The 111,323-nt window shown below is 72.6% G+C and carries 118 protein-coding genes, 2 pseudogenes and 1 riboswitch (1 of these 121 only partly in view); of the genes and pseudogenes, 64 read left to right on the top strand and 56 right to left on the bottom strand.

What is annotated here, in order from left to right; translation table 11 throughout:
• The first annotated feature begins 34 nt into the window (after nt 1-34).
• From ACFY4B_RS19890 to ACFY4B_RS19910, 5 genes are all read left to right on the top strand, one after another.
• Entirely contained in the window at nt 35-334 is a 300-nt protein-coding gene (locus tag ACFY4B_RS19890; protein ID WP_117492592.1) for a hypothetical protein, read from the top strand.
• Nucleotides 335-372: 38 nt separating this feature from the next.
• Nucleotides 373-747 carry a TadE/TadG family type IV pilus assembly protein gene (locus ACFY4B_RS19895; RefSeq protein WP_234348625.1) on the top strand — a complete coding sequence of 125 codons (375 nt, stop codon included), beginning with the start codon at nt 373-375 and terminating at the stop codon, nt 745-747.
• Between the two features lie 104 nt (nt 748-851).
• Nucleotides 852-1,229: a pilus assembly protein gene (locus ACFY4B_RS19900; RefSeq protein ID WP_143204636.1), complete on the top strand. Its 378-nt coding sequence runs from the start codon at nt 852-854 to the stop codon at nt 1,227-1,229.
• Nucleotides 1,230-1,389: 160 nt separating this feature from the next.
• The gene (locus tag ACFY4B_RS19905) at nt 1,390-1,839 is read left to right on the top strand and encodes a hypothetical protein (RefSeq protein ID WP_380664591.1); all 450 of its coding nucleotides are present in this window, start codon (nt 1,390-1,392) and stop codon (nt 1,837-1,839) included.
• Nucleotides 1,840-1,991: 152 nt separating this feature from the next.
• Nucleotides 1,992-5,903 (top strand): LysM peptidoglycan-binding domain-containing protein, encoded by a 3,912-nt coding sequence (locus ACFY4B_RS19910; protein WP_387969386.1) that lies wholly within the window; start codon nt 1,992-1,994, stop codon nt 5,901-5,903.
• A 63-nt stretch (nt 5,904-5,966) separates the two neighbouring features.
• Here ACFY4B_RS19910 and ACFY4B_RS19915 read toward each other — a convergent pair whose 3' ends face one another.
• Nucleotides 5,967-6,269, bottom strand: a complete 303-nt coding sequence (locus tag ACFY4B_RS19915) for a hypothetical protein (protein ID WP_063780422.1) — start codon at nt 6,267-6,269, stop codon at nt 5,967-5,969.
• Nucleotides 6,270-6,284: 15 nt separating this feature from the next.
• Entirely contained in the window at nt 6,285-6,824 is a 540-nt protein-coding gene (locus ACFY4B_RS19920) for an HAD domain-containing protein (protein WP_387969389.1), read from the bottom strand.
• Nucleotides 6,825-6,996: 172 nt separating this feature from the next.
• On the opposite strand from ACFY4B_RS19920, the gene ACFY4B_RS19925 reads away from it, so the two are divergent.
• A complete protein-coding gene (locus ACFY4B_RS19925) occupies nt 6,997-9,267 on the top strand; it encodes a hypothetical protein (protein ID WP_387969391.1) in 2,271 nt (756 codons plus the stop codon).
• A gap of 134 nt (nt 9,268-9,401) precedes the next feature.
• On the opposite strand, the gene ACFY4B_RS19930 is transcribed toward ACFY4B_RS19925, so the two are convergent.
• The 4 genes from ACFY4B_RS19930 to ACFY4B_RS19945 form a co-directional block, all read right to left on the bottom strand.
• The gene (locus ACFY4B_RS19930; RefSeq protein ID WP_049655521.1) at nt 9,402-10,772 is read right to left on the bottom strand and encodes a S8 family serine peptidase; all 1,371 of its coding nucleotides are present in this window, start codon (nt 10,770-10,772) and stop codon (nt 9,402-9,404) included.
• A gap of 209 nt (nt 10,773-10,981) precedes the next feature.
• A complete protein-coding gene (gene fabG, locus ACFY4B_RS19935; RefSeq protein ID WP_049655523.1) occupies nt 10,982-11,740 on the bottom strand; it encodes a 3-oxoacyl-ACP reductase FabG in 759 nt (252 codons plus the stop codon).
• Nucleotides 11,741-11,884: 144 nt separating this feature from the next.
• Nucleotides 11,885-13,084, bottom strand: coding sequence for an acetyl-CoA C-acyltransferase (locus tag ACFY4B_RS19940; RefSeq protein ID WP_049655525.1), 1,200 nt, complete (start codon nt 13,082-13,084; stop codon nt 11,885-11,887).
• Nucleotides 13,085-13,155: 71 nt separating this feature from the next.
• Nucleotides 13,156-14,319: an acyl-CoA dehydrogenase family protein gene (locus ACFY4B_RS19945; RefSeq protein ID WP_387969394.1), complete on the bottom strand. Its 1,164-nt coding sequence runs from the start codon at nt 14,317-14,319 to the stop codon at nt 13,156-13,158.
• Between the two features lie 173 nt (nt 14,320-14,492).
• Between ACFY4B_RS19945 and ACFY4B_RS19950 the strand changes: the two genes are divergently transcribed.
• On the top strand, nt 14,493-15,155 hold the full coding sequence (locus ACFY4B_RS19950; RefSeq protein ID WP_387969396.1) for a TetR/AcrR family transcriptional regulator: 663 nt from the start codon (nt 14,493-14,495) through the stop codon (nt 15,153-15,155).
• Between the two features lie 107 nt (nt 15,156-15,262).
• On the opposite strand, the gene ACFY4B_RS19955 is transcribed toward ACFY4B_RS19950, so the two are convergent.
• From ACFY4B_RS19955 to ACFY4B_RS19985, 7 genes are all read right to left on the bottom strand, one after another.
• Nucleotides 15,263-16,690: a sugar porter family MFS transporter gene (locus ACFY4B_RS19955; protein ID WP_387969740.1), complete on the bottom strand. Its 1,428-nt coding sequence runs from the start codon at nt 16,688-16,690 to the stop codon at nt 15,263-15,265.
• A gap of 141 nt (nt 16,691-16,831) precedes the next feature.
• Nucleotides 16,832-17,803, bottom strand: coding sequence for an L-histidine N(alpha)-methyltransferase (egtD, locus tag ACFY4B_RS19960; RefSeq protein ID WP_074004338.1), 972 nt, complete (start codon nt 17,801-17,803; stop codon nt 16,832-16,834).
• Nucleotides 17,804-17,847: 44 nt separating this feature from the next.
• A complete protein-coding gene (egtC, locus tag ACFY4B_RS19965) occupies nt 17,848-18,597 on the bottom strand; it encodes an ergothioneine biosynthesis protein EgtC (RefSeq protein ID WP_387969399.1) in 750 nt (249 codons plus the stop codon).
• A complete protein-coding gene (egtB, locus tag ACFY4B_RS19970) occupies nt 18,597-20,003 on the bottom strand; it encodes an ergothioneine biosynthesis protein EgtB (RefSeq protein WP_387969402.1) in 1,407 nt (468 codons plus the stop codon). Before egtB ends, egtC begins: the two co-directional genes overlap by 1 nt.
• A complete protein-coding gene (gene egtA / locus ACFY4B_RS19975) occupies nt 20,000-21,280 on the bottom strand; it encodes an ergothioneine biosynthesis glutamate--cysteine ligase EgtA (protein ID WP_387969405.1) in 1,281 nt (426 codons plus the stop codon). The genes egtB and egtA overlap by 4 nt, the downstream gene beginning before the upstream one ends.
• Nucleotides 21,281-21,553: 273 nt before the next feature.
• Complete coding sequence (locus ACFY4B_RS19980) at nt 21,554-22,804, bottom strand: aminotransferase class I/II-fold pyridoxal phosphate-dependent enzyme (protein ID WP_387969408.1); 1,251 nt, start codon at nt 22,802-22,804, stop codon at nt 21,554-21,556.
• A gap of 50 nt (nt 22,805-22,854) precedes the next feature.
• On the bottom strand, nt 22,855-23,364 hold the full coding sequence (locus tag ACFY4B_RS19985; protein ID WP_387969410.1) for an SRPBCC family protein: 510 nt from the start codon (nt 23,362-23,364) through the stop codon (nt 22,855-22,857).
• A 248-nt stretch (nt 23,365-23,612) separates the two neighbouring features.
• On the opposite strand from ACFY4B_RS19985, the gene ACFY4B_RS19990 reads away from it, so the two are divergent.
• From ACFY4B_RS19990 to ACFY4B_RS20000, 3 genes are all read left to right on the top strand, one after another.
• Nucleotides 23,613-24,419: an SAM-dependent methyltransferase gene (locus tag ACFY4B_RS19990; protein ID WP_049659216.1), complete on the top strand. Its 807-nt coding sequence runs from the start codon at nt 23,613-23,615 to the stop codon at nt 24,417-24,419.
• A 139-nt stretch (nt 24,420-24,558) separates the two neighbouring features.
• Nucleotides 24,559-26,676, top strand: a complete 2,118-nt coding sequence (locus ACFY4B_RS19995; protein WP_079272470.1) for a bifunctional diguanylate cyclase/phosphodiesterase — start codon at nt 24,559-24,561, stop codon at nt 26,674-26,676.
• Between the two features lie 315 nt (nt 26,677-26,991).
• The gene (locus tag ACFY4B_RS20000) at nt 26,992-30,582 is read left to right on the top strand and encodes a hypothetical protein (protein ID WP_387969412.1); all 3,591 of its coding nucleotides are present in this window, start codon (nt 26,992-26,994) and stop codon (nt 30,580-30,582) included.
• Between the two features lie 116 nt (nt 30,583-30,698).
• On the opposite strand, the pseudogene ACFY4B_RS20005 reads toward ACFY4B_RS20000, so the two are convergent.
• Nucleotides 30,699-30,983, bottom strand: a pseudogene (locus tag ACFY4B_RS20005) (GTP cyclohydrolase); the annotation flags it as partial.
• A 76-nt stretch (nt 30,984-31,059) separates the two neighbouring features.
• Nucleotides 31,060-31,635, bottom strand: coding sequence for a hypothetical protein (locus tag ACFY4B_RS20010; protein ID WP_387969419.1), 576 nt, complete (start codon nt 31,633-31,635; stop codon nt 31,060-31,062).
• Between the two features lie 141 nt (nt 31,636-31,776).
• Between ACFY4B_RS20010 and sufD the strand changes: the two genes are divergently transcribed.
• Entirely contained in the window at nt 31,777-32,961 is a 1,185-nt protein-coding gene (sufD, locus tag ACFY4B_RS20015) for a Fe-S cluster assembly protein SufD (RefSeq protein WP_387969422.1), read from the top strand.
• Nucleotides 32,962-32,969: 8 nt separating this feature from the next.
• On the opposite strand, the gene ACFY4B_RS20020 is transcribed toward sufD, so the two are convergent.
• The 7 genes from ACFY4B_RS20020 to ACFY4B_RS20050 form a co-directional block, all read right to left on the bottom strand.
• Nucleotides 32,970-33,593: a hypothetical protein gene (locus tag ACFY4B_RS20020; protein WP_387969425.1), complete on the bottom strand. Its 624-nt coding sequence runs from the start codon at nt 33,591-33,593 to the stop codon at nt 32,970-32,972.
• A 167-nt stretch (nt 33,594-33,760) separates the two neighbouring features.
• Nucleotides 33,761-34,282, bottom strand: a complete 522-nt coding sequence (locus ACFY4B_RS20025; protein WP_387969428.1) for a hypothetical protein — start codon at nt 34,280-34,282, stop codon at nt 33,761-33,763.
• A gap of 4 nt (nt 34,283-34,286) precedes the next feature.
• Nucleotides 34,287-34,511 (bottom strand): hypothetical protein, encoded by a 225-nt coding sequence (locus ACFY4B_RS20030; protein WP_387969430.1) that lies wholly within the window; start codon nt 34,509-34,511, stop codon nt 34,287-34,289.
• A gap of 277 nt (nt 34,512-34,788) precedes the next feature.
• Entirely contained in the window at nt 34,789-35,085 is a 297-nt protein-coding gene (locus tag ACFY4B_RS20035) for a hypothetical protein (RefSeq protein WP_387969433.1), read from the bottom strand.
• 68 nt (nt 35,086-35,153) lie between these two features.
• A complete protein-coding gene (locus ACFY4B_RS20040) occupies nt 35,154-35,615 on the bottom strand; it encodes an ATP-binding protein (protein WP_387969436.1) in 462 nt (153 codons plus the stop codon).
• A complete protein-coding gene (locus ACFY4B_RS20045; RefSeq protein ID WP_387969439.1) occupies nt 35,612-36,208 on the bottom strand; it encodes a hypothetical protein in 597 nt (198 codons plus the stop codon). The genes ACFY4B_RS20040 and ACFY4B_RS20045 overlap by 4 nt, the downstream gene beginning before the upstream one ends.
• The gene (locus tag ACFY4B_RS20050) at nt 36,186-36,716 is read right to left on the bottom strand and encodes an ATP-binding protein (protein ID WP_387969442.1); all 531 of its coding nucleotides are present in this window, start codon (nt 36,714-36,716) and stop codon (nt 36,186-36,188) included. Before ACFY4B_RS20050 ends, ACFY4B_RS20045 begins: the two co-directional genes overlap by 23 nt.
• Before the next feature lie 207 nt (nt 36,717-36,923).
• Between ACFY4B_RS20050 and ACFY4B_RS20055 the strand changes: the two genes are divergently transcribed.
• Complete coding sequence (locus ACFY4B_RS20055; protein ID WP_387969445.1) at nt 36,924-37,823, top strand: helix-turn-helix domain-containing protein; 900 nt, start codon at nt 36,924-36,926, stop codon at nt 37,821-37,823.
• A 2-nt stretch (nt 37,824-37,825) separates the two neighbouring features.
• The gene (locus tag ACFY4B_RS20060) at nt 37,826-38,068 is read left to right on the top strand and encodes a hypothetical protein (protein ID WP_387969448.1); all 243 of its coding nucleotides are present in this window, start codon (nt 37,826-37,828) and stop codon (nt 38,066-38,068) included.
• A 78-nt stretch (nt 38,069-38,146) separates the two neighbouring features.
• On the opposite strand, the gene ACFY4B_RS20065 is transcribed toward ACFY4B_RS20060, so the two are convergent.
• The 16 genes from ACFY4B_RS20065 to ACFY4B_RS20140 form a co-directional block, all read right to left on the bottom strand.
• Nucleotides 38,147-39,610 carry a hypothetical protein gene (locus ACFY4B_RS20065; protein WP_387969451.1) on the bottom strand — a complete coding sequence of 488 codons (1,464 nt, stop codon included), beginning with the start codon at nt 39,608-39,610 and terminating at the stop codon, nt 38,147-38,149.
• Nucleotides 39,611-39,833: 223 nt separating this feature from the next.
• On the bottom strand, nt 39,834-40,190 hold the full coding sequence (locus tag ACFY4B_RS20070; protein WP_387969454.1) for a hypothetical protein: 357 nt from the start codon (nt 40,188-40,190) through the stop codon (nt 39,834-39,836).
• A gap of 23 nt (nt 40,191-40,213) precedes the next feature.
• Complete coding sequence (locus ACFY4B_RS20075) at nt 40,214-40,423, bottom strand: hypothetical protein (RefSeq protein WP_387969457.1); 210 nt, start codon at nt 40,421-40,423, stop codon at nt 40,214-40,216.
• Nucleotides 40,424-40,454: 31 nt separating this feature from the next.
• Complete coding sequence (locus ACFY4B_RS20080) at nt 40,455-40,937, bottom strand: hypothetical protein (RefSeq protein WP_387969460.1); 483 nt, start codon at nt 40,935-40,937, stop codon at nt 40,455-40,457.
• A gap of 96 nt (nt 40,938-41,033) precedes the next feature.
• The gene (locus tag ACFY4B_RS20085) at nt 41,034-41,561 is read right to left on the bottom strand and encodes a hypothetical protein (RefSeq protein WP_387969463.1); all 528 of its coding nucleotides are present in this window, start codon (nt 41,559-41,561) and stop codon (nt 41,034-41,036) included.
• 58 nt (nt 41,562-41,619) lie between these two features.
• On the bottom strand, nt 41,620-41,814 hold the full coding sequence (locus tag ACFY4B_RS20090; protein WP_387969466.1) for a hypothetical protein: 195 nt from the start codon (nt 41,812-41,814) through the stop codon (nt 41,620-41,622).
• 92 nt (nt 41,815-41,906) lie between these two features.
• Nucleotides 41,907-42,386, bottom strand: a complete 480-nt coding sequence (locus ACFY4B_RS20095; protein WP_387969469.1) for a hypothetical protein — start codon at nt 42,384-42,386, stop codon at nt 41,907-41,909.
• Between the two features lie 50 nt (nt 42,387-42,436).
• Nucleotides 42,437-42,586: a hypothetical protein gene (locus ACFY4B_RS20100; RefSeq protein WP_387969472.1), complete on the bottom strand. Its 150-nt coding sequence runs from the start codon at nt 42,584-42,586 to the stop codon at nt 42,437-42,439.
• Nucleotides 42,583-42,828 carry a hypothetical protein gene (locus ACFY4B_RS20105; protein ID WP_387969475.1) on the bottom strand — a complete coding sequence of 82 codons (246 nt, stop codon included), beginning with the start codon at nt 42,826-42,828 and terminating at the stop codon, nt 42,583-42,585. The genes ACFY4B_RS20100 and ACFY4B_RS20105 overlap by 4 nt, the downstream gene beginning before the upstream one ends.
• A gap of 40 nt (nt 42,829-42,868) precedes the next feature.
• Nucleotides 42,869-43,123: a hypothetical protein gene (locus tag ACFY4B_RS20110; protein WP_387969478.1), complete on the bottom strand. Its 255-nt coding sequence runs from the start codon at nt 43,121-43,123 to the stop codon at nt 42,869-42,871.
• 32 nt (nt 43,124-43,155) lie between these two features.
• Nucleotides 43,156-43,413 (bottom strand): hypothetical protein, encoded by a 258-nt coding sequence (locus tag ACFY4B_RS20115; protein WP_387969481.1) that lies wholly within the window; start codon nt 43,411-43,413, stop codon nt 43,156-43,158.
• A 98-nt stretch (nt 43,414-43,511) separates the two neighbouring features.
• A complete protein-coding gene (locus ACFY4B_RS20120) occupies nt 43,512-43,820 on the bottom strand; it encodes an antirestriction protein ArdA (RefSeq protein WP_387969484.1) in 309 nt (102 codons plus the stop codon).
• Nucleotides 43,821-43,867: 47 nt separating this feature from the next.
• Nucleotides 43,868-44,053, bottom strand: coding sequence for a hypothetical protein (locus tag ACFY4B_RS20125; RefSeq protein WP_387969486.1), 186 nt, complete (start codon nt 44,051-44,053; stop codon nt 43,868-43,870).
• Nucleotides 44,054-44,104: 51 nt separating this feature from the next.
• Entirely contained in the window at nt 44,105-44,887 is a 783-nt protein-coding gene (locus ACFY4B_RS20130) for a hypothetical protein (protein WP_387969489.1), read from the bottom strand.
• A gap of 45 nt (nt 44,888-44,932) precedes the next feature.
• Entirely contained in the window at nt 44,933-45,136 is a 204-nt protein-coding gene (locus ACFY4B_RS20135; RefSeq protein ID WP_387969492.1) for a hypothetical protein, read from the bottom strand.
• Nucleotides 45,137-45,169: 33 nt separating this feature from the next.
• Nucleotides 45,170-45,463 carry a hypothetical protein gene (locus ACFY4B_RS20140; RefSeq protein WP_387969495.1) on the bottom strand — a complete coding sequence of 98 codons (294 nt, stop codon included), beginning with the start codon at nt 45,461-45,463 and terminating at the stop codon, nt 45,170-45,172.
• A gap of 578 nt (nt 45,464-46,041) precedes the next feature.
• On the opposite strand from ACFY4B_RS20140, the gene ACFY4B_RS20145 reads away from it, so the two are divergent.
• From ACFY4B_RS20145 to ACFY4B_RS20255, 23 genes are all read left to right on the top strand, one after another.
• Nucleotides 46,042-46,365, top strand: coding sequence for an HNH endonuclease (locus ACFY4B_RS20145; RefSeq protein ID WP_387969498.1), 324 nt, complete (start codon nt 46,042-46,044; stop codon nt 46,363-46,365).
• Nucleotides 46,366-46,394: 29 nt separating this feature from the next.
• Nucleotides 46,395-46,712, top strand: a complete 318-nt coding sequence (locus tag ACFY4B_RS20150; RefSeq protein WP_387969501.1) for a hypothetical protein — start codon at nt 46,395-46,397, stop codon at nt 46,710-46,712.
• Between the two features lie 12 nt (nt 46,713-46,724).
• Nucleotides 46,725-46,955: a hypothetical protein gene (locus ACFY4B_RS20155; RefSeq protein WP_387969504.1), complete on the top strand. Its 231-nt coding sequence runs from the start codon at nt 46,725-46,727 to the stop codon at nt 46,953-46,955.
• 3 nt (nt 46,956-46,958) lie between these two features.
• Nucleotides 46,959-48,620, top strand: a complete 1,662-nt coding sequence (locus tag ACFY4B_RS20160; protein ID WP_387969507.1) for a terminase — start codon at nt 46,959-46,961, stop codon at nt 48,618-48,620.
• Complete coding sequence (locus ACFY4B_RS20165; protein ID WP_387969510.1) at nt 48,620-50,083, top strand: phage portal protein; 1,464 nt, start codon at nt 48,620-48,622, stop codon at nt 50,081-50,083. The genes ACFY4B_RS20160 and ACFY4B_RS20165 overlap by 1 nt, the downstream gene beginning before the upstream one ends.
• A complete protein-coding gene (locus ACFY4B_RS20170) occupies nt 50,004-50,891 on the top strand; it encodes a hypothetical protein (RefSeq protein ID WP_387969513.1) in 888 nt (295 codons plus the stop codon). Before ACFY4B_RS20165 ends, ACFY4B_RS20170 begins: the two co-directional genes overlap by 80 nt.
• A gap of 8 nt (nt 50,892-50,899) precedes the next feature.
• Nucleotides 50,900-51,391 carry a hypothetical protein gene (locus tag ACFY4B_RS20175; RefSeq protein ID WP_387969516.1) on the top strand — a complete coding sequence of 164 codons (492 nt, stop codon included), beginning with the start codon at nt 50,900-50,902 and terminating at the stop codon, nt 51,389-51,391.
• A gap of 68 nt (nt 51,392-51,459) precedes the next feature.
• Nucleotides 51,460-52,485: a P22 phage major capsid protein family protein gene (locus ACFY4B_RS20180; RefSeq protein ID WP_387969743.1), complete on the top strand. Its 1,026-nt coding sequence runs from the start codon at nt 51,460-51,462 to the stop codon at nt 52,483-52,485.
• A 9-nt stretch (nt 52,486-52,494) separates the two neighbouring features.
• Entirely contained in the window at nt 52,495-52,923 is a 429-nt protein-coding gene (locus tag ACFY4B_RS20185; RefSeq protein WP_387969519.1) for a hypothetical protein, read from the top strand.
• Nucleotides 52,920-53,303: a hypothetical protein gene (locus ACFY4B_RS20190; protein WP_387969522.1), complete on the top strand. Its 384-nt coding sequence runs from the start codon at nt 52,920-52,922 to the stop codon at nt 53,301-53,303. Before ACFY4B_RS20185 ends, ACFY4B_RS20190 begins: the two co-directional genes overlap by 4 nt.
• On the top strand, nt 53,287-53,571 hold the full coding sequence (locus tag ACFY4B_RS20195; RefSeq protein ID WP_387969525.1) for a DUF5403 family protein: 285 nt from the start codon (nt 53,287-53,289) through the stop codon (nt 53,569-53,571). Before ACFY4B_RS20190 ends, ACFY4B_RS20195 begins: the two co-directional genes overlap by 17 nt.
• Nucleotides 53,568-53,996, top strand: coding sequence for a hypothetical protein (locus ACFY4B_RS20200; protein ID WP_387969528.1), 429 nt, complete (start codon nt 53,568-53,570; stop codon nt 53,994-53,996). Before ACFY4B_RS20195 ends, ACFY4B_RS20200 begins: the two co-directional genes overlap by 4 nt.
• 20 nt (nt 53,997-54,016) lie before the next feature.
• Nucleotides 54,017-54,616 carry a hypothetical protein gene (locus ACFY4B_RS20205; RefSeq protein WP_387969530.1) on the top strand — a complete coding sequence of 200 codons (600 nt, stop codon included), beginning with the start codon at nt 54,017-54,019 and terminating at the stop codon, nt 54,614-54,616.
• A gap of 585 nt (nt 54,617-55,201) precedes the next feature.
• Complete coding sequence (locus tag ACFY4B_RS20210; RefSeq protein ID WP_387969533.1) at nt 55,202-55,543, top strand: hypothetical protein; 342 nt, start codon at nt 55,202-55,204, stop codon at nt 55,541-55,543.
• Entirely contained in the window at nt 55,504-56,043 is a 540-nt protein-coding gene (locus tag ACFY4B_RS20215; protein ID WP_387969536.1) for a hypothetical protein, read from the top strand. The genes ACFY4B_RS20210 and ACFY4B_RS20215 overlap by 40 nt, the downstream gene beginning before the upstream one ends.
• Nucleotides 56,044-56,054: 11 nt before the next feature.
• Complete coding sequence (locus tag ACFY4B_RS20220) at nt 56,055-58,361, top strand: hypothetical protein (RefSeq protein ID WP_387969539.1); 2,307 nt, start codon at nt 56,055-56,057, stop codon at nt 58,359-58,361.
• A 4-nt stretch (nt 58,362-58,365) separates the two neighbouring features.
• On the top strand, nt 58,366-59,574 hold the full coding sequence (locus ACFY4B_RS20225; RefSeq protein ID WP_387969541.1) for a phage distal tail protein: 1,209 nt from the start codon (nt 58,366-58,368) through the stop codon (nt 59,572-59,574).
• Nucleotides 59,575-59,587: 13 nt separating this feature from the next.
• Nucleotides 59,588-60,736, top strand: a complete 1,149-nt coding sequence (locus ACFY4B_RS20230) for a hypothetical protein (RefSeq protein ID WP_387969544.1) — start codon at nt 59,588-59,590, stop codon at nt 60,734-60,736.
• Entirely contained in the window at nt 60,736-61,911 is a 1,176-nt protein-coding gene (locus tag ACFY4B_RS20235) for a hypothetical protein (RefSeq protein ID WP_387969546.1), read from the top strand. The genes ACFY4B_RS20230 and ACFY4B_RS20235 overlap by 1 nt, the downstream gene beginning before the upstream one ends.
• Nucleotides 61,908-62,429: a hypothetical protein gene (locus ACFY4B_RS20240; protein WP_387969549.1), complete on the top strand. Its 522-nt coding sequence runs from the start codon at nt 61,908-61,910 to the stop codon at nt 62,427-62,429. Before ACFY4B_RS20235 ends, ACFY4B_RS20240 begins: the two co-directional genes overlap by 4 nt.
• A gap of 87 nt (nt 62,430-62,516) precedes the next feature.
• Entirely contained in the window at nt 62,517-64,373 is a 1,857-nt protein-coding gene (locus ACFY4B_RS20245; RefSeq protein ID WP_387969551.1) for a LysM peptidoglycan-binding domain-containing protein, read from the top strand.
• A gap of 301 nt (nt 64,374-64,674) precedes the next feature.
• Nucleotides 64,675-64,941 (top strand): hypothetical protein, encoded by a 267-nt coding sequence (locus tag ACFY4B_RS20250; RefSeq protein WP_387969554.1) that lies wholly within the window; start codon nt 64,675-64,677, stop codon nt 64,939-64,941.
• Between the two features lie 127 nt (nt 64,942-65,068).
• Entirely contained in the window at nt 65,069-65,764 is a 696-nt protein-coding gene (locus ACFY4B_RS20255; RefSeq protein WP_387969557.1) for a hypothetical protein, read from the top strand.
• A gap of 71 nt (nt 65,765-65,835) precedes the next feature.
• Here ACFY4B_RS20255 and ACFY4B_RS20260 read toward each other — a convergent pair whose 3' ends face one another.
• The gene (locus ACFY4B_RS20260; RefSeq protein ID WP_387969746.1) at nt 65,836-66,957 is read right to left on the bottom strand and encodes an IS30 family transposase; all 1,122 of its coding nucleotides are present in this window, start codon (nt 66,955-66,957) and stop codon (nt 65,836-65,838) included.
• Between the two features lie 229 nt (nt 66,958-67,186).
• Between ACFY4B_RS20260 and ACFY4B_RS20265 the strand changes: the two genes are divergently transcribed.
• From ACFY4B_RS20265 to ACFY4B_RS20355, 19 genes are all read left to right on the top strand, one after another.
• A complete protein-coding gene (locus ACFY4B_RS20265) occupies nt 67,187-67,741 on the top strand; it encodes a hypothetical protein (protein ID WP_387969560.1) in 555 nt (184 codons plus the stop codon).
• Nucleotides 67,738-67,935: a hypothetical protein gene (locus ACFY4B_RS20270; protein ID WP_387969563.1), complete on the top strand. Its 198-nt coding sequence runs from the start codon at nt 67,738-67,740 to the stop codon at nt 67,933-67,935. Before ACFY4B_RS20265 ends, ACFY4B_RS20270 begins: the two co-directional genes overlap by 4 nt.
• Nucleotides 67,936-68,008: 73 nt before the next feature.
• The gene (locus ACFY4B_RS20275; RefSeq protein WP_387969566.1) at nt 68,009-68,806 is read left to right on the top strand and encodes a hypothetical protein; all 798 of its coding nucleotides are present in this window, start codon (nt 68,009-68,011) and stop codon (nt 68,804-68,806) included.
• A gap of 134 nt (nt 68,807-68,940) precedes the next feature.
• A complete protein-coding gene (locus ACFY4B_RS20280; RefSeq protein WP_387969569.1) occupies nt 68,941-69,693 on the top strand; it encodes a hypothetical protein in 753 nt (250 codons plus the stop codon).
• A gap of 81 nt (nt 69,694-69,774) precedes the next feature.
• On the top strand, nt 69,775-70,329 hold the full coding sequence (locus tag ACFY4B_RS20285) for a hypothetical protein (RefSeq protein WP_387969572.1): 555 nt from the start codon (nt 69,775-69,777) through the stop codon (nt 70,327-70,329).
• Complete coding sequence (locus tag ACFY4B_RS20290) at nt 70,326-70,952, top strand: hypothetical protein (RefSeq protein WP_387969575.1); 627 nt, start codon at nt 70,326-70,328, stop codon at nt 70,950-70,952. Before ACFY4B_RS20285 ends, ACFY4B_RS20290 begins: the two co-directional genes overlap by 4 nt.
• Before the next feature lie 98 nt (nt 70,953-71,050).
• A complete protein-coding gene (locus ACFY4B_RS20295; protein WP_387969578.1) occupies nt 71,051-71,269 on the top strand; it encodes a hypothetical protein in 219 nt (72 codons plus the stop codon).
• On the top strand, nt 71,266-71,442 hold the full coding sequence (locus tag ACFY4B_RS20300) for a hypothetical protein (protein WP_387969581.1): 177 nt from the start codon (nt 71,266-71,268) through the stop codon (nt 71,440-71,442). Before ACFY4B_RS20295 ends, ACFY4B_RS20300 begins: the two co-directional genes overlap by 4 nt.
• Nucleotides 71,439-71,618: a hypothetical protein gene (locus ACFY4B_RS20305; protein ID WP_387969584.1), complete on the top strand. Its 180-nt coding sequence runs from the start codon at nt 71,439-71,441 to the stop codon at nt 71,616-71,618. Before ACFY4B_RS20300 ends, ACFY4B_RS20305 begins: the two co-directional genes overlap by 4 nt.
• Nucleotides 71,618-72,022, top strand: coding sequence for a hypothetical protein (locus ACFY4B_RS20310; RefSeq protein ID WP_387969587.1), 405 nt, complete (start codon nt 71,618-71,620; stop codon nt 72,020-72,022). The genes ACFY4B_RS20305 and ACFY4B_RS20310 overlap by 1 nt, the downstream gene beginning before the upstream one ends.
• Nucleotides 72,023-72,043: 21 nt before the next feature.
• Nucleotides 72,044-72,946, top strand: a complete 903-nt coding sequence (locus ACFY4B_RS20315) for a toprim domain-containing protein (protein ID WP_387969590.1) — start codon at nt 72,044-72,046, stop codon at nt 72,944-72,946.
• A complete protein-coding gene (locus ACFY4B_RS20320; protein ID WP_387969593.1) occupies nt 72,928-74,481 on the top strand; it encodes a phage/plasmid primase, P4 family in 1,554 nt (517 codons plus the stop codon). The genes ACFY4B_RS20315 and ACFY4B_RS20320 overlap by 19 nt, the downstream gene beginning before the upstream one ends.
• An 11-nt stretch (nt 74,482-74,492) precedes the next feature.
• The gene (locus tag ACFY4B_RS20325; RefSeq protein ID WP_387969596.1) at nt 74,493-76,352 is read left to right on the top strand and encodes a DNA polymerase; all 1,860 of its coding nucleotides are present in this window, start codon (nt 74,493-74,495) and stop codon (nt 76,350-76,352) included.
• Nucleotides 76,342-76,797, top strand: coding sequence for an endonuclease domain-containing protein (locus tag ACFY4B_RS20330; RefSeq protein WP_387969599.1), 456 nt, complete (start codon nt 76,342-76,344; stop codon nt 76,795-76,797). The genes ACFY4B_RS20325 and ACFY4B_RS20330 overlap by 11 nt, the downstream gene beginning before the upstream one ends.
• A 176-nt stretch (nt 76,798-76,973) precedes the next feature.
• Nucleotides 76,974-77,348 carry a hypothetical protein gene (locus ACFY4B_RS20335; RefSeq protein WP_387969601.1) on the top strand — a complete coding sequence of 125 codons (375 nt, stop codon included), beginning with the start codon at nt 76,974-76,976 and terminating at the stop codon, nt 77,346-77,348.
• Between the two features lie 189 nt (nt 77,349-77,537).
• Nucleotides 77,538-78,593, top strand: coding sequence for a hypothetical protein (locus ACFY4B_RS20340; protein ID WP_387969604.1), 1,056 nt, complete (start codon nt 77,538-77,540; stop codon nt 78,591-78,593).
• A 55-nt stretch (nt 78,594-78,648) separates the two neighbouring features.
• Nucleotides 78,649-78,822, top strand: coding sequence for a hypothetical protein (locus ACFY4B_RS20345; protein ID WP_387969607.1), 174 nt, complete (start codon nt 78,649-78,651; stop codon nt 78,820-78,822).
• 19 nt (nt 78,823-78,841) lie between these two features.
• Nucleotides 78,842-79,423 (top strand): hypothetical protein, encoded by a 582-nt coding sequence (locus ACFY4B_RS20350; protein ID WP_387969610.1) that lies wholly within the window; start codon nt 78,842-78,844, stop codon nt 79,421-79,423.
• Nucleotides 79,420-79,614 (top strand): hypothetical protein, encoded by a 195-nt coding sequence (locus tag ACFY4B_RS20355; protein ID WP_387969613.1) that lies wholly within the window; start codon nt 79,420-79,422, stop codon nt 79,612-79,614. The genes ACFY4B_RS20350 and ACFY4B_RS20355 overlap by 4 nt, the downstream gene beginning before the upstream one ends.
• A 74-nt stretch (nt 79,615-79,688) precedes the next feature.
• Here the strand turns inward: ACFY4B_RS20355 and ACFY4B_RS20360 are convergent, their stop codons facing one another.
• Both ACFY4B_RS20360 and ACFY4B_RS20365 read right to left on the bottom strand, forming a co-directional pair.
• Entirely contained in the window at nt 79,689-81,284 is a 1,596-nt protein-coding gene (locus tag ACFY4B_RS20360; RefSeq protein WP_387969616.1) for a recombinase family protein, read from the bottom strand.
• Between the two features lie 64 nt (nt 81,285-81,348).
• A pseudogene (locus tag ACFY4B_RS20365) lies at nt 81,349-81,696 on the bottom strand (GTP cyclohydrolase); the annotation flags it as partial.
• Between the two features lie 331 nt (nt 81,697-82,027).
• Here ACFY4B_RS20365 and gdhA point away from each other — a divergent pair.
• The 3 genes from gdhA to ACFY4B_RS20380 all read left to right on the top strand — a co-directional run bounded on the left by gdhA (nt 82,028) and on the right by ACFY4B_RS20380 (nt 85,454).
• Nucleotides 82,028-83,422, top strand: a complete 1,395-nt coding sequence (gene gdhA / locus ACFY4B_RS20370) for an NADP-specific glutamate dehydrogenase (RefSeq protein WP_049659022.1) — start codon at nt 82,028-82,030, stop codon at nt 83,420-83,422.
• Between the two features lie 145 nt (nt 83,423-83,567).
• A complete protein-coding gene (locus tag ACFY4B_RS20375; RefSeq protein ID WP_387969619.1) occupies nt 83,568-84,443 on the top strand; it encodes a GyrI-like domain-containing protein in 876 nt (291 codons plus the stop codon).
• 246 nt (nt 84,444-84,689) lie between these two features.
• Nucleotides 84,690-85,454 (top strand): VOC family protein, encoded by a 765-nt coding sequence (locus ACFY4B_RS20380; RefSeq protein WP_387969622.1) that lies wholly within the window; start codon nt 84,690-84,692, stop codon nt 85,452-85,454.
• On the opposite strand, the gene lnt is transcribed toward ACFY4B_RS20380, so the two are convergent.
• The 3 genes from lnt to ACFY4B_RS20395 form a co-directional block, all read right to left on the bottom strand.
• On the bottom strand, nt 85,430-87,028 hold the full coding sequence (gene lnt / locus ACFY4B_RS20385) for an apolipoprotein N-acyltransferase (protein WP_387969625.1): 1,599 nt from the start codon (nt 87,026-87,028) through the stop codon (nt 85,430-85,432). The two genes, ACFY4B_RS20380 and lnt, sit on opposite strands and share 25 nt — an antisense overlap.
• 222 nt (nt 87,029-87,250) lie before the next feature.
• Complete coding sequence (gene cobN, locus ACFY4B_RS20390) at nt 87,251-90,874, bottom strand: cobaltochelatase subunit CobN (RefSeq protein WP_387969628.1); 3,624 nt, start codon at nt 90,872-90,874, stop codon at nt 87,251-87,253.
• A complete protein-coding gene (locus ACFY4B_RS20395; protein WP_387969631.1) occupies nt 90,871-91,089 on the bottom strand; it encodes a hypothetical protein in 219 nt (72 codons plus the stop codon). Before ACFY4B_RS20395 ends, cobN begins: the two co-directional genes overlap by 4 nt.
• Nucleotides 91,090-91,136: 47 nt before the next feature.
• A riboswitch (cobalamin riboswitch) is annotated at nt 91,137-91,222 on the bottom strand.
• Nucleotides 91,223-91,448: 226 nt separating this feature from the next.
• On the opposite strand from ACFY4B_RS20395, the gene ACFY4B_RS20400 reads away from it, so the two are divergent.
• From ACFY4B_RS20400 to ACFY4B_RS20410, 3 genes are read left to right on the top strand one after another with little or no spacing between them, the layout of a single operon-like run.
• Nucleotides 91,449-92,768, top strand: coding sequence for a cobalamin biosynthesis protein CobG (locus ACFY4B_RS20400; protein ID WP_387969633.1), 1,320 nt, complete (start codon nt 91,449-91,451; stop codon nt 92,766-92,768).
• The gene (locus ACFY4B_RS20405) at nt 92,765-93,391 is read left to right on the top strand and encodes a precorrin-8X methylmutase (RefSeq protein WP_049649824.1); all 627 of its coding nucleotides are present in this window, start codon (nt 92,765-92,767) and stop codon (nt 93,389-93,391) included. Before ACFY4B_RS20400 ends, ACFY4B_RS20405 begins: the two co-directional genes overlap by 4 nt.
• Nucleotides 93,388-94,905, top strand: coding sequence for a precorrin-2 C(20)-methyltransferase (locus ACFY4B_RS20410; protein WP_387969636.1), 1,518 nt, complete (start codon nt 93,388-93,390; stop codon nt 94,903-94,905). The genes ACFY4B_RS20405 and ACFY4B_RS20410 overlap by 4 nt, the downstream gene beginning before the upstream one ends.
• A 97-nt stretch (nt 94,906-95,002) precedes the next feature.
• On the opposite strand, the gene ACFY4B_RS20415 is transcribed toward ACFY4B_RS20410, so the two are convergent.
• Complete coding sequence (locus tag ACFY4B_RS20415) at nt 95,003-96,742, bottom strand: TIGR03767 family metallophosphoesterase (protein ID WP_387969639.1); 1,740 nt, start codon at nt 96,740-96,742, stop codon at nt 95,003-95,005.
• A gap of 335 nt (nt 96,743-97,077) precedes the next feature.
• Here ACFY4B_RS20415 and ACFY4B_RS20420 point away from each other — a divergent pair, with 335 nt between their 5' ends.
• Complete coding sequence (locus ACFY4B_RS20420; protein WP_387969641.1) at nt 97,078-98,280, top strand: cobalt-precorrin-5B (C(1))-methyltransferase; 1,203 nt, start codon at nt 97,078-97,080, stop codon at nt 98,278-98,280.
• A 147-nt stretch (nt 98,281-98,427) separates the two neighbouring features.
• Nucleotides 98,428-99,957 (top strand): UDP-N-acetylglucosamine 1-carboxyvinyltransferase, encoded by a 1,530-nt coding sequence (locus ACFY4B_RS20425; RefSeq protein ID WP_049649821.1) that lies wholly within the window; start codon nt 98,428-98,430, stop codon nt 99,955-99,957.
• A gap of 25 nt (nt 99,958-99,982) precedes the next feature.
• Here ACFY4B_RS20425 and ACFY4B_RS20430 read toward each other — a convergent pair whose 3' ends face one another.
• The 6 genes from ACFY4B_RS20430 to ACFY4B_RS20455 all read right to left on the bottom strand — a co-directional run bounded on the left by ACFY4B_RS20430 (nt 99,983) and on the right by ACFY4B_RS20455 (nt 104,390).
• Nucleotides 99,983-100,489: a dual specificity protein phosphatase family protein gene (locus ACFY4B_RS20430; RefSeq protein ID WP_117492564.1), complete on the bottom strand. Its 507-nt coding sequence runs from the start codon at nt 100,487-100,489 to the stop codon at nt 99,983-99,985.
• Between the two features lie 44 nt (nt 100,490-100,533).
• On the bottom strand, nt 100,534-101,037 hold the full coding sequence (locus tag ACFY4B_RS20435; RefSeq protein WP_375873490.1) for a DinB family protein: 504 nt from the start codon (nt 101,035-101,037) through the stop codon (nt 100,534-100,536).
• A gap of 51 nt (nt 101,038-101,088) precedes the next feature.
• Complete coding sequence (locus ACFY4B_RS20440) at nt 101,089-101,826, bottom strand: cobalt-precorrin-6A reductase (protein WP_074004353.1); 738 nt, start codon at nt 101,824-101,826, stop codon at nt 101,089-101,091.
• Complete coding sequence (cobM, locus tag ACFY4B_RS20445) at nt 101,826-102,587, bottom strand: precorrin-4 C(11)-methyltransferase (RefSeq protein WP_074004354.1); 762 nt, start codon at nt 102,585-102,587, stop codon at nt 101,826-101,828. Before cobM ends, ACFY4B_RS20440 begins: the two co-directional genes overlap by 1 nt.
• On the bottom strand, nt 102,584-103,885 hold the full coding sequence (gene cbiE, locus ACFY4B_RS20450) for a precorrin-6y C5,15-methyltransferase (decarboxylating) subunit CbiE (protein WP_387969646.1): 1,302 nt from the start codon (nt 103,883-103,885) through the stop codon (nt 102,584-102,586). Before cbiE ends, cobM begins: the two co-directional genes overlap by 4 nt.
• A gap of 61 nt (nt 103,886-103,946) precedes the next feature.
• Complete coding sequence (locus ACFY4B_RS20455; protein WP_387969648.1) at nt 103,947-104,390, bottom strand: gamma-glutamylcyclotransferase family protein; 444 nt, start codon at nt 104,388-104,390, stop codon at nt 103,947-103,949.
• Nucleotides 104,391-104,522: 132 nt separating this feature from the next.
• Between ACFY4B_RS20455 and ACFY4B_RS20460 the strand changes: the two genes are divergently transcribed.
• Nucleotides 104,523-105,647 (top strand): EamA family transporter, encoded by a 1,125-nt coding sequence (locus ACFY4B_RS20460; protein WP_387969651.1) that lies wholly within the window; start codon nt 104,523-104,525, stop codon nt 105,645-105,647.
• 87 nt (nt 105,648-105,734) lie between these two features.
• Here the strand turns inward: ACFY4B_RS20460 and ACFY4B_RS20465 are convergent, their stop codons facing one another.
• The 5 genes from ACFY4B_RS20465 to ACFY4B_RS20485 form a co-directional block, all read right to left on the bottom strand.
• Complete coding sequence (locus ACFY4B_RS20465; RefSeq protein ID WP_049649817.1) at nt 105,735-106,298, bottom strand: EF-hand domain-containing protein; 564 nt, start codon at nt 106,296-106,298, stop codon at nt 105,735-105,737.
• 136 nt (nt 106,299-106,434) lie between these two features.
• Nucleotides 106,435-108,150 (bottom strand): dipeptide ABC transporter ATP-binding protein, encoded by a 1,716-nt coding sequence (locus ACFY4B_RS20470; protein ID WP_387969653.1) that lies wholly within the window; start codon nt 108,148-108,150, stop codon nt 106,435-106,437.
• A gap of 14 nt (nt 108,151-108,164) precedes the next feature.
• Nucleotides 108,165-109,157, bottom strand: coding sequence for an ABC transporter permease (locus ACFY4B_RS20475; RefSeq protein WP_387969656.1), 993 nt, complete (start codon nt 109,155-109,157; stop codon nt 108,165-108,167).
• A gap of 177 nt (nt 109,158-109,334) precedes the next feature.
• Nucleotides 109,335-111,092, bottom strand: a complete 1,758-nt coding sequence (locus ACFY4B_RS20480; RefSeq protein WP_387969659.1) for an ABC transporter substrate-binding protein — start codon at nt 111,090-111,092, stop codon at nt 109,335-109,337.
• A 115-nt stretch (nt 111,093-111,207) separates the two neighbouring features.
• Nucleotides 111,208-111,323 carry the end of an ABC transporter permease gene (locus ACFY4B_RS20485; RefSeq protein WP_049649813.1) on the bottom strand. It continues 865 nt past the right edge of the window, so 116 of the gene's 981 nt are visible here — the last part of the coding sequence; the start codon falls outside the window, past its right edge; its stop codon occupies nt 111,208-111,210.

Consider the following 111,323-nt stretch of genomic DNA (forward strand, 5'->3'; position numbering starts at 1 on the left):
ACACCACACCGCCACGTCCCTCCGGAGAGACCCGATGACCGTACGACTCGTCCAACTGGCAGACCGGGTGCTGCGCCCCGTCCTGCTACCGGTCCAGTTCGCACTCCTGCTGTTCACCCTGCGGCTCGGCCGGCTGCGGGCCGCCCGCGCGCGCGGCGACCGCGGTGCGATCAGCATCGAACTCGCCCTCGCCATCATCGCGTTGGTCTTCGTCGCGGGTGCCGTGGCGACCGCGCTCTACCTGCTGAAGGACAAGGTCGTCAAGAAGGTCCAGCAGGACCCGAACATGCCGGGTGCGGGCGGAGCGGGCGGCGCGGGCGGCGCCACCCCGTGATGCGTGCCGCTCTCCGCCGCAGGGGCGACCGGGGGTCGATGAGCGTGAGTCTCGCCATCGTCTTCCCGGTCGTCCTGCTGCTCGTCCTGCTCGTCGTCCAGGCCGCGCTGTGGTGGTACGACCGGCAGGTCGCGCTCACGGCCGCCCGCGAGGGCGTGGACGCCGGACGGGTGCAGGGCAGCGCGACGGACGGCGAGAAGAACGAGGCCGCCCAGCGGCAGGCCCGCGACTTCCTCGACCGGCAGGGCGTGCACGGGTACACGGTGCGGACCGACGGCAGCACGGCGCAGACCATCCGGGTCACCGTGCGGCTGACCCCGCCGCTGCTGATACCCGGGCTCAAGGCGCCCGACATCACCCAGTTCGCCGAGGCGCCCCGCGAGCGCTTCGTACCGCCGGCGGTGACACCGTGACGGACGCGCTGCGGACACCGGGCCCACGGCGGCGGTGGTCGGGGCTCCGGTCGCGACCGCGCAGGCCGGACCGGGGCGGGATCGCGATCGAGGCGGCGATCGTCGTGCCGGGGGTGGTCGGGCTGGTCCTGCTGGCCGTCGCCGCCGGACGGGTGCAGACCACGGCCGGCACCGTGGAGGCCGCCGCCCGGGCCGGGGCCCGGACCGCCTCCCTGCAGCGCAGCGTGGACGGGATGGACCAGCCGGCCAGGGACTCCGCCCTCGCGACGCTGCGCCAGCAGGGCGTGTGGTGCCGCGACGGGGACGTGCGGGTCGGCAAGGGGGAGCTGAACCTGCCCGGCGGACCGGTCACGACCGTCACCGTCACGGTGGTCTGCGACGTGGAGCTGGCCGACCTGCTCGGCGGACCGTCCGGGATACCCGTGACGAAGCACCTCGTCGGCGAGTTCACCTCGGTGGTGGACCGTTACCGGGGCACATGACAGCGCGCGGCGCCGTCACCGGGAAGACAGGGGATTGGAGACGGCCCGTGCGGGGGAGACGCAAGCGGAGAGCGCTCGGGGGATGGCGGAACGGTACCGAGCGGCGCCCGGTGGGGGCCGGTGGGGAGAGCGTCGTGCGAAGTGGGGGGAGGGGACGGAAGTGGTGAGCCGTCTGCGGCGACGGCTGTCGGCGCGCCGGTCCGACCGGGGCGCGGTGGCCCTCTTCGTGGCGATCTGCGCGGCCTACGTCGTACTCGTCATCGCCCTGGTGATCGACGCCGGCGGCCGGCTGCGGGTCGCCGAGCGGACCGACGCCTACGCCCTGGAGGCCGCGCGGGTCGGCGGCCAGCAGCTCGACCGGGCGGCCGTCCTCCAGGGCAAGGGCTTCAAGGTCCAGGAGAAGTACGTGCGGGACGCCGCCGACGCCTACCTGGGCCTGTACGGCCTGCGGGCGGGCGGCATCGAGTTCTCCGGTGACGGCAAGGTCGTCACCGTCACCGTGCAGGCCGACTACCGCCCGGTCCTGCTGGGCGCCCTCGGGGAGCGGAAGGTTACGGGCAAGGGCAGTGCGACCCTCGTCCACGGAGTAGAGAAAGCGGAGACCGACTGATGGCCGCGCCACGTGCCAAGGATCAGGCCCGTACCGCCCAGGCCCGAAACGGCCAGGCCCCCAACGGCCGGGCCGGGACGTCCCATCGGGCCGGCGGTGCCCGAAGGCCCGCCGCCCCGGCGCCCCGACCACCCCGTGGCCGCGGCCGCGCCGTGATCACCGCGCTCGGCGCGCTGGTCGCCCTGCTCGCGCTGCTGTTCGGCGTCCCCGCGCTGCTGCTGTACGGCACCGACGCGGTCGCCGGGATGGGCGAGGTCGCCTCGGGCGGGGTGGGCGAGGCGCTCACCAGTCCGGACGACGGAAGCCTGTTCCTCTGGGCGCTGGTGGTGGTCGGCTGGATCGCCTGGGCCTGCTTCGCGCTCTCCGTCCTGCTGGAGATCCCGGCCCAGCTGCGCGGCCGGATCGCCCGCCGCATCCCGGCCTTCGGCTGGAGCCAGCGGCTCGCCGCCGGGCTGGTCGGCTCGGTGCTCGCCCTGCTCCCGGTGGCCGGCTCGGCCTTCGCGGCCGTCCCCGAGCCGAACCACAGCCCGGTCGTCCAGGCGCAGTTGACGCCGGGCGTGCAGCGCGCCGCACTGCCCGCCGCGCAGGCCGCGCCGGCCCTGACACCGGCCGCCGAGCAGCAGAGCACGTACACCGTCCGGGACGCCCGGCCGGCCGACAGCCTGTGGTCCATCGCCGAGCGCCAACTGGGCTCGGGGGAACGCTGGGTGGAGATCGCCAAGCTCAACGACGGCCGGGTGATGGGCGATTCGGGCATCCGCTTCGACGCCGACCGGCCGATCCAGCCCGGCTGGGAGCTGCTGATGCCGGCGGACGCCAAGCCGGACGAGGCGAGGACGCCGGCGCCGCCCGCCCCGGCCCCCTCGGGCGACCCGGCGCAGGGCGCGCCACAGGAGACGCCGCAGAGCGCTCCGCAGTCCGGGACGGAGGCCGGCGGGCCCGGTGGCGCGGGCGGTGCGGCCGGCTCCGGCGGCCAGCGGACCGTCACCGTCCAGACCGGGGAGAGCCTGTCGGCCATCGCCCAGCGGGAGCTGGGGGACGGGGAGCAGTGGCCGAAGCTGTTCGAGGCGAACAAGGGGGCGCAGGCCCCGGACGGGACGCAGTTGACCGACCCGGACGTGGTGGTGCCGGGGATGGTGCTCACCGTCCCGGGGGCGGGGGCTGCCGCACCGGCGCCCGCACCGGCTCCCGCTGATCAGGCTCCGGCCGACCAGGCCCCGGCCCCAGCGCCGGCCCCCGCCGACCAGGCTCCGGCGCCGGGTGCTCCCGCGCCGGGCGCGCCGCAGTCGGCCCCGGCGCCCGCGCCCACGCACGCGCCGGCCCACGCGCCCGCCCCCGCCGCGCACGCCGACCCGGCCCCCAGCGACGACTACACCGTCGCCCTCTCGGCCTCCACCGTCGGCGTCCTGCTCGCGGCCGTCATGGTCGGCGCCGTCGCCCACAAGCGCGGCACCCAGCAGCGCGCCCGCCGCCCCCGGCACCGCATCGCGATGCCCGAGGCCGAGGCCGCCGCCTTCGAGAACGAGCTGATGGCCCGGCAGGACCAGGCCGGACTGGACCTGCTGGACCGCTCCCTGCGCACCCTGGCCCGCAACACCGTGCGCGGCGGCAAGCGGCTGCCCGCCATCGTCGCCGCCCGGATCACCCCGGGCCGGACCATCGAACTGCACCTGTCCGGACCGGCCACCCCGATCGCGCCGTTCCGCGCCGCGCACGCCGCCAACGTGTGGTGGTGCAGCGCCGACTCGGGCGACCTGCTCAGCCCCGGCCAGGCCCGGAAGACTGCCGCGCCCTACCCCGCGCTGGTCACCCTCGGCACCTCGCCGGACGGCTCGGTGGTCCTCGCCGACCTGGAGGCCGTCCGGCTGCTCCACCTGTCCGGCCACCCGGACGACGCCCGCGACGTGCTGCGCACCCTCGCCGTCGAACTGGCCCACAGCCCGCTCGCCGACCGGCTCCACCTGCACCTGGTGGACCTCGCCGAGGAGGTGCCGATCAGCGGCCCGGCCGCCGAACGCGTGCACCGCCACCCCACCCTGGAGGCCGCGCTCGCCGCCCTCGGCCCGCGCACCGCCAAGGCCCGCGCCACCCTCGTCGCCGCCGAGGCCACCAGCCCGCGCGAGGCCCGCAGCCGGGGCCAGGCCGACGAGTCCTGGACGCCCGAGATCGTGCTCTGCGCCCACCAGCCCGGCGGGGACGTCCCGGCCGAGCTCGGACGCCTGCTCGACGCCCGTCCGCGCACCTGCGTCGCCGTCATCACCCGCGCCCCCGAGCGCGGCACCGGCCCGGTCGCCCGCTGGACCCTGCCGGCCTCCGGCCAGGCCGCGATCCCGGGCCTGCACCTCACGGTCGAGCTGCAGCGGCTCAGCGACCGGCAGTACGACCAGGTCGCCGAGCTGCTCCGGGTCGCCGACGACACCACCCAGCACCCGGCCCCGGCCTGGACGCTGGACGGGCCGGAGGACGACACCGACACCACCGAACTGCCCGCCGCCGTCCCGGTGCTGGCCGCCGTCGGGGCCTCGGCCGCCGTGGCGGTCCCGGCCATCGGGGCTTCGACCGGCGGAGGTCCGGCTGCCGCGGCTCCGGTCGGCGGGGCTTCGACCGGCGGGGCCTCCGTCGGTGGGGCTTCCGCCGGCAGGACTTCCGTCGGCGGGGCTTCGGCAGGCGGGGCTTCGGCAGGCGGGGCGGAGGAGGGCGCGGCCGCCGGTCCCCGGCTGCTCGCCCGGGTCATCGGCACCGGCGCCAGCCCGTTCGCGGGCACCGATCCGGTGGCGCCCGCTCCGACCCCTGCCGCGCTGCCGCCCGCGGCGTCGAGTCCGGCTCCGGCTCCGGCGCCTGCCCCGGCCGGCCCCGCGCGGTTCGCCGTCAACGGGCAGGGACGGCAGGCGGCGACCGACGAGACCACCCGCGACCTGCGCCGGCCGGGCCTGGCGGAGGACGAGGGGACGGCCGGGCCGGGGGACACCGGCTCGGAGTCCACGGCGACGGTCGTGCTCGCCGTCCAGCCGGTCGTGCCGCAGCCCGTCGTGGCGGAGCCGACCGCGTCGAAGACGGCCGAGGGCCTTGTGCCGTCGACCGAGCCCGTTCCCGCTGCCGCTGCCGCTCCCGAGGCTGCCGTCGCCCTCGGGACCGGACCGGCCGGGACGGCGGAGACCGCGGAGGCCGTCGAAGCCGCCGAGGCCGTCGGTACGGAGCAGCCCGGCCCCGCCGCCGTCGCCCCGGTCGCCCGGACGACGCCCGGCCGCAGCGACAGCGACGACCTGCTCGCCATCCTCCGCTCCCCGGAGGCGCACGCCCCCCGCAACGCCCCCCGGATCCGGCTGCTCGGCCCGGTGGACGTCGCGGGAGTCCTCGGCGCCGCCGCACCCGGCGCGCTGCCCCGGCTCACCGAACTGGCCGTCTACCTGGCGCTGCGCCCCGGGTCCGACCGCCACGCGCTCGACCACGACCTGCACCCCGGCGCGGCGCACCTCGACCCGCACCCCACCGCGGCCGGCTCCGAGAGCCCGCTGCCGGCCAAACTCGCCGACCTGGCGGCCTGGTTCGGCACCTCGCCGGAGGGCCGCGTCTTCCTGCCCACCGAGGGCACCGAGGGCTACTCCTTCGCCCCGGCGGTCACCTGCGACTGGGACGAGTTCCGCGGCCTCTACCGGCGCGGCATGCGCAGCACCAGCGCCACCGCCGACGCGGCCCTCGCCCACGCCCTGGCCCTGGTCCGCGGCGCGCCGTTCGCCGAGGCCCCGCCGGCCTCGTACGGCTGGGCCGAGGCCGAGCGGCAGGACATGATCGCGGCGATCGTCGACACGGCCCACGAACTGGCCGCCCGCCGCCTGCAGTACGGCGACCACCGCAGCGCCGAGGCCGCCGTCTTCCGCGGCCTCGCCGTCGCCCCGGACGTCGAACTGCTGCACCGGGACCTCTTCTACGCCTACGCCTCTGCCGGCGCCCGGGACCAACTCCTGCGCGCCGTCAACCGGTTGGACGCCCTCAGCCGCCGGACCGGCCGGGACCTGGACGCCGACACCGTCGCCCTGCTGCGGGACCTGCTCGCGGGCTCCTGACGCCGCGACCGCCCGTCCGGCCACTCCTGTTCCAGGGGTGGCCGGACGGGTTTCCGGGAGCGGTCACTCCTCCCAGGAGAAGGGCCGGCAGGCACAGGTGCCGTCGCGCGCCGGTTCGGCGGCCGAGTGGACGTCCTGGACGACGGCCTCCGGAACCCGTGCCACGGCCACCAGGACCCGCCGGTCATCCGCCGGGGTCCGCGCGACCACCTCGACCTGCTCCTGCTCCTCCGCCGTCGCCCGGACGAGCGAGCTGAACACGTACGTCCCGCCCTCGACGCCGTACCCGTCCGCCCACAGCTCGACCAACGCCCCGCCGTGCAGGGCCAGATGCCAGCGGGACGGTGTTCCGGCGACGGGTTCCATGGCGGGGCAGTGTAGTCAGGCCGTCCGCAGCCAGGCGTCCAGCGCGGCGAAGTCCGCCTCGGTGAGCCCGCGTCGGGGATCGACCCGGTGGAGCAGGGCGCGGGCGGGGGAGTGGGCGGCGACCCAGCGGCGGTCGGCCCCGGTGATCTCGTCGTCCACCCAGGCGAACGGCCGCCCGCCCGCCCAGGCGACCAGCGTGCGGGTCTTCCAGTGCAGGCCCTGCGGCGGGTACGTGGCGTCCGCGGTGTCCGCGTCCTCCGCGTCGTCCACCGGCCAGTCCACGACGGGCAGTCGGGGCAGGCCGAGCCAGGGTGCGAGGCACTCGTTGGCGTCCTCCAGCCAGGTGGTGGCCCACACCGGCTCGGCCGGCAGGCGGAGCAGCCGAGGGCCCAACTCCGGGTCCACGCGGGAGATCAGCGGGTTCCCGCCCGGAGTCGTGCCGGAGGGGACGTGCGGGCTGCGGTGGACGGGGTAGCCGCCCGGCGGCGGGTCCCCGAAGGGGATCAGCGGACCGTCCACGTCGAGGAAGAGCAGCGGGCGATCGGTATCGATCATGACGGCACCTTAGCGGGCGGCGCGGGCGGTGTGGCGCGCCGATCGGCCACCCGGCCTGGAACGGGCGAGCCGGGATCTCGTAGGGTGGCGCGCACGGAGTGTGGTGGCAGGCACCACGCAGTCGAGGGCATCAGACGCCGCGGGAGCGGCGGGGCGGGGCGGTGACCAGGAGATGGCGGAGACGACAGCGGTTTCCGGAGGTCCCGACCCGGCCGGGGGCTCGGGTCCCTGGGACGCCGTACCGCCGCCCCCGCGCCTCCCGGCCGAGGAGCACCCGCCCGGCCCCGCCGCGCTGTACGAGCCGCCGCCGGCGCCCCCGGCCGCTCCCCCGGTCGCGCCGCCGCCCGCACCGCCCGTCCCGCCCACCGGATGGACCCTCACCGGGCTGCCCGCCGCCGGGGCCGCGTCCACGGCGACCCCGCCGCCGTTCCCGGTCCAGAGCGCGGCGCCGAGCGCCGCCGTCGGCGCGGGCGGGCTCGGAGCCGCGCCGCGCGGACGGATCCTGGTCATCGAGGGCGGGTACGGAACGTCCGGCCGCCGCACCTGGGGCCGCGGCGGACCGACCCAGGCACCCGTGCTCTCGGCGATGCTCGCCGCCGTCTCGCCGCAGGTGCTGCTCGCCGCGGACGCGGTGGACGCCGTCCACCTCCCCGGCGCCGGGGACCCGCACACCGTCCTCGCCCACCTGCGCGCGGCCTCCCGGCACCCCGGACCGCTGCTGATCCACCTGGGCGGCCACGTCGTCGCCGACAAGCGCGGCGGGCAGCTCCAGCTGACCCTGCGCGACGCCAAGCAGGACGGCCTCCCCTGGCAGGCTGTCGCCGCCGAGCTGAGCCACCGTCCGGCCGAGTGGCAGACCCTCGTCATCGCCGACCTGAGCGCCGACCAGAACGCCTGGCCGTACCTCCAGGGCACCGTCTCGCCGCTCAGCGAGGGGATCCCGCTCTGGGCGGTGGTCAGCCCGGACCCGGAACAGATCGGCACCTTCACCCGCGCCCTGATCGAGGCGCTGCACGGCGGGCGGCCCGGCGCGGGCGAGGTGCTCGCGCCGGAGCAGCTGCGTCAGCAGGTGTACTCGGTGCTGCGGCCGGACGTGGTCATCCTGGCCACGCACGCCCCGGACCGGCCGTTCTTCCGCAACACCGCCCGTCGCGGCGAGGGCCTGCCGGCCGAGGTGGCACCGCTGCCGACCGCCGGTACGGCGCCCTCCGACGCGCCGCCGCCCCCGGTGGCGCCGACGGCGCCGCTGCCGCGTCCGGCGGAGCCCCGGGACGCCGCTCCCGAATGGCCGGTAGCGGCCCCGGCCGGGGCGCCCGCGTCGTCGGCCGGGTCGGCGGGGGCGGTCGGGTCCGCTGCGTTCGCCGGGTCTCCGGTGGCCGCGGGCGGTCCGGTCAGCCTGGTCAAGCCGGGCGTACCGCCCACCCCGCCGCGGCCGGCCCGCCCGGTCAGCCTGCAGAAGGCGGGCGGGAGCGTCGAGGCGCCAGGCGTGACCCTGCGCAAGCCCGCCCCGGCCGACACCGTGCCCGAGGGCGGCGCGTCCCCGGCGGGCGTCACGCTCCTCAAGTCCCGGCCGGAGCCGGTGGACGGTGCCGTCGCCGAGCCCGAACTCCCGCAGGAGGAAGCCGCGGTGGCCGCCGAAGCTGCGGCGGAGGCGGTCGGGACCGTGGCCGAGCCGGTGGCCGAGGAGGCAGCGGAGGAGACGAGCGAGGAGGCAGCCGAGGGCGCTGCCGGGGAGGTCGTCGAGGAGGCTCCCGAGGCCGCGGAGGAGCCCAGGGACGCCGTCCCGGTGGAGTCCGTGCCGACGGACGAGGCGCCCGCCGAGCAGGAGTCCGCCGGGCAGGCTCCCGCCGATGTCGTTCCGGTGGACGGGACACCTTCTGACGAGGTGCCGGCCGACGCCGTGCCGCAGGACGAAGCGCCGGCCGAGGACGCTCCCGCCGACGCGCCGCCCGCCCCGAGTGACGTCCCTGCCGACGCCCCAGCCGACGAGGCAGCGGCGGCCGCTACGCCCCGCGCGGACTACCGCGAGGTCATCGGACGGATCGTCCGTAGCGCCGAGGCCGGGGACCACGCCGCCGCCACCGACCTGGCCTTCGCCCTCGAACTGGAGGCGATCGCCGAGCACGGTGCCGTCTCCGAGCCGGTGCTGCAGGTCCGGCAGGTCCGGGCGCACGTCTGCCGGCTCGCGGGCCGGTCGGCCGAGGCCGCGGACATCTACCGCGAGGTGGCGCTGACCCTGCTCCGTTCGCAGGGCCCGGACCATGTGGAGACCCAGCGGGCGGCCACTAACGCCGAGGCCTGCTGGCGCGCGATCGCCGACCGTGCGGAGGCCATCCGGATCGCCCCGGAGATCATCGAACTGCGCGCCTACCTCCCGGGCCCCGACGGCCGCAAGCTCCGCGCCGCCGAGCGCTACCTCGCCCAGTTGGCCGCGACCGGCTGACAGCCGGCGGTCGGCGGGCGACAGCTGACGGATAACAGCAGACGGAAAACAGCGAACAGCGGACAGATTTCAAAATCTGTCCGCTGTCGTCTGTTATCTGTTACTTGTCACCCGTCACCCGGTGACCCGCCGGTTCACCGACCGGCGACCGCGTGCACGAACTTCGCGCCGTCGATGGTGCCCAGGCCGCTGGCGAGGTCGTAGCCCTCGGTCGCGTTGTAGCCGGTGACGCCGTTCCAGCCGTTGTCGCCCTGCTTCACGTCCACGATGCCGCTCCACTTGCTCGGCAGCAGGTTCATGCCGTACAGGCGCCAGTTGAGCTGGCCGAGGCGGTGGCCGGCGAGCTGGTCGGCGAGCGCGACGACGCCCGAGAACAGCGGGGTGGCCTCGCTGGTGCCGCCGGTGAGGTGCCAGCCGACCGAGGTCGGGTCGTAGGACTCGTAGGTCCAGGCGGCGCCGTCCACGGCCGCGCTCATGCTGATGTCCGGGGTGCCGCGGTGGTTGCCGGTGACGTTGGCGACGCCGGCCTGGTACCACGGACGCTCGAAGATGCCCGAGACGCCACCGCCGCCGGCGCCGGACTTGTCGTGCCACACCTTGTCGGGCGCGGTGCGGTTGCCCTTGTCGTCCAGGGTGAGCTGGGTGCCGCCGATGGAGGTGACCAGCGGGTCCGAGGACGGCCAGGAGTTGACCTTGTACGGGTACAGGTCGGTGCCGTTCTCCTGGGCGTCGGTGGCGCCGTTGTCGCCGGAGGCGGCGAGCACCGTCACGTTGTGGTCGGCCGCGGCCTGGAAGGCGTAGCGCAGGTCGGTGAGCGACTTGAAGTCGCCCTTGTCGTACCCCGGGAAGGTGTTCTCGGTGGCGCCGAAGCTCTGCGAGATGACGTCGGCGCGGCCGGCCTTGATGAGGGCCTTCTCGGCGTCCATCATCTCGGGCAGGCCGGTGGTGCCCTCGGTCTCGGCGACGCCGGTCTCGACCAGGATGATGTGCGCGTCGGGGGCGATCGCGTGGGCGTACTCGACGTCCAGGGTGGTCTCGCCGGCCCAGCCGGTGTGGTCGGGGTTCTTCGGGTCCCAGGTGGGGACGTTGCCCCACTTGACCACCTCGACGTTGGTGTCCGGGATGCCCCACTGCTTGTCGAAGACCTCCAGGTCGTGCTGGATGGTCGGCGAGCCGAAGGAGTCGACGATGACGATGGTGCGGCCCTTGCCGGTGATGCCCTCCTGGTACAGCGGGTCCAGGTTGTAGGCGGTCCGGTACTGCAGCGGCGAGTAGCAGTGGATACCGACCTGGCTGACGCACTGGGTGGTGCTCAGCGGGGCGGGGCGGCCCTGGGCGTTGTGGTGCCCGAAGGAGGCGGGGCGGACGTGGACGCCCGTGAGATCGTGCGCGGGGGCGGCGATCGCGGTGCCGGCGGCCGGTACGGCGACGGTACCGGCCGTGAGGGCGGTGGCCCCCACGGCGAGCAGGGCCAGGGCGCGGCGGAGGGTGGCGGGGCTGCCCATGGGACTCCTTGGGGCGCAGGGCCCGACCTGGTTCGGTCGGGTCGGTGCGGCCATCCCATCGAGAGCTGCATGATCATGCCATAGTCATTTGGTGGGGCCATGTGATCAAGGACATGGTCATACTCGGCCACGCGAAAAGGTAAAGGCCGTCCCAGGGGAAAGTAACCCCCCACCCGGGACGGCGACATGACGACACGTCAGACAACCGCCTAGCGTGCTCCGCCGTTGACGTACAGCGTCTGCCCGCTGACGTAGGAGGCCTCCTCGCTGGCCAGGAAGGCGACGACCGAGGCGACCTCCTCCGGCTGCCCGACCCGGCGCAGCGGCGTCCGGGCGGCGACCTCGGTCTGGTGCTCCTCGGCGCTGCTGCCGACCCGCTCGGCGGTGGCCGCGGTCATCGCGGTGGCGATGTACCCGGGCGCGACGGCGTTGACATTGACGTTGAACGGCCCGAGCTCGATCGCCAGGGTCGCGGTGAGGCCCTGGATGCCGGCCTTGGCGGCCGCGTAGTTGGCCTGGCCCCGGTTGCCGAGGGCGGAGCGCGAGCTGAGCGAGACGATCTTCCCGTACTTCTGCGCCACCATGTACTTCTGCGCGACGTGGCTGCAGTTGTACGCGCTGGTCAGGTTGACCGTCAGCACCGCGTCCCAGTCGGCCTTCGGCATCTTGAAGAACAGGTTGTCCCGGGTGATCCCGGCGTTGTTGACCAGGATGTGCACCCCGCCGAGGTCCGCCGCGACCTGCGCGAACACCGCCTCCACGGCGTCGTAGTCGGCCACGTCGCAGCCGTACGCCCGGGCGGTGCCGCCCTTGGCGGTGATCTCGGCGACCGTCCCGGCCGCCCGCTCGGCGGTGAGGTCGACGACGGCGACCGCCGCGCCCTCCTCCGCCAGCAGGCGGGCGGTGGCCGCCCCGATGCCCTGGGCCGCGCCGGTCACCACGGCGACCTTCCCCGCGAACCGCGTCATGTGAACTCCTCGGAAGTCTGGAGGTTGAAGGTCGGTCCGGGCCCTGGAGGCTCGGACCGACGGAGGTTTGGATCAACAGAGGTGTGGACCAACAGAGTTGTGGATCGACAGAGGTGTGGATCGACGGACGGGGGGCGCCGGTCGTCAGACGTTCTCGACGAGCACGGCCGTACCCTGCCCCACGCCCACGCACATGGTGGCCAGACCGCGCCGGGCACCGGTACGGCGCATCCGGTGCAGCAGGGTGGTGAGGATGCGGGCGCCGGAGCCGCCCAGGGGGTGGCCGAGCGCGATCGCGCCGCCGCTGGGGTTGACCACCTCCTCGGCCCGCTCCGGGCTGAACCCGATGCCGTCGGCGGAGGCGAGCGCCTGGGCCGCGAAGGCCTCGTTCAGCTCGGCGGTGTCCAGGTCGGCGAGCGACCAGCCGGCCCGCGCGAGCACCTTCGCCGTGGCCGGGACCGGGCCGATGCCCATGACGTCCGGGTGCACCCCGGCCGAGGCGCCGGCCACGTACCGGCCGAGCGGCCGCAGCCCGAGGTCGTGCAGCGCCTCCTCGCCGACCAGGAGCAGCCCGGCCGCGCCGTCGTTCATCGGCGAGGCGTTCCCGGCGGTGACCGTGCCCCCGGGTCGGAACACCGGCTTGAGGCCGGCGAGCTTCGCCAGGCTGGTGTCCTCGCGGATGCCCTCGTCGCGGCCCACCGTCACGCCGTCCGGCCGCTCGACCGGGACGAGTTCCGCGTCGAAGTGCCCGTCCTCGCGGGCGGCGCCGGCCCGCTGGTGGCTGCGCAGCGCGAAGGCGTCCTGGCGCTCCCGGCCGATGCCGTACCGGGTGGCCACCTCCTCGGCGGTCTCGCCCATGCTGAGCACGCCGTGCAGTTCGGCCATCCGCGGGTTGGTGAGCCGCCAGCCGAGCCGGGTGTCGAAGGTCTCCATCCGGTGCGGCAGCGCCTCGTCGGGGCGGGGGAGGACGAAGGGGGCGCGGGTCATCGACTCGCAGCCGCCGGCCAGCACCACGTCCGCCTCGCCGGAGCCGATGGCCCGGGCGGCGAGGGTGACGGCCTCCAGGCCGGAGGCGCAGAGCCGGTTGACGGTGGCCCCGGGGACGGTCTCCGGCAGGCCGGCCAGCAGCACGGCCATCCGGGCGGCGTTGCGGTTGTCCTCGCCGGCCTGGTTGGCGGCGCCCCAGTAGACGTCGTCGATCCGGGCCGGGTCGAGCGCGGGGACGTCGGCGAGCAGGGCGCGCAGCACGGTGGCCGAGAGGTCGTCCGGGCGGACCGTGGCGAGCGCACCGCGCAGTCGGCCGATGGGTGTGCGGCGGGCGGCGGCGAAGTAGACGGGACGCACGTCGTCGGGCTCCTTCTCGGGAAACGGGTGGCGGGGCAGGCGGCGGGGCAGGGCGGCTTGGCAGGCCGGCGTCAGAAGGCGTTGACGCCGGTCAGGGCGCGTCCGATGAGCAGCTGGTGGATCTGGCTGGTGCCCTCGTAGAGCGTCATCACCCGCGCGTCGCGCAGGTACTTGCCGACGGGGTACTCGTCGATGAACCCGTAGCCGCCGAAGACCTGGAGCGCGTTGTTGGCGGCCCGGACGGCGGCCTCGCTGGCGTACAGCTTGGCGACGGAGGACTCGGTGGCGAACGGCAGGCCGCGGTCGATGTGGTCGGCGACCTTCCAGGTGAGCAGCCGGGCCGCCTCGACGTCCACGGCGATGCCGGCCAGCAGCTCCTGGACGAGCTGGTGCGAGGCGATCGGCTTGCCGAACTGCTCGCGCTCGCCCGCGTAGCGGACGGCGGTCTCCAGGCAGGCCCGGGCGATGCCGACGCAGCCGGCCGCCACCGACATCCGGCCCTTGGCCAGCGCGGCCATCGCCACCGTGAACCCCTTGCCGACCTCGCCGAGCCGGGCGCTGTCCGGCACCCGGACGTCCTCGAAGGAGAGGCCGGCGGTGGCCTGGCCGCGCAGGCCGAGCTTGCCGTGGATCTCGGTGCGGGTGAAGCCGGGCAGGTCGGTGGGGACCAGGAAGGCGGTGATGCCCCGGTGGCCCCGCTGCTCGGGCGCGTCGCCGCCGGTGCGGGCGAAGACCAGGGCGACGTCGGCCCAGGTGCCGTTGGTGATGAAGGTCTTGGCGCCGTTGATCAGCCAGTCCCCGCCGTCCCGGACGGCGCGGGTGGTGAGGTTGGCGGCGTCCGATCCGGTGCCCGGCTCGGTGAGCGCGAAGCAGGCGAGCGCCTCGCCCGAGGTGAGCCGGGGCAGCCAGTGCCGCTTCTGCTCCTCGGTGCCGAAGGCGTTGACCGACTTGCCGACCAGGCCGAGCGAGACCGAGACGATCCCGCGCACGGCCGAGTCGCCGCGCCCGAGTTCCTCCAGGACCAGGCAGTACGCCAGGTGGTCGCCGCCGCTGCCGCCGTACTCCTCCGGGATGGTCAGCCCGAGGAAGCCGACCTTCGCCAGCTTGCCGATGATCGCGCGGTCGACGGACTCGGCGCGGTCCCACTCGGCGGCGTGCGGCACGACCTCGCGGTCGGTGAAGGAGGCGGCGAGGTCCCGGACGGCGCTCTGCTCCTCGGACAACTCCAGGTTCACGGCGGCTCCCGAATCCGGTGTCCAGGGCCCCGACCCCAGGGCCGGACCCATTAAACTAGCGCTGCAAGTTTTATGGGGGGACTGTAGCCCCGCCCCGCCCGCGCTGGGAAGGGGCACCTGCCAGAATCGGTCCCCAGCACACCCGACCGGAGGAACCGGAGGCACCCGCCGCGATGGCCCGTCCACGCACCCCGCTGCTCAGCCGCGAGCGCATCGTCGCCGCCGCGCTGCGGCTGATCGACGACGAGGGGCTGGACGCCCTCTCCACGCGCCGGCTCGCCAGCGAGCTGTCGGTCAGCGGGCCCTCGCTCTACAACCACTTCGCCACCAAGGACGAGCTGCTGGACGCGGTGGTGGACAGCGTCATCGGCGAGGTCGACCTGTCGATGTTCGGCACCACCGGGGTTGCCGGAGCCGGTGGGGGCTCCTGGCCGGAGGCGCTGCGCGACTGGGCCCGCTCCTACCGTGCCGCGCTGGCCGCCCACCCCAACATCGTCCCGGTGCTCGCCCAGGGCCCCGGGCGCCGGCCGAACGCCCTGCGGCTGGCCGACGCCGTCTTCGGCCACCTGGTCGAGTCCGGGTGGCCGCGCGGTCAGGCGACCAGGATCGGCGCGCTGATGCGCTACTTCGTCACCGGCTCGGCGCTCGCCTCCTTCGCGGCCGGCTTCCCCGCCGACGCCGAGGTCTACGACGCGGCCGACTACCCGCACCTCGGCGAGGCGCACCGGCTGGCCGGGCACCGCGGGACGGTGGACGAGGGCGCCTTCGAGACCGGGCTGGAGGCGCTGCTCGACGGGCTCGCCCTGCGCTACGCCCGGCTCGCCGAGCGGCCCTGAGACGAGGCTGGAGGGGCCCGGTCGAGCGGAAACGATTCGGCCCCCGCACCCCGCGCTGATCGCGCCGGGGGTACGGGGGCCGAGAGGTTGTCGGGCCGACGGGCGGATCAGCCCATGTCCTCCAGCCGGACGCCCTTGGTCTCCTTCATGAACTTCGCCACGAAGAGGATGGAGAGCGCCGCGAAGGCGGCGTAGATCAGGTAGGTCGCCGACAGGTTCCAGCGCGACATGGACGGGAACGAGACGGTGATCACCCAGTTCGCGATCCACTGCGCGGAGGCGGCGACGGAGAGCGCGGCGGCGCGGATCCGGTTCGGGAACATCTCGCCGAGCATCACCCAGACGACGACGCCCCAGGACATCGCGAAGAACAGCACGAAGGCGTTGGCGGCGACCAGCGCGACGGTGCCCTGGAGGTCGGGCAGGGTGAGGTTGTCCCCGCTGCCGGTGGCCGAGGAGAAGGCCCAGCCGGCGGTGCCGAGCGCGACCGCCATGCCGGCCGAGCCGATCAGGGCGAGCGGCTTGCGGCCGACCCGGTCGACCAGCACGATCGCGATCACGGTGCCGAGGATGTTGATCACCGAGCCGACGAAGCTGATCAGCAGCGAGTTGCCCTGGTCGATGCCGACCGACTGCCACAGGATCGACGAGTAGTAGAAGATCACGTTGATGCCGACCAGCTGCTGGAAGACCGACAGGCCGATGCCGACCCAGACGATCGGGAGCAGGCCGAAGCGGCCGCCGAGCAGGTCGCGGAAGCGCGGGCGGTGGTCGGAGGCGATCAGCGCCTGGACCTCGGCGATCCGGGCGTCGGTGTCCACGCCCTCGCCCTCGACCTCGGCGAGCACCTTGCGGGCGTCGTCCAGGCGCTCGGCCTGGATCAGGTAGCGCGGGGACTCGGGGATCACCGAGGCGAGCACGAAGTAGACCGCGGCCGGGACGACGCAGATGCCGAGCATCCACTGCCAGGCCTCCAGGCCGAGCAGCCGGCCGCGGGTGTCGCCGCCGGCCGCCTGCGCCAGCACCCAGTTGACCAGCTGGGATATCGCGATGCCGAGCACGATCGCGGCCTGCTGGAAGGAGGCCAGCCGGCCCCGGTACTTGGTCGGCGCGACCTCGGCGATGTAGGTCGGGGCGATCACCGAGGCGATGCCGATGGCCGCGCCGCCGAGGACGCGCCAGAGGGCGAGGTCCCAGGCGGAGAACGGCAGCATCGAGCCGACCGCGCTGATCGCGAACAGCAGGGCGCCCGCCTTCATGACCTTGATGCGGCCGTACCGGTCGGCGAACCGTCCGGCGACCGCGGCGCCGACCGCCGAGCCCAGCAGGGCCGAGGAGACGATCAGACCGGTCACGCCGCTGCCGACGCCGAACTTCTCCTGGATGCCGGAGACGGCGCCGTTGATCACGGAGCTGTCGTAGCCGAACAGGAAGCCGCCGAGGGCCGCTGCCGCGGTGATGAAGACGACGAAGCCGAGGCGGCCGGGCGCGGGGGCCTCGACCGCCCCGGAGGGCTTCTGGGTGACGCTCACGATCTGACTCCTGGTACTCAACGCTGAGCTCGGTAGCCGAGATCGTAACCCCTATTCGTTTAAGTCTTGTACACCGGGAACCTCAAGTTTCGCTCTGAGAATTCGTAAGGTGAACAAGCAAATTGGGCCGTCCGGGCAAGGCGGTCAGGCCGGCGAGGCGAGCGAGAGCCCGAACCGGCCCTCCGGGTCGGTCCACCAGTGGCTCAGCCGCAGCCCGGCCGCCGCCAGTTCCCCGGCCACCCGCTCCCGGCGGAACTTCGCCGACACCTCGGTGCGCAGCTCCTCGCCCCGGGCGAAGTGCACCGGCAGGTCCAGGGCCGGGATCTTCACGGACTGCGCGCGCAGCGAGCGCAGCCGCATCTCGATCCACTCCTGCTCGGCGTCCCAGAGCGCGACGTGCTCGAAGGCGTCCGGGTCGAAGTCGGCGCCCAGCTCGCGGTTGAGCACGTTCAGCACGTTCCGGTTGAACTCGGCGGTCACCCCGGCGGAGTCGTCGTAGGCGGCGACCAGCACCGCCGGGTCCTTGACCAGGTCGGTGCCGAGCAGCAGGAAGTCGCCCGGGTCGAGGGCGGTGCGCAGGCCGTGCAGGAAGGCCGCGCGCTCAAGGGGCAGCAGGTTGCCGAGGGTGCCGCCGAGGAAGGCGACCAGGCGCGGGCCGCCCTCCGGGGGCAGGCCGAGCCCGGCGGTGAAGTCGGCGAGCACGCCGTGCACCGCGAGCCCGGGGTACTCGGCGGAGATGGCGGCGCCGGCCGCGGTCAGCGCGCTCTCGCTGACGTCCACCGGGACGTACGTCTCCAGGGTGCCGAGCGCGCGCAGGGCGTCCAGCAGCAGCCGGGTCTTCTCGGAGGAGCCGGAGCCCAGCTCCACCAGGGTGCGGGCCCCGGTGGCGGCGGCGATCTCGCCGGCCCGGGCGGTCAGGATGGCCCGCTCCGCCCGGGTCGGGTAGTACTCGGGCAGCCGGGTGATCTCCTCGAACAGCTCGCTGCCCCGCGCGTCGTAGAACCACTTCGGCGGCAGCCACTTGGGCCGCGCGGTCAGTCCGTGCTGCACGTCGTGGCGCAGCGCGGTGCTGAAGTGGTCGGCGGGCAGCAGTCGGGTGAGTTCGAAGGTGTCCATGACAGGGTGGTTCCTCTGTTCAGAAGGTGAAAGAAGAGTGGGGATCAGTCGCGGCCGGGAAGGCGGCGTACGGTGACGCCGCGCGAGTCCGCCAGCAGCAGCGAACCGTCGGGGACGGACGTCCAGCCCGGCGCGTCGTCGTACGGTTCGGAGGCCACCACCGTGCCGAGGCCCGGCAGGGTGCGGTGGTACAGGGTGTCGCCCCAGGTGGTCGCGGCGATCGAGGCGCCGTCGGTGAGCAGCAGGTTGAGCCGCCCGGTGGTGTGCGCGGTGACGTCCGCGACGGTGCCCGCCAGGGCCTCGCCCGGCCCGGCGCCGTCCCGCAGCCGGTGCAGGGTGAGCGCCCACAGCAGCGCCGAGTCGGTGCGCGCCTCCAGGTCCAGCAGTTCGGCCGGGGGCAGCAGGGCGGCCAGCGCGTCCAGCTTGCCGGGCCAGCCGGCCACCGCGCCGTTGTGGCTGAACAGCCAGCGCTCGGCGGCGAACGGCGCGGCCGCGCCCTCGCCCGGTGCGCAGCCCTCGGTGGCGGACCGGACGGCGGCCAGCAGTGCCCGGGTGCGGATCACCCGGGCGAGGTCGGCGAAGGCCTCGTCCGCCCAGATCGGCCCGGTCCGGCGGTAGCGGGCGGGCACCTCGTCGCCGTCCGCGTACCAGCCGAGGCCGAAGCCGTCCGCGTTGACCGTGCCGTACTGCTGGACCCGGGGCGCCCAGGACTGCCGGTACAGCCCGTACGGCGGGTGCACCAGTAGCTCCCGGGGCGCCACCGGCTCGCCCAGGTAGGCGATGTGACGGCACATCAGTCCGCCTCCAGGTCGCGGGCGGTGCGGAACCCGGCGAAGATCTGCCGCCGGACCGGGTAGTCCCAGTTGCGGAAGGTGCCCCGGCAGGCGACCGGCGCCACCGCGAAGCAGCCGCCGCGCAGCACCTTGTGCTCGGGGCCGAAGAACACCTCCGAGTACTCCCGGTACGGCCAGGCCCGGAAGCCCGGGTAGGGGCGGAAGTCGCTGGCCGTCCACTCCCACACGTCGCCGATCAACTGGCCCACCCCGTACGGGGACCGGCCCTTCGGGTAGCTGCCCGCCCCGGCCGGGCGCAGGTGGCGCTGGCCGAGGTTGGCGTGCTCGGGGCCGGGCGGGCCGTCGCCCCAGGGGTAGCGGCGGGAGCGGCCGGTGGCCGGGTCGTGCCGGGCCGCCTTCTCCCACTCGGCCTCGGTCGGCAGCCGCCGGCCGGCCCACCGGGCGTACGCGTCCGCCTCGTACCAACTGACGTGCAGGACGGGCTCGTCCGGCTCGACCGGCGCCACCGTGCCGAAGCGCCGGCGGATCCACTGGCCGTCCTGGTGGCGCCAGAACAGCGGGGCGGTCAGGTCGGCGCGGCGGCGGTGCTCCCAGCCCTCCGGAGTCCACCAGCGCGGGTCGTCGTAGCCGCCGTCCGCGATGAACCGCTGGTAGGCGGCGTTGGTGACCGGGGTGGTGTCCAGCAGGAAGGCCGGCAGGTCGACGGTGTGCGCCGGGCGCTCGTTGTCCAGCGCCCACGGCTCGGTGTCCGTCCCCATGGTGAACGGGCCCGCGGGGATCAGGACTTCGGCGGGCAGGGCGGCCGCGTCGGCGGGCGCGGGCGGCGGCGGTGGGGCGGCCAGGGCCGGCTTGCCCTGGCGGAGCTGGTGGGTGATCAGCATCGTCTCGTCGTGCTGCTGCTCGTGCTGGGCGATCATCCCGAACGCGAACCCGGCGTCCAGCAGCGGCGCGCCCTCCAGCGGGCTCGCCGCCAGCAGGTCCAGCACCCGGCCGCGCACCTCGTGGGCGTAGGCGCGGGCCTCGGCGGGCGGCAGCAGCGGCAGGCTGGGGCGCTCGGCGCGGGGGTGCTGGAAGGCGTCGTAGAGCGGATCGATCTCGGGGTGCATCGGGTCGCGGCCGCCGACGTTGCGCAGCAGCCAGAGCTCCTCCTGGTTGCCGATGTGTGCGAGGTCCCAGACCAGCGGGGACATCAGCGGGGAGTGCTGGGCGGTGAGGTCGCCGTCCCCGACGCAGTCGGTCAGCGCGGCGGTGCGGGCGCGGGCGGCCAGCAGCTCGGTGGCGATGCTCTCGCGCAGCGCCTCGGTGCCGATGGCGGCGGCGTCAGGGGTGGCGGTGGCGGCGGTCGGGCCGGTGCTGCGGTCCGGGCCGGCCGCCTCGGTGCCCCCGTGGGGTCGGACGTCGGTCATGGTGCGGCCTCCTCCGGGGGAGCGGGTCGGGTGCCGGAGCGCAGGGCGTCCAGCTGGTCGTCGGCCGGGCAGCGGCCGCGCGCGGGGTAGCGCTCGGCGAACTCGGCGACGACGGTGCGCAGTTGACCGGCGCCGGGCAGGCGGCCCAGTGCGGCGTCGGCGGCGGCGAAGCAGGTGAGGGTGGCCCGGCGCAGCTCCGGGTCGGCCATGGCCAGGGTGGCGGCCCGGCGCCAGACCTCGCTGCGCGGCGGGCGCGGACCGTCGGTGCGTTCCAGCGGCTCCAGCGCGGCCAGCGCGGCATCGGCGGCCACCGGGTCGTCCAGCAGCGCGGTGACCAGCGCGGCGACTACCACCCAGCCGTCCCCGGGCTGGGCGTCGATCATCCGCAGCTCCAGGTGGCCGCGCGGGCGCACCGGTGGGAAGAGGGTGGTGCGGTGGTAGTCCAAGTCGTCGAGCGTGGGCGGGCGTTCGCCCGCGCCGCGGATCCAGTCGCGGAAGGTCAGCCCGGTCGGGGCCGTCCAGGGCAGGCCCTCGGGCCTTCGCACGCACAGGACTCGGGCGTCCAGCACGTACTGTGCCCAGGCCTCGCGCGGGTCGCCGTGGTCCGGCTCCGGGGCGAGCGTGCGGGTCGGGTCCATCCGGGACCAGACGGCCTGCCGGGTGGACCGATGGCCGGTCGAACTACCGTCCAGTGTCGGGGAGTTGGCGAATGCGGCGACCAGCACCGGGCCCAGCCGGTGAGCCAGTCGCCAGCGGCGCTCCACCGCGTGCGGCCCGTCCGCCTCGCCGGCGTCCAGGCAGACCTGCACCGACGCGGTGCCGGTCATCATGATGCGGCCCCAGGGCCCGGCGGAGTCGAAGAAGCGTTCCATCGCGAGGTAGCGGGGGTGGTCCAGCACCATCCGTCGGGGGCGGGCGTACGGGTCCGTCCCGGTGCCGGTGAGTCGCAGGCCCTGTGCCGCGAAGGCGGCCCGCAGGGCGGTCAGATCGCGTCGGGTGTCCTCGACGCAGGCCAGGAGGCCGGTGGCGGGCGGGGAGCTGAGCTCGACCTGTCCGCCGGGTTCGAGCGTGAGGCGCGAACCGGAGGGGAGGGAGACGCCGTCCGGTCCGCCGAGTGGCAGCGACTCCAGTGCGGCGTGGAGCAGTTCCGGTCGTACGGGGCGGGACGGACATCGATCGTCATGGACGAACCATTCGACCTCCACCCCCACCAGACGGGGCGGTCCGATCTTGAAGCAGACGCCCGACACGTGGCTGCGCGCCCCCGATTCGGTCAACGGGGTCACCCCCGGCGGGGGTGTTGGCGTGCTCTGCCGGTCGGGCGGAGTGGTGCGGGATACCGGTATCACCGGACTCACCATCCTCGGGATCACGATTGCGGCCCGGTCTACTTTGCCCAGTCTGCTACGGAGCATGCGGGGATGCCCCGCAAAAATCGTGTGAACGTTCGTTTTCGCAGGTCAGAGCTGTGGCGAACGGGTGAGTTCGGGGCTGTCAGGCCGACCGGCGGGCAGGGAGCGGTCCGTACCCGGTCGGGGCACGTGCCGGGGTCACAGGCGCTCCAGCCGCTCCAGGACGGTCGCCAGCACCGGCCCCGGCAGGGCGTAGTTCAGGCGCAGCGAACCCCGGCCGCCGGGCCCGAAGTCGGCGCCGTCGGAGGCCTCCAGACCGCAGCGCTCCAGCAGTGCCCGGCGGGCGTCGGCGGGCGGCAGGCCGAGCGCGGCGGCATCCAGCCAGAGCAGATAGGAGGCCCGCGGGGTGGCGCGGACGGCGGGCCCGAGCCGGTCGGTCAGCCGGGTGCGGGCGGCGACCAGGTGGGCGATCAGCGCCTCCAGCCAGGGCCCGCCCTCGCGCAGCGCCGCCTGCTGCACGGTCTGCTCCAGCAGGCCGCCCTCCCAGAGGCCGTAGCCGGCCAGCGCCTCGGTGAACCGGGCGCGCAGCCCGGGGTCGGGGACGAGGGCGAAACTGCTGGGGATGCCGGAGCAGTTGAAGGTCTTGCCGACGGAGTTGAGGGTGACGACGAGGGGCCGGTGCGCCGGGTCGGCGGTGGTGACGGCGACGGGGTGGGCGCGGTCGGGGTGGGTGAGGTCGCCGTGCACCTCGTCCGAGACCAGCAGCGCACCGCTCTCGGCCGCCCGGGCGGCGAGCGCGCGCACGGCGTCGGCCGGCCACACCGTGCCGGAGGGGTTGTGCGGGTTGCTCAGCAGTACGGCGCCGACGGGGCGGGGGAGCGGGCCCGACGGGAGCCGGTAGCCGCTCGGGCCCGGGTGCGGTACTTGCGGCGGGTGCGCCGGGTGCAGCGGCAGCTCGCGGTACGGGAGGCCGGCCGCGCGGCAGAGCTGGGCGAAGCCGCCCCACTCGGGGGTGGGGAAGAGGACGGGGGCCTGCGGCCGTACGGTCTCCAGGAGGAGGCGCAGCGCGGTGCGCGGGCCGCAGGGCAGCAGCAGGACCCAGTCCGGGTCGACCGCGGCGCCGTGCCGGGTGCGGTACCAGTCGGCCACCAGCGCGCGGCCGGCCGGGTCGCAGACCGTGTAGCCGTACGCGCGGTGCCGGGCGCGCCGCTCCAGCGCCTCGGCGACGGCGGGCGGTCCGGGCAGGTCCATGTCGGCGAGGCCCATCGCGATCGTTCCCGGGGCGTCCGCGCGGGCCCACTTGCTGCTGCCGGTGCCGGTGCGGTCGAAGGGGGCGTCGAAGCCGAAGCCGGGGGCGGGGACGTCGGTGGGCGCGGGGCCGGGGGTGTCGCGAACAGATGACAGATTTCGAAAGCTGTCATCTGTTCGCTGAAAGTTGTCGTCTGTCATCTGTTCGCCGCCATCCGTCCTCCGGCGCCCGTCGCCCCGCCCGACGCCCGTCACCCCGCCGCCGCCCCCGCCAGGTACGCCGCGAGCCCCCGCCGCCCACGGCGCATCATCACCGCGTGGTTGGCCCGGAACAGCGGGTGCAGCGGCAGGGCGAGCCGGCGCAGCATGGGCTTGCCGGGCCGGGTCTCCTCCTCGAACAGCACCCGGCTGCCCGGACCGCCCGGCCCGCGGGCCTCGCTCGGTCCACCCGCCTCGCCGGCCCCGCCCGCCAGGTCCGGCGTCACCGTGAACCGCGACCACCCGGCCAGGTCGCCCCGCATGGCCACCTCCAGCACCCCGGCGGCCGGGTCGCGCCGCCTCGCCGCCAGCCCGATCACCAACTGGTACGGCAGCAGCGCGCGCACCACCACGTCCCCGGAGTCCTCGCCGGTCGGTCGGACCTCGCGGATCTCCGGCCACCACAGCGGATAGCTCCGCACGTCCTCGAGGGCCGCGTACACGGCGGTCGCCGGAGCCGCGAGCCGCCAGACGCCCCGGAATCGGTAGTGGTTGGGGTCCACGGCCCCACCCTAGTCCGGGCCGGTCGCTCCGAGGGGTGAACGCCGTTGGACCGTTGCCGAGTTGGTCCGTGGCACGGCCGGTAACCGGAGGTGAATCTTCCGGAAGCGCCCGTCCGGGAGGAAGGAGGCACTCCGCTTGCACCCGTTCGGGGTGCGGGGGAGGATCTTCTGTGCTTGTAGTCTCATCAGTCACGGCAGCATCCCCTGGGCGCTGCGACCCCAGAAACCGGAGTGAAGGAGTCACAGGCATGCGGCGACCGAGCTGGGTACCGGAGGGTACGGACCTGGACAAACCGAACGCCGCGCGGGTCTACGACTACTACCTGGGGGGCTCGCACAACTTCGAGGTCGACCGGGAGATGGCCCGCAAGGCGATCGCCATGTGGCCGGAGCTGCCGCAGATCATGCGCTCCAACCGCGCCTTCCTGCGCCGCGCCGTGACCTTCCTCGCCGAGCAGGGCGTCACCCGCTTCCTGGACATCGGCTCCGGCATCCCGACCTTCGGCGCCGTGCACGAGATCGCCCGGGCGATCCGCCCCGAGGCCAAGGTGGTCTACGTGGACCGCGACCCGGTCGCCGTCGCGCACAGCCGCCTGCTGCTGGAGGACGACCACGACTGCGCCGTCGCCCAGGCCGACCTGCGCGACGTCGACGACCTGCTGGCTCGCCCCGAGGTCACCGAGCTGCTGGCGGCCGGCGAGCCCGTGGCCGTGCTGCTGGTCGCCGTCGCGCACTTCGTCGGCGACGAGGACGACCCGTGGCGGCTGATCGGAACGGTCCGCGACGCCCTCCCGCCCGGCAGCGCGCTGGTGCTCTCGCACGCCGCCCTGGAGAGCCGCCCCGACCAGGCCGAGGACCACCAGAAGCTCTACCAGCGGACGCCGACCCCGCTGACCATGCGCACCCACGAGCAGATCACCGCGATGTTCTCCGGCTTCGAGCTGGTCGAGCCGGGCGTGGTGCACCTGCCGCTGTGGCGTCCGGACCAGCCGGGTACGGTCGGTGAGCACCCCGAGCGGATCGCCGGGGTGGCGGGCGTGGGGATCCGCCCTTGAGCGGACGCGACGGACGAGGCACCGACGGCCGCACGCCCCGCGCGGCGGCCGTCGCGAGGCCTGCCCGGCCCGCTCGGCCCGCAAGGCCTGCCGGGCCCGCCGGAACCGGCGCGTACACCAGAGGAACCAGGTTCAGCAGATGAGTACCACCCCGGTGCGCGGCAACGCGGAGCGGTTCCACGAGGAGTGGGCCCGGCTGCTCTCCGCCGACCACGGCACCGCCGTCCACCCCGGCCTGCTCGGCCGGCTGGTCGCGCGCACCGCCGCGCTGCTGCACCGCGCCCAGGAGGACGAGCCGTTCGAGCCGCGGCTGGCCGCGCAGGCCGGCGCCGACCTGGTCGACGCGCACTTCACCGACCCGGTGCTGCTGGCCCGGGCGGTCGAGCTGCTCCAGGCGCAGCCCGTCCAGGACGACCGCGGCCCGGCCCTGACCGGCGCCTTCGCGGCCGGCTGGGCGGCCGCCCTGCGCGAGCGCACGCTGACCGAGCAGGAGGCGATCCGCACCGCCGCCGACAGCGCCCGCAAGGAGGCCGAGCGGGCGCTGCGCGCCTCCGAGGCCCGGTTCCGGGCGCTGTTCGAGAGCGCCGCCATCGGCATCGGCATCGGTGACACCGACGGCAACATCATGGCGGTCAACAAGGCCCTCCAGGAGCTGTTCGGCGCGGGCCCGGAGGACATGATCGGCCGCCGGGTCGGCGACCTGGTGCACCCCGAGGACACCCCCGGCGTGTGGGAGGCGTACGAGGAGCTGATCAGCGGCAAGCGGGACTACTTCCAGTTCGACAAGCCGTACTACCGCCAGGACGGCGAGGTGATCTGGACCCACCTGACCGTCTCGCTGATCCGCGACGACGACGGCATCCCGCAGTACCAGGTCGCGATGCTGGAGGACGTCACCGACCGCTACCGGCTCCAGGAGCGGCTGCGCCACCAGGCCACCCACGACCCGCTGACCGGACTGCCCAACCGCGCGGCCTTCTTCGAGCGGCTGGAGAAGCTGTTCGAGGAGCCCGAGCCGGGCGCCCGCTTCGGCCTCTGCTACGTCGACCTCGACGGTTTCAAGGTGGTCAACGACAGCCTCGGCCACGACATGGGCGACCAGCTGCTGGCCGCCGTCGCCGCCCGGCTGAAGGCCGCCCTCACCCCGCTCGGCCACCTGGTGGCCCGGCTCGGCGGCGACGAGTTCGTCGTCCTGCTGGAGAAGTGCCGGGGCGAGCAGGAGGCGGTGGCCGCCGCGAAGACCGTGCTCAAGGCGCTGGCCGGGCCGGTGCTGATCGGCGACCACAAGCTCGCCGTCGGCGCCAGCGTCGGCGTGCTGGAGCGGCGGGTGTCCACCACCACCCCGGGCGCCGCCGTCCGGGCCGCCGACCTCACCCTGTACCGCGCCAAGGAGGCCGGCCGCGGCCGCTGGACGCTCTTCGACCCCAAGGAGAACGCCCGGGCGGTCAGCCGCTACGCGGTGTCGGTGCGGATGCCGGCGGCCCTCGACCGCGGCGAGTTCTTCATCGACTACCAGCCGCTCTACCGCCTCGCGGACGGCCGGCTGGCCGCCGTGGAGGCGCTGGTGCGCTGGCGCCACCCGCAGCTCGGCGTGCTCGGCCCGGACGAGTTCGTCACCACCGCCGAGGAGACCGGGCTGATCATGCCGCTCGGCCGCTGGGTGCTGGAGCAGGCCTGCGGCCAGGCCGCGGACTGGATCAAGCGGTACGGCGACGCCGCCCCGCAGCTCAACGTCAACCTGGCGGTCCGGCAGGCCCGCAGCGCCGCCCTGGTCACCGACCTCGCCCGGATCCTCGACAGCACCGGCCTGGACCCGGCCCGGTTGCAGCTGGAGATCACCGAGTCGACCGTGGTCGGGCCCGAGGACGAGGCGCTGCGCACCCTGCACGGGCTGGTCGACCTCGGGGTGTCGCTGGCCGTGGACGACTTCGGCACCGGCTGGTCCAACCTCGCCTACCTGCGCGACCTGCCGGTCTCCGGGCTGAAGATCGCCGGCTCATTCGTCGGCGACCTGCACGAACCGGGGAAGGACGAGTCCACCGGGTGGCGGATCGTCAGCGGCCTGGTGTCGATGGCGCACGCGCTCGGGCTGAACGTCACCGCCGAGGGCGTGGAGACCCACCGGGACGCCGAACGGCTGCGGACCATGGGCTGCGACTGGGCGCAGGGCTGGCACTTCGGACGCCCGGTGCGGCCCGAGGAGATCGCCCGGCGGATCGTGGAGGAACCGCTGGGGCGCCCGGTCGAGGAGCGCTGAGGAGGGCCGGCTGGACGCCGGCTCGAGTTCCGCTCGGGGGCCGGTCCGTTCCCGCCCGGTCCTGCTCCGCTCCGGCGGCGGCGTCGGCCCGACCGCCGTACGGGCAGTGGCGGCCGAGGCGTCGACAGCGGCCGGTTCCCCGTCGGGGATCGCGCTTGCGTACCGGTCCTGCGATGGGTCGGTCCTGATCCGCGAAAGCGGCCGACACCCGCGCCCGCCATGAGGGATGATGACGCGTCACAATCCACCCCGGAACCGGTGCGCCCATGGTCACGGCCCCGCGCCGGTCCGGGCTGCGGGGGAGGGGAGCGTCGCATGGGCACGACGGAGGACGCGGACCCGGCCGAGGGCGGTCGGCGCGGGCCGAGGCCCCGGTCGGCCGCCGGAGCCGAGCCGGGGAATCCGCCGGGGAGCAGGGTGGAGCGGTGGTCGCGGGGGCGCTGGCGTGCCTCCGAGGACGCCCCGGACCGGTCGTCCCGGCTCGGCGCGACCCCGCGGGCCCGGGTGGACCCGCAGGCCGCGACCCGTCGGGTGCCCGCCGCCCCGCCGCGCTTCGATCCGGAGGCCGCGACGCGTCGGGTGTCCGGCAACGAGCCGCGGTACGACCCGGAGGCGGCCACCCGCCGCAGGCCGGACACCGGGCCGAGGTTCGACCCGCACGCTCCGACCGAGCTCCGGCCGGGGGGCTCGGGCAGTTCGGGGGACTCGGGGCACTCGGGACGTTCGCCGGGTACCGACTCGGAGGCGGTGACCGAGGTCGTCCGGCCCCGGTCGGGCTCGGGGGCCGGCTCGTCCTCCTGGCAGGACGGCATCGGGCCCGGCGGCCCCGCCCCGGCCGGGGGAGGCGGCGGCGGGAGTGCGGGCGGGAGCCCGGCCGGCCCCGAGGACGGGTTCGGCGGGGCCCCGGACACCGGCGGTCCGTTCGAGGGCGTCTTCCCGGACGCCCTGCGGAGCCGCTTCATCCCGCTGGGCCGGGCCGGAGCCGGCTCCGAGGGCACCGTCTGGTACGTCCGGCGCACCGACGGCGGCGGTGACGCGGCCGTCAAGGTGGCCGTCGCGGGCCAGCCGATGGACCACGACCTGCTCTCCCACCTGGGCCACGACGGCTTCCGCCGGCACGTCCCGCAGCTGATCGACTTCGGCCGGGTCCGCCACCACGGCGCCCAGGTCGACTGGGTGGCCATGGAGTACCTGCCGGTCACCCTCGCCGCCCACGTCGCCGGGCTGTGGCGGTCGGGCGGGCAGGGCGACCGGCGGACCACCGAGCAGATCGTCTACGAGCTGGTCGCCCTGCTCGACTTCTGGCAGCAGCGGATCCAGCGCAACCCGCTGGACTTCAAGCCCGCCAACATCCTGGTGCGCCCCGGCAGCGGGTCCGGGGAGTTCGTGATCGCCGACTTCGGCGGCGTCGACCGGCTCACCGACAGCCGCCGGTTCACCTCCGCGATGATGGTCACCGTCGCCTACATGGCCCCCGAGCAGCTGGCGGGCAAGAACCACCAGGCCGGGCCCTGGTGGGGGCTCGGCAACGTGCTGTACGAACTGTTCGTCGGCCGCCCCCGCTTCGTCGGCGCGGACGGCGAGCGCCCGGACGACCAGGAGCTGGAACTGGAACTGGTCATGGGCGAGGAGGTCGACCTCAGCGCCGTCCGCGACCCGCGCCAACTGCTGCTCCTCCAGGGGCTGTTCACGAAGATGCCGGAGGACCGCTGGACCGCCCCGCAGGTCCGCAGCTGGCTGGCCGGCGGCACCCCCGAGGTGATCCGCCGCCGACCGCAGGCGCAGGCCAGGGCCCACCGGCCGGTCACCTTCCTCGGCAACCCGTTCACCGACCCGGTCCGGCTCACCGAGGCGCTGCTCAAGAACTCCGGCGCGGCGGCCCGCTGGCTGGCCACCGGGGGAGCGGAACGGGTGCGCGACTGGCTGCGGGACGAGGTCGAGGACACCGTCTTCGACCTGCACTACCTTTCCGACGTGGCCAAGGCGCCCGGCTCCCGGCGCGAGTCCGTGGCCGCGGTGGCGGTGCTCGCCCTGGGGGCCGCCTTCGTCCCGGGCGCCGTCCCCCACTATCGCGACCGGCCGATCGACACCACCGGGCTGGAACGCGTCGTCACCGCACCGGACGGCGCCGAGCTGATCGACGAACTCGTCCGGGGCGGGGTGCCGGCCGTGGTCGCCCGCTACGACTGCTTCCACCCCGAGTGCGCCGGCGAGCACTGCTCGCGGCTGCTAGCACTGGCCGCACTGCCGGAGGTGCTGGCCGAGGTGGACCGGCTGGCCCGCACCGTCGGCGGCGGCCGGCGCGGCGGCGACGGGCTCAGCCCGGAGGAACGCGAGGAGGCGCACCGGCAGGCGGTCTGGCTGAGCATCCGGCCCGAGGAGCGCGCGCGGCTGCTCGGCCGGCTCTCGCCGCTGCCCGCCGCACTGCACCGACTGCCGCTGCCCGGGCGGGTGTCGGAGCTCGCCGCCGCGGTGGCCGCCTCGGTGGTGGACGGCGCGCTGGCCGTGGGCGCGGGCGCCCGCACCGCCGTACGGACCGTGGCCCGCAAGCCGGCGCCCGACCCGGCGGCGGCCACTCCCCGGGACGTGGTTCGGCGCCACTGGTCCGCGCTGCGCCGACGGGCGGTGGGCGCCGACCCGGCGCAGCCGGCCGGACGGGCGGCCCTGGTCGCGGCGGAGGCACTGCGGCGGCGCGGCCGGGGACGGCCCGAGCGGCCCGAACCGGAGGCCGGGGTGCGACAGGAGGGACGGGTGGCCCGGCTCTGGCTCAACCGGCGCCGCCGGCCGCCGACGGGCTGGGAGGACCGGCGGGAGCAGCTGGCGGCCTGGTGGCCGCACGCCCGCACCGCGCTGCCGCGCCGGGCCGGGGCGGTCCTGCTGCTGCTCCTCGCCTTCGGGCTGCTGCTGTGGGCGGGCGCGGTGCTCCGCTACCCGGTCGAGGCGGGGGAGAAGCTCGACCTCTCGCCCGCCGGCGCCTTCGGCGGCCCCCTGCGGAACGCCGGCGAGCACGCGGCCCGGCAGGTGGCCGGACAGCTCGGCGCGGGGCTGGTCGCGGCCGCCGTGATCGCCTTCTTCCCCGCCCGGGTGGGCATCGGCACGGCGCTGCTCACCGGCGCCGGAGCCCTCGCCATCGGCTACCTGCGGCTCGGACCGCCGATGACGGTGCTGGAGACGCCGCCGTCGGTGGCCGACCGGGTCGTGGTGTTCGAGGGCGGGATGGGGAGTTGGGCCGGCATCGCGGCGGTGGTGGCGACCGTCGTCTCGCTCGTCCTGATCGAGCGGGCCGCCAACCGGCTGCTGAAGCCGGCTCAGGAGGCCCGAAGGCAGGCCCGGGAGGCCTGGCGGGAGCGGGGCGTGCGGGGCGTGCGGGGTGTGCGGGGTGTGCGGGGCGCGGGGCCGTCCGGGGCCGGCACCGCCGAGCGGGCGGGGAGCGCGCCGTCCGGGCGGTGGCGGACGGGCGGCGCCGGTGCGCGCGACCGGCTGCGGTTCGCGCTCGGGACGACGGCGGTGCTGGTGCTGCTGCTGTGGGCGGCGGTCGAGGTCCGGCTGGCGGCCACCGGGGCGCACCCGACGCCCGACTCCTGGGGGACGGGGCAGGGCGGTGCGGACTACCAGGCCGGGTTCGTCCTGCTGCTGGCGGTGGTGTCGCTGGTCAGCACCCTCGGGACGCCGGCCACCGCCAAGGGGCTGTTCGTGCTCTGGGTCCCGGCCACGCTGTTCCTGGGCGCCTGGCCGGATCCGCTGGGCCCGGTCGAGGCGCTGCGGATCCCGGTGTTCGAGGGGCTGTTCCGGGCGATCGCTGGGCTGTGGGGGCACGGGGCCTTCTGGGCCGCGCTGCTGGTGGCGCTGCCGCTGGCGGCGTACGGGGTGCTGCGGACGGTTCGGGGGCGCGCGGGGCGCGGGTGACAGCGAACGGCTGACAGATGACAGCGAACAGATCACAGCGAACAGATAACAGATGACAGCTGACAGATTTTGAAATCTGTCAGCTGTCATCTGTCACCAAGCGCCCGTGCGGCAGCTCAGCCGACCAGCCGGGACAGCTCGATCGAGTGCCCCGTCCGCTCCACCTTCGCCCGCAGGTAGCGGACGTTGCTGGCCGACAGGTGCACCCCCGTCGGCACCCGGTGCCGCACGACGATCCCCAGGTCGGCCAGCTGCGCCGCCTTGTCCGGGTTGTTGCTCAGCAGGTCGATGCCCGTGGCGTCGAGCGCGGCGAGCATCTGGGCGGCCGCGGTGTAGTCGCGGCCGTCCTCGGGCAGGCCGAGCGCGGTGTTGGCGTCGTACGTGTCCAGGCCGGAGTCCTGGGGTAACGGTACACCCCTCTACCTTGTTCCCGACCTGCGGAAACAGGGTGAGGTGGTGAGGTCCGCGCCCCTCCCGTCACGGGAACAGCCGGTAAGCATCGAGCGCCCGTGCTGCGGCTTCCACGCGGACCCGCGCGGCCTGCTGCTGGTTGCGCAGGGGGACTTCCCAGGTGCGGAGCAGGTACTTCATGCGGGAGGTGGGGATCCCGTAGCGCTGCGCGAGCTTCTTGGGAGACGTGCCTTCGTTGTAGAGCCGGGTCGCCTCCTTGCGGTCCATCCGGGGGGCGGTGCCAGCCGGGTATCGGGCGTTGTCGTGGCGGAGGTGGGCGGCTTGACGGAGGTCGCGTTGGGGGACCTCCCACGCGCTGAGAAGTGACCTCATGCGGTAGGTAGTGACGCCGTAGCGTCGCGCGAGCGCAGCGGGGATCGTCCCGTTGTTGTAGAGCCGGGTCGCCTCCGCGCGGTCCACGCGGGGGTCCGTGTCCGCGCTGGGCTGGTACTTGGGGGCCTCCCAGTCCCGGAGCCACTTGGACATGGTGCCCTGGGACACCCCGTAGCCCTTGGCGAGCTTGTACCCGGGGGTGCCGTTCGTGTAGGCGTCGATCAGGTCGGCGCGAGTTTTGCCGGTGGGCTCGGGGATCTTGGGTGGCATGGGGTGTCCGTTCGTAGGTTCGTATGAGGAGGCCCCGCCCCGTGTGGTGCTGAGGTCGCGCACGGGGGCGGGGCCTGAGGCGAATCGATCACATAAACCAACTGGCCTCTGGTAGCGGCAAGTTGGCTGTAGGCTGCCAGGATGGAGCTTCCTGACGAACGACTGGCGGCCGGCCATGCCGGCGGCGATGTTCTGGCGTTGTCCACGATCCACCGCTTCACCTCTCTCGATGTTGACGCCTTCGAAATCCCGAAGGGCCGAGAAGAGGACTGGCGGTTCACCCCGCTGTGGCGGCTGAACGGGCTGCACGACGGGACTGCCGTACATCGCGACAACGGCCTTTACTTCGGTCCCGCACGGCTGGAGAGCGGAGTCCGCGTTGAGGTCGTCGCCTCCGGAGCCGGAGGGGAGGATCCCCGGATCGGTTCGGCCGTCGCGCCGGCCGACCGTGTTGCAGCTCAAGCCTGGCGCAGCCACACCCACGCACTGCTGGTGACCGTGCCACCGGACACGATCGCGACGGAGCCCGTCATGGTCGGAGTCACCGGCCCGGGAGAGGGCACCGCGGCGTACGGCCACGTGACGATCCGGGCCGGCAGGTTCAGCAAGGCCACCGTCGTGGTGACCTACACCGGCTCGGGGAGCTTCGCGGACAACGTCGAGCTGGTTGTCGAGGAGAGCGCCGACCTGGCCGTGGTGGTCCTCCACGAGTGGAGTCCGGATGCCGTCCACGTCTCGGCACACCACACGAGCCTCGGACACCACGCCAAGCTGAAGCTGACCACTGTCAGCCTCGGTGGCGCGGCGGTCCGCGTCAGCCCCACCCTGACCTTCGAAGCGCCCGGAGCGGACGCGGAGCTGTCCGGCTTGGTCTTCTCTAAGGCAGGCCAGCACATCGAGCACCGGCCCGTCGCCGACCACACCGGGCCGCACTGCACGTCCCGGGTCAACTACAAGTGCGCTGTGCATGGCCGGGATAGCCGAAGTGTGTGGATCGGCAATGCCTTCATCCGTTCCGCGGCTAAGGGCACCGACACCTACGTGGCCAACAGGAACATCTTGCTGTCGGCTGGCGCCCGTGCCGATGCGGTCCCGAACCTGGAGATCGAGATCGGTGACATCGTCGGCGCTGGCCACGCGAGTGCGACCGGGCGATTCGAGGATGACCAGCTGTTCTACCTGATGTCCCGAGGTATCGACGAGAACGAGGCGCGGCACCTGGTCCTGCGCGGCTTCTTCCGGGAGATCATCGCGAAGATCGGCATCCCCAAGGTTGAAGACCGGGTGCTGGGCACGATCGAAGGCGAGCTGGACCGGCTGAGCTGACCGGCTGGTCATCGGACGCTTCCCAGGACGACGTACGCCACGGCCGGGTAGCAGGACGCGAACGCCCACACGAAGCAATTCAATCCCATGGTGATTGCAATGATCATGTGGAAGGCCAGGGCCAGCCCGATCAGCAGCGGAAGGAGCGGAGGCGGCGTCAGCAGCACGAGCGGGAACGCCGTCTCCGCGCTGACCAGGGCCAGCGACAGCCAGCGGCACAGAGCGGGCCGTCCGGCCAGTCGGCGCGCCGCCCAGGCGTTGCCCCATGAACGCGTTCGGAGGACTCCTAGGAGGCCGGTCCCGTCGCGCCACTCCGAGTGGAGGACCTTCGCGAACCCTGACGAGAAGTACGCCAGGCACGCCTCGGCGACGATGAACCACAGGGCGATCCGCTGACCACCGAAGGTCTGCGCCATCGCCAGCGAGCCGAAGACGATCAGGAGCACCTGATCGGAGCCCTCGCCGCCGTAGGGGGCACGGAGGCCGCGCAGCGCCAGCGACGCCGTCACCAGCCACAGTAGAAGGGCTTGCCAGGCCCCAGAGGGGGCGGCCAGGACCAGCGCGGCGGCGGCCACTGATCGCACCGCCACGCCGATCAGGTCGCGGGGGTACCCCAACAGGCCGTCGACCATGGCCCCGGTGCGTCCCGTCGAAGTCCAGCGTCGGCGCAGCCGCAGGACACGCCAACTGTTCCAGGAGCTGTTGTCGGTGCTTCGAGGCCGAGCCAGGACCTCAAGAGAGGAGATGAGTACGCCGATTCCGGCGATGATCTCCGTGAGGCGGATTGCGGAGGAGGGAATCACCGGGATTCTCCGAGGTGGTGGCGGCCGGATTTGAAGATAACGTCCGGGCTCTCGTCACTGAGAACGCCATGCGAGATCGCCAGGACGAATTGAACCTCGCGGGCGTCTGGGACTCTCGATGCCACGGCGGTGACGTAGTTCAGAATCGCGAGGTAGGGCAGGGATACCTGCACGGCGCGCGGCCTCTGCACATCAAAGCGGTGGGCGACGGACATCACGTCGGACAAGCCCTTGAATGCACGACGGTCCGGATTCCAGGCGATGTGCCACCAGCAGCGCTCCGGAGGGCCGGCAACCTGATGCCAGGGGCCGAATTCTCCGGAGGGTCCTGCCATCCGCATGAGGAGGTGATAGTCGTGCTGGACCGGTCGGGGCGCGAAGAATCTGTAATTCGGAACAACCCCGAAGATATCCCAGGCCCTCAACCGGTCCAGCAGTCGCCGCGGAACCGTCAACTGGCCGACAGCCGACACGATGAACCACGCCGTCAGCACGACGGCCGTGATGACGGTCCCCACGGGATCAGGCCGCGATCAGCAGGGCCGTGCGCCGGACGCCCAGCAGCTCGACCAGGCCGGCGTTCTCGGACGCCGAGTCCACGAGGTCGACGGCGATCTGGTCGTCGTCGGTGACGACGCTGCCGGCCGAGAAGGTCGCCTGCCCCTGGGTGGTGACGTCGGTGACGCCGGTGAGGGCGTCGCTGATCTCCGGGTCGGCCCCGATGACCGCCGAGATGTCGAACGACATGTGCTCTCCTTTCCCGAGCTTCCTTCCAGCGGATGCCGGAAGGAATCTTCGAGACGATCACCCCGACGCGGGATGTGCTCTCGAAGGTGTCATTAACATAGCCGACATCGGAGATCCACTAAAGCGCTTTCGGCGGTACTATTTATAGGGAACTTCGCATTCCGGAGTTTCTGCCTTTGGGCATGACTAAGCCCCCTATTTCGACAAGTGAGATAGGGTGATAGATGGGTGCCGGGCTGCCAATAGATGACAGCCCGGCGCGGGTCGCCCCGAGGCTCTAATTTCGGGGCCCCACCTCCGATCGGAAGACCTCGGGCGCGTCCTCGGAGCACTCCACGAGTGCCACCAGGGCCGTCATCGCGATCACGGCCAAGGCCGACTGGAGGTCCCTGGTGGCGACAGCCTTCTGGCTGGGCCGCATCTTTCGCAGCTTCAGCATGTTCAGCGCCGCGTTGCCCATGCACTCCTGCAAGCTGAACATCAGCAGGCTCAGGAGGTCCGGCGCGTTCTCGGAGCGCGCCTTCAACTGGGCGTGCATGAGGTGCGCGCGTTCCCAGAGCCATTCCGTGTGCATACCTGAATACTCATTTCTCAAGAGAAGGGTGAGCGGTTCGAGCGAGCTGGGTGCCTGGTGGCCGCTGGCTAGCGGGCGCGGGACTGCGGACGGAGTCGGAGTTCGGCCCACACGTCCTTGCCGCAGGCGTACAGGTTGACTCCCCAGCGGTGTGCCAGGCGGTTGACGACCAGGAGCCCCCGCCCGCGCAGGGGTACGTGGTCGGGGCCGGCCGGGAGGCCGGCGTCCACGAAGACCGGCAGCGAGCAGGAGCCGTCGCTGACCGTGATCCGGACCGTGCACTCGCCTAGGCGCTGGATCGAGAGCCCGAGCTTGCGGCAGCACGCCGTCTCGATGGCGTTCGTGACCAACTCGCTCACCACCAGCACGGCGCTGTCGATCAGGTCGAACAGCTCCCAGCCGGCCAGGGCGGCGTCCACGAGCCAGCGGGCCAGCGCGGCCGACTCGGGTACGTAGGGGTACTCCGCGGTGAAGCTTGTGAGGGGGACGTCCAGCTCGACCTGGACGGGGGGTTCGGCAGTGGTAGTCATGTCACCTCCATCCGTCTTAAGCCGTCGAGTAGCCGTTGCATGAGATCGGCCGGCGGCGCCTGGTGGCTGTGGTCCTGGTGGAGCTGTTCGATCTGCTCGGTGCCGAAGTGCTCCTGGAGCGCCTGGCCGGGAGCACGCCGGACCAAGGGGGGCTCCGTGTTCGCGGCCCGGCCAGCGTTCACGACCGATGCGAGCCGGACGGCCCGGATCTTGGCTTGCAGGTCTTCCAGCATCGACCGGTTGAGTCGGAGTTCGATCACGGGAGGGGGGCACTCCCCGGAGGGGTCCGGCTCGATACCGCTGAGCGTCATCCGGAACGACTGCGTCGGACGATCGAGGAGCTGCAACTGCGCCGGCGGGATCTCCTCGACGGAGATCCGCCCTCGTCGCGGCGCGGTGCTGGTCTGGGGGTTCGAAGGCGCGGTCCCGACCGTGGGGCGGAGGACCGTTCGGATCTTGTTCTCCAGCCGCACCACGGTCTTGCGGGTGAGGCGGAGTTCGATCGGGGGAGGGGGCTGGCTCTCGGTGGCGTCGAGGCCGATCCCGCTCAGGGTCAGCAGGATGGGGCAGTCAGGCTGACCGAGGCGTTCCAACCGCGACGGGCCGAGTTCTTCGACGGAGATCCGGCCCCGGCGGAGCGGAGAGCTGTCCTGCGGGTAAGGCTGTATGGACATGCTGTCCGCCGGCCTCATCGAAGTCCCCCTTGAGAGTGGCGCAGACGATCTTGTAGCGGTCGACCGGGTTGAGGTCCCAGTGCCACGACGCGGTCAGCTCCGTGACCAGTTCGAAGCCTCGGCCGCCGGTGTCGTAGGTGCCGGCCATGCGGGGCTTCGGGAGGTCCGTGGAGCGATCCATCACTTCGATCCACGGGAGCCTGTTCCACAGCGCCACGAAGGTCACCTGGTACGGCGTCTCGGCGTGCCGGAGCGCGTTCGTCGCCAGCTCGCAGGCGACGAGCACCGGGTCATCGGGGTCGCTCCCGATGGCCTGGCACGACTCCGTGATGAGCCGCCGGACGCTGCGAACCGAGGTGGGGTCAGGTTCGAAGGATTCCGATCGAAAGAGACGAACGATGGTGCTCAGGTGGGCGTGATCGAACACGGCTTGCACAGCTCCTCCACAGGTCGGCCGGAGGGAGCCGTGCGTCATCGCGGACGCACTACACTCCGCAGATGGCTCGTAGCGGGTGGTGCCCGAATAGTGTTCCGCGTACTTAACTGCGTACGCAACCCCCAGCCTGACGAGCCTTCAAAGTTCACTCCTGGGAGGCATGCTGCCCTCAGGACGCGCTACGCTCATCCAAAGACGATGCAGCTGGATGAAGAGGTGATAGGCGTGGGTACCAGGCCGCAAGCAGCCCGTGCTGCGGCGAGCGTCGGCCGGCGACTGAGCGCCCTTCGGTTGGACGTGCGACCGCGCCTCACCCAGGTCACTGTTGGCAAGGCCCTGGGCAAGAGTCAGGACTTTGTATCCCGGATCGAGAAGGGGGCCCAGCTCCCCACTGATCAGCAGCTCCGTAAGATGCTTGATCTCTATGAGGTTGACCAGGCCATTCGTCTCGATCTGATGGCCGAGATCCGCGAAGCGCGGGCGGCGGAGTCGGAGTGGTGGACCAAGTATGTCGCTGATCTCCCGCGAAGCTTGGTCAAGCTGATCGAGCTGGAGGACGTAGCGACGAAGGTCAGTATTGCCTCCGGCGGACTGATCCCTTGGCCGTTCCAGACCGAGAAGTACATGCAGGGCGTGGACGAGTTCGCTTCAGTCGAGGTCGGCGCGGAACGACTGACCACTCAACACGCTGTTCGAGTGAAGCGCCAGGAGATCGTCACCCGAGCCGACCGGCCGGTGATCGTGGATGCTCTGGTCTCCGAGGCTGCTCTTCGCCCCCACGTCGGTGGTCCGGCTGCAATGCGTGAGCAGCTGGATCGCCTGATCGAGATGGCAGACTTGCCTAACATCACGGTGAGGGTCATCCCCTTCGCCGCTGGTGGTGCTGCCGCCTCGCAGCTGAACCTCACGATCATCGACTTTCCCACCCCGAACGACCCCGGTGTCGCGACCATGGACACCGGGACGGGCGTCGCCATCCTGGACGACCCGAAGGAGGTCCGGGCACGGCGGCGTAGGTTTGACTACCTGTGTGGGAAGGCGTTCAGTTCTACTGAATCGCTAGAGCTGATCAGATCCGCAAGTAAGGAATTCCTCTAACCATGGAAAAGCAGGAACTGTACGACGTTACTCCGCCCATGGAGGATCGCTTCAAGTCGCCGTTCAGCGAGGCGAACGGTGCCTGCGCGACGTTCGCGCCGATCCTAGGTGAGGACGGGCGGTTGATCGGGGTCTTTCAGGGCGACAGTCAGAACCCCGAGATCCTCGGAGTCCGGCACACTATTGCGGAGTTCGTCGCCATGGCGGACGGGATGACCGCCATCCGCACACGGCTCGGCCTGTAGAAGCATCTCTCCATACACTCTGCCCAGGACACCCCTGCCTCCGCCGGAGGCAGGGGTGTTTGCCGTTCCCGGCCCTCGTCATCGAGTCACGACGACGGGGTGGGGCTTGGCACCACCCGGTACGTCTCCTCTTCCCCCGGCGGCGGGAGCGGGACGGCGATGGACAGTTCGATGCCGGCCACGGCTCGGAGCTGGTAGCCGTAGCCGGGCGGGAGGGTGCCCGGCGGGGAGCCCTCGGTGGTCTTCGGTATCCACGCGCGCCCACGGAGTTCGACGGTGCCGATCTGTTCGCCCAGGCCCCGGACGACCCGGAAGCGGCCTCGGCGTCCCTCGTAGGTGAGGTCGAAGACCCGGTCGTCCCATTGGCCGTCGGGCAGCAGGTTGGCGGGGTGGGGAATCAGGGGTGTGTCCTTCCGTTCGGGTGGGTCGGGGTGGGGCCTGGTGCCAGCGGCCGGCGGAGCCGGTGGAGCATGACCGGGTGGAAGCCGCGGGGGTGGGGCCTGGTGTCCAGAGGCCGATCTCGACTCCGTCGGCGAGCAGTTGCCGGACGGCGGCCTCGGTCTGGTGGGGGTAGGGGTGGCGGGAGTGGAAGTGGCCGTTCTCGCGGATCTCGTACATGTCGGTAGCGAAGTCGCGGTCGTTGAGGGTGACGTCGAGCCGGCGGGCGTGGCCGCTGCCGGTGACGCTCCAGCGGTCGGCACCCACCGCGGACCACGTCAGGTCGATGTCCGCTCCGGTGCGGGCCCGCTGGGCGCGCTCGCGTTCGGCCTGGGCGTCGGCTCGGCGCTGGCGTGCGGCGGCCAGCTCGGCCTGGTGCTGCCGCTCGGCCTCCTCGCGACGCCGCAGGAACTCGGCCCGGCTCTGGGCGGCCTGGCGTTCCAGCTCCAGCATGCGCTGGCGGGCCTTCTCGCGGCGGCGTGCGGCTTCGTGGCCGCCGGGGAGCGGGGGTAGGGCCTGGGGCTCGTGGCGGGCGGGCCAGGGGTCGGCGAGGTCGGTGCGGTGGTGCTGCCAGATGCGGAGCATGGCGCGGCCGTCCGGGGTGGCGACGACGTCGCCGTGCTCGTCCTGGCGGAGGAAGCCGGCCGCGAGGGCCAGCTCCACGACGCGGCGGCGCACGCGGCGGCCCTTGGCGTCGTGGCGGGCTCCGGCGGGGACGAGGCGGTAGCCGGTGCCGTCCCACCACACGCCGCCTTCGCCAGGGGGCAGGGTGGCCGCCGAGACGAGGCCGTACACCCTGCTGGTCCACCCGGACTTCTCGCGGGTCTCGCGGGTGCGCTCGGCGGCGACGAACCTGCGGATCTCGGCTTCGTGGTCGTCGGCGTGGAGGCGGGCGGCGTGGTGGGCGTCGTCGCGGTGGTGGTGGTCGTCGCCGACCTGGGCCGGGCGCCCGGTGTACCGGTCGCCGCAGGACAGGCACCACACCTTGCCGCCTTCGCCCCGGTAGCCGCCGGGGCCGACGCCGACGGGGCAGGCGTCGCGCAGGCCCCACTCCAGGGCGGTTCCGCCCCCGGGTATCCAGGGGACGCGGGCGGGGGTGGTCACTGGGGTCTCCTGGGGGTGGGGCCTGGGGTCACTCTGGGTGATGGAGTGAGTGGACAGCGTAAGGGTCTATGTCGTTATGTCATTTTTTATGACATTTAAAAAAAATATATAAACAGCACTACAACGGTGGGAACCAACCTGAATCGGGCTCCGACATACGGCACTTCGGCACACCCCGCCCTCACCCGGAGGCGGGGGCGGGGCCTGGTGTCGGCGGGGTGGGTCAGTCGGTTCCGAGGGCTTCGAGCCATTGGCCGGCGTCCATGCCGTCGATGGTGGGGTGGCCGTCGTGGAAGCGGATGTCCCGGGGCTCCAGGGTGACGTCGAGGAGCTGCCCGAGGTGCAGGCACTCCCGGACGACGAGTCCCCGGTAGGCGGCTTCGGCGCGGGCCTGGGCGTCGTCTCCGAAGTACTGGCGGGGCTGGTCGCCGGTGGGCATGCGGCCGGCCGCTCCGTACGGCTGCCTCTCGACGGTCCAGGTGCCCTTGGCGTCGGGGGCGGCGGTGAACCGGACTGCCGTCGGCGGCTGCTCGGGGTGGGCGGTCGGGTAGGTCAGGGTGTATCGGGTGGGGGCTGGCACTGGTGTCTCCGGGGGGTGCGGGGTCAGGGGTGGACGAGGGGCGCGCAGGCCGGGCAGAGCGGGTCACCGTTGAGGGCCCAGTCCGGGGCGAGCGGGGTGTCGGGGCTGCACAGTGCTCGGCGTTCGGGGCCGTCCACGAGGGCGGCGTGCGGTGGGGTGCCGGGGCGGGCGTAGCCGAAGGTCAGGTGGCGGGGCAGGTCCATGACCCGCAGCGGCTCGGGGGTGTCGTGCACGGGGTTCTCCGGGGGCGGGTGGGGCCTGGTGTCAGCGGTGCTCGGTGGCGAGGTGCCGGCGGCGGGTCTCGTCGGTGTAGCCCTTGCCTGCGTTCTTCGTCTCCCAGCCGCAGGTGCACACGGCCTTCGAGTAGGCCCGGCCGGGGCAGCCTTCGGTCAGGGGCTTGCCCGAGCTGGTGTGCTTGTGGGTGGGCGGGCAGGGGGTGCCGTCGGCGTGGTGGTCGGTGCGGGGTGCGGTGAACGTGGCCGCGGGGGTGTCCTGCTTCGGCCGGCGGGCCCGGGGCGGGGCCTGGTGCCAGGTGCTGCGGCGGCGGTTGTCGGCTTCCTGCTCGGCGTCCCACTCGGCTTCGGTGAGGGCGTCGCCGACGACCAGGGGCTCGGTGTGGTCGTACCAGGTCTCCCAGTCGGCCGTGACGATGCGCTCGGCTGCGGTCTGGGCGGCTTCGGGGCTGTCGGCGAGGACGGGCACCACGTGCACGGTGATGACGTCGACGGCAACGATGTACTTCGGCATGCTGCTTGTTCTCCGGTGCTGCTCGGGGGGTGGGGCCTGGGGTCTGGCCGGGCCTCGGCGCGGTCCGGAGGGGTGTCCGGGCCGCACCGGGGCGGGTCAGGCCGCCAGTACGGTGCCGTTGACGAGCAGGCCGGGCAGGCAGTCCTGAAGGAGGACGGGGATCATCTCGGTGTGCTTGTCGCGCATCCACGGGAAGCCGGGGGCGGTGGCGATGGCGAACGGCTCTCCGCCGTCGGCCGGGACGACGATGCGGAAGCGGGCGCGGGGCTGGCGGACCTCCGGGCAGGCGAGCCCGAGCACGCTGGGGTGGGTCTCGCTGGCGACGCCGTAGCGCACGGTGCCGTCGGGCTCGGTCCAGCGCTGCCACCCTGCCCCCTTCGTGCGGGTCCGGCTGGGCTTCGTGGCGGGACGGGGACTGGGCCCGATCTTCACCGCGCTGCCAGGACTGCTGACCTTGGGCAGGTCGAGGGCGAGCTGCACGGCTTTCGTGTGCGTCGTCTGTGCGCCGCTCTGTCCGGCCGGGGTGGTGACGGTCACGGTGCGGTGCTTCGTCGTGAACTGGCCCTTCTCCTCGTGCTGGTAGGGCAGGCGGAGCGTGGTCGTGAGGGCGGCGGGGGTGGTCACGGTGGCGCTGTTCCTTCGGTGGTGCGTGGGGGTGGGGCCTGGTGTCAGCGGCGGGTGGTCACGCGGCGGCGGGGAGCGCGTCCAGGGGCTCGGGGTCGTGGACGGTCGGTTCGTGGCCGTGGCTGTAGGCGTCGGCGCGGGCGTCGCTCTCGAACGCCGACATGGCGGCGGCTTCGGCCGCGTCGTAGTCGTCGGCCTCCACCACGAAGCGGAAAGTCTCGGTGTTGTCGATGTAGACGGCGAAGCGGGGCACAGCTGTCTCCTACAGGTGGGGTGTGGTGGCAGGGCGGTGGGGCCCGGCCGGCCTCGGGGCGGGTGACGCCGGCCGAGGGGTGGGGCCTGGTGTCAGCGGCTCGCGTCGTAGGAGATCCACCAGTCCGTCTGGCCGGTCTCGTAGGCGAACCACTCGCCGTCGTCGCCCGTCCCGCCGGTGGCTTCGGCCCAGGCGCGGAACCCTTCGCGGCTCAGCCGCCAGCCGCGCAGCCTGGCGGCGTCCAGGGCGCCCTTGCCGTACGCCCGGCTGTCGGCGGTCCACTCGGGCAGCGCTTCGGACAGGTCGACCCACCCCGCCCGGATCACCGGCCGCCACACGACGCGGACGGTGCGGCCGGGGCGGGGCCACTCGACGGCGACGGCTCCACCCGCTTCGGGGGTGAGGGTCGCGCCGTGGTGGACGGCGTGGCGGGCGAGGCGCTGGGTCAGGAGGTGAGGGCTGGTGCTCGGGCTGTCGGCTTCGGTGCCGTACGCCATCGCGCCGTTCCCTGCGGCGTGGTCGCCGAGCTGGCCGACAAGGGTGTCGTAGGCGTAGGTGCCGGGGGTGTTCATGGTGGCGCTGTTCCTTCGGTGGTGCGGGGTGGTGGGGGTGGGGCCTGGTGTCAGTGGCGCTGGAGGAGGCGGAGGACGGCCGCCCGGAGGTCCGCGAGTTCCGCCCGCAGCGCGGTGTTCGCGGCGGTGACGGCCGCGACGCGGGCGCGCAGCTCGTCCAGCTCGGCGGGGTCCGGTTCGACGTCGGCGGCCCGGATCACCGGCCGCTCTCCGTCCCACGGATGAGCGCTTCGAGTTCGGCGGTGAGGTCGAGCAGCAGTTCCCGGCACTGGTGGGCGCGGTCGGCGTTCGCCTCGTCGTAGGCACCCATGTACCGGTCCTCGGCGGGCTGGTCGGGGTGGTGCGGGTCGTAGGTCGGGATGCGGTCGTAGAAGAGGGCTTCCCAGTCGGCTTCGTTCTCCCGGACGCGGTCGACGAGCGCTTGGAGCTGCATGGTGGTCATGGCGCTGTTCCTTCGGCGTGAGGGGGTGGGGCCTGGTGTCTCAGGCGGTGGCGGCTTCGAGGTCGCGCAGGAGGGCGTCCAGGGCTTCGGCGGTGGCGAACAGCTGGTCGCGGGAGGCGCGTTCGCGGGCGGCGCACAGGTCGTCGTAGTGGTCGCAGTCGTCGTCGCTGGTGTGGAACTCGCCGTCGGCCGGGTCGGGGTTGTAGGAGGGGATGGCGTGGAACGCCTGCTCCCACTCGTTCTCGAAGGCGGTGTGGGCGGCGAGGACGGCGCGCAGTCGGGCGGTGGTGGTCACGGGGGGCTCCGGTCGGGTGTGGGGGGTGGGGGTTAGAGGTAGATGCCGCACAACTCGTTGTCGGCGCTGCACACGGCGTTGCTGATCGTGTCGTCCAGGTGGGCGGGCGCGGCCTGGTCGCAGGAGTCGCACTCGGTTTTGGCGTTCTCCACGTCGAGGCCGGTGCCGATGAGTTCCACGCTGCCGTCTTCGTCCTGGACGACGTGCAGGAACGCGGGGACGGTGATCGTGAACGTTCCGCCGCACGGGCAGCGCAGTTCCGGGGTGGGGGTGGTCAGGGTCTCGGGCATGGCTGTACTCCGGGGGCGGTGTGGGGGTGGGGTCTGGTGTCTGTGCACCCTTGGCGGGGGCCCGGCGGGGCGCTGGGCCCTCACCAGGGGCGCACAGCTCAGAGGGAGCGGAAGACGTGCCCGCTGGCGGCGTGGAAGTAGTCGCAGCCCCACGCGATCAGGTCCACCTCGGGACGCCAGCCCCGGCATCCTTCGACGGCCGCGCGGTACTCGTCGTCGGTCTCCATGAGCTGGTCGTGGGCGAAGTCCTCCAGGCTGTCCCACTCGCCCTCGTAGGCGTCTTCGAAGGTCTGCACGGCGTACTCGGCGTTGCCCACGTACGCGGCGTAGGCGGTGAGGGCTTCCAGCTCTGCGACGACTCCGACGTCTTCGGCAAGCTCGGTCAGGTAGTCGGCGGTGCGGCTCACGGTGGGGTCTCTCTCGGGTCGGTGCGGGGCGTTGGGGGGGCCGGGCGTCAGACGGTGTCGGGGGCGTCGAACAGCTCGTCCAGCAGGAGATCGAGACCCCGGGCGTACTCCGGGTCGTGGCGCATGTCGCGGAAGGCGTCGAACATCGCGGCCACGTGGTCGGGGTGGTCCATGCCGAGCTTGGCGAGGCGGGGCCAGTAGCCGGACAGGGCAAGGGCGGTGGCGCGGGTCATGGTGGTGCTTTCCGTTCTGTGCTGGGGAGTTGGAGGGGGTGGGGCCTGTTGTCAGGCGGCGCGGCCGTACACGGCGCGGTATCCCTGCGCGGAGCCCCGGACGATGGCGCGGACGTCTTCGCGGTACGCGGCCCCCTGCTGCGTGGCGTAGCCGGTGAGGTAGGGCTTCAGGACGGCGGTCAGGGGCTTTCCGGTGTCGGGGTGGGACGTCTCGTTGAGGGCGCAGTCGCGGCACAGCGGCTCACCGCGCCGGGCGTCCGTGGGGGTGAGCCAGTCGTCGCAGTCGGAGCAGGCGGTGTACCCCAGGCCGGACAGGGCTTCCTCGACCATGGCCATGGTGATCTCGCCGAGCGAGGGGGACGACAGTTCGCGCAGCACGTCTTCACCGTCGACGCCGTCCGGCAGGGTGAGGGGTGAGCCTTCGATCTCTTCCACCATCGCGGCGTGTTCCCGCTCGGTGTGGTCGTCGTCGTCCAGCAGCGGGTACCCGGCCAGGCTGTCCGCGATCCGGCGCGCTGCGTCGCTGGCCAGGAAGGACCCGGCGTCGTAGATGATCCCTTCGCCGCAGGTGTCCCACAGCGTCCCGCGCTCCCCGGCGGCGTCGCCCATGATCCGGCATGCGGCCTGCCAGTTGGACTGTGCGCGGACGGCGTCCGACTCGTGTTGGTGCCAGCCTTCCCCGTCCTCCAGGAGGCTGCCTGTGCCGTCCATGACCATGCCGAGGCTGGCCCATCCGTAGCCGTCCGCCTCCGCCTCCATCCGGTGCACGAAGTCCCATGCGTGGCAGTGGTGTTCGGTGGCGGCGAGGAGTTCGGCGGTCAGGGTGGTGCTCATGATCGTGTTCCTTGCGGTGGTGCGGGCGGTGCGGTGGTCGGTGGCTCAGCGGGTGGTGGCAAGCCAGTCGCAGGCGTACGCGCTGCCCTGCTCGCAGGCGTCGGCCATGGCTTCGACCCACCCGTCGTTGAAGGCGGTCACCTGTACGGCGTCGACCGGGGAAGGCTCGTTGAACGTGTTGCCGGTGATCCACCCGCCGAGTGCGGCGGCGGACAGGGCGATCACGGCGAGGGTGCGGCGGGGGTTCATCGCGGGTTCTCCGGGGGTGTCGAGGCGGGGTGGTCAGCGGGCGTCGCGGCGCTTGCGCTTGCCCCGGCGGGTGGGGACGTCGGCGCGGTCGCGGTCGTAGGCGTTCACCGGGGCGGGGGTGACGGCCACCGGCTCCGGCTCAACGGCGGCCACTGCCGGGCCCTGGACGGTCCGCTTAACCAGGGCGGGCACCTGCTTGCCCCAGTGGGCGAGAAGGGCGGTCAGTAGGGCTGCTGCGACCCCTCCGCCCCAGTTGTGCGTCTGCCACGGCGACCCCGCCAGCAGCATGACCAGGCCCAGGGCGGCCGGGGTGAAGTGGTTACGCATCGTGATCTCGTTTCGGTCGGTCCGTCGCTTGCAGGACCAACACTGCACCAGAGATGCAGTGGAAGTCCAATGCATGTCGAGTGACGCCCATCACATAGAGCGAAGCGCTCGCTTCGGCCGAAGGCGGAAGACGCGCGCTCGCGCGAAGCGAAGTGAACTCACAGGCAAGGCAAGGGATTTGGTGGTGTCGAGGCGGCAACTCAACGGTTGCTGCGAGGGGACCCGGGGGGTGCCTCCCGTGCGCGTTCCTTTATTGCCCGGAGCGTCATAGCAGTCGAGATCCGATGCGAACGCCGGCCGACCCCTTCTTCCAGCTGATTCACGCAGCGTGACCAGTGGGGATGAACTCATTGCCACGCACTGAATGCGGAGAGTGAGGCCGCGGGCGTCGGCCGCGTGTTAACCGCCCCCGCTTAATACATGTGGAGGCGGCTTCGCGCGCGTGCGCGCACCCCGTTGCAGCGGCACCCCGGCCGGCCTCCGCCCGTAGCCCCGCCAGGGCAACGCTCCCCGACCGGCCCTCTCTCCCCGGTCGAGGTCGAGCACCTGGCGGGGCCCTGCGCTTCAAGGAGGCTGCCGTGGCCGCGAGTTCGCGCCGGACGACTCCTCTTCCCCCGCACTGGGCCCGCCTTCGCCGCGCGGTGATGAACCGCGACGCCTGGCGCTGCCAGCACGTGCGCTACGACACCGGCGAGCCGTGCGCCGAGCCCGCACGCCACTGCGACCACATCGTCCCCGCCTCCGAGGGCGGCTCCGACGACCCCGCCAACCTCCGCGCCCTGTGCGACTGGCACGTGCTCCGCAAGGACGCGGCCGACGCCGGCCGCGCCCGCAAGAGGGCCGCCGCGGATCGCTGGCAGCCCGCCCGAACACGCCGACCACACCCCGGGGAGGTCCACTGAACGTCGACCCGACCGAGAAGAACCCGGCGGTGATCCGCGCCGCGCTGGTCGAGCTGTACGAGACCGAACTCGACCTTGAGCCGACCGACCTCGCGCTGATCGACGTCGCCGCGCCGATGCTCGCCCGCGCGGCCCAGCTCGACGCCGTGGTGAAGCGCGAGGGCCAGATGATCGAGGGTGGGAACCGGAAGGACATGATGGTTCTCCATCCCGGCATCGCGCAGGCCCAGCTCAACCGCACGCAGGCCGCTGGCCACCTCGCCAAGATCCGCGGGGAGGGCGACGGCAACCGCCGTGGCCACAACGCCCGCGACGCCGTGGGCGCCCGCTGGGGCAACCGAGTCTGAGAGGAGCCCGCCGTGGCACGCCGCAAGGCAGCACGGGCCGCCGGCCCCTCGGACGAGTCCCTGCGCATCGCGCGGACGATCGTCTACTACGAGGCGTGCTTGGACTCCGAGGTCCCGCATGCCATGGCCCGCGAGCTGTGGGCCCACGACATGACCACGCCCTTCGCGGCCGGTGAGCACGTCTCCATGGAGGCGGCCCGGCTGCTGGAGGACCGCGCCCGCCGGGAGGCAGCCCAGCCGTAGGAGGTGGCCGTCCTGACCATCACCTACGAGCCGCTCCGCACGATCCCGGACACCGTTCCTCACCCGCACCGCACGCTGGCGGGTGAGCTGCTGCGCTGGAGCGCCCGGGCGTTCCGGCCGGACTGGAAGTACACCCCGGAGCAGTGCCGCATCCTGGCGCGCTGGTACGAGCTGCGCGACGACGCCGTGCCCGAGGACCCGAACGACCCCGAGACCTGGGGCCGCGGATTCCGGCACGAGTCCGGCACCCTGCGCCGCCTGAAGGGCTGGGGCAAGGACCCGATGATGGCCTCCGTCTGCGCGATGGAGTTCGTCGGTCCGTGCCGCCTGGTGGGCTTCCGCGACGACGGTTCGCCGGTCGGCGGACCGCCGCAGGAGAGCTGGGTGCAGATCTTCGCGACGGCGGCCGGCCAGAACGTCAACACGATGTCGGCGCTGAGCACGATCTTCTCCCAGGCCGCGATCGACCGGTACGCGATCAAGCTCGGCCAAGAGGTCTGCTACGCCTCGCAGACCGACACCGACGGCCGGCAGTGCCGCCTGGAGGCCAAGGCCTCCTCCTTCCGCGCCGCGGAGGGCGGCAGGCCATCTCTGGCCCTGCTCAACGAAACGTGGCACTGGGTGGAAGCCACCCAGGGACCCCGCCTAGCGGCCACAATTCGCCCCAACGCCACCAAGGTTGGTGGGCGAACGATGGAGATCACCAACGCCCCGGTGATCGGCGAAGAGTCGGTCGCCGAGGGCACGTGGTACGCCTGGGAGAAGCAGCGCGACGGCGTCAACAGGGACGCGGGCATCTACTACGACTCGGTGGAGGCCCCTCCCGGGGTCGACCTCGCCGACGAGGACCAGCTGCGTGCCGCGATCCTGTGCGCCCGGGGCGACTCGGTCTGGATCAACCCCGAGCGGGTGATGAAGGACATCTGGTCGGCCAGCACGTCCGAGGACGAGTCCCGCCGGAAGTACCTCAACCAGCTCTCCAGCCACGATGACGCGCTGGTGGAGCGGGACACCTGGGACCTGGCCACGGTGGAGCCGGCCGACGGCATCAAGCCCGGCGAGCGGATCGTCCTGGCTTTCGACGGCGGCAAGACCGACGACTCGACTGCCCTGCTGGGCATGCGGGTTCGGGACCGGCTGGTGCAGCCGCTCGCGCTGTGGGAGAAGCCCGACGGCCCGGCCGGCAAGAACTGGGAAGTCGACGGGGCCGAGGTCAACGACATGGTCGACCACGTCTTCCAGAAGTACACCGTCGTCGCGTTCTTCGCCGACGTGAACGGTTGGGAGGGTCGCATCGCCGACTGGTCGGAGACCTACGGCAAGCACCTGCTGATCAAGGCGTCCGGGAAGTCGTCGGTCGGGTTCGACATGCGCGCCAACCAGCGCGAGATCACGGTCGAGCACATGGCGATGGTCGGTGCGATCGAGGCCCGGGCCCTGCCGCACGTGCGCGACTACTCGCTGACCCGGCACACCATGAACGCCCGCAAGCGCCCGAACAAGTTCGGCATCGGGTTCGGCAAGGAGTCCCGGGAGTCGAAGTTGAAGGTGGACCTCTACGCCACGATGGTGATCGCCTGGATCGCCCTTCGCCGCCTCATGGAGAGCGGCAAGCTCAAGCCCCCGAAGCAGCCCGGAACGCTACAGACCCGAGGAGGGTTCTGATGTCCCTCCCCGTCGTACTCCAGCGTGCCCGCCACGCGAAGGGAGTGATCGACCGCGACGCCGAGCGGCTGAACCTGGTCGACCGCTACGCCCGCGGCCTGCACCGCGCGCCGTGGATGCCGGCCAAGGCCAACGCGGAGTTCAAGGACCTCGTGAAGCGCTCGATCGTGAACGTCTCCGCCCTGGCGGTGGAGGCCCCGTTGAACGCCCTGCGCGTGCAGGGCTTCCGCAAGCCGGGCTCGGGCGAGAACGCGTACGAGTGGCGGTACTGGCAGAACAACCGGCTGGACGAGCGACAGAACGCCGTCCACCGCGCCGCGCTCACCAGCGGCGCGGCTTACGTGGTGGTCACCCCGGACCCGCGCAAGGGCCGCCGTGAGCCCTCGATCCGCGCATACGACGGGATCAACACCGTCGCCGTGTACACCGACCCGGCGTGGGACGAGTTCCCGGTGTACGCGCTGCACGTGCCCGAGCACCAGCCGGACGAGCAGCGCACGCTGGCCTGGCTGTGGGACGACGTGGGCCGGTACACCGTCGACCTGGAGGCCGAGCCGGAGGCCGCGGTGCTCGGCTTCGAGCCGCACGGCATGAACGTGTGCCCGGTGGTGCGCTTCTCCCCGGCCGTGGACCTCCGGGGCCGAACGAGGGGCCTGGTGGAACCCCTGATCACGCCGCAGGACCGCCTCAACCAGCAGACGCTGTCCCTGCTGCTCACCGAGCACTGGGGCGCCCACGCGATCCGCTTCGCCACCGGCCTCGCCCCCTCCGAGCGCCTGGACCCCGAGACCGGTGACCCGCTGCGCGATCCGGAGACCGGCGAGCCGGTGTACGACGTTCCCTCGCTGGACCCCTCCACTCTGCTGATGGCGCCCAACTCGGACGCGAAGTTCGGGCAGCTCCCCGCGATGCCGACCGGCGATCTGCTGGCCTCCCGCCGTCAGACGATCGAAGAGATCATGGGTCTGGCCGACGTGCCGCCGCACTACCTCGCCGGGTCGAACCTGGTGAACCTGAGCGCCGACGCCCTCGCAGCCGCGGAGACCAGCTTCAAGCGGTTCCTGTCCACGCTCCAGGACTCGCTGGGCGAGTCGTGGGAGTCGGTGTTCCGGCTGTGCGCGCTCGCGGCCGGCCGGGGCGAGATCGCCCAGGACGAGAGCCAGGTCGAGTGGGCCGAGAAGGCCACCCGCAGCCTCGCGCAGGCCGCCGACGCCATGGTCAAGCTGATGCAGCAGGGCGTCCCCCTGAGCGTCGCGCTGCGCAAGGTCCCCGGCTTCAGCCAGGCCGATATCGACGAGGCGGTGAAGGCCGCCGAGGAGGCCGCCCGCAAGGCGGAGCAGGCCGAAGCCGAGGCCCTGAAGCAGCAGAAGGAGGCGACGGCCGGTGGCGTGGATTCCAAGGTCCGCCGAGATCCTGCGGGCGGTGGCCGCGTACCAGCTCGCGCAGGAAGCGCTGGCCGGTAGGTTCGCGGCCCGCTGGGCGGAGGCCCTGGCCGCCGTCGAGGCCCGCGACGTCGCCAGCTCGCTGACCGAGCTCGAAGCCGAGTACGCAGCGGCGATCCGCGAATCCGCGGTGGCCTCCCGGGCGCTGTCGGTCGCCTTCTACCGGCTGGTCCGGGCGCTGGAGACCGGCCGTGTGATCGGAGGCCCCGGCTACCGCCCGGGTTCCTCGCTCGGCTCCCTGTGGGCCGACTTCAACAAGCTCACGGGCAAGCGGACCGGCTCCGGACCGTCGACGCCTCTGCCCGTGGACACCCGCAACCCCTTCCCCGCCGCCGACCTCAGCCGCGAGGCCGAGCGCGCCGCCGAGGCGTTCCGCCACCAGGTCGCCGACCGCGTCGCCCGGCACGAGCGCGAGCGCGCCGGCCGGGGCTCGGCCGCGCTGGACGACGCCGAGCTGATCGCCTGGGAGAAGGAGTTCCTGGAGTCGCTGCGCACCGGCAGCACGGGGGCGGGCGGGATGCTCGTCCAGGACGCCGGTCGGGACGCGATCCACGCCGCGCTGCAGGACGACCCCGGGGCGATCGGCTACTACCGCAAGACCGACGCGAACCCCTGCTACTTCTGCGCGCTCATGGCCTCGCGCGGCGCGGTCTACAAGTCGAAGCGCACGGCCGCGTTCGGCGCGCACCCGCACTGCCACTGCCAGGCCGTTCCGATCTTCTCCCGCCGCTACCAACTCCCCTCCGAGAACCACAGGTTCGCCCGGATGTGGAAGGACTTCGGGGGCGGCTCGCTGGCGGACTGGCGCACCTACTACACCAAGACCTAGGAGAGAGATTGTCCGAGCAGTCTGAGACCCCGACCCCGGCCGAGGCGATCCCCGGCGGCGTGGCCCACCCGGACACCCCGCCGGCTACCCCGGAGCCCGAGGCGGACCCGGCCGCGGAGGGCGGCGAGGAGAGCGCCGTCCCGAAGCCGGTGGAGCCGGACTACCGGGCGCTGTACGAGAAGATCCAGGCCGACCTGGACGCCACCCGCGAGCGCGGCCAGGAGGCCGGCGTCGAAGCGGACGAGCTGCGCGCCCAGGTGGCCCAGCTCCAGGAGCAGGCGCTTCGGGACCGGATCGCAGCCGAGTACGCCCTGCCGCCGGTCCTCGCCGCCCTCGTACAGGGCGGTGACGAGGCCGCCGTACGGGCGCACGCCGAGCAGCTGGCCGCCGTCGCCGCGCCGAAGCCGCTGCTGGGCGCGGGCGGGCTGACCCCGCACTCCGAGCCCGACCCGTACAAGGGCCTGGCCGATCGACTGCGCAAGCGCCGCTACGGCTTCTAACCCCCACCCGCACCGCATGAGGCCGTCCCGTCCCGGGGCGGCCTTCCGTCTTCCCGAGGAACAGCGCTATCTCTCTCAACAGCAACCGGGCCAACGCCTTCCAGAACCCCGACAAGCTCGTCCAGGCGGCTCTTGCCAACCTCAAGGACAGCGTCGTCCTGGCGGGCATGTTCGACCGCCGGGCCGCGTCCGAGTTCGTCAACGCCACCGGCCAGGTCATCAACATCCGCCGCCCCGCCCGCCTGAAGGGCGCGGAGGAGGCCATCGACGCCAAGCGCAAGTTCAACGACGCCTCCACCTGGATCCAGTCGGAGAACCTGAACGAGGGCCTGCTCACGGTCAAGCTCGACACCCACGCCTACTCCGCGGTGGACCTCTCCGACGCCGAACTCTCCCTTGACCTCCTGTCGTTCGGCGAGCAGGTCATGGTCCCGCAGATCGACTCCATCACCGAGCGCCTGGAGAACAAGGTCGCCTCCGCGATGACCGAGTTCCCCGAGGTCGCCACCGCCGCGAAGATCCCGGCCGACCTCACCAAGGCGGGCAGCGACGAGCAGGCCGGCCAGATGATCCGCAAGGCACTCGCCCGCCTGCGTGTCCAGCTCAACAAGGAGAACATCCCGAGCGAGGGCCGGACCGTCGTCCTGGGCTCCGAGGCCGCGTTCTACCTCCTCAACGACCCGAACATCCTCAAGGCCAACGAGCACGCCGACGGTGGCGCGGCCCTGAAGGAGAGCACCCTCGGGCGCATCCACGGCTTCCGCCTGGTGGAGTCCACGAACGACAAGCTCAACCCGCTGGGCGTCTACGCCTTCCACCGCTCCGCGATCCAGCTCGTCTCCGGCGCGCCGTCCGTCCCGGAGTCCGCGAAGGGCGGCCGGCAGAGCGCGGAGGGCTTCGCCCTGCGCTGGATCAAGGACTACAACTCCGGCGCGGCGATGGAGCGTTCCTTCCTCTCCTCCTACTGGGGCGCCACCCTGGTCACCGACCTGAAGAAGGGCGAGACCAACTGGCAGGACCCGAAGAACATCGTCAAGGTGCGCGGCGTCAAGGTCACGTTCACCGGCGAGCCGGCCGCCACCGCCGCGAAGTAAGGGGGCCGCGTGGCGCTCGATGTCGCCGACCTCTTCAAGCGCCTGGGAAAGCCCGCCCCCGAGCCCGGTACCCCGGACTGGGAGCGGGCGAGCGCCGCGCTGGAGGACGCCTTCTGGGTGATCGCCGCGACCGGCCACCCCGCCTGGTCGCCCGAGCGGCACCCTGCGGTGATCCGCACCCTGGCCCTGGCCGTCGCCGACCGCCGCTTCCGCAACCCCGAGGGGTACGTGCAGGAGCAGGCCGGCGAGGTCTCCTACCGTATGCCGGACGGCACGCCGATCGGCCTCGCCCTGACCCGGGGCGAGGTCGCCCTGATCGAGCGGACGGCAGGCCGCGGTGGTCTGCGCTCCGTGCAGGCCCGCCGCGAGGTCGCCTCGCGCGGGATGCGCGCGGGCTACCCGTTCCCGGACCCCGAGGACTCCTGGGGTGCGGCGTGAGCCTGCTGGAACGCGGCCGTACCCGCGTGACCGTCCACACCGTGGTCATGGTCGATGACGGCTACGGCGACCGTCGGCCGGCACCCGGGCCGAGCACCACGTACTCGGCGTGGGTCGCCCCGGTCGGCGACGCCGCAGGTTGGCGGGCCCCGGTCGGTGCTCAGGTCGGCTGGTCCCCGCCGATCCGCCGCAAGATCGTCTTCCCGCCGGGCACGGTGATCGACAAGTGGTCCGCCGTCTCCTTCGAAGACCCCGGCGACCCCGGGACCCGCTGGGCCGTGGTGGACGCCCCGCGTGCCCACCACGGCGCTTCCGACCGGATGCGGTTCGTGACCGTGATCGTGGAAGGCGGTGGCCAGAGTGGTGGAGATCCGTCCTGACCTCGACTCCGTGATCGCCGGGCTCCCCGGGGTGATGGGCGCGCTCAAGTTGGAGGCGGAGGAGCGCAAGGCCCGTGTCGTCGCGAAGGCCGCGTTGCACATCGAGACCGGCGAGTTCATTGCCGGGCTGAAGGTGAAGCGGCATGCCAAGGGCTACTCCATCGTCAACGAAGACCCGCTGGCCGCCCACAAGAACTGGGGCGGCTGGAACGAGCGTGCCGGACGCCCCGTGGACGGCATCCACGCGATGGAGGCCGCCCTGTGGTGACCCCCGAGCCGTACCTGATGCCCGACTCCGAGCGGATCGTCCTGGACGCCCTGCGCACCGCCCTGCCCGGCGTCCGCTGCGCGGTCTACCTGCCCACCGACTGGCAGCTCACCCTGCGCGAGGCCGGCGGCCTGGTGATCGCCCGCCGCGTCGGCGGGACGATGAAGGACAAACGCTTCATCGACGAGGGCATGTTCACCGTCCAGGCCTACGCCACCTCGCGTGCGGACGCCTCCCTGCTCGCCCGCCGCGCCCGCGCCGGCCTGGTCCGCCTGACCTTCGAGCAGTTCGGCAACGCCGACGGCCATCTGTCCCGGTTCCGGGAGGCGACGGGGCCGTTCATGACCACCGACCCGATGACCGAGGCGCAACCCGACTTCTACCGGTTCTCGGCCAACTACATGATCGCTACAAGGCCCCGCTGACGGGCCGGAAAGGAGTCAGCATGGCTGCTGACGACGCCCCGGTCCTGGTACCGGGCACCGGATACATCTACGTCGCCCCGCCGGGCACCGCGCTGCCCGACCTCAAGCCGGGCTTCGACCCGAAGGACTCGACCAAGTGGGGCCCCGAGGGCCTGACCTGGAAGTCCATCGGCAACACCTCGCTCGACAACGGCATCGAGATGTCGGTCGACGGCGACGAGCCCGAGGTACTGGGGTCCTGGCAGAACAAGAGCCTGAAGACCACCGACCCCGGCAAGACCTACGCCGTGACGATCAACCTCAGCGACTTCACCGCGGAGTCCTACAAGCTGTACTACGGCACCGACAAGGGCCTGGACTCCAAGGGCCTGTTCTCGATTCCGACCAGCCCCACCGCGCAGAATCGCGCACTGATGATCGCGGCCGTGGACGGTGCGAAGTGCGTCGCCTGGCACTACCCGAAGACGTCGATCATCGGCGCGGACTCCGTGACCATGGACCCCGCCGCGCTCGGCGAGATGCCGGTTAAGGCCACCGTCGTGGCCCTCAACCAGAGCACGCCGCTCGGCAGCGTCACCCCCGTGTTCGACCTGGCCGCCGGCCTTCAACCCGCTGCCTGATCTTTCTCGTGAGCTAGTGGCGGCTGTGGCGGTCCCTGGCCCTTTCGCAGCTCTGCCTGGACCTTGCGGATCGCTCGAATCGAGATGATCGCATCCTCGCTCAGAGACGGAATCCAGCGCCTTAGCACCACGCGGAGGACGGTAACCACCGCAGCGGCACCGAGGACGACAGGCGCCAGCCAGCCAGGAACCTGCACTACAACTCCCTTGATCTGGCGGCAGATCGGGAGTTGACCTGTTTTTGGGCAGGCTCGACCCGACCTACCGCAAGCGGTAGGCGAATCGAGACCTGCCGGTGCAGGTTCTCGTACGGACGTTGAAGATCATCTCCAACGTCTAGGTGCAGCACTGTTGGGCTGCGCCTCTCTTCGAGTGCAGGGCTCTCCTCGACCGCCGGTCGAGGCATCACTCGCATGCGCCTGGAAGCAAGCCCCGAGCGCACCGGCACTCGGGGGGAAATAGCACACGAGATGAATCGGATGCATTCCCAACATCCGATGCCTGAAGGGCGACGACACAAATGCCCCTCGGCAGGATTCTCGTAACTCTAAGTAAGTTTTGTCAAACCGCCTGGAGGCATCCCTCTTGACCACCCTGGACTTCGCCGACCTCAAGGCCGAAGCCGATCGCACGCACGCAGGCAAGGGCCTGAAGTTCATCGCCGCCAGCGGCAAGAAGGTCCGCCTGCGCCGGATCGAGGCGCTGCCCGGCGGTGACCTGAAGGCGGCGCTTGCGCTGCTGGACGTCGTGCAGTCCGATAAGGTCTCCAACGAGCGCCGCATCGACGCGATGTCCGGTCTGCTGGTCGCGGTCGCCTCCGACAAGAAGGCGATGCGGGAGTCCGTGGACGCGCTGCCGCTGCCGGAGCAGATGAAGATCCTTGAGCGGTGGATGGAGGAGGCCGCGCCGGGGGAAGCCGCGGCCTGATCAGGCTGCTGGACGAGCACGGCGCGGAGGTCACCGCCGACCTTCGCCGCTTCTGCGGCGTGGACGTCCTGGACTGGTTCCGGGGCCGGCACTCCGCGCGCTTCGTCCTCGCCCTGATCGGGACCCTTCCCGACGACTCGGCGACGCTGGCCGCCCTGCGCGGTGGCCGTGAGGCACTGGGCTGGGATGCCAAGGCGTACGTGCTCGCGGACCTGGTGGACGCCGTGCAGGCGCTCACCCACGTCCAGGTCGCCAAGGCGTCGAAGAACCCGCGCACGGTCGAGAAGCCGTCGCCGTACCCGCGCCCGTACGCCAAGAAGTCCCGCCGGCCGACCGGTACCAGTCCCTTCGCCGCCGCGCTCCAGCGTGAGGTCGGAGAGGGCGGCGGCTCCGTGCTCGCCGAACCAACTTCCCCCCTTGCAGAAACGATCCGTCTCCCGGCGGCTGTGCTCGCGCGCTCCACCGCGCCGGTCCGGCCCGCGCCGGTCCGACTCACGTAGGAGGTGAGCCTGTGGCCGGTCCCGGCGGTAAGGAGGCCGGGCGCGTCCATGTGCGCGTCCTGCCGGACACCGACGGCTTCCGGGACCGCTTGAAGCGGTACCTGGAGATGCTGGAGAAGTACACCAAGCTCTCCGTCAAGCTCGATCTTGACACCACGGGCGTGAACGCCCGGTTGCGGGAGCTGACCCATGACCGCCAGGTCCGGGTCAACGTCGTCGCCGACACCGGCGAGGCCGCCGCCCGGATCGCCGCGCTCACCCGGGAGCGACGAGCGCGGATCTCGGCCGACGCTGACACCGCGCCGGCCGAGGCCCGGCTGCGGGCGTTCACCGGCCGCCGCTGGCGGCTGGGGGTCAACGTCCACCTCGCGAGGGGTGGGTTCGACCGGATCAAGTCCGGCCTGCGGGACATCGGTTCGGGGGCCGCGGAGGTCGCCCGGTCCTTCGGCCGGCTGTTCACGCTCAGCATCGAGCAGACGGCCTCCGCCCTCCAGGGCATCGGGTCGGGCATCACCTCGGCCGCCCAGGGCGCCCTGGGCATGGCGGCCGGGTTCGCCCAGTCGCTCGCGGCGGCGCTGCCGCTGCTGGTGGCGGTCACCGCCATCGCCTCCTGGGTGACGGTCGTCGCCTCCGGGCTGATCGCCGTCCTGGCGCTGGCCGCGCTGCCGGTCCTGCCGATCGGCTTGGCCGCGATCGCGGCGGCCGGCGACATGAAGACCCTCGGCGACAACGCCGAGGAGGCGATGCAGAAGGCGTCGGCGGCGCTGAAGCCCGCGACGGCGCTGATGCGCTCCGAGTTCGGGGGCGCGCTTCGCGACATCACAGGCTGGTTCAAGCAGGCCGAGCCGGTCCTGAAGTCGTTCTTCGACTCGGGGGCGCAGTTCGTACGTCCCATGGTGAAGTCGATCCTGGACTTCACCGACGTCCTCTTCCCCAAGCTCACCGAGGCGATGAACTCGGCGGGGATGAAGGCGTTCACCGACGCCCTCCCGGCCGCGCTCGTCGGCATCGGGGCCAGCCTCGGCGACTTCTTCCTCGTCCTGGCCAACGGGGGTGACCGGCTCAAGGCGCTGCTGCCCCCGCTGAACGGGCTGCTCGACGTCTTCCTCCAGGGGATCGCCTCCCTGGCGGTCCAGTTCTCGCCCGAGATCGCCGCGTCGATCTCGTGGTTCGCGGGCAGCCTCCAGCAGTTCTTCCAGGTCTTCAAGGACAACGCCCAGGCCACGGCCGCGATGATGCGGCTGGTCGACCTGGGCTTGCGCGCCCTGGTCGTCGGCTTCGACATCACCATGACCGCCTGGAACGCCCTGGCGGTCGCCGCCGTTGCCGCCTGGCACGCCGTCCAGACGGCGTGGGACGGGCTGACGGCCGCCACCTCCGCGGCCTGGTCCGCGGTGACCTCGTGGACGGCCTCGGCCTGGGCGTCGGTGACGTCCACCGTGTCGTCGGCGGCCAGCGCCGTGGGCTCGGCCGTGTCGTCGGCCTGGTCCGCGGTGACCTCCTGGACGGCCTCCGCGTGGTCGTCCGTGACGTCCGCCGTGTCCTCGGCGGCGTCCTCCGTGGCCTCCGCCGTCTCGACCGCGTGGAACAACGTCTCGTCGTGGACGTCGTCCGCGTGGAACTCCGTGACGTCGTGGACCTCGTCCGCCTGGGCGTCCGTGACGTCCACCGTGTCGTCGCGGGTCTCGGCCGTGGGCAGCGCCGTCTCGTCGGGCTGGAACAACGTCCAGTCGTGGACGTCGTCCGCTTGGAACGCCTGCTACAACGCCGTCACCTCCGCCTGGTCGAACATCGCCAGCGGCGTGTCCAACGGCATCGGCACGGTCGTCTCGTACGTCTCCAGCCTGCCGGGCAAGATCCTCTCCGCGATCGGCGACCTGGGCTCGCTGCTGTTCGACAAGGGCAAGTCGGCGATCCAGGGCTTGGTCAACGGCATGAAGTCGATCTCCGTGTCCGGCGTCGTCTCCAGCATCGTCGGCTCGCTCAACCCGTTCAAGGCCAGCATGCCCGCCGCCCCGGCTGCCGCACCGCGTTCCCTGATGGCCGCTCCGGTCATGGCGTTCGCCGCGATGCCGGCCGCCGCGTACGCGAGCCCGCTGGAGCAGGCCCTTCGCCCCGTCGCCACCGGCCTTCGCTCGCTCGACTCCTACGGCTACGGCCAGCGCGCCGCCGCCGGCCTGCGCCACTCGGAGCCCGCGTCCAAGGACGCCGGCCGGGCGCGCTACGGCGCACAGATCACCGTCAACGCCCGCACCAACGCGGACCCCCACGAGATCGGCAAGGCCATCGCGTGGGAGCTGAAGACCTCCGGGAGGTAGCTGCTTGGGGGCTCTCTCCCCACCCTTCATCGGCGACGTCACCGCCCACACCGCCCGCGTCTTCTTCACGAAGACGCCGGGCGCGTGGACGGACGTCGAGACCACCAACACCGCCACGGGCAAGGCGCACTACGACGCCGAAGACCCCCAGTGGCCGGGCACAGCCCTCGTCGGCGACGAAGGCCCGCTCGGCGACGACCCGCCCCTGGAACCGGACACCGAGTACCGGGTCCGCTACCACTGCACCGGCACCGACCTGGACGCCTGGTCCGAGCCAGCCGTCTTCCGGACCCTTCCGGATCTGCCCGCGCCGCAGCTTCCAGACGTAGGTCCCCAGCCCAGTGCCCACAACCCCTACACCGGCCAGCCGTGGACAGCGACGTGGGGCGGGCTGCTGCTCGGCGAGGACTCCACGGTCGTCCTGGAGGAGGTGGCCGGCCTCCTGGACGCCCCCGACGTCCGCAGCTCGGACGCCGAACTGCTTCAGCGCGACGGCCTCACCCCGGGCACCGACTACATGGGAGCGCGCACCGTCACGCTGACCATGCTGGCCCTGGACGACCACGAACTCCCCGACCTGCTGGCCGCGTTCGCCCCCGGCGGGCCGGAGCGGCCGTTCGCCTTCGCGTTCCCGGGGGTGGCCGGCGGGAGGGCGCGGATCATGGCTCGGGTACGCAAGCGCGCCGTCACCGTGGACCGCGAGTTCCACGCCGGTCGCCGCCGCGTCACCGTCGAACTCCTCGCCACCGACCCCCGGCTGTACTCGGCCGACGAGGCGACCGCGACCGTGGCGGTGGCCGCCCCGCGCGAGGGTAGGCCGATCTTCCCGCTGACGTTCCCGTTCGACATGGGCACAGGTCCCGCCGTCCGGGCCGCACCGGACATCACCAACACCGGGTCGGTCGACACCTGGCCCGTCGTCCGCCTCACCCCGCGCGCCGGGGAGGTGCGCGACCCGTCGCTGACCCTCGTCCACAACGGCGAACGCAAGCGCTTCGCGCTTCGTGGACTGCGGGTCGGCCGCGGTGACGCCCTGGTGGTCGACATGGGCCGCCGCCGCATCACCCTCAACGGCGCTTCGCGCTTCGGGCAGGTCGACCCGACCTCCACCTGGTTCTCCGTCCCGCCCGGGGCGAGCACCGTCCAACTCGACGTACTCGAAGGCCCCGACGGGGTCACGGCGGATGTGCAGTGGCGCTCCGCCTGGATGTAAGGACCCCTCACTCTTGGCCGCTGAACTCCGCGCCCCGCTGTTCGTCCAGCAGGGCCGCTACGACGCGCTCGATCTGCGCACGATGATCGGCGGGACCCGGGGCGCCCACGTCGGCGTCGCCGGGCCCACCGCCCTGCTGGTCGAGAAGGTCGACAACCCCACCCCGCGCGTCAGCGTGGCGGCCGGCTCGGTGTGGCTGCCCGACGACGTGGCCGTCTCCCACAAGGGTGCGGTGCACTTCGCGAACCTTGACACCTCCGTGCAGCTCCAGTGCTCCACCCCGAAGCCCGGCGAGGCCGCGCGAACCGACCTGGTGGTGGCCTTCGCCGATCCGGACTCCGTTCCCGCCGGGCCGCTGCTGATGGACATCCGCACCACCGCGGACCAGTACATGCAGCCCGTCTCCTACGCCGCAGACGGCACCCCCTACGCCACCGCCACCTCCGGCGCGCAGGTGACCAAGGAGGGCGCCAAGGGCTGGTCCATCGCGGTGCTGGCCGAGTCCACCCCCGGGGCGAGGGACTGGCAGGTGCCGTCCAACTCGGTGCGCCTCGCGCTGGTGAGTATCGCGCAGACCGGAATCACCGGCATCGAGGACCAGCGCTTCGTCGTCGCCGGGCAGCTCGACACCACCCCGCTTCGCCACCTGCGCACGGCCGGCGCCCAGGGCATCGCCCAGGTTGCTGCCGGGGCTCCGGCGGGCTCTCTGGTCTACGACTCGGTCACCACCGCCCTGCACAAGGTCACCGGCCCCGGCACCACCGCCCCCGTGCTGCCCGGTGCGGTCCGCCTGGACGCCTCGTACCAGGCCGGGGACGGGGCGTGGGGCACGCTGGCGTGGCACCAGTTCACGGCCCCCGCCGCCCCCTACCCGCGCCTGGTCACCGTCTCGTTCGAGGTCAGCTATCGAGGCGACTTCGGCGAGGGCTGGATCACGCCCGTGGTCGCCGGACACGGCGAGCGCCGTCGCGCGGGCCGCCCGCAGTTCGTGAGGGCCGGCGACGCCCACGACGCCCGGGGCAGCGCCACCGTCCGAGTGCCGGCCGGGACCCCGCTCAACGTCTCCACCATGGTCTTCACCGACAACTCGGACAACAACAACGTCCGGCTCACCACCGCGTGGACGTCCTACGCCGAAGCCGTCGTCGTCCAGGCGGCCTGATGACGGACGACAACGGCTACCGCGTGATCCTCTCCGAGTTCAAGGGCGGCGCTCTGCTCGCCGAGCTGCCCGTCTCGGCCCTGAACTACCGCTCCATCCTCAACGCCCCCGGCTCCGCGAGCCTCACCGTGCCGCTGGCCGCCGAACCCCTCGCCGGACTCGACTGGTCACTGATCTCGCCGTGGCGGATCACCGCCCACGTCCAGCGCGGCTCCCGCGTCCTGTGGGGCGGCCCGCTGCTGACCTGGAACGTCGACCTGGCCGCCGAGGAGATGACGCTCGACTGCGTCGGCCTGTGGGAGTACTACCGCAGGAACACGATCAACCTCGGCTACTCCACCGGCACGGTGCCCCGCGAACAGACCACCATCGCACGCGAGTTGATCCAGCAATTCGCCGACAACCCCTCGCCGGTCGCCCCCGGCGAGTACGGCTACTGGGGCAGCAACGGCCCCGGCGCGCTCACCTTCGGCCCCGACCTGGACACCATGAAGCGCGAACGCACCTACGACTGGTTCGCGTGGAAGAGCGTCGGTGAGGCCGTCGAACAGCTCGGCGCGGTCATCAAGGGATTCGACTTCCGCCTCGACTTCGCCTGGGACCTGGACGCCCGCGTGATCCGCAACCACTTCCGCTTCCTCTACCCGGCCGGAGGCCAGGACACCGGCATCGTCCTGGAGCACGGGGCGAACTGCACCGTCACCAGCGTCACCAGCGACGGCGACCAGATGTGCACCGAGACCGGCGTCAACGGCGCGGGCGAAGGCTGGAGCCAGCTCAAAAGCTGGTGGTACAACGGCCAGCTCGAAACCGAGGGCGGCCGCCGCATCCCGCGCCTCGCGTCCATCGCTACGAACAACTCGGTCGTGCGGGTCGAGACCCTGACCGCGCAGGCCGAACGCATGATCGCCGTCGGCGCTTTCCCGATCGTCGTCCCCGAGGTCACCCTGCACCCGGGCGGCGAGTACTCCGCCGCCGAGCTGCGTGTCGGCCACAAGATCCGCGTGCGTGCCCGCACCGCGAAGTGGCCCGGCATCGACGCGGAGTACGTGATCCAGGAGATCAACACCAAGGTCACCCGGACCGGTGAGGAGACCACCCTCGCCCTCGTCCCCGTCACGATCTTCGAGCGCGTGGACGACTGGGTGAAGGGCGAACTGGAGGCCGCCGCGTGACCGCCTACGGCCGCCCCACCCTCGCCGACTCCTTCCAGGGCATCGACACCCGCCTGTCCGCGATGGAACGCACCGCCAGCGCGCTGGGCGCGGTCCTGCCCATGACCCCCTACCGCCCCGGCCTGGACGTCGCCACCACCTGGCGCGCCGCTGCCACCATCCCCACCGCAGGCATCGCCCACCCCGTCCTACGCCTGGACTGCCGCGTCTCCAGCCGCACCGGCGCGAACGTCTGGCTGCGGCTGTTCGACGTCGACCGGGCCCGCGCGGTCACCGCGGAGTGGCAGTACACCGGCGGCGCGCTCAACAACGGCTGGGTCCGCCTGGACTGGGTGCTGCCGATGGGCGGAGGCCAGCCCGGCGAGTGGCAGCGCGTCCTCCTCCAGACCCGCACCGACACCGAAGGCGGAGGCACTGTCGACCCCGGCGTCGCCATGGCCCTCCCGTTCAACCAGGCCCCCGGCGCGACCGAAGCCGGCACCTGGACCCCCGTCCCCATCCCACCCGGCTACGCCTGAGCCACAGCTGCAACCCGCGCAGCGGCCCCGCCCGAACTCCCGGGCGGGGCTTCCCTGTTGAAAGGACCGCCTATCTCCCGCGAAGCAGTGATCACCGAGGCCCTGAAGTGGGCCGACCAGAACTACCGGGGCGGCCTCTCCCCGAACGGGCGCTACTACGACACCCCCTTCGGCCGCTGGTACGGGCTGAACCACGAGCCCTTCTGCGACATGTTCGTCTCCTGGTGCGCCGACAAGGGCGGCGAGGCCACAGCCGTCGGCAAGTTCGCCTACTGCCCCAGCCACGTCCAGGCGTTCCGCAACAAGAGCCAGTGGTTCGGCCGCGACGCCGCGTTCAAGCGCGGCGACATCGTCTTCTTCTCCTGGGACGGCGGCCCGACCGCCGACCACGTCGGCATCGTCCTGGAGGACTCCGCCCCGGGGCAGCAGGTCAAGACCGTCGAAGGCAACACCGCCCGCAGCTCCGGCGCGGGCCAGGGCTCCGGCGGCTGCGTCGTGCGCAAGACCCGCCCCCGCTCGGTCGTGCTCGGCGTCGGCCGCCCCGCCTACTCCACCAGCGGCAGCACCGGCACCACCGCCCCGTCGACCGGCCAAGCCGTCACCATCGACGGCAAGCTCTACGGCCCCGGCGCACGCGGCGAGCACATCACCACCATGGGCCGCGCCCTGGTGCGCGCGGGCTGCTCCCGCTACAGCCAGGGCCCCGGCCCGGTGTGGGGCGGCGCGGACACCGAGAGCTTCCGCGCCTGGCAGCTCAAGCTCGGCGACGGCGGCGCGGACGCTGACGGCATCCCCGGCCCGAGGCAGCTCGCCCGACTCCTCGCCGAGTTCGGCCCGGTCACCGAACCGCTGCCGACCGTCCCGCCCCGGCCGGCCACCCGCACGATCACCGTGCGCCGGGGCATGACCCTGGGCGGCATCGCCGTCGCCGTGGGTACCACCGTGGCCGGTCTGCTCTCCCTCAACCCCCAGATCGAGAACCCGGACCGGATCACCGAGGGCCAGCAGCTCACTGTCCCCGCCGCGTCGGCCTCGCCGACCACTGCCCCGGCGGCCTCCGCATCGGAGCCGAGCGAGACCCAGGCCCCCGTCGAGCCCGGGCCGGCCGAGACGCCGCAGCCCGCTCCGAGCCCGGACCCGCTGCCCACCCCGGCCCCGGGCGCGACCACCCACACCGTCGCCCCCGGCGACACCCTGTCCGCCATCGCCGTCCGCTACGGCGTCGGCCTGGACGCCGTGGTCAACGCCAACCCGCAGCTCGGCGACCCCGACCGGATCGAGGCCGGCCAGGTCGTCAGCCTGCCCACCGCGACCGCAACGGCCACCGCCCCGCCGCTCCACACCGTCACGGCGGGCGACACCCTGTGGGACGTCGCCGCGTGCTACCGGGTCACCCTGGAAGCCCTGGTCGCCGCCAACGCGGCCACCGTCGCGAACCCGGACCTGATCTACCCCGGCCAGGACATCGTGATCCCCGACGGCTCCGCCCCCGTCCCGCGCCCGGCCTCACCGAAGACCCCGGCCGTGAAGGCGCCCAAGGCCGAGTCGAAGGCCGAGCCGGCGGCCCCGTCCCCGGCTGCCGAGGAAGCTCCGGCCGCGTCGAGCACCGGCTACTCGGACGACCTGGCCGGGTGGATCGAACAGGCCCGGGACATCCTGCGCGCGAACGGCGACCTGGTCCCCAGCGCGGCGGCCATCGAGCACCGCGCCATGGTCGAGTCCGGCGGCAACCCGCTCGCCGAGAACCACTGGGATTCGAACGAGGCCCGATACGGCGGCACGTTCGGCCTCCTCCAGACCATCCGCCCGACCTTCGACACCTACTCGTTGCCCGGCCACCGCAACATCCTCAACCCCGTCGACTCGATCATCGCCGGAGTCCGCTACGCCAACGCGACCTACGGCTCGTTCGAGGCGATCGCCTGGAACGTAGGGGGGTACTGATCACTACCGACGAACATCTCGGCGGGGTACACATCGGTCCCCGTGAGATCTACGACACCCTGGTCGAGGTCCGAGAAGACGTCCGCTCGCTCGCCCAGAGCAGCGACGCCGTCGACCAGACCCTCCGCGACCACGAAGACCGCGTCCGCGCCCTGGAGCGCTGGCGCTACGGCGTCGTCGCCTCCGGACTCGCCGGAGGCACCGCACTGATCACCGACGTCGTCGCACGCCTGAAGGGCTGAGCACCATCGAAGACCTGAAGAGCTGGATCACCGAGAACCCCGTGAAGGCGCGGTCGGCCGTGGCCGCAGCGCTCACTGCGCTCGGCACCGTCGTGCCCGCGCTCGCCGGGATCGAGACCAACGAAGGCGTCGTCGGCCTGCTGCTGATCATCGTCACGATGGCCGCCGGCCACTCCGCGGGCAAGCACGTCGTGACCACCGCGACCGACGCCGCCAACTCCGAGGCCGCCCGCGCCGAAGCGCTCGCCGAGTGCTGCTCGTGCCCCCACGCGGACCCCGCTCCCGTCGCCCCACCGCAGGACGACGGCATGAAGAGCAAGCGGTGAACCCCGGGCCCCGGCTCGTCTTCGGACGGGCTGGGGCCATTTCCTCGTTCCGGGGAAGGGCGTGGTGGAATGGACGCCGGGTTCCGTTGGTTGCACAACGGTCCCCGTCCCGAGTCGAGAGGAACCCATGCCCCCGAAGAAGCCGACCGCGCCCGCCTGGCTGGAGTTCCCTGGCGCGCAGGAGATCATGGACCGGGCGGTGCCACTCGTAGGCCCCGCGCGCGAGAGCCGTGACTTCGGCCCGCTCGCCGAGGTGGTGTTCGAGACAGCTCTGCTGTTCACCAACGCCGAGGGCCGCCCGGATCTTCGCCGTGAGAGCTACGCCGCACGACAGTGGATGTCCACCCTTCTGGACACCGCCGGAGTGAAGGCCCCGCCAATGTCCTCTCCCGAGGTCCGCGCGGCAGTCAAGAAGGACCGCGACAGCGTCCTCCAGGGCGTCCGGGGTGCGCTCTCCCCTGTGCGCGTCCAATACGTCCTCTCTCTCGGGCCGGAAGGCCTCGCACGCCAGTTCCCGGGGCTGATGTCCTCCGACGAGGTCTTCGAGTACTACAAGATCATCCCGAAGGCGCAGCGGGAGGTTCGGATCGATCGGTACAACCGCCGGACGTCCCTCCAGAAGCTCGGTGCGCTGCTGTCTGACGAGGCGCCGGCCATCGCGCCGGCCGATGGTCCGGACGTGATCCATGCACTCCACCGGCTCGCCACGGCGCTGACCGGTGCTCTGTTCGACGGCGCGGATGCCGGGGAAAAGGACCGGCTCCGCCAGGAACTCAACGAGACGCGGGCTGCCCTGCTCGCGTTGGAGCAGGTTCTGAGCTGACCGCCCGCCGTCGAGGCCCCGTCTTCCCGTCGGCGGTTTCTAGGGGTCGTTGCAACACGTGGTCGTGTTGATCAGGCTGCGATGAGTTTATGCAGGCGCTCGGCTGGGGTTTCCCAGCCGAGCGTTTTGCGTGGGCGGCGGTTGAGCTGGTCGGCGACGAACACGAGGTGTTCGGGGCTGTGGAGGGCGAGGTCGGTGCCCTTGGGGAAGTACTGGCGGAGCAGGCCGTTGGTGTTCTCGTTGCTGCCGCGTTGCCAGGGGCTGGCCGGGTCGCAGAAGTAGACCGGGATGTCGGTGGCGAGGGTGAAGTCGACGTGTCGGGCCATCTCGGCGCCCTGGTCCCAGGTCAGCGACCGCTTCAGGTGGGCGGGCAGGGTCTGGACGGTCTCGACGAGGGCGTCGCGCACGTGCTCGGCGGTGCGGCCGTTCGGCAGGTGCAGGAGCATGACGTAGCGGGTGTGGCGTTCGACCAGGGTGCCGATGGCGGAGGCGTTGTCCTTGCCGATGATCAGGTCGCCTTCCCAGTGGCCGGGCACGGCCCGGTCGTCCACCTCGGCGGGGCGCTCGCTGATCATGACCATCGGGTCGGAGAAGCGGGGCCGGCGGCAGTCGGCCTGGCGTTGGGGCTTGCGGCGGGCGCGTCCGCTTCGCAAGGCGCCGGCCAGTTCACGTCGGAGTTCTCCGCGGCCTTGGACGTAAAGGGCCTGGTAGACGGTTTCGTGGACCACGTGCATCTCCGGACGGTCGGGAAAGGTTCTGCGCAGGACCTGGCAGATCTGCTCCGGGCTCCACCGCTCGTCCAGGCCCGCCTGGATCGCGTCCCGCAGCTCGGGGTTCTGGCTGATCTTCCCGGGTTTCGGGCGGGGCCGGCGGTCGTCGGCGCGCGCCTGGGCCGCGAACGGACGGTACTGGCCGTTCTCGGGATGGCGGTTGCGGCGGATCTCCCGGCTGACCGTGGACGGGCTGCGGCCCAGCTCGGCGGCGATCGCCCGGACCGTGGCCTTCTCCCGCAGCCGGTCGGCGATGTAGACGCGGTCGTCCTCGCGCAGGTAGCGGGACACGCCACAAGGCGGCAGCACCGGTCTGACCGGTGCTGCCGCCTTGGAACGGCCGGAAGGGTTCCGGCCGTTACGCCATCGCTTTCCCGTGCGGAGGTTGATACCGACCGCACGGGCGGCTTCCGCGTAGCTCACACCCTGCTTCACGAGCTGGAAGTATGCCTCCCGCTCACGCGTGAGCCGCCTGGCTCCCTGGGCCACCGTCCGGCCCTTGCGAATCTCGAAGGTCATTGCACTCCCCAGCTGGGGTGTTGCAACGATCCCTAGAACTCAAGGTCTTCGGGAGGGCGGGGCCTTTTCGCGTTCCCGCACCGTGTTAACCACCCCTGCTCAACCTCGGTGACCACGGAGAAAGGAAGCACGGATGCACGGTGTAGCCCTGATCGGCCGGGCGCGGTCCGGGAAGGACACGGCGGCCGGCGTGCTGGCCGAGTACGGGTTCGTCCGGCTCGCGCTGGCCGACCCGTTGAAGGTGATGGCGTACCACATCGACCCGATGGTGGGCACCGAGCTGCTGGGCGTGGACGCCGCGGCACCGCTGTATCTGGCCGACGCGGTGGACCGCTACGGCTGGGAACGGGTGAAGGACGAGTTCCCGCAGGCCCGCCGCTTCTTGCAGCGCCTCGGGACCGAGGGCGTCCGCCGACACGTCGCCGAGGACTTCTGGATCACCCGGTGCGTGAAGGCCGCCGCCGCGTCGCAGCGGCCGGTCGTCGTCACCGACGTGCGCTTCGACAACGAGGTGGCCGTCCTGCGGGAGGCGGGCTTCACGGTCTGGTTCATCGACCGGGGCGCCCCCGACGGCGACCACCCCAGCGAACAGCTCGGCCCTGAGCACGCCGACCAGGTGATCGCCAACACCGGCTCCCTCGCCGACTTCCACACCCGAATCCGCGAAGCCCTGGAGGCCACCACATGACCCTGCGCGACCGCTACGACGCGATCGACCGTACCGCAACCGCCATCGAGAACGTCGTCTTCGTCTACACCCCCGTTCCGGACGTGCTGACCGAGGACGAGCGCGAGGCCGACGAGCAGGCTGCGAACGCCCGCGTCCGGGCAGAGGTGTCCGCGTTCTTGGAGACCCTGCCCTCGCTCGCCGCCGCAGCCTGACCGCCGCCCGCCCTTCGGCCCGCCCCCGCCGGGGGCGGGCCTTTCCCATGCCCCGCCACAGAGAAGAGAGCCCATGTCCGAAGGCGTCCGCACGATCCACCAGAAGGGCTCGCGTTACTACGTCCACCCCGAGTCGGGCGACCTCGCCCCCTCGGTGACGAGCATCCTGAACATGGAGGCCAAGCCCTTCCTCCAGACCTGGGCGGCCGGCATGGCCGCCGAGGCCGCGGTGACCGACCTGGAGGTGGTCCAGCGCATCGCCAGCAGGGACCGGCAGGCCGCCGTCGACTTCCTCAAGTTCGCGGCGAAGAGGTACACCAAGCTGCGCGCCGACGTCGGCTCTCTGGTTCACGACTACTTCGAGCTGCGCCTGCGCGGTGAAGAGGTGCCCTACCCGCACCACGACGTCGAGCCGTACGTCCCGCACATCGAGGCATGGCTCGACCGCTACCAGCCCGAGCTGCTGTTCGCGGAGGACGTGGCCTGGTCGCGCGAGCACGAGTACGCCGGGTCGTTCGACTTCATGGTGAAGATCAACGGCAAGACGGTCCTGGGCGACCTGAAGACCGCCAAGTCGGTCTACACCTCCGTGGCCGCGCAGCTCGCGGCCTATGCCCACGCGGACGACCTGATCACCGTGGACCGCAAGATCCAGCCGTTCCCGAAGGTCGACGCCGGAGCGGTGCTGCACATCACCCCGGCCCGCGCCGAGTTCCGCCCGGTCAAGATCGACCGCGACGTCTTCGACCGGTTCCTCACCCTGCGCCGCCGCTTCACCGACGACCGCGCCTCGGACGCCGGGATCATCGGCCGCGTCGCCTGGGCCAACGAAGCCGGCCGCCAGACCGGCACCGCCCGCCGCGCCGCCTGACCCGGGTTGTTAACCACCCCGCTTCAACCCCCATGAGCACGGAGAGCGGGACGGTGTTAACCGCCCCGGCTCACCTCTCGTGAACCCGGGGGCCGACCGACCGGCGGTCCCGCCTCCCGACAGAACGGATGCCCTTGAGCGACGCACTCGACAACATCTTCAACAGCGACCCCGAGCTGGCCGAGCGCGCGGAGCGCGCCGAGGCGAACTCCCGCCCGGACCTGGCCGGCGTCTTCCGCAACTACGAGGCGGCCCCCGACGGCGGCTTCCCGATCGCCCAGCACCAGTGGATGGTGACCACCGCACTGCCGGCCACCGCCGAGGCCGTGGCCGAGCTGCTGGGCGGCGAGCCGTACGAGCGGGACACCGAGGCAGAGGACGCCATGGCGGTCAAGACGAACGCCGACCGGGTGGAGGCCGTCATCGACGGCCCCGAGGCCGTGAAGCTGGACTTCAAGCAGTGGGTGAACGGCAAGCTGGCGCACCACTGCGACACCCGTGTCTTCCTGTCGCCGCCGGAGGACGTCGGCGTGCCGTGCCGCTGCCCCGGCACCATCGCCGAGCTGAAGGACCGCGCGAAGGCGGAGCGGGGCCCCAAGCCCAGCATCGAGATCGACTTCACGCTGCCCCACGCCATGGAGCTGGGCCGCTTCCGCTACAAGTCCTCGGGCTGGTCGATGATCGCCGACCTGCCCGCGCTGAAGGGCGCGCTGGCCCGCTCGGGCGGCCCGTCGCTGGTCCACCTGATCAACGAGCGCGTCCAGTACGTGAGCAAGGCGGGCCGGGACGTGGACTACCAGAAGCTCACCGCCAAGGTGATCAAGCCCTACGAGCTGGCGCTCACCGACACCCCGGCCATGGCCATCGAGGAGGAGCCGCCGTTCTAACCGGCGCTCCACCCAGCACCACCAGCGGGACCGGTCCTTCGGGGCCGGTCCCGCCCCTGTTTTCCCTGGAGAGAGAAACCCATGTACCCCTGCACCGCCACCACCGCGGTCCTGCCGCCCGCCGACCACCACCGCCACCGCATGCCGTGGGAACTCTCGGAGACACGCCGTCTTGGCGACCTGTGCGCCCAGGGCGTGCGCTGGAGCGAGATCGCCCGGCTGCTGGGCCGCACCGAGGCCGCGGTGAAGGCCCAGGCGAAGAAGTCCGTCGCCGCCGAGATCCGCCCGGCCGCCGCGATCACGCTGATGGCGGACATGCCCCCCGCCCGTATGCGTCGGGACGAGCTGCTGAAGCAGCGGGAGCGCACCGGCCTGACCTTCGAGCAGCTGGCCGCGCGCGCCGGAATCCTCTCCGGCCCCGGCATCCTCTACGTCGTCGCGGCGGGCAGGAACCAGCTGGCATCGCGCTACACCAACGCGATTCGCGACCTGCCCGACGCCCGACGCCCCGCCCGGGTACCGGCCCCCGCACCGGCCGTGACACAGCTCGCCCCGGGCTTCGTGAACGTCGCCGTGCCGGAGCACATAGCTGCCGCGATCCAGGTGATCGTCCACGCGATGGGAGCCCACCCGTGAGCACGTGGGAGAAGGACGCCGAACTGTTCGGCAAGGCAGGAAACAAGGCGTTCCTCGCGATGCTCGCCGCACGATGCGTGGAATCCGGAACCGGGCAAGGGGCCCGCGGACCTCGGCCAGAAATGGCCAAGGTCAGCGCCCGAGAATTCGCCAAGGCCGCAGGCAAGGTACACACCACGGTCGCCAAATACCTCTCGACGTGGGACCTGCTCGCCGAGGCGGGGCACGTCCCGCCGCGCGAGGAGCTGGCCCCGGGCGTGGACGTGGATCTTCCGGCCGCGAAGACGTGGACGGAGTTCTACCGCAAGGCGAACCCGCCGAAGCCGAAGGCCGGGAAGCCGGGCGACATCACGCTGGAGCAGGCCGAGGCCGAACTGGCCGCCGACCCCACGGTGCGGCTGCTGCCGGTGCCGCAGGGTCGGCACGTCGGCACCTTCCTCATGAGGATGTTCGACGCCACGGCGGACATCGGTGACCGCGTCCCCGATCCCGTCGCGGACGCGGTGACGCGCCTGGTCGAGTCGCTGGAGTCCCTGAGCAACCCCGACGAGACGAACCACGCCTACTTGCGGAGCATGGCCGCCGTCACCGATCTGGCGGCGGCCCTGGGCACCGCGCGATGAGAAAGGCCCCCGTGCACCACCCCACCCCCACCGGGCCGGTTCCGGCCCGCCTCGTCAACCCCCTTCCGGATGTCGACCGGGCGCAGGAGATCATGCGCATGGCGTTCCGTGAGTCGCCCCGGCCGCCGTCGGCCGGCACCCGCAACTCGCAGGCGAAGCTCACCGAGCGCAAGGTCTACGCGATCCGGCGCGCGGCCGACCTGGGCGCCGGCCTCGCCGCGCTCGCGGAGGCGTTCGGCATCTCCGAGCGCGCCTGCCGCCACATCGCGCGGCGGACCTCCTGGGCGCATCTGCCCGAGGAGGGGACGGCCCGTTGACCGACTACTCCACCCCGCTGTGGAAGGTCCCGCCCGAGCAGCGGCGGGCCTTCCTGCACGGCCGGGCACGTGCGCTCGCCGCCGACGGCGCGTCCGCCGCCCGGGTGCTGCGGGCCTCCGACTCGGCCCACGTCGCCGACTTCCGCGAACCCCGTGACCAGGAGGACATGTGACCTACCGCATCGGTCCGGGCATCGCCCCGGCGATCGGCGACCTCTACACGGCCGGGCCCGGCGACACGATCGTGTTCCTGCACGACGCCCGCCAGCGCCCCGACTGGCTGCGCTACTGGCAGGCCGCGGCGGTCGCCGTCTTCCGGGGCGCGGCCCTGACGGTGGTGAGCGCTTAGTGCCCAACCGCGCGAAGGCGAAGGGCACCGCCTGGGAATCCGCGGTGGCCGACTACCTGAACGAACAGCTCGGCCAGTACCGGCCGGACTGGAAGGACGGCGACCGCTCCGTTCGCTGGAAGGACCCGTTGGACCCGGACAACGTCCGCCGCAACGTCCAGGAGGGCGCGGCGGACATCGGCGACCTGAACGTCCGCCCGTTCTGTGGCGAGAACAAGGCCGAGAAGTCATACGACCTCGCCGCCTACGTCCGCCAGGCCGAGGCCGAGGCGAAGAACGCCGGCCTGCCCTTCGGGGTCGCCTACGTGAAGCGGCCCCGGGCCCGGACCGAGGACGGGTACGCCGTCACGTCCATCCGCACGCACGCGGCGATCGTCAAGGCCCTGCGGGAGGCCGGTTACTAGAGAGAGGAGAGGGCTGTGCGGATGTCGGCGATCCTGGACCGCCTGGAGGAGTGGCGGGACTACCAGCCCGGTGAGTGGGTCGCCCGCTGCCCGGCCCACGACGACGGGAAGCCGTCGCTGTGGCTCAACCTGAAGACGTCCGGCATGGTGGGCCTGGCCTGCCGTGCCGGGTGTCGTTTCGAGGACATCGTCGCCGGGATGGACCTGCTGCCGAGGCAGCTGTTCAACGTGGACGGCGAGGGCTTGGTCGCCGTCGCCGAGGCCCGGCCGGAGCCGGTCTCGCCGTTCCTGACAGCGGCGCTGCGGGTGTGGCTGGACAGCCTGCCTGCCGGTGACGCCGCCACCCCGGCTGCGGCCTACGCGCAGAAACGTTTCGGCCTCTCCCTGGTCGAACAGAACCGGCTGGGCCTCCGCTGGTGGCTCGGCCCGCAACCATGCCCCGACTGGGTCCCGACCTCGTTCGTCCGGTATCCCCGCCTCGTCGTGCCCATGCACGACTTCGCCGGGGTGGCCAGGGGCGCGCAGGGCCGGGACCTCTCGGGGCGCTGCCCCGGCCGGTGGATCTCCCTCGGGAACCCAGACGGCTTCGAGTGGCAGCGCTACGGGGTGTTCCCGGGCCCGGACCCGGCCGCGCCGTGGGTGGTCGCCGAGGGCTTGTCGGACCCGCTGGCGGTCGTCGCCGACGGCTACAACGCGGTGGGGGTGCGCGGGGCCGCGCTGCTCAACAACGACCCCGCGACGCTGGACAGCCTAGCCAGAGGGCTGGCCGGCCGGGATGTGCGGGTGTGCGGCGACAACGACCGCTCCGGCCGGGAGTTCACCCGGACCATCCTCGCGGCCCTCCACGAACGAGATGTGCACGCCCGGCAGTTGACGCTGCCCGAGGGCTTCAAGGACTACGCAGTATGGAGAGAGAAGCGATGACGGCCTACGCCATCGACAGCCTGACCACCCTGTACGAGCCGGACCGGCCCGCGTTGACGCTGCCGCCGGCCGAGGCGGTGGCGGCCTACCGTGAGGCGGCGTCCCGCTACGGGGCCTCGGACATTGTCAACGCCCACGCCCTGGTGCAGTACACGAAGGGCGGCATCAAGTACGCGGACGGCGTGGGCTTCCATGTGTGGTCGGGGACGCACTGGGTGCGCAACGAGGTGCTGGTGCGCCAGGCCGCCCACGACCTCGGGGCGGCGATGGTGGAGACGCTGGCGAGGGAGAAGGCGGTCATCCGCGAGGCCCTGGCGCTGAAGCTCGCCGGGGACGCGCTGGAGGCGGAGTACGAGAAGCAGGTCGCGGCCCTGCCGCTGGCCAAGGCCGCGCGCGGCTTCACGATGGCGAGAAGGATCGATGACCTGATGCGCGAGCTGGCGTCGGTGCGCGGGGTCCACTGCGAAGTAGACGACTTCGACAACCGGCCGCACCTGCTGTCGTTCGCCAACGGGACGGTGGACCTGCGCACCGGCGGGCTCCAGCCGCACGATCCGGCGGACATGCTGACCAAGTCCCTGCCGTGGAACTACAACCGGTTGGCGAAGGCCAAGCGGTGGCTGCGGTTCCTGGACGAGGTGTTCCCCACCGAGCCGTCGATGCCCGCCTACATCCGCCGCCTGTGTGGGTACGGCATCACGGGCAGCACCGCGGAGCAGGCGTTCGCCGTGCTGGTCGGGATCGGCGCGAACGGCAAGAGCGTGTTCCTGGACACGCTCTCGCACGTCTTCGGCGACCTGTCGGAGACGACGCGCTTCGAGACCTTTGAGGACCGGGGTTCCAGCATCCCGGCCGACCTGGCCGCGCTGCGCGGGGCCCGGATGGTGATGGCCAGCGAGGGCGAGGCGGGCAAGCCAATGTCGGAGTCGGTGCTGAAGCGGGCGACCGGCAGCGACCGGCTGACCGCACGGTTCATGCGGGAGAACTTCTTCACCTACCAGCCCACCTTCCTCCTGTGGCTCGCGTCGAACCACACCCCGGCCTTCCGCTCGCAGGACGAAGGCTTGTGGAGGCGTGTGAAGTTGGTCCGCTTCGACCGGTACTTCGCGCCGGAGGAGAGGGACCACGGCATCTTCGCCGAGCTGCGCGAGGAGGCCGAGGGCATCGCCGCGTGGGCGGTCGCCGGAGCGGTGGAGTGGTACGCGGACGGCTTGAAGGAGCCCGACTGCATCAAGACGGCGACCAGCGCGTTCAAGGAGAACTCGGACGCGCTGGCGGAGTTCCTGACGGACGTCCTGGTGAAGACGGGCGACGACCGGAGCCACGTTCCCAGCCAGGACGCGTACAACGCCTACCGCGACTGGTGCGAGGCCCAGGGCGAGAAGGCGTGGACCCGCCGCGGATTCGTCTCCGCGCTGGACGAGCGCGGTATCCGCCAGCACCGCATGACCAAGGGCCGCGTGCTGCTCGGCGTCCGCTTCGCGGCCGAGCCGGTGCCCGCCGGGCCGGGGGTCTTCGACACCACCAACGACTAGGAAGAGAGCACATGCGGGTACACCCGTACCGGCTGGCCCAAGAGCCAGTCGAGATCAAGGTCGCCGAGAACGGTGACGACCTGCGGGAGTTCCGCACCTGGTGGACCGGCCACGCGAACGCCGGCACCCTGATCGGCTTCGACACCGAGACCACCGGCCTGGCCTGGACGGACCGAATACGGCTCGTCCAGTTCGGCGACACCCACACGGCGTGGGTGCTGCCCGTCGAACTCGGCGGCCCGTTCCGCGAGGCCGCACGCGAGGCGCTGGCGAACCTGCCGAACCTCGTCGCCCACAACCTTGCCTTCGACGCCCTGAAGGTCGACTCCGAGCTGGGCGTCCGGCTCGAAGACCTCTACCCGCGTGCCCAGGACTCCCGGGTGGCCGCCCATCTCCTGGACAGCCGCCACGACTTCGAGGGCGGGGTGGGCCTGTCCCTCAAGCCGCTGTCGGCCTGGTACGTCGACCCGGCCGCGCCGGACACGCAGGGCGACCTGACCCGGGTGTTCAACAGCATGGGCCTGACGAAGGAGAACGGCTGGGCAGGCATCGGCCTCTCGCACCACGTCTACGAGCTGTACGCCGGCCTCGACGCCCTGCTCGTCGCCCGGCTGCTGCCCAAGCTGCTGGCCCGGTACAAGGCCGAGGGCCTGCGCTCCGCGCTGCTGCCCTACGAGCACCGGCTCGCCCTGGTGTGCGCCAAGCTCCAGCGCACCGGGATGCTGATCGACCCCGAGTACACCAAGGGGCTGGTCGGCCGCCTCGCGGACGAGAAGAAGCGGCACTCCGCAGTGGCGGCACGCTTCGGCGTGGCCTCGGTGAACAGCCCCGACCAGGTGGCCGCCGCGCTGCTCGGCATGGGCGAGCGGCTGACGGAGAAGACCGACAGCGGGGCGCTGTCGGTGGCGAAGGAGGTGCTGCTGCCGCTGGCGGATCTCGACCAGGACTGGAAGCGGCTGGGGATGCGCGAGCCCAATGCGCTGGCGGACGCTGTGCTGCGGGCGAAGAGGGCCGGGAAGTGGTCCACCTCCTACGCCGAGGCGATGCTGAACAATCGCGACGCCTTCGACCGCATCCACCCCAAGATCAACCCCATGGGGGCGATCACCGCCCGCGCCTCCCACTCCGACCCCGCCATGGCCCAGCTTCCCTCCCACGGCTGGGAGGTACGCCGCTGCGTCGTCGCCGAGCCGGGGAACGTCTACTTCTCCGTCGACCAGCAGGCCGTCGAACTGCGGGTGTTGGCCGCGTTGTCCGGGGAGTCCCGGATGATCCGGGCCATCGCCGCGGGCAAGGACCTGCACGGGTTTGCCGCCGAGATGATGTACGGCGAGGGCTTCGACAAGGGGCAGCGCACACTGGCGAAGATCGCCGGACTTGGCACCGCCTACCAGGGTGGTGCGGCGACGCTGGCCAAGCAGACCGGCCAGGACGTCCAGGTCATGCGGGACACGCTCCAGCGCTACGGCCGGGCGTTCCCCGGGATCAAGCGGTGGGCGCGGAAGATGCAGCGCGTCGCACTGGCGGAGGGCTGCACGCTGACCACCGTCACCGGCCGGCGGCTCTACCTGGACCGCGACAAGCTGTACAAGGGCGTGGCGTACGCCTGCCAGTCCACGGCCCGGGACACGATGGGGCAGGCGCTGATCAGGATGGACGAGCAGGGCCTGACCCCCTACCTGACCATGTGGGTGCACGACGAGGTCGTGGGCACTGCCCCGAAGAAGGAGGCCGCGGACGTCGCCCGCGCGTGCGCGGAGGCCATGAGAATGACGCTGCTCGGGGTGCCGCTGGACACCGACGCCGAGGTCTACGGGCCGAGCTGGGCCGACGGCTACGGCCTGCCGAAGGAGTGGGCCTATGCGGCGTGAAGTCCGTACTCCCGAGAGCGAGTTCACCCAGTTCTGTGAGGTGTGCGACGACGAGCAGCCGCTCGCCCGGTTCGGCCGGCGCAAGCGGGCCCCGAACGGCAGGGCGAACGTCTGCCGCGCCTGCGTGAAGGCCGCGAACCACAAGGCCAACAAGGACCCGCAGGTGATCCGCAAACGGCGCGACGCCCGACTGCGCAGGGTCTATGGCATCACCCTGGCCGAGTACGAGGGGATGGGCCGTCGCCAGCGGTGGCGGTGCGCGATCTGCGGCCAGAAGGCCGCCGTCGGGGACCGCCTGGTGGTCGACCACGACCACCACAAGCCGAAGGGCGAGGCCGTGCGGAGGCTGCTGTGCCGGGGCGAGAACTCGGCCCTGGGCCACTTCGGCGACTCCTCCGCCCGCCTCGACAAGGGCGCCCGGTACCTCCGCGAGCACGGGAAGTGAGACCCGGCTCACATTACCATTACTTTACGTAGTGTTGCCTGGTTATTTACATGATCGGGACTTTCGGCCTAGACCAAAGGCCCCAAGATTCACGTTGCTGGCGAAGTCGCCCAGCCTCTACTGTCTGCACGCAAAGTTATGCATATGGGTACATCCCTCAGAGGGCAGGAGTGGTGATGGCGGGCCGATACGGCACCACCCTCGTGGGCGTCCGCCGCCTCCTGGCCCGCATGGCCCGCATCCGCCGCCGCTTCGCGGAAACCGCCACCGCCCGGACCCTCCGGGACTTCTGGCGGGCAGTCGGCATCGCCAACGCGGACATGCTGCACCTCGGCCCACTGTCCTGCCAGGTCCCCCTGCGCCAGATCGAGCAAGTGGAGCTGCGCGCGTTAGCTTCCCTGCATACCCATAGGGCCGTGAGCCCAGAGGCGGGCCGGGCTCGCTTCAGGCGGGCCCTGCACCTCCTCATCACCCGTTGCATGGCGCTGTTCACGCGCCACCTCGCCCTCTCGAACCCTGCGGCCCTTCGCCGCAGTGCTCCGGGAGTCTGAATACCGGCCTGACCTGACGTCAGGCACTTCCAGGCCCCTGCCCTTCGGCTGACCCGAACCGGCAGGGGCTTCTCCATGCCCCAGTGCGGCCTGAGTGCCGGCCGCTGGCTTTGCCATGCCCTTTTGCGGTCCGCCGCACGGCGATACCGCACGCCCATCTTCATGTTCTGTACATGCCAAGGAATCTTCATGTCCACGCCCTGCATCACCCCTGCCCTGATCCGTCAGGCACAGACCCCCAAGCCCCTGCCCGCCCTCACCGGCATGGGCAGGCTCGACCGGGGCCGGGTGGCCACCGAGGAGATCCTGAACGGACTTGAGGGCATCGCCCGGTCCGTATCCCGCAAGCGGGCCCAGCAGATGGAAGGCGACAGCCACCAGGCCGCCCAGGACATCGCCCAGGAGATGCGGGTGAGCTTCTGGCGCGCCATCCACGCCTGGGACACCGACGCCGACAACCGCGCCGAGTTCACTTCCTACGCCTTCCAACGGGCCAAGCTCGACGGCCGCTCGGCCGCCACCCGCGAGACCGCCCCCGGCGTGGCGCGCGACGCCGCCGCAGCGTTCATGGGAGCCCTCGCCCGCACCGACGGCGACTTCACCGCCGCGAAGGAAGAGATGACCGGTCACCCGGACCCCAAGCGCCGCTTCTCCCCGGAGCAGGCCGACATCGTCGCCGCCGCCTTCACCCGCCCCCTGCCGATCGTCAGCGTCGCGGACAGCGCGCTCGAAGCCTCCACTGCACAGGACCCGGACCACCTGGTCGAGTACACCCCGCTCGGCACCGCCCCCCGCACCGCCCGCCTGCACCTGGCCGCCAAGGACGGACAGCCGGTCGTCGCCGCCGCGACCACCGCCGGTTGGTGCACCGGCCTCCAGCCGTCCCTGGCCTTCAACCCGCTCGCCATCAGCCGGGACGCGGTGCGGTGCAAGGGGGTTCGCGTCACCGGGGCCAAGTGCGGCAAGCAGGCCAGCGGGGCGATCATCGACTACGCCGCCGACGCCGAGACCAGCGCCCGCTTCACCGCCGCCGCCCAGGTCAAGGCGGCCGAGTTGCTGGCCGGCATGTCGCCGACCGAGGCCGCCGTCGCACGTCTCGCCTTCGGCTTCGACGGCAACCCGCCGATGCTCACCGACGCGGGGAAGCTCGACGCCACCGGCATAGCAGAAGCCCTCGGCACCACACCTGGCAGCGTCAAGGCCACCTGGTCCCGCGCCCGCAAGAAGCTCCGGGCCACCGCGTGAGCCGCACTGTTAACCACCCCGGCTCAAGCCTTCCGAACCCCACGGAAAGGCCCTCGTGATGAAGAACCCGGTCGGCACCTTCTCCCTGCGCGGCGGCGCGACCCTGCACGTCACCCCCGACGACGGCGACGGCTACAGCCTGGAGATCACCCACGACGGCCAGAGCGTCCGCTACGACGGCGGGCACTCCGCCCGCGAAGTCCAGGCGTTCCTGGCCCTGTTCACCTAGAAGACGGAGAGAGACCCCGATGACAACCGCAACCGAGACCGTACGCCCGGACGAGCAGCGCTTCCCCTGTAAGTACGACGGCCCCCGGGACTACGCCCGCACCCACGTAGACGGCGAAGGCGACATCGGCCTACTCGTCCACTGCGGCGAGACCACCGCCTCCATCTACCTGAACCCGGAGGTCGCCGAATCGCTGGGCAACACCCTGGTCCAGTCGGCCACGCAGTCCCGCACGATCGCCCAGGAGATCGCGCGCGTCCGCCAGGAGGAAGCCCAGGCCGCCCTGCGCCTCGGCGAACTGGAGGCCGCCCGCCAGGCCGAGGAGGCCCGCCAGGCGGGACTGCCCTACCTCGCGGCCGGCGGCTCCACCTCGCCCGCCGCCCTCCCGCAGCCGGTCCTGGCCGACATGCTCACCGCCCCTCAGTCGGCCGTCCCTGAGATACCGGCGTACCCGCCGACCTTCGCGGACGTGATGCTGCCGCAGCCCGGCACCGAAGAGCGCGAGCGCGCGTTCCTGCGCGCCTCCGAACTCCTCGGACCGGACGCCGGGGTCGCCTCCAAAATCGCCATGGCCAACTACCTCCTCAAGGGAGCGGCATGACCCTCCCCGTGATCCACGCCGTCGTCCACCAGGCTGCCCGCGCCTACGAAGCCCGCACCCCCGCAGGCGAACGCGTCATCGTCATCGAGACCGAGCACACCCTGCCCGGCCAGATCACCCGATCAGTCCTCCCCCTTCCGGAGCACGTAGCGCTCGACCTCGCCACCGACATCGAGTCCGTCGGGTGGTGACACCTACCCGACCCACGCCAAGGCCCCCGGCCGGCACTGTTCGCACAGTGCTGACCGGGGGCCTTTTGTGCGTTTCAGGACTCGCCCGCCCCGGGCTTCTCGTCCTTCTCCTTCTTTGGCGGCTTCCACCCGCGTGGCTTCGCCCACTCGATGACGATCCGCTGCGGTGTCACGCGCTGGCCGGAGTAGTCGGCTTTCCGGATGAAGACCTTGTCGATGGCCAGCCGCAAGAGCTGACCTCGGAAGGTGTCGTCAGAGGAGTCCCACAGCTCCGCGCAGCGGTCGGGGTCGGTGAGGACGGAGACGTCGCCGGTCGGCTGAGCCACCTTCTCCCATTCCTTCTGCGCCGTCTCCACATCGGACACTGACGCCCGCCGTTGCTTGACGAACGTGGTCTCGCCGTCGCGACCGGGATAGGCTCCAGCGGCGTTCAAGCGGTCGAGCCGGGCGACCGCCTCCTGGGCGACCTTGAGCTGGCCCCGAGCATCGGCCTCAGCCTTGCTCTCTGTCGGGTGAGAGAGCGCAACCCAGCGCTCACCTACAGCCAGCATGGTCGGGTCCAGCGGGTCCTCCGCTGCCAGGCGCTTCTTCCATGCGGCGAGCACGACGCGCAGCACGCCATCGCGTGTAGCGGTGCACGGTTCCTCGCAGGGAATCCCCGCGAGGTTTGCGGCGCACCGGAAGGCATTCCCGTTAGACGTTGCACGGTGCCCCGTCTTCTCGACAAAGCCACCCCCAGCGCACCAGGTGAGGCCGGCGACGGGGTTGTTCTCGGCAGGAGCCTGGTCCTCTGCCCGATCAGTGCCGAAGCCCGCTGGCCGCTCGACTCCGGCGGCTGTCCGGCGGTGCTTATCCCAGACTGCCTGCGGGATGCCGTCGAAGCCCTTGGCGAAGACCCGCACCTTCTTCCCCCTGGCGTTGAGGTAGACCACGGGCGCACCCTTGACGGTCACCACTTGCCAGCCCAGGTAGACAGGATTCCGGAGGATCTTGCCAACAGTGGTCGCCCGCCAGGGCCCGCCGCGAGGTGCGGTGAACCCGTCTGCGGTCAGCCCGGCCGCGATCTTCCGCTGCGACTTCCCTTGGGCCGCCTCGTTGTGGATGCGCTCAACGACCGGCCACCACTTGTCGCCCTTGAGCTTCCGCTTCTTTGTGACCTTGAGCCCGTACGGCACGGTGGCGAGCCACTTGCCCGCGTCGCGCTGTTCGGCCTTGGTGTCCCGTACCTTCTCGGACAGGACGCGGCTGTATTCACGGTCGCGCTCGGCGTCTTCAATGATCCGGCGACGGTCCTCGGGACGCTCGGTGTCGAGGCCGTTGATATCGAAGACCAGCCGCTTGCCGGGGCTGTCCAGGATCTTCAGCACGTCGCCCGCGCCCTTGCGGCTGTACCGCGAGGAGTCGTAGGCCCAGAGGCAGTGCGATTCACCTTCGAGCAGCGCGTGAACCGCATCATCGAAGTCCGGCCGCTTCACGCCCGGCTTGTAGGCGGACAGGTTCTCGCGGTAGATCCGGCGGATCGTGTAGCCGTTGCGCTTACCCCAGGCGCGGCCCCGGGTCTCCTGGGACTTCAGGGACAGGATGTCGCGGGCTGCCGTCCCTCGGACGATCTGCGACTTCCGCAGGAGAAGGTCCAGGTAGCGGACCTGATCGTCTGCCGTGCGCGCCATGCTCTCACTCTCCGGTCAGCGGCGCGCACCCGCACCCGGGGAGGTGGCAGTCTGGTTACGCGCTCTGGAGGGCGTAGGCGTCCAGCTTGTTGTAGAGCCCGATGCCGCGGCCCTCCTGCCGCAGGTAGAGCAGGTACCCGCCGGCCTCGCTGATCCGCTCCACCGACTCGCGCAGCTGCGGCCCGCAGTCGCAGCGGTCCGAGCCGAAGACGTCGCCGGTCAGGCACTCGGAGTGCAGTCGCACCAGGGGCGTGCCGCCTTCGGGGACCGTGCCGAGCGCGAGCGCCAGGTGCTCGGCGCCGTCGGTGAGGCCGTGGAAGGTGGAGACCTCCGCGTCGGCGCGGTAGCCGTCGGGGAAGGTCAGCGGGATGCGCACACGCGAGCGCACCGTGGCGGCGCCGGGCTGCGGCATGGGTGGGCCTCCGTGGATCGGGGGTGGGCCGGGCCGGTTCGGCGCGGACCGGGGCGGACGTGGTCGGACCCGGACGGGTCGTGGTGCGTCGGAGGTCGACCGTACTAGGTAGTTCCAATTTGAACAACCAGGGGCCGCCGGGGCCCGGCTCGACCGCCGGGGCGCACAACACCCCATCAGCCCCGGCTGTTCCCACCAGGGCTTCCAGCATGTGGATGGTGCGGGACCCGCGGTGTGGACACTGCGAGACTGGCGCCGTTTCCTGGGCACGTCCCTCAGGCCCGTCGGGACACTGCGCACGCCCATCGACGACCACGGAAGGGTCCTGAAGATGTCGACGACCCCTGCCACCCCCCACACCTCCGCTCCCGGCTCCTTCGAAGCCGAGCAGCGCGCGATAGAGGCGCTCTACGCGGACGTGGTCCGCCGCAACCGGGGCGAGGACGAGTTCCACCAGGCCGTCCACGAGGTGCTGGAGACCCTGGCGCCGGTGCTCGCCCACCGCCCCGAACTCCTCGACGCCCGGATCATCGAGCGGATCTGCGAGCCCGAGCGGCAGCTCATGTTCCGGGTGCCGTGGACGGACGACTCCGGTGACATCCACGTCAACCGCGGCTTCCGGGTGGAGTTCAGCAGCGCCCTCGGCCCGTACAAGGGCGGGCTGCGCTTCCACCCCTCGGTGAACCTCGGGATCGTCAAGTTCCTCGGCTTCGAGCAGATCTTCAAGAATGCGCTCACCGGCCTGCCCATCGGCGGCGGCAAGGGCGGCTCCGACTTCGACCCCAAGGGCCGTTCGGACGCCGAGATCATGCGGTTCTGTCAGTCCTTCATGACCGAGCTGTACCGCCACCTCGGCGAGTACACGGACGTGCCGGCCGGGGACATCGGCGTCGGCGGCCGGGAGATCGGCTACCTCTTCGGCCAGTACAAGCGGATCACCAACCGGTACGAGAGCGGCGTGCTCACCGGGAAGGGCCTCGGCTGGGGCGGCGCGCAGGTCCGTACCGAGGCCACCGGCTACGGCTGCGTCATGTTCACCTCCGAGATGCTGCACAGCCGCGGCGAGAGCCTGGACGGGCGCCGGGTGGTCGTCTCCGGGTCCGGCAACGTCGCCGTCTACGCCATCGAGAAGGCGCAGCAGCTCGGCGCGACCGTGCTCACCTGCTCCGACTCCTCCGGCTACGTGGTGGACGAGAAGGGCATCGACCTCGACCTGCTCAAGGAGGTCAAGGAGGTCCGGCGCGGCCGGGTCTCCGACTACGCCCGACTGCGCGGCGGCCACGTCCGGTTCGTCGAGGGCCCGGGCGTGTGGGGCGTGCCCTGTGACGTCGCGCTGCCCTGCGCCACCCAGAACGAGCTGGTCGAGGCCGACGCGCTGGCGCTGGTGCGCAACGGGGTGCTGGCCGTCGCCGAGGGCGCGAACATGCCCACCACCCCGGAGGCGGTGCGGGTGTTCCAGGAGGCCGGGGTGGCCTTCGGTCCGGGCAAGGCGGCGAACGCGGGCGGCGTCGCGACCAGCGCCCTGGAGATGCAGCAGAACGCCTCGCGCGACTCCTGGACCTTCGAGCACACCGAGGAGCGGCTGGCCGGGATCATGAAGCACGTCCACGACTCCTGCTTCACCACCGCCGAGCGCTACGGCCACCCGGGCAACTACGTGGTCGGCGCGAACATCGCCGGCTTCGAGCTGGTCGCGGACGCGATGCTGGCCCAGGGCCTGATCTGAGCCGCTGACGGCCGTCACCCGGCGATCGGCGCCCGGCGCCAGGCACCTGGTGATCGGTGCCCGACCGGAGCGGGCACCGATTGTCGGGTGCGGCAGGGTGGGTCCTTCCTACGGTGAAGGTCAGTAAGGGAAGGACGGGGTTGGCGTGCTGGAGCACCTGAACCGGGCGATGGACCGGATCGAACACGACCTGGACCGCGAGGTCGACGTGGCCGAGCTGGCGCGGATCGCGATGACGTCGGAGTACCACTTCCGGCGGCTGTTCTCGATGCTCGCCGGGATGCCGCTGTCGGAGTACGTCCGGCGTCGGCGGCTGACCGTCGCCGGGGCCGAAGTCCTGGACGGCGAGCGGACGTTGCTCGACATCGCGGTCCGGTACGGGTACTCCTCGGGGGAGGCGTTCGCCCGGGCGTTCCGGGCCATGCACGGAGTCGGGCCGGGCGAGGCCCGGCGCGACGGCGCGGTGCTCGTCTCCCAGCCCCGGATGTCCTTCCGACTCATCGTGGAGGGAAGCAGCAGTATGGAATACCGGATCGTCGAGAAGCCGGACTTCCGGATCGTCGGCAGGAAGGCCCGGGTCACCCTGATCTACCTGGGGATCAACCCGGGGATCGCCGAGTTCATCAAGGGCCTCGGCAAGGAGACGGTCGAACGGATCGCGGCGCTGTCCGGGGACGACCCGGCCGGGATCCTGTCGGTGAGCGACGACTTCTCGCCGAACCGCGAGGAAGGGTCCGAACTCGACTACTGGCACGCGGTGGTGGCGCGCGAGGGGGTCGCCGTCCCGGCGGACCTGGACGTGCTCGACGTCCCGGCCGGCACCTGGGCGGTGTTCACCAACACCGGGCCGTTCCCGCAGGCCCTGCAGGAGATGTGGGCGGACGTGGCCGGCCAGTGGTTCCCGTCCAACCCGTACGAGGCCCGGCCGGGTCCGGAGATCCTGCAGGTCAGCCCGGTCCCGGGCACGGCCGACGCCGAGGCGGAGCTGTGGATCCCGGTGGCGAGGGCCGTGCGCGGCTGACGGGCGAAGGCTGACAGCCGACAGCTAACGGATAACAGCTAACGGATAACAGCTAACAGATGACAGCTGACAGATTTCGAAATCTGTCAGCTGTCATCTGTCATGTGTTCGTCCGCCCGTCTCGCCGCCCGTTCGGCCCACCCCGCCCGCCAAGCTCCGCCCCGCCCCGCATGCTGGGCCTGGAGGTGCGGGGGCCGAGGCGCCGAAAACCCGGGAGTTCCCGAGCAAGCTGCGAGGACAGACGCCATGAAGCAGACCTCCGTGACCACCAACGCCCCCTGCTGGACCGAGTTGGGCACCTCCGATCCGGCCGCCGCCCGGGCCTTCTACACCGAGCTCTTCGGCTGGCAGGCGGACGACACGGCCCGCCCCGGGGAGGGCGACTACACCCAGATGCTGGTCCGGGGCGTCCCGGCCGCCGCCATCACCCCGCGCTACGCCCCACAGCAGCCGATCGCCTGGACGGTTTGCATCGCGGTCGCCGACGCCGACGCCACCGCCGTGAGGATCAAGGAGTGCGGCGGTCTGATCCGGAAGGACCCCGGCGACGTCTTCGACTTCGGCCGGTTCTCGGTGGCCGCCGACCCGTCCGGCGCGGTGTTCATCCTCTGGCAGGCCCGCGCCTTCCGGGGCGCCGGGGTGTTCAACGAGCCCGGCGCACTCGGCTGGGTGGAACTGCTCACCCGCGACCCGTCCGGCGCGCTCGCCTTCTACCCGGAGGTCTTCGGCTGGTCCGTCGCCCCGTCCGAGCACTACCCCCAGTGGGGCCTGGACGGACGGGACTTCGGCGGCATGCTGACGATGGACGACCGCTTCCCGCCCGAGGCGCCGCCGCACTGGCTGCCGTACTTCGCGGCCGCCGACGTGGACGGCACCGTCGGCCGCGCGGTGGCGCTCGGCGGGGACGCGCTGACGCCCGCCACCGGCATGCCGGGCGGCCGGCGGATCGCCGTGCTGCGCGACCCCCAGGGCGCCGCGTTCGGCGTCTACACCGCCGGCACCGAGGACTGACCGGCACGCCGCAGGGCGCGCGAGCGCCGCCACCCGGCGACGCCCGCGCCCGCCGCCCCCGCCGTGACCAGCAGCGCCCCCAGCGGCACCACGTCGCCGATCCGGTCGTACCAGGTCAGCGTCCCGGGCGCGGTGAGCGGCAGTCGGACGGTCAGCACGCCGGTGCCGTCGGTGCCGAGCCGGGCGAGCTCCCGGCCCTGGGCGTCGAAGGCGGCCGAGACCCCGGTCAGCGAGGCCTGGACGGCCGGCCGGCCGGTCTCGGCGGCCCGGATCGCGGCCAGCGAGACGTGCTGCTCGGGCGCCCAGGTGCGCTGGAAGGTCGAGGTCGAGGACTGGTAGACCAGCACCCGGGCGCCGTCCCGGGCGGCGGTGCGGGCCATGTCGGGGAAGGCCGACTCGAAGCAGATCAGCGCCCCGACCGGCAGCGGCGCGCCCGCCCGGTCGGTGGCGGGCAGGACGTGGAAGGACGTGCCGGGCGCCCGGTTCTCGCCCGCGGCCCGGCTGACCCCGGCGATCCAGCCGAGCACCGGCCGCAGCGGGATGTACTCGCCGAACGGCACCAGCCGGATCTTGCGGTAGCGGTCCACCACGCCGGCGGGGGAGACCAGCACCGCGTCCTTGGAGATCCGCCCGTCCGCCTTGCGCGCGTCCTCCCCGGCGACGACCTCGGCGCCGGTGGTCGCGGCGAGCCGGCGCAGGGTGTCCAGTGCGGCCGGGTCGCGGTCCAGGTCGGCGGTGGTGCTGCTCTCGCCCCACACGACCAGGTCCACCGGCTGTCCGACCAGTCCGGCCGTGATCCGCGCGCTCGCCTCGAAGCGGGCCTGGGGGTCCTCCACGATGCCGGGCTGGACCAGTGCCACGGTCACGGCCCCGTCCGCGGCGGGTGCCTCGCGCAGCGCGAACAGCAGCGGACCGGAGGCCAGCACCAGCACGACGGTCCCGGCCGCGACGGCCCGCGGCCGCCGGTGCACCGCGGTCAGCGCGATCAGCGCCCCGGTGTTCACCGCCGCCACCGCCGCGCTGACCAGCCAGATCCCGCCGACCGAGGCCAGCCCGAGGACCGCCGGGTGCTGCCACTGGGTGGCGCCGAGCAGTGCCCACGGCCCGCCGAGCGCGGGCCAGGACCGCGCGTACTCGGTCGTCACCCAGACGGCGGGTACGACCAGCAGTGCGAGCAGGGCCCGACGGGCGGTCAGCCGGGGGTGCAGCAGCCGGTGCACGGTGTACCCGACGGCGCTCTGGAGCGCCCCGAACAGCACCGCGATCACCGGCAGCCCCGGCCCGACGGACGGGACCAGCCAGTACATCGCGGTCAGGATGAACCCCGCGCCGAACCACCAGCCGCGCACCGCCGCCTCCCGGCCCGACGGCGCCCGCTGCATCAGCAGCAGTCCGGGGACGAGCGCGACCCAGGCCAGCCAGGCCTGACCGGGCGTGGGGAAGGCGAGCACCGGAACCGCGCCGGCCGCCAGCGCACCGGTCCGCGCGCGGTACCGGTGCGGCGCGTGCGGCTCCCGTTCCTCGGCGGCGGTCGTGCGCAGGGTCGGGCTGGCGGGAGCGGAGCGACGCGACATGACCCGTATTGTCCGCTTGACGGGCGTACACCACCAGTACGCCGTTCAGCCGAACGGGTGACAAGAGCCCCATGTTCGGAACCAGTGGTCCCGGCCGTACCGGTGGCCTTGCCAGAACGGGCGATCGGAGGGGTGGCCCCAAGGAAGTGCGGCCCCGAGGAGGGCTGCCCCGAGGAAGAGCGGCCCCGAGGGGGCCCGCCCCTCCGATCACCGTGCGCGGCCCTACTCCTCGCCGCCCTCCAGGTCCCCCTCGGTCTCCAGGAACGCGGCCTGCAACTGCTCGATCAGCTCCGGGTCCGGCTGCTCCCACAGCCCGCGGCTCGCCGCCTCCAGCAGCCGCTCGCTGATCCCGTGCAGCGCCCACGGGTTGGCGCCCGCGAGGAACTCCCGGTTGACCGGGTCGAGGACGTACTCCTGGGTCAGCTTCTCGTACATCCAGTCCGCGACCACGCCCGTGGTGGCGTCGTAGCCGAACAGGTAGTCCACCGTCGCGGCCATCTCGAAGGCGCCCTTGTAGCCGTGGCGGCGCATCGCCTCGATCCAGCGCGGGTTGACCACCCGGGCGCGGAAGACCCGGGCGGCCTCCTCGGTCAGGGTGCGGGTGCGGACCGTCTCCGGTCGGGTCGAGTCGCCGATGTAGGCGGTCGGCGCCTTGCCGGTGAGGGCCCGCACGGTGGCCACCATGCCGCCGTGGTACTGGAAGTAGTCGTCCGAGTCGGCGATGTCGTGCTCGCGGGTGTCGGTGTTCTTCGCGGCGACGGTGATCCGCTTGTACGCGGTCTCCATCTCCTCGCGGGCCGGGCGGCCGTCCAGCCCGCGGCCGTACGCGTAGCCGCCCCAGACCGTGTACACCTCGGCCAGGTCGGCGTCGGTGCGCCAGTCCCGGCTGTCGATCAGCTGGAGCAGGCCCGCGCCGTAGGTGCCCGGGCGGGAGCCGAAGACGCGGACGGTGGCCTTGCGCTCGTCGCCGTGCACGGCGAGGTCGGCCTGGACGTGGGCGCGCACGTAGTTCGACTCCGGGGCCTCCTCCTGGGCGGCGGCCAGGCGCACCGCGTCGTCCAGCAGGGCGACCACGTGCGGGAAGGCGTCCCGGAAGAAGCCGGAGATGCGCAGCGTGACGTCGATGCGCGGGCGGCCCAGCTCGTCCAGCGGGATCGGCTCCAGGCCGGTGACCCGGCGCGAGGCGTCGTCCCAGACCGGGCGGACGCCGAGCAGGGCGAAGGCCTCGGCGATGTCGTCGCCGGCGGTGCGCATCGCGCTGGTGCCCCAGAGCGAGAGCCCGACCGAGGGCGGGTAGGCGCCGTCGTTGTCCGAGCGGTAGCGCTCGACCAGCGAGGAGGCGAGCGCCTGGCCGGTCTCCCAGGCGAGCTTGCTGGGGACGGCCTTCGGGTCGACGGAGTAGAAGTTGCGGCCGGTGGGCAGCACGTTGACCAGGCCGCGCAGCGGCGAGCCGGACGGGCCGGCCGGGACGAAGCCGCCCTGGAGCGCGTGCAGCACGGCGTCCAGCTCGTCGGTGGTGGCCGCGAGCCGCGGCACCACCTGGGCGGCGGCGAAGTCCAGCACCGCGCGGACGGCCTCCTGGACGGCCTCCGGCAGTTCGGCGGTCACCTTCTCGACCGCCTCGGGCGCCCAGTCCTCCGCCTCCATCGCCTCGACCAGGGCGCGGGCCCGGGCCTCGGCCGCGTCGGTGGCGCCCAGGGTCAGCGCCGCCTCGTCCAGGCCGAGCGCCTCGCGCAGGCCGGGCAGGGCGCTGACGCCGCCCCAGATCTGCCGGGCGCGCAGGATGGCGAGCACGATGTTGATCCGGTCGGTGCCGGTCGGCGCCTGGCCGAGGACGTGCAGACCGTCGCGGATCTGGGCGTCCTTGACCTCGCAGAGCCAGCCGTCGACGTGCAGCAGGAAGTCGTCGAAGCCGTCGTCCTCGGGGCGCTCGTCCAGGCCGAGGTCGTGGTCGAGCCGGGCGGCCTGGATCAGGGTCCAGATCTGGGCGCGGATCGCCGGCAGCTTGGCCGGGTCCATCGCGGCGATGTTGGAGTGCTCGTCCAGCAGCTGCTCCAAGCGCGCGATGTCGCCGTAGGAGTCGGCGCGGGCCATCGGCGGGACGAGGTGGTCGACGAGCGTGGCGTGGGCGCGGCGCTTGGCCTGGGTGCCCTCGCCCGGGTCGTTGACCAGGAAGGGGTAGACCAGCGGCAGGTCGCCGAGGACGGCGTCCGGGCCGCACTCCGCGGACAGCGCGGCGGTCTTGCCCGGCAGCCACTCCAGGTTGCCGTGCTTGCCGAGGTGGATCACCGCGTGGGCGCCGAAGCCGCCGTCCTCCTGGGCGGCCTGGATCCAGCGGTAGGCGGCCAGGTAATGGTGGCTCGGCGGCAGGTCGGGGTCGTGGTAGATGGCGACCGGGTTCTCGCCGAAGCCGCGCGGCGGCTGGATCAGCACGAGCAGGTTCCCGGAGCGGATCGCGGCCAGCACGATGTCGCCGTCCGGGTTCTGCGAGCGGTCGACGTACAGCTCGCCGGGGGCCGGGCCCCAGTGCTCCTCGACCCGCTCGCGCAGGCCCTGCGGGAGGGTGGCGTACCAGCGGCGGTAGTCGGCGGCGGGGATGCGGACCGGGTTGCGGGCCAGCTGCTCCTCGGTGAGCCAGTCCTGGTCGTAGCCGCCGGCCGCGATCAGGGCGTGGATCAGCGGGTCGCCCTCGTGGCCGCCCTCGCCGTCGTCGAACGCGGGGAGGTCGTCCCCGAGGTCCATGCCCTCCGCGCGCAGCCGCTCCAGCAGCCGCACCGCGCTGGCCGGGGTGTCCAGGCCGACGGCGTTGCCGACCCGGGCGTGCTTGGTCGGGTACGCGGACAGCACCAGGGCGAGGCGGCGCTCGGCGGCCGGGACGTGCCGCAGCCGGGCGTGCTTGACGGCGGTGCCGGCGACGCGGGCGGCGCGCTCCGGATCGGCGGCGTAGACGGTCAGGCCGTCCTCGTCCAGCTCCTTGAAGGAGAACGGGACGGTGATCAGGCGGCCGTCGAACTCCGGGACGGCGATCTGGGTGGCGGTGTCCAGCGGGGACAGGCCGTCGTCGCTGGCCTCCCACTGGGCGCGCGACCAGGTGAGGCAGAGCGCCTGGAGGATCGGGCGGTCGAGCGCGGCCAGCGCGCCCGCGTCCCAGGCCTCCTCGTCCCCGCCGGCCTGGGCGTCGGCCGGGCGGGTGCCGCCGGCGGCGAGCACGGTGGTGACGATCGCGTCCGCCTCGCCGAGCGCGGCCAGCAGCTCGGGCTCGGCGCCGCGCAGCGAGGCGCAGTAGTAGGCCCTGGCCCGGGCGCCCTGGTCCTCGACGGCCCGGCAGAGCGTCTCCACGAAGGCGGTGTTGCCGCTCATGTGGTGGGCGCGGTAGTAGAGCACCGCCACCGTCGGACCCTCGGACGTACGGGCCTCGCGCTCCAGCGGGCCCCAGGCCGGGGCGGAGGCGGGCGGGGCGAAGCCGTGGCCGGTCAGCAGCACGGTGTCGGAGAGGAAGGCGCCCAGCTCGGCCAGGTTGGCGGCGCCGCCGTGGGCCAGGTAGGCGTGCGCCTCGGCGGCGATGCCGGCCGGGACGGTGGACAGCTCCATCAGCTGGGCGTCGGGGGCCTGCTCGCCCGTCAGCACCACCACCGGGCGGGGGCCGGCCAGCAGCGCGTCCAGGCCCTCCTGCCAGGCGCGGCGCCCGCCGAGCAGGCGGACCACGACGAGCTCGGTGCCCTCCAGCAGTGCGGGCAGGTCCTCGGGGGTGAGCCGGGCCGGGTTGCCGAGGCGGTAGCGCACCGGCCCCTCGGAGGCGCGGGCGCTGAGCAGGTCGGTGTCGGACGTCGACAGCAGCAGGATCATGTGAAGGCCCTCCCGGCCTCGTCGGTGGCCGGGGTGGCCGGGATCTGGGCCGGGGCGGCCGCTGGGGTGGCACGGACGGCCGCGCGGTCGACCGGGGTGGTCGTGGCGGCGGCCGGAACGGGCATGACGGCGGTCGGGACAGCCGCGGTGGCGGTCGGGACGGCCGTGGTGGCGGCCGGGGACGCGGGCGCGGGCATGCGACAGCGCTGGAACATTTCTGCCTTCCTCGGGGTCCGCGCCCCGGGCCGGTGGAGGACGGCAGGAGTTCCTGGCTCCCGCGGCCGACCGGTCTACCGGTGAACCGCGGTCACAGTGGCGGGACCGCACCGGGTTCGCACCGGTTTCCTCCCCTGCGCCGTCGCTGGCGTGCGGACGGTCCGTGAGGGACCGCCCGCCAGCATCGTACGGGGTGCGGCTGACCTGGGGGAGGGTGAGCTTTCGGACGTCCGGCCGACGGGGCTCGGATGTCCGGCGGACGGGGGCTCGGGGTGTCCGGCAGGTGCGGCAGGGGCGGGGCCGGGGTGTGATGCAGCGGACGGAGGCAAGCGATCGGATCATCTGTATGCTCGCCGCCATGCCACCGACACCCGACGCCACCGCGCCGGGCGCCGCAGGACCCGACCGGGAGGTGCCCGACCGGGGGCGTGCGGACGCCTGTCCCGGAGCACTTCGTCTGCATACGGCCGACGACGGCGCCCTCGCCCGGATCCGCCTGCCCGGCGGCCTGCTGACGGACCGTCAGGCCCTCGCGCTGGCCGAGGCCGCCGAGGCCCTCGGCGACGGCGAGTTGGAGACCACCTCGCGCGGCAACGTCCAGCTGCGCGGCCTGGCCCCGCACTGCGCGGCCGAGCTCGCCGACCGGCTGCGCGCCGCCGGGCTGCTGCCCTCGGACACCCACGAGCGGGTCCGCAACATCGTCGCCTCGCCGACGGCCGGACTGGACACCGCCGCCGAGGGAGCCGTCGGCAACGCCGATGTGCAGTCCTGGGTACGGGAGTTGGACGCGCGGCTGTGCGCCGCCGACTGGGCGGCCGGGCTGTCCGGCAAGTTCCTGTTCGCACTGGACGACGGGCGGGGCGACGTCGCCGCGCTCGACGCCGATGTGACATTGGTCGCAGGCCCGGACGGCACGCGGTTGCTGCGCCTCGGACGCGACGGACACGGACACCCGGTCGAGTCCGGGCGGGAGGTCACGGCCGTGCTGGACGCGGCCCGCTCCTTCCTGGCGGCGCTGCGGACGCACGGGCGCAAGGCCTGGCACCTGCGCGAGGTCCCCGAACTGCTGCCGGCCGGCACGGTGCCGCTGCCCGCCTTCGCCGGCAGCGCGCCCGCCGTCGGCGCGCTGCGCGGCGGGCTCTCGGTGGGGCTGCGGTTCGGCCGGGCGAGCGCCGGGCAGTGGCGGACGCTGGTCGCCGCCTCGGCCGGTGAGCTGCGGCTGACCCCCTGGCGCGGGGCGGTGCTGCCCGGCGCCCCGGCCGACCGGCTGCCCGGGCTCGCCGCGGCCGGCTTCCGCACCGAGCCCGGCTCGGCCTGGGAGCGGGCCACCGCCTGCACCGGGCTGCCGGGCTGCGCCAAGTCGCTGGCCGACGTCCGTACGGACGCGGCCCGGGCGCTGGATGCCGGTGCCGCGGTGAGGACCGGCGCCGGCCCCGATGGTCTGCTGCCCGTCCACTGGTCGGGCTGTGAACGGCGCTGCGGCCACCCGGCCGGGCGGTGGGTGGACGTGCTCGCCACGGGGCGCGGCTACCGGGTGACGGTGAACGGGGCGAACGCCGACGTGCCGGGGCCCGATGCGGCGAAGGCCCATGAGATGAACGCCGTTGTGACGAACGCCGTTGTGACGAACGAGGAGATGGCCGAGGCGGTCGCCGAGGCCAGGAGGACCACGAAGTGATCGAGTACGAGAAGGACGGCGCGTCCATCTACCGCCAGTCCTTTGCCACCATCCGCGCGGAGGCCGATCTGGCCGCCCTCCCGGCGGACGTCTCCCAGGTCGCGGTGCGGATGATCCACGCCTGCGGGATGGTCGACCTGGTCGAGGACCTGGTGTACTCGCCCGGTGTGGTCGCCTCCGCGCGCGCCGCGCTGCACGCGGGTGCGCCCATCCTCTGCGACGTCAACATGGTCGCGAGCGGCGTCACCCGTCGGCGGCTGCCGGCCGACAACGAGGTGATCTGCACCCTCACCGACCCCTCGGTGCCCGAACTCGCCCGCACGATGGGCAACACCCGCAGCGCCGCGGCCATGGAGCTGTGGCTGCCCCGGCTGGAGGGCGCGGTGGTCGCCGTCGGCAACGCCCCGACCTCGCTGTTCCGGCTGCTGGAGATGATCGAGGCGGGCGCACCGCGACCGGCCGCGGTGATCGGCGTCCCGGTCGGCTTCATCGGCGCCGCCGAGTCCAAGCAGGCCCTGGCCGAGCACCCGTCCGGCCTGGAGCACCTGGTGGTGCGCGGTCGGCGCGGCGGCAGTGCGATGGCCGCCGCCGCCATCAACGCGATTGCGAGCGAAGAAGAGTGACGGACCGTCAGAGCACCACGGGTCGGCTGTACGGCGTCGGGCTCGGCCCGGGCGACCCGTCGCTGGTGACCGTCCGCGCCGCCGAACTCATCGGCAAGGCCGACGTGGTGGCCTACCACAGCGCCCGGCACGGCCGGTCCATCGCACGGTCGATCGCCGAACGGTATCTGACGGACGGTCAGATCGAGGAGAAGCTGGTCTACCCGCTCACCGTCGAGACCACCGACCACCCGGGCGGCTACCGCGGCGCGTTGGACGACTTCTACGAGGAGGCCGCCGCCCGGCTGGCCGCCCACCTGGACGCCGGGCGCGACGTGGTCGTCCTCGCCGAGGGAGACCCGCTCTTCTACGGCTCCTACCAGCACATGCACAAGCGGCTCGCGCACCGCTACCCGACCGAGGTGGTGCCGGGCGTGACCTCGCTCAGCGCGGCCGCGGCCCGGCTCGGGCAGCCGCTGACCGAGGCCGAGGAGACGCTCACCGTCATCCCCGGCACGCTGCCCGAGGAGGAGCTGACGGCGCGGATCGCGGCCGCCGACTCGGCCGTGATCATGAAGCTGGGGCGCACCTTCCCGACCGTCCGCCGGGCCCTGGAGCGGGCCGGGCGGCTGGCGGACGCGCAGTACGTGGAGCGGGCCTTCATGGCGGGGGAGCGGATCGCGCCGCTCGCCGAGGTCGACGGCGACACGGTGCCGTACTTCTCGGTCGCGGTGCTGCCGAGCAAGGTCGCGCCGCTGGAGCCGGAGGTCCGGCTGTCGGACGGCGTCGGCAGCGTGACCGTGGTCGGCACCGGGCCGGCCGGGCCGCTCTGGCTGACCGCCGAGGCGCGCGGCGCGCTCTCCGAGGCCACCGACCTGGTCGGCTACACCACCTACCTGGACCGGGTGCCGGAGCGGCCGGGGCAGCGGCGGCACGGCTCGGACAACAAGGTGGAGTCGGAGCGCGCCGAGTTCGCCCTGGAGCTCGCCCGGCGCGGGCACCGCGTCGCGGTGGTCTCCTCGGGTGACCCGGGGGTGTTCGCGATGGCCACCGCCGTGCTGGAGGTCGCCTGCGAGGAGGCCTACCGGGACGTCCCGGTGCGGGTGCTCCCCGGGATGACCGCCGCCCACGCGGCCGCTTCCCGGGCCGGCGCCCCGCTCGGGCACGACTACGCGACGGTGTCGCTCTCGGACCGGCTCAAGCCGTGGGACGTGGTGGCGAAGCGGCTGCGGGCCGCGGCCGAGGCGGACCTGGTGCTCGCCCTGTACAACCCGGGCTCGAAGTCCCGGACCACCCAGGTCGGGCTCGCCCGGGACCTGCTGCTGGAGTACCGGGCACCCGAGACCCCGGTGGTGATGGCCCGCGACGTCGGCGGCCCGACCGAGCGGGTGCGGATCGTCCGACTGGGCGAGCTGGACCCGGGGATGGTCGACATGCGGACCATCCTGCTGATCGGCTCCTCGCAGACCCGGGCGGTCGAGCGGGGCGGCGGCGTGGAGGTCGTCTGGACGCCGCGGCGGTACCCGGAGGAGTGACAGGTGACAGATGACAGCGAACAGATTTCATCATCTGTTCGCTGTCATCTGTTCTCTGTTCGCTGGTATCCGTTCCCTGTTCTCCGGCTGCCGACCGCTACCGGGTCGGCTTGGTGAGCAGCAGCTCCGTGTTGTGGTCCCCGCCCGCGCCCAGCAGCGCCGCCGGGCGGCCGTTCGGGTCGTTGTACGACAGCTCGCGGTAGAGCGCCGCGAGGTTGGCGTCCGAGGTGCCGCCGAAGTCCGTCCCGTACGGGGCGGAGGACTCGATCAGCGTGGTGAACAGCGAGAGCGTGCCGTCCCCGTTGTCCGCGATCTCGATGATCCGCCCGTGCTGCGGGTAGTCGATGTGCGAGGCGGTGTTGATCTCCCAGAACGCCCGCTCCGGCACCGCGTGGCCGTGCGGCGTGATCTTGTTCATGTGGGTGTGCCCGTTCACCCACGCGACCACGTTCGGGTAGCGCTGGAGCAGTGCCACCAGCTCGTTGCCGTCGTGCCGCCCCTCGAAGATGTTGCGCGGGTCCGGCAGCAGGTTGCCCATCGTGCCGCTGGTGTGGTGGCTGAAGAGCAGGATCAGCTCGTCCGTGCTCCCGCCGGTCACCCTGCGCCCGTCGGCGTCGTACCAGTGCCCGCTGTGCGCCTGCAACTGCTGCTCCAGCCAGCGCAGTTGCGCGGTGCCCAGCGAACCGTCGGCGAACCCGGCCTGGTTGGTGGTGTCCAGGCTGATGCCGACCACCTTCTCCGAGATGCGGAAGGTGTAGTAGAGCTTGCCGCTGTTCGCCATGTCCGAGGTGAAGCCGTGCCCGTACGGGCCGGCGCCGGTGACCGCCGGGTTCAGGTGGGCCTTGGCGAACTCCTTGAGCGTGAACGGCCGGCGGCGCTCGTCCGGGGTGACCTTGCGGACCAGGTCGCCACTGGCGATCAGCTTCGCCAGCAGCAGCACGGCGCCCGCCGGGTCGCGGCGCAGCGAGTCCGTCAGCTGGGCGGCCGTGGCGTCGTCGCAGCCCTCCAGCTTGTACTGGCCGGTGTACAGGTCGTTCAGCAGTCCGAGGTCCGGCAGCGAACCCTCGATGCTGTCGTCGTGGTTGCCGACCGTGGTGTACCAGGGCGTGCGCAGGCCCGGCGCGTCGAAGGGGCGGCCGGCGGCGGACAGGAAGCCGGCTATCTGCGGGAAGCCCTTCGCCTTGTAGCCGTCGTTGTAGGAGAGTTCGGGGTTCCAGTAGGCGGCGTTGCCGGAGTTCTGCACACCCTCGTAGCGGCTGAGGTCACCGGTGTTCTGGGCCAGCCGTCCACCGCCCATGACCTTGAGGTACCAGTCGAGTTCGGCGAGCTCGTGGTTGTCGGTGTTGTCGCCGGTGGCCATCACCATGCTGAACGGCATCCCGGTGTAGGGGCCGCCGGCGAGCGAGTTGACCCGCTCGACGAGGGCCGAGACACCGCGGGCGTTCAGGGCCTCCTGCGGCCGGTACGCGCTGCCGTTGAGCTTGGCCAGGTACTCGAAGCGCACCGGGGACTCGGTGTCCACCAGGTGCAGGTCGCTGAACTGGACGAAGCTGGCCAGCCCGGTCCGGCGGTCGTCCCGCCCGGTGGTCGCCGACGCCAGGTCGCCGCGCACCACCAGCGGCCAGCCCGGCCCGGCCGTCAGCCGCTTGTAGCCGCCGGTGCCGACCGGCGTGGCCACCTGCTCCAGCGTGGTCCCGGTGACCCTGACCGCCCGCGCGGCCGTCGTCGCCAGGGCCTGGTCGCGCGCCGCGGCCGAGGCGAACTGCGCGCCGCCCAACGACAAGGCCGACCAGGCGGCGGCCACCGACGTACCGGTGAGGAACGTACGCCGACTCATCCCTGCCACAAAAACCCCCACATGCTGGTGGCCCGGCGGGGCAGTCGACCCCGGCCGGGCCCACGTCTGTCATGAACCCGCTTCTGGCGGACCGCCAGATTACTCACTGGTAGCCGCGGCGGGCGAGGCCCGTGCGGAGAACTCTTCGGGAACGCGGGACGGCGCGACCCTCCGCAACTCGTGCACGAGGGGTTCCACCGAGCGGGGCGAGGCGCGGCCGCCGCCACCCCGGTCGGGCCCCACCAGGGCCGGTGGGGGAAAATCGGCGACGGCGTCCGGTGCGGCCGCCGGAGCGGAGCAAGGACGGCGCGGGCGCCGTCGGAAACGGGGCGCAGGTGGCCGCAGCGGGATCCGAGGCGGGAGCCGGGGTCGGCGCCGGAGCGGGCGGCCGGGCCGGCCAGCTGAAGAGCAGCGGCCTGCGGCCCGGCTGGACGACGGGCGCCTGCGCCACCGCCGCCACCAGGGCCGCGTACACCGCGCTGCTCACCGGCGAGTTCCCGGACCCGGTGGTCATCACCCTCCCCAAGGGGCAGCAGCCCGCCTTCGCCCTCGCGGCCGAGCAGCTGACCGTCGCCGAGGAGCCGACCGCAGCCGAGCAGCAGACCGGCCTCGGCGGGCGGATCACCGCCATGGCCGGGGTGGTCAAGGACGCGGGCGACGACCCCGACGTCACCCACGGCGCGCTGATCCGCTCGACCGTACGGTCCGGCGAGCCCGGCACCGGGGTGGTGTTCCGGGCCGGCCCCGGGGTGGGGACGGTCACCAAGGCCGGCCTGCCGCTGCCCGTCGGCGAACCCGCGATCAACCCGGTGCCCCGGCAGATGATCCGGGACGCCGTCGCCGAGGTGGCCGCCGCGCACGGTGGCAGCGGGGACGTGGTGGTCGAGATCGCGGTCGACCACGGCGAGGAGATCGCCCGCTCCACCTGGAACCCCCGGCTCGGCATCCTCGGCGGCCTGTCCATCCTCGGTACGACCGGGGTGGTCGTCCCCTACTCCTGCTCGGCCTGGATCGACTCGATCCGCCGCGGCGTGGACGTGGCCCGCGCGGCGGGGCGCACCCACGTGGCCGGCTGCACCGGCTCGACCTCGGAGAAGGTCGCGGTCGCGGAGCACGGGCTGCCCGAGGACGCGCTGCTGGACATGGGCGACTTCGCCGGTGCGGTGCTCAAGTACCTCAAGCGCCACCCGGTGCCCCGGCTGACCATCGCGGGCGGCTTCGCCAAGCTGTCCAAGCTCGCGGCGGGCCACCTCGACCTGCACTCGGCGCGCTCCCAGGTGGACAAGGGCTACCTGGCCGGACTGGCCCGCCGGGGCGGCGCGGACGAGGCGCTGGCCGAGGCGGTCGCGGGCGCCAACACCGCGCTGGAGGCCGTGCAGTTGTGCCGTGCGGCCGGGGTGCCGCTCGGGGACCTGGTCGCCGAGGCGGCCCGGGCGACGGCGCTCAGCGTGCTGGTGGGCTCGCCGGTCGCGGTGGACGTCATCTGCATCGACCGCGCGGGCACCGTCGTCGGCCGGGCGGAGCCGCTCGGGCCGTGACAATGTCACGGGTGTCACGACGGCGCGACAACATCGCCCGGTGACGTGAAGAACTGACGCCCAAACAGGGCAAGAATCGGACAAATGGAGCAGTAGGGCGGCCCCCCGGTTCTGTCGCCATCTCAACCATGAGATATCGTCTGGCGAGTGACAGGCGACTACCTCACCCGTATCGGCACCCTCATCCGTACCGCGCGCCAGCACCGCGGCTGGTCCCAGGCGCAGCTCGGCGAAGCCCTCGGAACCAGCCAGAGCGCGGTCAACCGCATCGAACAGGGCAAGCAGAACGTCAGCCTTGAGATGATCGCCCGCATCGGCGAAGCCCTCGACAGCGAGATCGTCTCCCTCGGCTACTCCGGCCCGATGCACCTGCGCGTCGCCGGCGGCACCCGGCTCTCCGGCGCGATCGACGTCCGCAGCAGCAAGAACGCCTGCGTGGCGATCCTCTGCGCCTCGCTGCTGACCACCGGCCGCACCACGATCCGCAGCGTCGCCCGGATCGAAGAGGTCTACCGCATCCTCGAGGTGCTCACCAGCATCGGCGTCAAGAGCCGCTGGATCAACGAGGGCCGCGACCTCGAACTCACCCCGCCCGCCGAGCTCGACCTCGCGGCGATGGACGTCGAGGCGGCCCGCCGCACCCGCAGCGTGCTGATGTTCCTCGGCCCGCTGATGCACCGCGCCCAGCGCTTCGCCATCCCGTACGCCGGCGGCTGCGACCTCGGCACCCGCACCGTGCAGCCGCACCTGACCGCGCTGCGCCGCTTCGGCCTGGAGGTCGCCACCACCGGCGGCGCCTACCACGCCTCGGTCGAGCCGGGCACCCCGCAGGACCGCCCGATCGTCCTGACCGAGCGCGGGGACACCGTCACCGAGAACGCCCTGCTGGCCGCCGCCCGGCACGACGGCGTCAGCGTCATCCGCAACGCCTCGCCCAACTACATGGTCCAGGACCTCTGCTTCTTCCTGGAGAAGCTGGGCGTGCGGATCGAGGGCATCGGCACCACCACCCTCACCGTGCACGGCGTCCCGGAGATCACCTGCGACGTCGACTACACCCCGGCCGAGGACCCGGTGGAGGCGATGAGCCTGCTGGCCGCCGCCGTCGTCACCTCCTCCGAGCTGACCATCCGCCGGGTGCCGATCGAGTTCCTGGAGATCGAGCTCGCGGTGCTGGAGGGCATGGGCCTCGACTACGACCGCACCCCCGAGTACCGGGCCCACAACGGTCAGACCCGACTGGTCGACCTCACCGTGCGCCCCTCCAAGCTGACCGCGCCGATCGACACCATCCACCCGATGCCGTTCCCCGGCATCAACATCGACAACGTGCCGTTCTTCGCCGCCATCGCCGCGGCCGCGCACGGCACCACGATGATCCACGACTGGGTGTACGACAACCGCGCGATCTACCTGACCGAGCTGACCCGCCTCGGCGCCGACGTCAAGCTCCTGGACCCGCACCGCGTACTGGTCCAGGGCCCCACCCGCTGGCGCGCCGCCGAGATGATGTGCCCGCCGGCCCTGCGCCCCGCCGTGGTCATCCTGCTCGCCATGCTCGCCGCCCAGGGCACCTCCGTCCTGCGCAACGTCTACGTCATCAACCGCGGCTACGAGGACCTCGCCGAGCGCCTCAACTCCATCGGCGCCCGGATCGAGACCTTCCGCGACATCTGACCGACCGTCACACCGCTGGCCGGCCTCACCCGTTGAGCCCGGCCAGCAGCACGGAAACCTCCAACCCGGTGTTCAAGTACTCCACGAACACCGGGTTGTCCAGTGCCCAGGGCGAGCGCCGTTCCCGGACCAGTCGGACCGCCTCGCCGCACTCGTGGCCGAGGCCGATCAGGGCCTGTGCCACCACCAGGCCCGAGCGGTTGTACCCGGAGTGGCAGCGCACCAGCGTCCGACGGCCCCGGCGGACGGCGGCCGCGGTGAGCTCGGCCGCCTCCTCGACGGCGAGCAGCTGACCGGGGGCGAGCGGGGCGTCGGGCATCTCCCGGACGACGTGCTCCACCCCCGGTGCCGGGCCGTGCCCGGGGCGCGTGAACAGGCTGACCACCAGGTCGAACTCGGTCCGTACGATGGCGGGTTCCAGCTCGCCGCCGGGCGGGGTGAAGTAGTGCCCGCCCATCCAGAGCCCGGGAACGATCTCGTTCCAGGGCTCGGACGGCCCGGGCGTCCCACGTTCCTTCTGGCGGGTCCGCACTGCCTGCTCCCTCTCGGCCGGTCCGGCTGGTGAATCCGCTCGTGCTACTCGCCGGTGGTGCCGTCGAGGTGTTCGCGGAGGAGGTCGGCGTGGCCGTTGTGGCGGGCGTACTCCTCGATCATGTGGGTGAGGATCCAGCGCAGCGAGAAGACCTCCTCGCCGTAGTGGCCCAGGACGTCCAACGACTCCGCGGCGGCCACGAGTTCCCTGGCGTGGTCGCACTCGCGGCGCCAGATCGCGAAGGCCTCGTCGGGGTCGGCGGTCTCGGCGTCGAACTCGGCGAAGGAGCCGTCGGGGTGCGCCCAGAAGCCGCGCGCGTCCTCCTTGTTGAGGACGTTGCGGAACCAGCTGCGCTCCACCTCGGCGAGGTGGCGGACCAGCCCGAGCAGGGAGAGCCCGGACGGCTCCAGCACGCGGGCGCGGAGCTGCTCCGTGGTGAGGCCCTCGCACTTCATCGCGAGGGTGTCGCGCTGGTAGTCCAGGAAGCCTGCCAGTGTGGCGCGTTCGTCGGCGGTGCGGGGGGTCTGCGTGCGCTGATCATCGGTCATCGGGCCATCCTGCCCGCCATCCGACGGGCCCGCCGCCCAATTTCCCCGCTCCTAGCCCAGGTGCTCCAGCCAGCGCAGTGCGCCCGGGACGTCGGGTGCGACGGGGACGCCTTCGGGTACGGGTGGGCGCTCCACGATGATGACGGGCAGGCCCAGTCCGCGGGCGGCGGTCAGTTTGGGGGCGGTCGCGGCGCCGCCGCTGTCCTTGGTGACCAGGACGTCGATGTCGTGCCTGCGCAGCAGCGCCTCCTCGCCCTCGATCGTGAACGGGCCGCGGTCCAGCAGGACTTCGAACGAGGGCGGCAGCGGGGGCTCGGGCGGGTCCACCGAGCGGGCGAGGAAGTGGACGCCGTCGAGGTGGGCGAAGGCGGCGACGCCCTGCCGGCCGATGGTGAGGAAGACCCGTTCCCCGCGCCGGGGCAGCAGTTCGGCGGCCGCGGCGAGCGAGGGGGCGGGGAGCCAGTGGTCCCCGTCGACGCGGGTGAAGCCGGGGCGGCGCAGCACCAGCAGGGGGACGCCGGTGGCGGCGGCCGCGAGGGCGGCGTTGTGCGAGATGCCGGCGGCGAACGGGTGGGTGGCGTCCACCACCGCGTCCACGCGTTCCGTGCGCAGCCAGTCGGCCAGGCCCTCCGGTCCGCCGAAGCCGCCGATCCGCACCTCCCCGGCGGGCAGCCGGGGTCGGGCGACCCGGCCGGCCAGCGAGCTGGTGACCCGGAGGGCGGTGGGGGCGAGTTCGGCGGCCAGCGTCCGCCCCTCGGTGGTCCCGCCGAGGACCAGGACGTGTCGCATCACGCCCCGCAGGGCTCGTGCGGGCGCTCGCGGTCCGCCGAGTAGAGGTGGCTGTCGCGGAACTGCTCGGCGGCCAGGGTGCGGCCGACGATGATGACGGCGGTGCGGACCACGCCCGCGGCCTTGACCTGCTCGGCGATGTCGCCGACGGTGCCGCGCAGCACCAGCTCGTCGGGGCGGCTGGCCATCGCGACGACGGCGACCGGGCAGTCGGCGCCGTAGTGCGGGAGCAGCTGCTCGACCACGTCGTCCACGTACCCGGCGGCCAGGTGCAGCACCAGCAGGGCGCCGCTGCGGCCGAGGGTGGCGAGGTCCTCGCCCTCGGGCATCGGGGTGGCGCGCTTGGCGATCCGGGTGAGGATGACGGTCTGGCCGACGGTCGGGACGGTCAGCTCCCGCTTCAGCGCGGCCGCGGCGGCGGCGAAGGCGGGCACGCCGGGGACCACCTCGTAGGGCACGCCGGCCGCGTCCAGGCGGCGCATCTGCTCGGCGACAGCGGAGAAGACGGACGGGTCGCCGGAGTGCAGCCGGGCCACGTCCTGGCCGGCCTCGTGCGCGGCGACCAGCTCGGCGGTGATCTGGTCCAGGTTGAGCTGCGCGGTGTCGATCAGCCGGGCGCCGGGCGGGCACTCGTCCAGCAGTTCGCGCGGGACGAGGCTGCCCGCGTACAGGCAGACCTCGGCGCGGGCCAGGATGCGCTGGCCGCGCAGGGTGATCAGGTCGGCGGCGCCCGGGCCGGCTCCGATGAAGTGGACGGTCACGAGGCGTTCTCCTGAAGGGGGTTGTCGGACGTGCGGGCTTCGGCGGCGCGGGCTTCGGTGGTGCGGTCCTCGGCGGCACGGGCGTCGGGCTTGACGGCGGACCACTGGGTGACCGGCATGGCCTGCCGCCAGCCGGTGAAGCCGCCCACGGGGACGGCGTGGGCGACGGCGAGCTTGACGAGCTCCCCGCCGTGGCGCCGGTACCACTCGGTGAGCAGCGCCTCGGACTCCAGCGTCACGGTGTTGGCGACGATCCGGCCGCCGGGGCGCAGCGCGGCCCAGCAACTCTCCAGCAGGCCGGGCGCGGTGAGGCCGCCGCCGATGAACACGGCGTCGGGGGCGGGGAGTCCGGCGAGCGCGGCGGGGGCGGGGCCGGTCGCCACCCGGAGCCGGGGCACGCCGAGCGCGGCGGCGTTGCGGGTGATCCGCTCGGCCCGGACCGGGTCGCGTTCGACGCTGACGGCCCGGCAGTCGCGGTGGGCGCGCAGCCACTCGATGGCGATCGAGCCGGAGCCGCCGCCGACGTCCCAGAGCAGTTCTCCGGGGGAGGGGGCGAGCGTGGCGAGGGTCGCGGCGCGGACGTGGCGCTTGGTGAGCTGGCCGTCGCTCTCGTACGCGGTGTCGGGCAGACCGGGGACGAGGGAGGTGCGGGGGCCGTCGCCGAGGTCGACGGCGATGACGTTCAGCGGGTCGCCGGGCGGGTGCGGCCAGCCGTCGGCGGGGCCGTCCAGGTGGCGTTCGGCCGGGGCGCCGAGCTGTTCGAGGACCCGCAGGCGGGCGGTGCCGTAGCCGCGGGCGGTGAGCAGTCCGGCGACGGCGGCCGGGGTGGCGGAGTCGGCGCTGAGCACCAGCAGGCGGCGGCCGGGGTGGAGGGCGAGCGAGAGGGTGTCCAGCGGTCGGCCGACCAGGCTGACGACCTCGGCGGCCTCCAGCGGCCAGCCGAGCCGGGCGCAGGCGTAGGAGACGGAGGAGGGGTGCGGCAGGACGCGCAGGCGCTCGGCGCCGACGGTCTCGGCGAGGGTGCGGCCGATGCCGTAGAACATCGGGTCGCCGCTGGCCAGGACGGCGGTGCGGCGGCCGGCGTGGGCGGCGAGCAGCCCGGGGACGGCGGGGCGCAGCGGGGACGGCCAGGGGACGCGCTCGGCGGCGACCTCGTCGAGGGGGAGCAGGTCCAGCTGGCGGGGGCCGCCGACGACGACCTCGGCCTCCCGCAGCACGGCCCGGGAGCCGACGGCGAGGCCGGGCCAGCCGTCGGCCCCGATCCCGACGACGGTGATCGGGGGTGGCAGCTCGGGCACCGGGTGGCTCCTCGTCGTTCGAATGGGTCAATGAGTGGGAAATCTGACTGGCCGGGGCAGCCTACCTGGCGGTCTGTCCCCCACCGGCTCCCCAGTCCCCCGACTCGATCAGCGCCGGCCGCTCCCGCAAGCGCGCCTCGGCCCTCGGCCCGGCGAGGTAGACCCAGGCCGCCCGCGGCTCGCCCGTCGCGGTCCGCACCGTCATCCGCCGCCGGACGTACAGCCCGGTCCCGTCGGCCCGGCACTCCTCCAGCCGGTCCAGGGCCTCCAGGGCTCCGGCGTACGCGCCAGGGCGTACGGTGACGAGCTCACCCACGATCCGACGTCCGGGCGCCGGGTCCGGCACCGCGTACGGGAAGCCGGGGCCCTCGTGCAGCGCGGCGCCGTCCAGCACGGCCGGGCGGACGTCGGCGCAGCGCCCGGCCAGGTGGACGGCATGATTGCGGCCGCCGCTGCGCAGGGTGCCGTACACGAAGAACGGCAGGGCCTCCTCGGATGCGGACACGGGTTCGACCTCCTCGCTGGGGAGCGTTCACGGTACGTCCCGCGGTCCGGTTCCTGATACCGACTGGCGCACCGGGCCGTCCATGCGCTGTCATGTCGGATGTTCGGCCAGTACCGTCCAAGGGGGACACACATGACACCGCCCGCTTCACCCTCCCAACCGGCCGCGACCCCCGGCTCAGCCCCCGACACCCCCGCCACCACCAAGGCCGGAGCCGAAGCCAGGACCGAAGCCAGGACCGAGGCCGGGGCCAAGGCCGGGGCGAGCCCCGTTCCCCGCCTCGGCGGCGCGGTCTGGCTGGCCCTCCTCGTGGTCTACATCGTCTGGGGATCGACCTACCTGGCGATCCGGGTCGCGGTCGAGACGATGCCCTCCTTCCTCTCCGCCAGCGCCCGCTTCCTCACCGCCGGCCTGCTGCTGGCCGGCTACCTCCTGGTGCGCCAGGGCCCGGCCGGTCTGAAGGTGACCCGGCGCCAGCTGGCCTCCTCCGCCCTGGTCGGGCTGCTGCTGCTGACCGGCGGCAACGGACTGGTGGTCCTGGGCGAGACCTCCGTCCCCTCCGGCCTGGCGGCCCTGCTGGTGGCTGCGGTCCCGCTGTGGATGGTGGTGCTGACGGCGTTCGGCGGCGATCGCCCGAAGCCCGCCGAGCTGGCCGGGGTGCTGCTCGGACTGGTCGGCCTCGGCGTCCTGTCGGCCCCCGCGATCGGCGGGTCGATCGAGCCGGGCGGCGTGATCCTGATCATCGGCGCCACCCTGCTCTGGGCGACCGGCTCCTTCGTGAGCAAGAAGATCCCGATGCCCGGCAACGTGCTCGCCGCGAGCGCCTACCAGATGCTGGCCGGCGGCCTCGGCGACCTGCTGGTCGGAGTGGGCCGCGGCGAGCAGCACGGGGTGGACCTCGGGGCGGTCTCCGGCCGGTCCTGGCTGGCCCTCGCCTACCTGGTGGTGTTCGGTTCGCTGCTCGCCTTCACCGCGTACGCCTGGCTGCTGCGCTCCGCCCCGCTGACCCTGGTGGCCACGTACGCGTACGTGAACCCGGTGGTCGCGGTGCTGCTGGGCTGGCTGATCCTGGCCGAGCCGCTGACCGGCCCGACCCTCGCGGGCGGCGCGATCGTGGTGGCGGGCGTCTGCCTGGTGGTGAGCGTCAGCCGGCGTCCGGGCCGCTCATCGAGTGCCGGGAGCCGAGCCCGTCCGGCGGAAACGGCCGATCCGGTCGATCCGTCCAGGTCGGTGAATGGGCCGTCCGCCCGTAGCTGAGCACGACGTCCGCACGTTCGAAGACGTCCTCGGTGGTCCGCCCCCGGGCTTCCGGCTCGCGGGGGCGGACCGCCGAGGACGTACGGCTCAGAAGGCGTACGGCGGTTTGCCCGTCCACCAGTTGCCGGGCGCGTCCGGGTCGCGGCTGGTCCAGAACTCGACGATCGCGTTGGTGAACTCGGCCGCGGAGAGCACACCGTCGCCGTCGGTGTCGAGGTGGCGGAAGGCCTCGTCGGCGTCGTCGCGGGACAGGCCGGCGAAGTGGCCGCGCTGGAAGACGAAGAACTCGCCGGCGTCCACCGTCCCGCTGCGGTCGGCGTCGGCGACGGAGAGGAAGGCCCCGGCGAGCGCGCCGAGGATCTCCTGGGCGGCCTCCGGGTCGTCGGCGAGCGAGCCGGTCGAGGCGACGAACTGCTGCCGGGTGATCGCCTCGGTGCCGGCGGGCAGCCGGGCGAGGTGCAGGTCGTGCCAGGTCGTCAGGTAGGCCCGGACTATCACGGCCTCCGCCTCGGAGCCCTCCTGGTGGCCGAGCGAGCGGGCCACCGAGAGGCCCATCAGGACGTGGTCCCGCTCGGTGAGCAGCCCGTCGCCGTCGGCGTCGAGGTGATCGAAGCCGTGATTGATCTTTGCGATGAGCAGGTCGTCCGACAAAAGTGCCCCCTCGATTGGTGATTCCTTGCCCGGGTCTCCTACGTCACATCGCCTGCACGCTAGCGCCTCGAACCGGACCGGCGCAGCCGAACGACCTGCCGCTTCACCCGCCGGGCCTCGATGATCATCGGTCACCTCAGTGCACCGCCGCCAGCAGTTCCCTCGTGTACTCGGTGTGCGGCGCCGCGAACAGCTGGTCCCGGTCGGTGGACTCGACCAGCCGTCCCCGGTGCATCACCGCCACCCGGTCGCAGAAGTGCCGGACCACCGCGAGGTCGTGGGAGACGAACAGGAAGGCGACACCGAGCCGTTCGCGCAGCTCCATCAGCAGGTTGAGCACCTGGGCCTGCACCGACACGTCGAGCGCGGAGACCGGCTCGTCGGCGATGATCAGGCGCGGCTGCGGGGCCAGCGCGCGGGCGATGCCGATCCGCTGGCGCTGTCCGCCGGAGAACTCGTGCGGGTAGCGGTCCAGGTGCCGGGCCTCCAGGCCGACCTGCTCCAGCAACTCGGCGGAGCGCTCCCGCCGTTCGGCCTGGTCCAGCGGGGTGTGCAGGCGCAGCGGGGTGTCCAGGGTCTGGGCGACGGTCCGGCGCGGGTTGAGCGAGGCGTACGGGTCCTGGAAGACCAGCTGGATCTCCCGGCTGAGCCGCTTCCGCAGCTCCCGGTCCGGTCGGGTGACGTCCTGGCCGTCGTACAGCACCCTGCCGCCGGTGGGGCGTTGCAGCCCGGCCAGGACCCGTGAGGTGGTGGACTTGCCGGAGCCGGACTCGCCGACCAGCCCGAGCGTCTCGCCGGGCGCGATCCGCAGACCGACGCCCTCGACCGCCCGGACCGGTTCGGCCCGCAGGCCGGGGAAGCGCCGGCGTCCGGGGAAGCGCACGGACAGGTCGTCCACCTCGACCAGCCACCGCTCGGGGCGCTCGACGGTCCGCGGCCGGAACGTCCGCGACGGGGCCGGTTCGTCGACCGTCGGCAGGGCGGTGCCCGGCACCGAGTCCAGCCGGAGCGCCGCGCCCACCAGCGCCCGGGTGTACGGCTCGCGCGGTGCGGCCAGCAGTTCGGCGGTCGGCGCGGACTCGACCTCGACCCCGCCGCGCAGCACCAGCGTGCGGTCCGTCGTCCCGGCGACCACGCCCAGGTCGTGGCTGACCAGCAGCACCGCCGTCCCGTGCTCGCGCTGCAACTCGCCGAGCAGGTCGAGGACCTGCCGCTGGACGCGGGCGTCCAGGGCGGTGGTCGGCTCGTCCGCGATGAGCAGCCGGGGGTCGTTCATCAGCGCCATCGCGATCATCACGCGCTGGCGCATGCCGCCGGAGAACTGGTGCGGGTAGTCGCGCGTCCGGGCCGTCGGGATGCCGACCCGGTCGAGCATCTCGGCCGCCCGCCGGCCCGCCTCGGCCCGGCCCGTGCCCGGGTGGTGCAGCCGGTACATCTCGGCGAGCTGGGCGCCCACGCCGTGGAAGGGGCTGAGCGAGGTGAGCGCGTCCTGGAAGACCAGCGCCGCCTTTCCGCCCCGCACCCCGCGCAGCGCGGACTCCTCGGTGCCGACGACCTCCTGCCCGTCGAGCCGGATCGAGCCGGTGACGGTGGTGGTGCGCGGGTCGTGCAGGCCGAGGACGGCGAGCCCGACGGTCGACTTGCCGGAGCCCGACTCGCCGACCAGGCCCAGGACTTCACCCGGGGCGAGGTCGAAGGAGAGGCCCCGGACGGCGGTCACCGGCGCACCGCCGCGCGGGTCGGCGAAGGAGACGGTCAGATCGCGGACGCTCAGCACCGGCCCGACGGTCTCCGCCGCCGTGCTCTCCACCTCTGCGGTCCGCACGCCGGCCCCCGGAACAGTGGAATTCATCGAAGGGCTCCCCATCAGTTCAGCCGGACACGCGGGTCGAGCCAGGCAACCGCGAGGTCGGCCAGCGCGACGAACAGCACCATGAAGCAGGCGGCCAGCAGCACCGCGCCGACCACGGCGGGCAGGTCCTGCCCGGCGACGGCCTCGGCGGCGAACCGCCCGACCCCGTTCAGCCCGAACACCGTCTCGGTGATCACGGCTCCGCCGAGCAGCACCCCGGCCTCCAGCCCGATCAGCTGCACCAGCGGTCCGGCGGCGCCGCGCGAGGTGTACTTGAGGTGGGCGCGCAGCCGTCCCAGGCCCTTGCCGCGGGCCGTGCGGACGTACTCCTCGTTCATCGTCTCCAGCAGCTGCGAGCGTGAAAGCCGGGCGAACACCGCGGAGTTGACGAAGCCGAGGACGAACCAGGGGAGCAGCATCCCGCCGGCCCAGGCGGCCAGGTCGTCGGCCGGCGGGGTGTAGGAGGGCAGCGGCAGCAGCCCGGTGGAGTAGACCAGCAGCCACTGCGCGATGTACCCGAGGAAGTAGATCTGCAGGCTGGCGCCGACCAGGGTGAAGCCGGACAGCAGCCGGTCGGTCCGCCGCCCGTGCCGCAGCGCGGAGACGAACCCGGTGCCGAGGCCGAACACCAGCAGGACGGCGAGCGCCCCGGCGGTCAGCGAGAGGGTGACCGGCAGGTGGTCGGCGAGGGCCTCGCTGACCGGCTGGTGCAGCCGGTAGGAGTAGCCGAGGCAGGGGGCGTCGCAGTGGATGGTCGAGCCGTCCACGTCGCCGATGTCCCGCCCGGCGACGACCCCGGCCAGGTAGTCGGTGTACTGGGTGAGCAGCGGCTGGTCCAGGCCCATGCTCTGGCGCACCGCCGCGACCTGCCCGCTGTCGCAGCGCGGGCCGCAGGCGGCGCGGGCCGGGTCGGCGGGCGCGGCGTAGAAGAGGGCGAAGGCGGCGGCGGAGACCGCGACCAGGACCGCGAGGGCCTGGGCGGTCCGCCGCAGGACGAAGGAGAGCATGGCCGATCCGGGGTCGACGTGATGGGGGGAGGCGTGCGAAACGGACGTGTGCGGGACTGAGGCGGAACCGGGGGCCGGAGCCGGAGACAGGACCGGGGGGCCGGACCGGAACCGGAGGCGGAACCGGGGCCCGCTCCCGCCACCGCGCACGGGCGGCGGGAGCGGGCCCCGGTCGGCTCAGGACTTCAGGTACAGCCAGGCCAGCGAGACGGTCCCGTAGATCGGGTGGATGAACGCCCCGCCGACGTTGCTGCCGCGCAGCTGGTTGACCGTCGGGTAGGCGAACGGCAGCACCGGCACGTCCTTCATCACGGTCTGCTCCAGCGCGTACAGCTCCTTGGCCTTGGCGCGCGGCTCGCCGATCTGGTTGATCCGGTCGATCTCCTTGTCGACCTCCGGGTTGCGGTAGAGCGCGGAGTTGATGTCGCTGCCGGCCCGGCCGTCGAAGGAGAACGGGATCAGGGTGGACGGGGTCGGCCAGTCGACCGAGCTGGTCTCCTCGAACAGGTCGTACGGGGCGCCGTCGCGGTGCACCTCGTCCAGGAAGGCCTTGGGGTCGATCGGCTTGGGCACGACGGTGATGCCCGCCTTGCCGAAGCCCTCGACCAGCACCTGGGCGACGCGCTGCCCGGTCGGGGTGTTCCGGTACGCGTAGGTCAGGCTGCCGGGCGCCTGCTTGGCCTTGGCGAGCTGGGCCTTGGCGGCCTCCGGGTCGCCCTCGGGCTTGACCGGGTAGAGGTCGTACTTCTGCCAGTCGATCAGCGCGGGCGAGCTGAGCGTGGTGGCCAGTTCGCCGGTCCGGGCGCCGCCCTGGACCTGGCGGGCCTGCTGGCGCGGGTAGGCCAGGTGCAGCGCCTTGCGGACCTCGACGTCCGACACCCGCTGGTTGTTGATCATCAGCTGGGTGACGAAGGCGCCCTGCCGGCCGGAGACCACCAGCTCCTTGGCCTTCGGGTCGGTGTCGGTGGTCTGGTACAGCTCGGCGGAGAGGGTGTCGGCCGCGGTGGTGGCGTTGGCGCCGCCGTCCCGCCCGGAGAGGATCTCCTGGTTGAGGTTGAGCGCCTCCTTGCCGTACGTGAAGACGAACTTCTCCGGGTACTGGCTGCGGATCGGGTCCGTCTCGGGCTTCCAGGCCGGGTTGCGCTCCAGCACCATGCGGGTGTTCTGGACGTGCTCGACGATCTTGTACGGGCCGGTCGCGAACGGCAGGCGGTCGTAGTCCGTCCCGGTGTCCTTGTCCCGGCGCACCGGGGAGGAGGAGGACTGCGCGGCCATGTACGGGACGTCGGCCTGCGGCTGCGGGAAGTGGAAGACGATGGTGCGCTCGTCCGGCGTCTCGATCGCGTCGAGGTCGCCGGCCTGCGGGCCCGCGTACTTGGTGCGCGCCGCCTCGTAGCTGGCCTCGCCCGTGAGCCACTGCGGCCAGTACGGCGGGCCGACCTCGTAGCCCTTGCCGAAGGTGCGCTCGATGCCGTACTTGACGTCCTGGGCGGTGATCGGCTGCCCGTCCTCCCAGGCGACGCCCTGCTTGAGCTTGTACGTCCAGGTGCGCCCGCCGTCGGCCGGGGTGCCGGTGTCGGTGGCCAGGTCGCCGACCAGCTTGGCCTTGCCGTCCACGACCTGGTACTGGGTCAGCTGGCGGCCCCAGAGCAGCGAGGCGTTGTAGGTGGCGCCCGCGTAGACCTTCTGCGGGTCGAGGTGGCGGAACTCGACGCTGTTGTACACGTTCACGGTGCCGCCCGCACGGGCGCCCGGGGCGGCCGGGGCGGGGCCGGCGCTCTCCTGCTCGCTGCCGAGCACGGCGGTCAGCGGGGAGGTCTCCTTGGCGGAGGCCCCGGCGCCGCCGGAGCCGGTGGTGCTGCCCGCGCCGGCCGAGCAGGAGGTCGCCAGCAGGGCGGTGGCGATGACGGCGAGGGACGGTCTGGTCCAGCGCATGGCGAATCTCTCCTTGCCCCGGCGGTCGTGCCGGGACGGGCTCGGGTGATGGTGGGGAGGGGTGAAGGGTCTTGGGAGCGGCGAGAAGAAACGGCCTCGGGAGGGCCGAGGGGCTTCAGCGGGCAGTGCCGGCGCGCGGGTCCAGCGCGTCCCGGACGGCGTCGCCGAGCAGGTTGAAGGCGATGACGAACAGCAGCAGCGCCACGCCGGGGAACACCATGTAGGTGGGGT

Origin of the sequence: Kitasatospora sp. NPDC001261 (assembly GCF_042896795.1) — a bacterium.
Lineage (GTDB): Bacteria > Actinomycetota > Actinomycetes > Streptomycetales > Streptomycetaceae > Kitasatospora.

Bases quoted from the DNA above. Each gene is read 5' to 3' on its own strand.
- ACFY4B_RS19990 (WP_049659216.1), top strand. From the start codon at position 23,613: ATGCGGCGACCGAGCTGGGTACCGGAGGGTACGGACCTGGACAAACCG.
- ACFY4B_RS20035 (WP_387969433.1), bottom strand. From the start codon at position 35,085: ATGCACACGGAATGGCTCTGGGAACGCGCGCACCTCATGCACGCCCAG.
- ACFY4B_RS20020 (WP_387969425.1), bottom strand. From the start codon at position 33,593: ATGGTCGACGGCCTGTTGGGGTACCCCCGCGACCTGATCGGCGTGGCG.
- ACFY4B_RS20140 (WP_387969495.1), bottom strand. From the start codon at position 45,463: ATGCGTAACCACTTCACCCCGGCCGCCCTGGGCCTGGTCATGCTGCTG.
- ACFY4B_RS19915 (WP_063780422.1), bottom strand. From the start codon at position 6,269: ATGGAACCCGTCGCCGGAACACCGTCCCGCTGGCATCTGGCCCTGCAC.
- ACFY4B_RS19950 (WP_387969396.1), top strand. From the start codon at position 14,493: ATGGCCCGTCCACGCACCCCGCTGCTCAGCCGCGAGCGCATCGTCGCC.
- ACFY4B_RS20040 (WP_387969436.1), bottom strand. From the start codon at position 35,615: ATGACTACCACTGCCGAACCCCCCGTCCAGGTCGAGCTGGACGTCCCC.
- ACFY4B_RS20030 (WP_387969430.1), bottom strand. From the start codon at position 34,511: ATGTCGTTCGACATCTCGGCGGTCATCGGGGCCGACCCGGAGATCAGC.
- ACFY4B_RS20265 (WP_387969560.1), top strand. From the start codon at position 67,187: ATGCACGGTGTAGCCCTGATCGGCCGGGCGCGGTCCGGGAAGGACACG.
- ACFY4B_RS20325 (WP_387969596.1), top strand. From the start codon at position 74,493: ATGCGGGTACACCCGTACCGGCTGGCCCAAGAGCCAGTCGAGATCAAG.
- gdhA (WP_049659022.1), top strand. From the start codon at position 82,028: ATGTCGACGACCCCTGCCACCCCCCACACCTCCGCTCCCGGCTCCTTC.
- ACFY4B_RS20060 (WP_387969448.1), top strand. From the start codon at position 37,826: ATGGAAAAGCAGGAACTGTACGACGTTACTCCGCCCATGGAGGATCGC.
- ACFY4B_RS20165 (WP_387969510.1), top strand. From the start codon at position 48,620: ATGTCCCTCCCCGTCGTACTCCAGCGTGCCCGCCACGCGAAGGGAGTG.
- ACFY4B_RS20095 (WP_387969469.1), bottom strand. From the start codon at position 42,386: ATGAACACCCCCGGCACCTACGCCTACGACACCCTTGTCGGCCAGCTC.
- ACFY4B_RS20400 (WP_387969633.1), top strand. From the start codon at position 91,449: ATGCCACCGACACCCGACGCCACCGCGCCGGGCGCCGCAGGACCCGAC.
- ACFY4B_RS20080 (WP_387969460.1), bottom strand. From the start codon at position 40,937: ATGCCGAAGTACATCGTTGCCGTCGACGTCATCACCGTGCACGTGGTG.
- ACFY4B_RS20350 (WP_387969610.1), top strand. From the start codon at position 78,842: ATGACAACCGCAACCGAGACCGTACGCCCGGACGAGCAGCGCTTCCCC.
- ACFY4B_RS20285 (WP_387969572.1), top strand. From the start codon at position 69,775: ATGTACCCCTGCACCGCCACCACCGCGGTCCTGCCGCCCGCCGACCAC.
- egtC (WP_387969399.1), bottom strand. From the start codon at position 18,597: ATGTGCCGTCACATCGCCTACCTGGGCGAGCCGGTGGCGCCCCGGGAG.
- ACFY4B_RS20295 (WP_387969578.1), top strand. From the start codon at position 71,051: ATGGCGTTCCGTGAGTCGCCCCGGCCGCCGTCGGCCGGCACCCGCAAC.
- ACFY4B_RS20125 (WP_387969486.1), bottom strand. From the start codon at position 44,053: ATGACCCGCGCCACCGCCCTTGCCCTGTCCGGCTACTGGCCCCGCCTC.
- ACFY4B_RS19890 (WP_117492592.1), top strand. From the start codon at position 35: ATGACCGTACGACTCGTCCAACTGGCAGACCGGGTGCTGCGCCCCGTC.
- ACFY4B_RS20055 (WP_387969445.1), top strand. From the start codon at position 36,924: ATGCAGCTGGATGAAGAGGTGATAGGCGTGGGTACCAGGCCGCAAGCA.
- ACFY4B_RS20130 (WP_387969489.1), bottom strand. From the start codon at position 44,887: ATGAGCACCACCCTGACCGCCGAACTCCTCGCCGCCACCGAACACCAC.
- ACFY4B_RS20315 (WP_387969590.1), top strand. From the start codon at position 72,044: ATGTCGGCGATCCTGGACCGCCTGGAGGAGTGGCGGGACTACCAGCCC.
- ACFY4B_RS20355 (WP_387969613.1), top strand. From the start codon at position 79,420: ATGACCCTCCCCGTGATCCACGCCGTCGTCCACCAGGCTGCCCGCGCC.
- ACFY4B_RS19995 (WP_079272470.1), top strand. From the start codon at position 24,559: ATGAGTACCACCCCGGTGCGCGGCAACGCGGAGCGGTTCCACGAGGAG.
- ACFY4B_RS20105 (WP_387969475.1), bottom strand. From the start codon at position 42,828: ATGACCACCATGCAGCTCCAAGCGCTCGTCGACCGCGTCCGGGAGAAC.
- ACFY4B_RS19895 (WP_234348625.1), top strand. From the start codon at position 373: ATGAGCGTGAGTCTCGCCATCGTCTTCCCGGTCGTCCTGCTGCTCGTC.
- ACFY4B_RS20320 (WP_387969593.1), top strand. From the start codon at position 72,928: ATGGAGAGAGAAGCGATGACGGCCTACGCCATCGACAGCCTGACCACC.
- ACFY4B_RS20205 (WP_387969530.1), top strand. From the start codon at position 54,017: ATGGCTGCTGACGACGCCCCGGTCCTGGTACCGGGCACCGGATACATC.
- ACFY4B_RS20330 (WP_387969599.1), top strand. From the start codon at position 76,342: ATGCGGCGTGAAGTCCGTACTCCCGAGAGCGAGTTCACCCAGTTCTGT.
- sufD (WP_387969422.1), top strand. From the start codon at position 31,777: ATGGAGCTTCCTGACGAACGACTGGCGGCCGGCCATGCCGGCGGCGAT.
- ACFY4B_RS19925 (WP_387969391.1), top strand. From the start codon at position 6,997: ATGGCGGAGACGACAGCGGTTTCCGGAGGTCCCGACCCGGCCGGGGGC.
- ACFY4B_RS19920 (WP_387969389.1), bottom strand. From the start codon at position 6,824: ATGATCGATACCGATCGCCCGCTGCTCTTCCTCGACGTGGACGGTCCG.
- ACFY4B_RS20475 (WP_387969656.1), bottom strand. From the start codon at position 109,157: ATGCTCTCCTTCGTCCTGCGGCGGACCGCCCAGGCCCTCGCGGTCCTG.
- lnt (WP_387969625.1), bottom strand. From the start codon at position 87,028: ATGTCGCGTCGCTCCGCTCCCGCCAGCCCGACCCTGCGCACGACCGCC.
- ACFY4B_RS20480 (WP_387969659.1), bottom strand. From the start codon at position 111,092: ATGCGCTGGACCAGACCGTCCCTCGCCGTCATCGCCACCGCCCTGCTG.
- ACFY4B_RS20235 (WP_387969546.1), top strand. From the start codon at position 60,736: ATGACGGACGACAACGGCTACCGCGTGATCCTCTCCGAGTTCAAGGGC.
- ACFY4B_RS20270 (WP_387969563.1), top strand. From the start codon at position 67,738: ATGACCCTGCGCGACCGCTACGACGCGATCGACCGTACCGCAACCGCC.
- fabG (WP_049655523.1), bottom strand. From the start codon at position 11,740: ATGACGCGGTTCGCGGGGAAGGTCGCCGTGGTGACCGGCGCGGCCCAG.
- egtB (WP_387969402.1), bottom strand. From the start codon at position 20,003: ATGACCGACGTCCGACCCCACGGGGGCACCGAGGCGGCCGGCCCGGAC.
- ACFY4B_RS20380 (WP_387969622.1), top strand. From the start codon at position 84,690: ATGAAGCAGACCTCCGTGACCACCAACGCCCCCTGCTGGACCGAGTTG.
- ACFY4B_RS20360 (WP_387969616.1), bottom strand. From the start codon at position 81,284: ATGGCGCGCACGGCAGACGATCAGGTCCGCTACCTGGACCTTCTCCTG.
- ACFY4B_RS20275 (WP_387969566.1), top strand. From the start codon at position 68,009: ATGTCCGAAGGCGTCCGCACGATCCACCAGAAGGGCTCGCGTTACTAC.
- ACFY4B_RS20440 (WP_074004353.1), bottom strand. From the start codon at position 101,826: ATGCGACACGTCCTGGTCCTCGGCGGGACCACCGAGGGGCGGACGCTG.
- ACFY4B_RS20000 (WP_387969412.1), top strand. From the start codon at position 26,992: ATGGGCACGACGGAGGACGCGGACCCGGCCGAGGGCGGTCGGCGCGGG.
- ACFY4B_RS20395 (WP_387969631.1), bottom strand. From the start codon at position 91,089: ATGTTCCAGCGCTGTCGCATGCCCGCGCCCGCGTCCCCGGCCGCCACC.
- ACFY4B_RS19930 (WP_049655521.1), bottom strand. From the start codon at position 10,772: ATGGGCAGCCCCGCCACCCTCCGCCGCGCCCTGGCCCTGCTCGCCGTG.
- ACFY4B_RS20340 (WP_387969604.1), top strand. From the start codon at position 77,538: ATGTCCACGCCCTGCATCACCCCTGCCCTGATCCGTCAGGCACAGACC.
- ACFY4B_RS20415 (WP_387969639.1), bottom strand. From the start codon at position 96,742: ATGAGTCGGCGTACGTTCCTCACCGGTACGTCGGTGGCCGCCGCCTGG.
- ACFY4B_RS20335 (WP_387969601.1), top strand. From the start codon at position 76,974: ATGGCGGGCCGATACGGCACCACCCTCGTGGGCGTCCGCCGCCTCCTG.
- egtD (WP_074004338.1), bottom strand. From the start codon at position 17,803: ATGGACACCTTCGAACTCACCCGACTGCTGCCCGCCGACCACTTCAGC.
- ACFY4B_RS20010 (WP_387969419.1), bottom strand. From the start codon at position 31,635: ATGCCACCCAAGATCCCCGAGCCCACCGGCAAAACTCGCGCCGACCTG.
- ACFY4B_RS20435 (WP_375873490.1), bottom strand. From the start codon at position 101,037: ATGACCGATGATCAGCGCACGCAGACCCCCCGCACCGCCGACGAACGC.
- cobN (WP_387969628.1), bottom strand. From the start codon at position 90,874: ATGATCCTGCTGCTGTCGACGTCCGACACCGACCTGCTCAGCGCCCGC.
- ACFY4B_RS20470 (WP_387969653.1), bottom strand. From the start codon at position 108,150: ATGAATTCCACTGTTCCGGGGGCCGGCGTGCGGACCGCAGAGGTGGAG.
- ACFY4B_RS20460 (WP_387969651.1), top strand. From the start codon at position 104,523: ATGACACCGCCCGCTTCACCCTCCCAACCGGCCGCGACCCCCGGCTCA.
- ACFY4B_RS20255 (WP_387969557.1), top strand. From the start codon at position 65,069: ATGCCCCCGAAGAAGCCGACCGCGCCCGCCTGGCTGGAGTTCCCTGGC.
- ACFY4B_RS19980 (WP_387969408.1), bottom strand. From the start codon at position 22,804: ATGACAGACGACAACTTTCAGCGAACAGATGACAGCTTTCGAAATCTG.
- ACFY4B_RS20115 (WP_387969481.1), bottom strand. From the start codon at position 43,413: ATGCCCGAGACCCTGACCACCCCCACCCCGGAACTGCGCTGCCCGTGC.
- ACFY4B_RS20135 (WP_387969492.1), bottom strand. From the start codon at position 45,136: ATGAACCCCCGCCGCACCCTCGCCGTGATCGCCCTGTCCGCCGCCGCA.